95 protein-coding genes and 1 tRNA gene (1 of these 96 only partly in view) are annotated in these 114,242 nt (G+C 63.5%); 48 read left to right on the plus strand and 48 right to left on the minus strand.

The features are described from left to right. The first annotated feature begins 163 nt into the window (after window positions 1-163). A complete protein-coding gene (locus tag RHIZ70P_RS07290) occupies window positions 164-1,315 on the plus strand; it encodes a lytic murein transglycosylase (protein ID WP_419178281.1) in 1,152 nt (383 codons plus the stop codon). A gap of 75 nt (window positions 1,316-1,390) precedes the next feature. Next, window positions 1,391-2,572, plus strand: a complete 1,182-nt coding sequence (locus RHIZ70P_RS07295; protein WP_115669728.1) for a DUF459 domain-containing protein — start codon at window positions 1,391-1,393, stop codon at window positions 2,570-2,572. A gap of 43 nt (window positions 2,573-2,615) precedes the next feature. On the opposite strand, the gene RHIZ70P_RS07300 is transcribed toward RHIZ70P_RS07295, so the two are convergent. After that, window positions 2,616-4,070, minus strand: a complete 1,455-nt coding sequence (locus RHIZ70P_RS07300; protein ID WP_115669729.1) for a glutamate synthase subunit beta — start codon at window positions 4,068-4,070, stop codon at window positions 2,616-2,618. 93 nt (window positions 4,071-4,163) lie between these two features. After that, on the minus strand, window positions 4,164-8,885 hold the full coding sequence (gltB, locus tag RHIZ70P_RS07305) for a glutamate synthase large subunit (protein WP_115669730.1): 4,722 nt from the start codon (window positions 8,883-8,885) through the stop codon (window positions 4,164-4,166). 417 nt (window positions 8,886-9,302) lie between these two features. On the opposite strand from gltB, the gene RHIZ70P_RS07310 reads away from it, so the two are divergent. Next, window positions 9,303-10,352, plus strand: coding sequence for a threonine aldolase family protein (locus RHIZ70P_RS07310; RefSeq protein ID WP_115669731.1), 1,050 nt, complete (start codon window positions 9,303-9,305; stop codon window positions 10,350-10,352). An 86-nt stretch (window positions 10,353-10,438) separates the two neighbouring features. Here RHIZ70P_RS07310 and RHIZ70P_RS07315 read toward each other — a convergent pair whose 3' ends face one another. Next, entirely contained in the window at window positions 10,439-10,906 is a 468-nt protein-coding gene (locus RHIZ70P_RS07315) for an Hsp20 family protein (RefSeq protein ID WP_115669732.1), read from the minus strand. Window positions 10,907-11,317: 411 nt separating this feature from the next. Here RHIZ70P_RS07315 and RHIZ70P_RS07320 point away from each other — a divergent pair, with 411 nt between their 5' ends. Next, on the plus strand, window positions 11,318-12,307 hold the full coding sequence (locus RHIZ70P_RS07320; protein ID WP_115669733.1) for an alpha/beta fold hydrolase: 990 nt from the start codon (window positions 11,318-11,320) through the stop codon (window positions 12,305-12,307). Window positions 12,308-12,311: 4 nt separating this feature from the next. On the opposite strand, the gene hisN is transcribed toward RHIZ70P_RS07320, so the two are convergent. Both hisN and RHIZ70P_RS07330 read right to left on the minus strand, forming a co-directional pair. Further along, the gene (gene hisN / locus RHIZ70P_RS07325; protein ID WP_115669967.1) at window positions 12,312-13,088 is read right to left on the minus strand and encodes a histidinol-phosphatase; all 777 of its coding nucleotides are present in this window, start codon (window positions 13,086-13,088) and stop codon (window positions 12,312-12,314) included. A 265-nt stretch (window positions 13,089-13,353) separates the two neighbouring features. Continuing rightward, window positions 13,354-14,229, minus strand: a complete 876-nt coding sequence (locus tag RHIZ70P_RS07330; RefSeq protein ID WP_115669734.1) for an N-formylglutamate amidohydrolase — start codon at window positions 14,227-14,229, stop codon at window positions 13,354-13,356. Window positions 14,230-14,427: 198 nt separating this feature from the next. Here RHIZ70P_RS07330 and cpdR1 point away from each other — a divergent pair, with 198 nt between their 5' ends. Both cpdR1 and RHIZ70P_RS07340 read left to right on the plus strand, forming a co-directional pair. Next, entirely contained in the window at window positions 14,428-14,790 is a 363-nt protein-coding gene (cpdR1, locus tag RHIZ70P_RS07335; RefSeq protein ID WP_115669735.1) for a response regulator CpdR1, read from the plus strand. 94 nt (window positions 14,791-14,884) lie between these two features. Further along, window positions 14,885-14,959 (plus strand) — tRNA-Val (locus RHIZ70P_RS07340). Window positions 14,960-15,044: 85 nt separating this feature from the next. On the opposite strand, the gene RHIZ70P_RS07345 is transcribed toward RHIZ70P_RS07340, so the two are convergent. The 5 genes from RHIZ70P_RS07345 to RHIZ70P_RS07365 all read right to left on the minus strand — a co-directional run bounded on the left by RHIZ70P_RS07345 (window position 15,045) and on the right by RHIZ70P_RS07365 (window position 20,251). Continuing rightward, the gene (locus tag RHIZ70P_RS07345) at window positions 15,045-15,476 is read right to left on the minus strand and encodes a hypothetical protein (protein ID WP_235842171.1); all 432 of its coding nucleotides are present in this window, start codon (window positions 15,474-15,476) and stop codon (window positions 15,045-15,047) included. A gap of 135 nt (window positions 15,477-15,611) precedes the next feature. Next, a complete protein-coding gene (locus tag RHIZ70P_RS07350; RefSeq protein WP_235842172.1) occupies window positions 15,612-16,940 on the minus strand; it encodes a hypothetical protein in 1,329 nt (442 codons plus the stop codon). 461 nt (window positions 16,941-17,401) lie between these two features. Further along, complete coding sequence (locus RHIZ70P_RS07355) at window positions 17,402-18,763, minus strand: aspartate aminotransferase family protein (RefSeq protein ID WP_115669737.1); 1,362 nt, start codon at window positions 18,761-18,763, stop codon at window positions 17,402-17,404. Between the two features lie 122 nt (window positions 18,764-18,885). Then, window positions 18,886-19,527, minus strand: coding sequence for a TetR family transcriptional regulator C-terminal domain-containing protein (locus tag RHIZ70P_RS07360; protein WP_115669738.1), 642 nt, complete (start codon window positions 19,525-19,527; stop codon window positions 18,886-18,888). A gap of 28 nt (window positions 19,528-19,555) precedes the next feature. Beyond that, window positions 19,556-20,251 carry a fumarylacetoacetate hydrolase family protein gene (locus tag RHIZ70P_RS07365; RefSeq protein WP_115669739.1) on the minus strand — a complete coding sequence of 232 codons (696 nt, stop codon included), beginning with the start codon at window positions 20,249-20,251 and terminating at the stop codon, window positions 19,556-19,558. Between the two features lie 269 nt (window positions 20,252-20,520). Here RHIZ70P_RS07365 and RHIZ70P_RS07370 point away from each other — a divergent pair, with 269 nt between their 5' ends. Beyond that, window positions 20,521-20,979: a MarR family winged helix-turn-helix transcriptional regulator gene (locus RHIZ70P_RS07370; RefSeq protein WP_115669740.1), complete on the plus strand. Its 459-nt coding sequence runs from the start codon at window positions 20,521-20,523 to the stop codon at window positions 20,977-20,979. A 25-nt stretch (window positions 20,980-21,004) separates the two neighbouring features. Here the strand turns inward: RHIZ70P_RS07370 and RHIZ70P_RS07375 are convergent, their stop codons facing one another. Next, a complete protein-coding gene (locus RHIZ70P_RS07375; RefSeq protein ID WP_115669741.1) occupies window positions 21,005-21,985 on the minus strand; it encodes a zinc-dependent alcohol dehydrogenase family protein in 981 nt (326 codons plus the stop codon). Window positions 21,986-22,116: 131 nt separating this feature from the next. Here RHIZ70P_RS07375 and mgtA point away from each other — a divergent pair, with 131 nt between their 5' ends. Next, the gene (gene mgtA / locus RHIZ70P_RS07380) at window positions 22,117-24,750 is read left to right on the plus strand and encodes a magnesium-translocating P-type ATPase (RefSeq protein WP_115669969.1); all 2,634 of its coding nucleotides are present in this window, start codon (window positions 22,117-22,119) and stop codon (window positions 24,748-24,750) included. Window positions 24,751-24,765: 15 nt separating this feature from the next. On the opposite strand, the gene RHIZ70P_RS07385 is transcribed toward mgtA, so the two are convergent. Both RHIZ70P_RS07385 and RHIZ70P_RS22750 read right to left on the minus strand, forming a co-directional pair. Continuing rightward, entirely contained in the window at window positions 24,766-25,284 is a 519-nt protein-coding gene (locus RHIZ70P_RS07385; RefSeq protein ID WP_115669742.1) for a hypothetical protein, read from the minus strand. 141 nt (window positions 25,285-25,425) lie between these two features. Beyond that, on the minus strand, window positions 25,426-25,704 hold the full coding sequence (locus tag RHIZ70P_RS22750; protein ID WP_147293972.1) for a hypothetical protein: 279 nt from the start codon (window positions 25,702-25,704) through the stop codon (window positions 25,426-25,428). 57 nt (window positions 25,705-25,761) lie between these two features. On the opposite strand from RHIZ70P_RS22750, the gene RHIZ70P_RS07395 reads away from it, so the two are divergent. The 12 genes from RHIZ70P_RS07395 to RHIZ70P_RS07450 all read left to right on the plus strand — a co-directional run bounded on the left by RHIZ70P_RS07395 (window position 25,762) and on the right by RHIZ70P_RS07450 (window position 47,221). Next, on the plus strand, window positions 25,762-27,189 hold the full coding sequence (locus RHIZ70P_RS07395; protein ID WP_115669970.1) for a mannose-1-phosphate guanylyltransferase/mannose-6-phosphate isomerase: 1,428 nt from the start codon (window positions 25,762-25,764) through the stop codon (window positions 27,187-27,189). A gap of 213 nt (window positions 27,190-27,402) precedes the next feature. Continuing rightward, window positions 27,403-30,732 (plus strand): DUF2126 domain-containing protein, encoded by a 3,330-nt coding sequence (locus RHIZ70P_RS07400; RefSeq protein ID WP_115669744.1) that lies wholly within the window; start codon window positions 27,403-27,405, stop codon window positions 30,730-30,732. A gap of 4 nt (window positions 30,733-30,736) precedes the next feature. Further along, on the plus strand, window positions 30,737-33,151 hold the full coding sequence (locus tag RHIZ70P_RS07405; protein WP_115669745.1) for a circularly permuted type 2 ATP-grasp protein: 2,415 nt from the start codon (window positions 30,737-30,739) through the stop codon (window positions 33,149-33,151). 3 nt (window positions 33,152-33,154) lie between these two features. Continuing rightward, on the plus strand, window positions 33,155-34,066 hold the full coding sequence (locus RHIZ70P_RS07410; RefSeq protein ID WP_115669746.1) for a transglutaminase family protein: 912 nt from the start codon (window positions 33,155-33,157) through the stop codon (window positions 34,064-34,066). Window positions 34,067-34,147: 81 nt separating this feature from the next. Then, window positions 34,148-35,359 carry a TadE/TadG family type IV pilus assembly protein gene (locus RHIZ70P_RS07415; protein WP_115669971.1) on the plus strand — a complete coding sequence of 404 codons (1,212 nt, stop codon included), beginning with the start codon at window positions 34,148-34,150 and terminating at the stop codon, window positions 35,357-35,359. A gap of 274 nt (window positions 35,360-35,633) precedes the next feature. After that, window positions 35,634-38,096, plus strand: a complete 2,463-nt coding sequence (locus tag RHIZ70P_RS07420) for a glycogen/starch/alpha-glucan phosphorylase (protein WP_115669747.1) — start codon at window positions 35,634-35,636, stop codon at window positions 38,094-38,096. Then, window positions 38,096-40,309 carry a 1,4-alpha-glucan branching protein GlgB gene (gene glgB / locus RHIZ70P_RS07425; protein ID WP_115669748.1) on the plus strand — a complete coding sequence of 738 codons (2,214 nt, stop codon included), beginning with the start codon at window positions 38,096-38,098 and terminating at the stop codon, window positions 40,307-40,309. The genes RHIZ70P_RS07420 and glgB overlap by 1 nt, the downstream gene beginning before the upstream one ends. 13 nt (window positions 40,310-40,322) lie before the next feature. Beyond that, complete coding sequence (gene glgC / locus RHIZ70P_RS07430) at window positions 40,323-41,591, plus strand: glucose-1-phosphate adenylyltransferase (RefSeq protein WP_115669749.1); 1,269 nt, start codon at window positions 40,323-40,325, stop codon at window positions 41,589-41,591. After that, complete coding sequence (gene glgA / locus RHIZ70P_RS07435) at window positions 41,591-43,030, plus strand: glycogen synthase GlgA (RefSeq protein WP_115669750.1); 1,440 nt, start codon at window positions 41,591-41,593, stop codon at window positions 43,028-43,030. Before glgC ends, glgA begins: the two co-directional genes overlap by 1 nt. Before the next feature lie 4 nt (window positions 43,031-43,034). Then, window positions 43,035-44,666, plus strand: coding sequence for an alpha-D-glucose phosphate-specific phosphoglucomutase (locus RHIZ70P_RS07440; protein ID WP_115669751.1), 1,632 nt, complete (start codon window positions 43,035-43,037; stop codon window positions 44,664-44,666). Between the two features lie 10 nt (window positions 44,667-44,676). After that, window positions 44,677-46,644: a glycogen debranching protein GlgX gene (gene glgX / locus RHIZ70P_RS07445; protein WP_115669752.1), complete on the plus strand. Its 1,968-nt coding sequence runs from the start codon at window positions 44,677-44,679 to the stop codon at window positions 46,642-46,644. A 91-nt stretch (window positions 46,645-46,735) separates the two neighbouring features. After that, on the plus strand, window positions 46,736-47,221 hold the full coding sequence (locus tag RHIZ70P_RS07450) for a MaoC family dehydratase (protein WP_115669753.1): 486 nt from the start codon (window positions 46,736-46,738) through the stop codon (window positions 47,219-47,221). Window positions 47,222-47,338: 117 nt separating this feature from the next. Here the strand turns inward: RHIZ70P_RS07450 and RHIZ70P_RS07455 are convergent, their stop codons facing one another. From RHIZ70P_RS07455 to RHIZ70P_RS07470, 4 genes are read right to left on the minus strand one after another with little or no spacing between them, the layout of a single operon-like run. Beyond that, window positions 47,339-47,893, minus strand: coding sequence for a sarcosine oxidase subunit gamma (locus RHIZ70P_RS07455; RefSeq protein WP_115669754.1), 555 nt, complete (start codon window positions 47,891-47,893; stop codon window positions 47,339-47,341). After that, entirely contained in the window at window positions 47,886-50,879 is a 2,994-nt protein-coding gene (locus RHIZ70P_RS07460) for a sarcosine oxidase subunit alpha (RefSeq protein WP_115669755.1), read from the minus strand. Before RHIZ70P_RS07460 ends, RHIZ70P_RS07455 begins: the two co-directional genes overlap by 8 nt. Then, window positions 50,876-51,196, minus strand: coding sequence for a sarcosine oxidase subunit delta (locus RHIZ70P_RS07465; protein ID WP_115669756.1), 321 nt, complete (start codon window positions 51,194-51,196; stop codon window positions 50,876-50,878). The genes RHIZ70P_RS07460 and RHIZ70P_RS07465 overlap by 4 nt, the downstream gene beginning before the upstream one ends. Before the next feature lie 19 nt (window positions 51,197-51,215). Further along, on the minus strand, window positions 51,216-52,469 hold the full coding sequence (locus tag RHIZ70P_RS07470; RefSeq protein WP_115669757.1) for a sarcosine oxidase subunit beta family protein: 1,254 nt from the start codon (window positions 52,467-52,469) through the stop codon (window positions 51,216-51,218). A 305-nt stretch (window positions 52,470-52,774) separates the two neighbouring features. Here RHIZ70P_RS07470 and rpsU point away from each other — a divergent pair, with 305 nt between their 5' ends. Continuing rightward, window positions 52,775-53,008, plus strand: a complete 234-nt coding sequence (gene rpsU, locus RHIZ70P_RS07475; RefSeq protein WP_115669758.1) for a 30S ribosomal protein S21 — start codon at window positions 52,775-52,777, stop codon at window positions 53,006-53,008. Between the two features lie 202 nt (window positions 53,009-53,210). Beyond that, window positions 53,211-54,011: a tetratricopeptide repeat protein gene (locus RHIZ70P_RS07480; RefSeq protein ID WP_235842180.1), complete on the plus strand. Its 801-nt coding sequence runs from the start codon at window positions 53,211-53,213 to the stop codon at window positions 54,009-54,011. An 81-nt stretch (window positions 54,012-54,092) separates the two neighbouring features. On the opposite strand, the gene RHIZ70P_RS07485 is transcribed toward RHIZ70P_RS07480, so the two are convergent. From RHIZ70P_RS07485 to RHIZ70P_RS07505, 5 genes are all read right to left on the minus strand, one after another. Next, window positions 54,093-54,920: an NAD(P)(+) transhydrogenase (Re/Si-specific) subunit beta gene (locus tag RHIZ70P_RS07485; RefSeq protein WP_115669760.1), complete on the minus strand. Its 828-nt coding sequence runs from the start codon at window positions 54,918-54,920 to the stop codon at window positions 54,093-54,095. 9 nt (window positions 54,921-54,929) lie between these two features. After that, entirely contained in the window at window positions 54,930-55,229 is a 300-nt protein-coding gene (locus RHIZ70P_RS07490; RefSeq protein ID WP_115669761.1) for a hypothetical protein, read from the minus strand. 28 nt (window positions 55,230-55,257) lie between these two features. After that, a complete protein-coding gene (locus RHIZ70P_RS07495; RefSeq protein WP_115669762.1) occupies window positions 55,258-55,482 on the minus strand; it encodes an aa3-type cytochrome c oxidase subunit IV in 225 nt (74 codons plus the stop codon). Window positions 55,483-55,641: 159 nt separating this feature from the next. Continuing rightward, the gene (locus RHIZ70P_RS07500; protein ID WP_115669763.1) at window positions 55,642-56,403 is read right to left on the minus strand and encodes an N-acyl amino acid synthase FeeM domain-containing protein; all 762 of its coding nucleotides are present in this window, start codon (window positions 56,401-56,403) and stop codon (window positions 55,642-55,644) included. A gap of 199 nt (window positions 56,404-56,602) precedes the next feature. Next, complete coding sequence (locus RHIZ70P_RS07505) at window positions 56,603-58,906, minus strand: putative bifunctional diguanylate cyclase/phosphodiesterase (RefSeq protein ID WP_115669764.1); 2,304 nt, start codon at window positions 58,904-58,906, stop codon at window positions 56,603-56,605. Between the two features lie 436 nt (window positions 58,907-59,342). On the opposite strand from RHIZ70P_RS07505, the gene RHIZ70P_RS07510 reads away from it, so the two are divergent. Then, the gene (locus RHIZ70P_RS07510; protein WP_115669765.1) at window positions 59,343-59,894 is read left to right on the plus strand and encodes a TRAP transporter small permease subunit; all 552 of its coding nucleotides are present in this window, start codon (window positions 59,343-59,345) and stop codon (window positions 59,892-59,894) included. Window position 59,895: 1 nt separating this feature from the next. Then, window positions 59,896-61,740: a TRAP transporter large permease gene (locus tag RHIZ70P_RS07515; protein ID WP_115669766.1), complete on the plus strand. Its 1,845-nt coding sequence runs from the start codon at window positions 59,896-59,898 to the stop codon at window positions 61,738-61,740. Window positions 61,741-61,945: 205 nt separating this feature from the next. On the opposite strand, the gene RHIZ70P_RS07520 is transcribed toward RHIZ70P_RS07515, so the two are convergent. Continuing rightward, window positions 61,946-63,052, minus strand: coding sequence for a TRAP transporter substrate-binding protein (locus RHIZ70P_RS07520; protein ID WP_115669767.1), 1,107 nt, complete (start codon window positions 63,050-63,052; stop codon window positions 61,946-61,948). 517 nt (window positions 63,053-63,569) lie between these two features. Here RHIZ70P_RS07520 and RHIZ70P_RS07525 point away from each other — a divergent pair. Continuing rightward, the gene (locus RHIZ70P_RS07525) at window positions 63,570-64,325 is read left to right on the plus strand and encodes a gamma-glutamyl-gamma-aminobutyrate hydrolase family protein (protein ID WP_115669768.1); all 756 of its coding nucleotides are present in this window, start codon (window positions 63,570-63,572) and stop codon (window positions 64,323-64,325) included. Between the two features lie 33 nt (window positions 64,326-64,358). Here RHIZ70P_RS07525 and RHIZ70P_RS07530 read toward each other — a convergent pair whose 3' ends face one another. The 3 genes from RHIZ70P_RS07530 to RHIZ70P_RS07540 form a co-directional block, all read right to left on the minus strand. Continuing rightward, window positions 64,359-65,321, minus strand: coding sequence for a 2-hydroxyacid dehydrogenase (locus RHIZ70P_RS07530; protein WP_115669769.1), 963 nt, complete (start codon window positions 65,319-65,321; stop codon window positions 64,359-64,361). 15 nt (window positions 65,322-65,336) lie between these two features. Continuing rightward, window positions 65,337-66,356, minus strand: coding sequence for a LacI family DNA-binding transcriptional regulator (locus RHIZ70P_RS07535; protein WP_115669972.1), 1,020 nt, complete (start codon window positions 66,354-66,356; stop codon window positions 65,337-65,339). A 122-nt stretch (window positions 66,357-66,478) separates the two neighbouring features. Further along, window positions 66,479-66,973, minus strand: a complete 495-nt coding sequence (locus RHIZ70P_RS07540; protein ID WP_115669770.1) for a MarR family winged helix-turn-helix transcriptional regulator — start codon at window positions 66,971-66,973, stop codon at window positions 66,479-66,481. Window positions 66,974-67,091: 118 nt separating this feature from the next. On the opposite strand from RHIZ70P_RS07540, the gene RHIZ70P_RS07545 reads away from it, so the two are divergent. From RHIZ70P_RS07545 to RHIZ70P_RS07560, 4 genes are all read left to right on the plus strand, one after another. Next, window positions 67,092-67,898, plus strand: coding sequence for a creatininase family protein (locus RHIZ70P_RS07545; protein WP_419178282.1), 807 nt, complete (start codon window positions 67,092-67,094; stop codon window positions 67,896-67,898). A gap of 78 nt (window positions 67,899-67,976) precedes the next feature. Beyond that, window positions 67,977-69,080 carry a CobW family GTP-binding protein gene (locus RHIZ70P_RS07550; protein ID WP_115669772.1) on the plus strand — a complete coding sequence of 368 codons (1,104 nt, stop codon included), beginning with the start codon at window positions 67,977-67,979 and terminating at the stop codon, window positions 69,078-69,080. A gap of 58 nt (window positions 69,081-69,138) precedes the next feature. Continuing rightward, entirely contained in the window at window positions 69,139-70,125 is a 987-nt protein-coding gene (locus RHIZ70P_RS07555; RefSeq protein WP_115669773.1) for a WD40 repeat domain-containing protein, read from the plus strand. An 89-nt stretch (window positions 70,126-70,214) separates the two neighbouring features. Further along, entirely contained in the window at window positions 70,215-71,285 is a 1,071-nt protein-coding gene (locus tag RHIZ70P_RS07560; protein WP_115669774.1) for a GSCFA domain-containing protein, read from the plus strand. A gap of 33 nt (window positions 71,286-71,318) precedes the next feature. Here RHIZ70P_RS07560 and RHIZ70P_RS07565 read toward each other — a convergent pair whose 3' ends face one another. From RHIZ70P_RS07565 to odc2, 5 genes are all read right to left on the minus strand, one after another. Beyond that, entirely contained in the window at window positions 71,319-72,143 is an 825-nt protein-coding gene (locus tag RHIZ70P_RS07565; protein ID WP_181903968.1) for a polysaccharide pyruvyl transferase family protein, read from the minus strand. 208 nt (window positions 72,144-72,351) lie between these two features. After that, complete coding sequence (locus tag RHIZ70P_RS07570; RefSeq protein WP_181903969.1) at window positions 72,352-73,032, minus strand: OmpW/AlkL family protein; 681 nt, start codon at window positions 73,030-73,032, stop codon at window positions 72,352-72,354. A gap of 328 nt (window positions 73,033-73,360) precedes the next feature. Continuing rightward, window positions 73,361-73,999 carry an outer membrane protein gene (locus tag RHIZ70P_RS07575; RefSeq protein ID WP_419178278.1) on the minus strand — a complete coding sequence of 213 codons (639 nt, stop codon included), beginning with the start codon at window positions 73,997-73,999 and terminating at the stop codon, window positions 73,361-73,363. A 328-nt stretch (window positions 74,000-74,327) separates the two neighbouring features. Then, entirely contained in the window at window positions 74,328-74,927 is a 600-nt protein-coding gene (locus tag RHIZ70P_RS07580; protein WP_115669776.1) for a GNAT family N-acetyltransferase, read from the minus strand. 91 nt (window positions 74,928-75,018) lie between these two features. After that, window positions 75,019-76,152, minus strand: coding sequence for an ornithine/lysine decarboxylase (odc2, locus tag RHIZ70P_RS07585; RefSeq protein WP_115669777.1), 1,134 nt, complete (start codon window positions 76,150-76,152; stop codon window positions 75,019-75,021). Between the two features lie 538 nt (window positions 76,153-76,690). Between odc2 and RHIZ70P_RS07590 the strand changes: the two genes are divergently transcribed. The 3 genes from RHIZ70P_RS07590 (at window position 76,691) to RHIZ70P_RS07600 (ending at window position 79,423) form a co-directional block, all read left to right on the plus strand. Beyond that, entirely contained in the window at window positions 76,691-77,584 is an 894-nt protein-coding gene (locus RHIZ70P_RS07590) for a LysR family transcriptional regulator (protein WP_115669778.1), read from the plus strand. A 91-nt stretch (window positions 77,585-77,675) separates the two neighbouring features. After that, entirely contained in the window at window positions 77,676-78,314 is a 639-nt protein-coding gene (locus tag RHIZ70P_RS07595; RefSeq protein WP_115669779.1) for a DUF1007 family protein, read from the plus strand. After that, window positions 78,308-79,423, plus strand: coding sequence for a nickel/cobalt transporter (locus RHIZ70P_RS07600; protein WP_115669780.1), 1,116 nt, complete (start codon window positions 78,308-78,310; stop codon window positions 79,421-79,423). Before RHIZ70P_RS07595 ends, RHIZ70P_RS07600 begins: the two co-directional genes overlap by 7 nt. A 5-nt stretch (window positions 79,424-79,428) precedes the next feature. Here the strand turns inward: RHIZ70P_RS07600 and RHIZ70P_RS07605 are convergent, their stop codons facing one another. From RHIZ70P_RS07605 to RHIZ70P_RS07620, 4 genes are all read right to left on the minus strand, one after another. Next, window positions 79,429-79,656, minus strand: coding sequence for a hypothetical protein (locus RHIZ70P_RS07605; RefSeq protein WP_115669781.1), 228 nt, complete (start codon window positions 79,654-79,656; stop codon window positions 79,429-79,431). Beyond that, a complete protein-coding gene (locus tag RHIZ70P_RS07610) occupies window positions 79,653-80,348 on the minus strand; it encodes a GNAT family N-acetyltransferase (RefSeq protein WP_115669782.1) in 696 nt (231 codons plus the stop codon). Before RHIZ70P_RS07610 ends, RHIZ70P_RS07605 begins: the two co-directional genes overlap by 4 nt. Before the next feature lie 83 nt (window positions 80,349-80,431). Then, entirely contained in the window at window positions 80,432-81,127 is a 696-nt protein-coding gene (locus RHIZ70P_RS07615) for a tellurite resistance TerB family protein (protein ID WP_115669975.1), read from the minus strand. A 92-nt stretch (window positions 81,128-81,219) separates the two neighbouring features. Continuing rightward, window positions 81,220-81,858, minus strand: a complete 639-nt coding sequence (locus RHIZ70P_RS07620) for a 2-dehydro-3-deoxy-phosphogluconate aldolase (RefSeq protein WP_115669783.1) — start codon at window positions 81,856-81,858, stop codon at window positions 81,220-81,222. A gap of 154 nt (window positions 81,859-82,012) precedes the next feature. Between RHIZ70P_RS07620 and RHIZ70P_RS07625 the strand changes: the two genes are divergently transcribed. From RHIZ70P_RS07625 to RHIZ70P_RS07640, 4 genes are all read left to right on the plus strand, one after another. After that, window positions 82,013-82,501, plus strand: coding sequence for a CYTH domain-containing protein (locus RHIZ70P_RS07625; protein WP_115669976.1), 489 nt, complete (start codon window positions 82,013-82,015; stop codon window positions 82,499-82,501). After that, entirely contained in the window at window positions 82,485-83,396 is a 912-nt protein-coding gene (locus RHIZ70P_RS07630) for a CHAD domain-containing protein (protein WP_115669784.1), read from the plus strand. Before RHIZ70P_RS07625 ends, RHIZ70P_RS07630 begins: the two co-directional genes overlap by 17 nt. A 47-nt stretch (window positions 83,397-83,443) precedes the next feature. Continuing rightward, window positions 83,444-84,139, plus strand: coding sequence for a helix-turn-helix transcriptional regulator (locus tag RHIZ70P_RS07635; RefSeq protein WP_115669785.1), 696 nt, complete (start codon window positions 83,444-83,446; stop codon window positions 84,137-84,139). 157 nt (window positions 84,140-84,296) lie between these two features. Continuing rightward, on the plus strand, window positions 84,297-85,241 hold the full coding sequence (locus RHIZ70P_RS07640) for a rhodanese-related sulfurtransferase (protein WP_115669786.1): 945 nt from the start codon (window positions 84,297-84,299) through the stop codon (window positions 85,239-85,241). Between the two features lie 155 nt (window positions 85,242-85,396). Here RHIZ70P_RS07640 and RHIZ70P_RS07645 read toward each other — a convergent pair whose 3' ends face one another. The 4 genes from RHIZ70P_RS07645 to RHIZ70P_RS07660 form a co-directional block, all read right to left on the minus strand. Beyond that, complete coding sequence (locus tag RHIZ70P_RS07645) at window positions 85,397-86,173, minus strand: MetQ/NlpA family ABC transporter substrate-binding protein (protein ID WP_115669787.1); 777 nt, start codon at window positions 86,171-86,173, stop codon at window positions 85,397-85,399. A 44-nt stretch (window positions 86,174-86,217) separates the two neighbouring features. Then, window positions 86,218-86,886, minus strand: a complete 669-nt coding sequence (locus RHIZ70P_RS07650; protein ID WP_115669788.1) for a methionine ABC transporter permease — start codon at window positions 86,884-86,886, stop codon at window positions 86,218-86,220. Continuing rightward, complete coding sequence (locus RHIZ70P_RS07655; protein WP_115669789.1) at window positions 86,876-87,916, minus strand: methionine ABC transporter ATP-binding protein; 1,041 nt, start codon at window positions 87,914-87,916, stop codon at window positions 86,876-86,878. Before RHIZ70P_RS07655 ends, RHIZ70P_RS07650 begins: the two co-directional genes overlap by 11 nt. A gap of 466 nt (window positions 87,917-88,382) precedes the next feature. Next, window positions 88,383-89,015 (minus strand): NAD(P)H-dependent oxidoreductase, encoded by a 633-nt coding sequence (locus tag RHIZ70P_RS07660; protein ID WP_115669790.1) that lies wholly within the window; start codon window positions 89,013-89,015, stop codon window positions 88,383-88,385. 161 nt (window positions 89,016-89,176) lie between these two features. Between RHIZ70P_RS07660 and RHIZ70P_RS07665 the strand changes: the two genes are divergently transcribed. Then, window positions 89,177-89,575, plus strand: a complete 399-nt coding sequence (locus tag RHIZ70P_RS07665; RefSeq protein WP_115669791.1) for a winged helix-turn-helix transcriptional regulator — start codon at window positions 89,177-89,179, stop codon at window positions 89,573-89,575. A 44-nt stretch (window positions 89,576-89,619) separates the two neighbouring features. Here RHIZ70P_RS07665 and RHIZ70P_RS07670 read toward each other — a convergent pair whose 3' ends face one another. Beyond that, a complete protein-coding gene (locus RHIZ70P_RS07670) occupies window positions 89,620-90,993 on the minus strand; it encodes a GH1 family beta-glucosidase (protein ID WP_115669792.1) in 1,374 nt (457 codons plus the stop codon). Between the two features lie 275 nt (window positions 90,994-91,268). On the opposite strand from RHIZ70P_RS07670, the gene RHIZ70P_RS07675 reads away from it, so the two are divergent. Together RHIZ70P_RS07675 and RHIZ70P_RS07680 are read left to right on the plus strand one after the other, a co-directional pair. Beyond that, the gene (locus RHIZ70P_RS07675) at window positions 91,269-92,177 is read left to right on the plus strand and encodes a helix-turn-helix domain-containing protein (RefSeq protein WP_115669793.1); all 909 of its coding nucleotides are present in this window, start codon (window positions 91,269-91,271) and stop codon (window positions 92,175-92,177) included. Window positions 92,178-92,282: 105 nt separating this feature from the next. After that, on the plus strand, window positions 92,283-92,711 hold the full coding sequence (locus RHIZ70P_RS07680; protein WP_115669794.1) for a nuclear transport factor 2 family protein: 429 nt from the start codon (window positions 92,283-92,285) through the stop codon (window positions 92,709-92,711). Between the two features lie 174 nt (window positions 92,712-92,885). Here RHIZ70P_RS07680 and RHIZ70P_RS07685 read toward each other — a convergent pair whose 3' ends face one another. Continuing rightward, the gene (locus tag RHIZ70P_RS07685; protein ID WP_115669795.1) at window positions 92,886-94,055 is read right to left on the minus strand and encodes a Gfo/Idh/MocA family protein; all 1,170 of its coding nucleotides are present in this window, start codon (window positions 94,053-94,055) and stop codon (window positions 92,886-92,888) included. Between the two features lie 165 nt (window positions 94,056-94,220). Then, window positions 94,221-95,273 carry a sugar phosphate isomerase/epimerase family protein gene (locus RHIZ70P_RS07690; RefSeq protein ID WP_115669796.1) on the minus strand — a complete coding sequence of 351 codons (1,053 nt, stop codon included), beginning with the start codon at window positions 95,271-95,273 and terminating at the stop codon, window positions 94,221-94,223. Between the two features lie 210 nt (window positions 95,274-95,483). On the opposite strand from RHIZ70P_RS07690, the gene RHIZ70P_RS07695 reads away from it, so the two are divergent. Beyond that, window positions 95,484-95,825, plus strand: coding sequence for a DUF6968 family protein (locus tag RHIZ70P_RS07695; protein ID WP_115669797.1), 342 nt, complete (start codon window positions 95,484-95,486; stop codon window positions 95,823-95,825). 66 nt (window positions 95,826-95,891) lie between these two features. On the opposite strand, the gene xylA is transcribed toward RHIZ70P_RS07695, so the two are convergent. The 5 genes from xylA to RHIZ70P_RS07725 form a co-directional block, all read right to left on the minus strand. Beyond that, window positions 95,892-97,202: a xylose isomerase gene (gene xylA, locus RHIZ70P_RS07700; RefSeq protein ID WP_115669798.1), complete on the minus strand. Its 1,311-nt coding sequence runs from the start codon at window positions 97,200-97,202 to the stop codon at window positions 95,892-95,894. Window positions 97,203-97,373: 171 nt separating this feature from the next. Then, window positions 97,374-98,822 (minus strand): xylulokinase, encoded by a 1,449-nt coding sequence (gene xylB, locus RHIZ70P_RS07710; RefSeq protein ID WP_115669799.1) that lies wholly within the window; start codon window positions 98,820-98,822, stop codon window positions 97,374-97,376. A 23-nt stretch (window positions 98,823-98,845) separates the two neighbouring features. After that, window positions 98,846-99,871 carry a LacI family DNA-binding transcriptional regulator gene (locus RHIZ70P_RS07715; protein WP_115669800.1) on the minus strand — a complete coding sequence of 342 codons (1,026 nt, stop codon included), beginning with the start codon at window positions 99,869-99,871 and terminating at the stop codon, window positions 98,846-98,848. A gap of 164 nt (window positions 99,872-100,035) precedes the next feature. After that, window positions 100,036-101,625: a DHA2 family efflux MFS transporter permease subunit gene (locus RHIZ70P_RS07720; RefSeq protein ID WP_115669801.1), complete on the minus strand. Its 1,590-nt coding sequence runs from the start codon at window positions 101,623-101,625 to the stop codon at window positions 100,036-100,038. Window positions 101,626-101,650: 25 nt separating this feature from the next. Further along, window positions 101,651-102,862, minus strand: a complete 1,212-nt coding sequence (locus tag RHIZ70P_RS07725) for an HlyD family secretion protein (protein WP_115669802.1) — start codon at window positions 102,860-102,862, stop codon at window positions 101,651-101,653. Window positions 102,863-103,006: 144 nt separating this feature from the next. On the opposite strand from RHIZ70P_RS07725, the gene RHIZ70P_RS07730 reads away from it, so the two are divergent. The 5 genes from RHIZ70P_RS07730 to lysS all read left to right on the plus strand — a co-directional run bounded on the left by RHIZ70P_RS07730 (window position 103,007) and on the right by lysS (window position 110,255). Next, entirely contained in the window at window positions 103,007-103,708 is a 702-nt protein-coding gene (locus RHIZ70P_RS07730) for a TetR/AcrR family transcriptional regulator (protein WP_115669803.1), read from the plus strand. Window positions 103,709-103,818: 110 nt separating this feature from the next. Then, complete coding sequence (locus RHIZ70P_RS07735) at window positions 103,819-104,577, plus strand: TerC family protein (RefSeq protein WP_115669804.1); 759 nt, start codon at window positions 103,819-103,821, stop codon at window positions 104,575-104,577. A 172-nt stretch (window positions 104,578-104,749) separates the two neighbouring features. Beyond that, the gene (locus tag RHIZ70P_RS07740; protein ID WP_115669805.1) at window positions 104,750-106,525 is read left to right on the plus strand and encodes an SLC13 family permease; all 1,776 of its coding nucleotides are present in this window, start codon (window positions 104,750-104,752) and stop codon (window positions 106,523-106,525) included. A 528-nt stretch (window positions 106,526-107,053) separates the two neighbouring features. Next, window positions 107,054-108,511, plus strand: a complete 1,458-nt coding sequence (gltX, locus tag RHIZ70P_RS07745; protein ID WP_115669806.1) for a glutamate--tRNA ligase — start codon at window positions 107,054-107,056, stop codon at window positions 108,509-108,511. 244 nt (window positions 108,512-108,755) lie between these two features. Continuing rightward, window positions 108,756-110,255 carry a lysine--tRNA ligase gene (gene lysS / locus RHIZ70P_RS07755; protein WP_115669807.1) on the plus strand — a complete coding sequence of 500 codons (1,500 nt, stop codon included), beginning with the start codon at window positions 108,756-108,758 and terminating at the stop codon, window positions 110,253-110,255. An 82-nt stretch (window positions 110,256-110,337) separates the two neighbouring features. On the opposite strand, the gene RHIZ70P_RS22945 is transcribed toward lysS, so the two are convergent. Continuing rightward, a complete protein-coding gene (locus RHIZ70P_RS22945) occupies window positions 110,338-111,687 on the minus strand; it encodes a hypothetical protein (protein WP_181903971.1) in 1,350 nt (449 codons plus the stop codon). A gap of 203 nt (window positions 111,688-111,890) precedes the next feature. On the opposite strand from RHIZ70P_RS22945, the gene RHIZ70P_RS07765 reads away from it, so the two are divergent. The 3 genes in view from RHIZ70P_RS07765 to RHIZ70P_RS07775 are tightly spaced (at most 2 nt apart) and all read left to right on the plus strand, a layout consistent with a single transcriptional unit that may run on beyond the window. Further along, window positions 111,891-112,778, plus strand: coding sequence for a metal ABC transporter substrate-binding protein (locus RHIZ70P_RS07765; RefSeq protein ID WP_115669808.1), 888 nt, complete (start codon window positions 111,891-111,893; stop codon window positions 112,776-112,778). 2 nt (window positions 112,779-112,780) lie between these two features. Next, window positions 112,781-113,662, plus strand: coding sequence for a manganese/iron ABC transporter ATP-binding protein (locus RHIZ70P_RS07770; RefSeq protein WP_115669809.1), 882 nt, complete (start codon window positions 112,781-112,783; stop codon window positions 113,660-113,662). Next, window positions 113,643-114,242, plus strand: partial view of a metal ABC transporter permease gene (locus RHIZ70P_RS07775; protein ID WP_115669810.1) — the 5' portion only. The gene runs 261 nt beyond the window's last position; only the first 600 of its 861 coding nucleotides appear in the window; its start codon is at window positions 113,643-113,645; its stop codon lies off the right edge, out of view. The genes RHIZ70P_RS07770 and RHIZ70P_RS07775 overlap by 20 nt, the downstream gene beginning before the upstream one ends.

A 114,242-nucleotide genomic window follows, 5' to 3' on the forward strand; every position in this document is an offset into this window, starting at 1 on the left:
CCCTTCACCATGGTAAAGACTTTGTTGACGCTGTTGCCTTAACCTAGGGTGAACAGCCTCCAGACCGGCTGGAAAAGAACCGTAACAGAGCGGGGATGTTCCCATGACGAGTAAAAATCGCAAGCTTCTCGGAGCGATTGCCATTTCCATCGCCGCCGGCCTCATGCCGGGAACGGCCTCAGCGGACGCTGGTTTCAAGAAGTGGATCAACGGCTTCTACTCGACCGCCGCCAAGAGCGGCATCAGCCAGAAGACGTACAACCTGGCCTTCGCCGGCGTGTCGGAGCCTGATCCCTTCGTGCTGGAAAAGGCCCGCTACCAGCCGGAATTCAAGTCGCAGATCTGGGATTACCTGGATTCGCGCGTCAACCCCTACACGGTGAAGATCGGTCGCGAGATGGCGGCGAAATACGGCTCGACGCTGGCCGCGCTCGAGCGCCATTTCGGCGTCGACAGGAACGTGCTGCTTGCCATCTGGTCTATGGAATCCAATTACGGCGCAGCACTCGAAAGCCCGGACCGACTGCACCACGTGCCGCGGGCGCTGGCGACCCTCGGCTATGCCGATTCGAAGCGGTCGAAATATGCCAAGAGCCAGCTGATCGCCGCCCTCAAGATGCTGCAGAATGGCGATGTGTCCTCCAAGAACCTGATGGGTTCCTGGGCGGGCGCCATGGGCCATACCCAGTTCATCCCGTCGAGCTACCTGCTCTATGCGATCGATGCCGACGGCAACGGCCGCAAGGACATCTGGCACTCTGTACCCGACGCACTCGCCACTTCCGCCAACCTCCTGGCGAAGAACGGATGGCAGACAGGCCAGACCTGGGGCTACGAGACGGTCGTGCCGAAGGGCGGTCACGCCCATGCCGGCAAGACCAAGACGCTGGCCCAATGGGCGACGCTCGGCTTCGTGCGACCGAGCGGCAAGGGCTTCAAGAACGGCGCGCAACGGGCCGAATTGAAGATGCCGGGCGGCGCTAACGGTCCAGGCTTCCTGATGACCAAGAATTTCTTCGTCATCAAGCGCTACAACGCGGCTGATAGCTATGCGCTGGCCGTCGGCCTGTTGGCCGACGAGATTGCCGGCTATGGCGGTATGCAGCAGGCATGGCCGCGGCCGGACGGCAGCCTCGACATCAAGGAAAAGTTCGAACTGCAGAGCCGCATGCAGGCGCTCGGCTACTACGATGGCGAGATCGACGGCAATTTCGGCTCCGGCTCGAAGGCCGCGATCACCGCCATCCAGACACGCCTTGGCATGACCACCGACGGCCAGCCGTCGAAGGATCTGCTCGACAAGCTGCGCAATTGACAATTGCGCATGCCCGCCTCACATATCCGCTTCAGCCGGAACGGATACTGCGGCACGAATAGGACGACCACCGGGATGCGGCAGACGCGGCGAAATATGGGCGCTCGGGGCTGGATGGCCGGCGCGTTGGCGTTGGCCTTCCTCGCCGTGTCGGTGTTTGCCAGCACGGCCACGGCCCAGCAGACGCGCCAGCCGCGCAATCTGATCGAGTTGTTTTTCGGCACGCGCGAGCAACGCTATCCCGAGCCCCCGCCGCCACGGAAGGTAAAGCCGCCGCGCCCGGTGAAGAAGCAGACGAAAAGCGTCACCAGCATCACGACAGCGCCTGAACCGCCACCGCCGGCGCCGAAGATCGACAATGCCCGAAAGGTCCTGGTGGTCGGCGACTTCGTCGCGGACGGCCTGGCGACGGGCCTGACCGAGGCATTTTTAGCCTCGCCCGGCGTCGTGATCGACGAGCGCAGCAACGGCTCGTCGGGTCTTGTCAGGACGGACTACTATGACTGGCAGGCGGAACTGCCGGCCATGATTGCCGAAGCCAAGCCCGCCATCGTCATCATCGACATCGGCGCCAACGACCGCCAGCAGATGGTCACGGCTTCCGGCAAGCTCAATTTCCGCACCGAGGAATGGTTCCAGGAATACGAGCGCCGCGTAACCGCCTTCGGCAAGATCGTCACGGACGCCAAGATCCCCTTGCTGTGGGTCGGCTTGCCCGCCTTTCGCCCACAGAACATGACGGCTGACGCATTGACGCTCAACACCGTCTATCGCCGCGCTGTCGAGCGCATCGGCGGCGAGTTCATCGACGTCTGGGACGGCTTTGTCGACCAGGAGGGGCGCTTCATCATCACCGGCTCCGACATCAACGGCCAGCAGGTTCGCCTGCGCGGCACCGACGGCATCAACCTGACGGCGGCTGGCAAGCGCAAGCTGGCCTTCTACGTCGAGAAATCGGCTCGCCGTCTGCTCGGCGACATGACGAGCCCGGATCTCGTCCGCCTCGATGCCAGCAACCTGCCGGAACTGATCAATCTGCCGCCGTCGGAAATTCAGAACATCGTCAAGACGCAACCGATGGATCTCTTCGATCCCGAACTCGACGGGGCGACGGAGCTGCTCGGGGCGGCGCCCCTGCCGGTCGCCGCAACACCCACGCCCCGCGACCAGTTGGTCAAGAACGGCACCCTGCCGCCGCCGCCATCCGGCCGCGTCGACGACTTGCGTGCTCCAGGGACCGAAACCCTGCAGAAATGAAAAGGGCCGCGACATGCGCGGCCCTCAGGATTTATCCAGCCACTCAGCGCGGAAGAACGCTGGCGCCCATCAGCGCCTCGTCAATGGCGCGCGCTGCCTGGCGCCCTTCGCGGATCGCCCAGACGACCAGCGACTGGCCGCGACGCACGTCGCCCGCGGTCCACAGCTTGTCGACCGAAGTCTTGTAGTCGCGATCATTGGCGACGACATTGGTCGAGCCGCGACGGTCGGTGTTGAGCGTCAGCTTGCCGTCGAGTTCGTTCAGCACGCCGTCGCCGAAGGGACCGCGGAAGCCGATGGCGATAAAGGCGAGATCGGCCTTGATGATGAATTCCGAACCGGCGATCGGCTTGCGCTTGTCGTCCACCTGGCAGCACTTCACACCCGTCAACACGCCGTCTTCGCCGACGAATTCGAGCGTGCCGACCTGGAATTCGCGGATCGCCCCTTCGGCTTGCGACGAAGAGGTGCGCATGCGGGTCGCCCAGAAAGGCCAGACGGCCAGCTTGTCCTCGGTTTCCGGCGGACGCGGACGGATGTCGAGCTGGGTCACCTTGACGGCGCCCTGGCGGAAGGCCGTGCCGACGCAGTCGGATGCCGTGTCGCCGCCGCCGACGACGACGACATGCTTGCCGCCGGCCAGGATCGGATCGGACGGCCAGCCGACGCTGTCGACATTTTCGCGGCCGACACGACGGTTCTGCTGCACCAGATAGGGCATGGCGTCATAGACGCCCTGGAAATCCGCGCCGGGAATGCCGGCCTCGCGCGGGGTTTCCGAACCGCCGCAGTAGAGAACCGCATCATAGTCCGACAGCAGCTTTTCGACCTTGACGTCGACGCCGACATTGACGCCGCAATGGAAGGTGACGTTTTCGCCTTCCATCTGCTCGACACGGCGGTCGATGAAGTTCTTCTCCATCTTGAAGTCCGGAATACCGTAGCGCAGCAGGCCGCCGGGCTTGGTCTCGCGCTCGTACACATGCACCTCATGGCCGGCACGGCCGAGCTGCTGGGCGGCCGCCATGCCCGACGGGCCGGAACCGATGATCGCCACCTTCTTGCCGGTGTGGACCGTTGCCGGCTGCGGCACGATGAAGCCGAGTTCATAGGCCTTGTCGGCGAGCGCCTGCTCGACCGTCTTGATGGCCACCGGCATGTCTTCGAGGTTCAGCGTGCAGGCTTCCTCGCACGGAGCCGGACAGACGCGACCGGTGAATTCCGGGAAGTTGTTGGTCGAGTGGAGGTTGCGGATCGCCTCTTCCCACTTGTTGTTGTAGACGAGGTCGTTCCAGTCGGGGATCTGGTTGTGCACCGGGCACCCGGTCGGACCATGGCAATAGGGAATGCCGCAATCCATGCAGCGCGCCGCCTGCTTGGTAACCTCGGCGTCCGACATCGGAATGGTGAATTCGCGGAAATGGCGGATGCGGTCGGATGCCGGCTGGTACTTCATCACCTGCCGGTCGATTTCCATAAAACCTGTAACCTTGCCCATAGTCTGATCCTGCTCAATATCTCGTGGACGGCACGGCTCGCGTGCCCGAAGGATGCCCCGCCGAATGACCGGCGGGACGGCTTCGAAAGGCGGTTACTCCGCCGCGACCCCCATGCGCATGCGCTCCATCTCCTCCAGCGCACGCCGGTATTCGACCGGCATGACCTTGCGGAACTTCGGACGGAAACCTGCCCAGTTGTCGAGGATCTGCTTGGCGCGAGCGGAGCCCGTGTAATGCAGATGATTCGATATCAGCTGGTAGAGCCGCTCCTCGTCATGGCGGGTCATGTCGCCTGATACGTCGACAAGGCCCTTGTGCATGAGGTCGCCGCCGTGATGGTGCAGCTTCTCCAGCATGTCGTCCTCTTCCGGAACCGGCTCGAGTTCGACCATCGCCATGTTGCAGCGGGAAGCGAAATCTCCGCTCTCGTCCAGCACATAGGCGACCCCGCCAGACATGCCGGCCGCGAAGTTGCGACCCGTCTGGCCAAGCACGACCACGACGCCGCCGGTCATGTATTCGCAGCCATGGTCACCCACGCCCTCGACGACGGCAACAGCGCCCGAATTGCGCACGGCGAAGCGCTCGCCGGCCACGCCGCGGAAATAGCACTCGCCGGCGATCGCGCCGTAGAGAACCGTATTGCCGACGATGATCGATTCCTCGGCGACGATCCGGGCGTTCTCCGGCGGGCGAACGATGATACGGCCGCCCGACAAGCCCTTGCCGATATAGTCGTTGCCGTCGCCCACCAGGTCGAACGTGATGCCGCGGGCCAAAAAGGCGCCGAACGACTGGCCGGCAGTGCCGTTGAGCGTCACGTGGATCGTGTCGTCCTTCAGGCCCTTGTGGCCGTAGCGCTTGGCAAGCTCGCCCGACAGCATGGCCCCGGCCGACCGGTCGACGTTCTTGATGTCGACCTCGAAGACCACCGGCTGCTTTGCCTCGAGCGCCGGCATGGCCTTTTCGATCAGCTTGCGGTCGAGCACGTCGTCGATCGGGTGCTTCTGGCGCTCGGTCCAGTAGGTTGCCGGCTTCGGTGCCTCCACCTTGTGGAAGATCTTGGAGAAATCGAGCCCCCTGGCCTTCCAGTGTGCCAGCATCTCTTCCTTCTCCAGCAGTTCGGAGGCGCCAATGATCTCGTCGAGCCGGGCAACGCCCAGCGAGGCGAGGATCTCGCGCACTTCCTCGGCGACGAAGAAGAAATAGTTGACGACGTGTTCCGGCGTACCCTTGAAGCGCTTGCGCAGCACCGGATCCTGGGTCGCGACACCGACGGGACACGTGTTGAGATGGCACTTGCGCATCATGATGCAGCCGGCTGCGATCAGCGGCGCGGTGGCAAAACCGAACTCGTCGGCGCCGAGCAGCGCCCCGATGATGACGTCACGGCCGGTTTTCAGGCCACCATCGACCTGAAGCGCAATGCGCGAGCGAAGACCATTGAGCACCAACGTCTGCTGCGTTTCGGCCAGACCGATTTCCCAGGGGGAACCGGCATGCTTGAGCGAGGTGAGCGGCGATGCGCCCGTTCCGCCGTCAAAGCCCGAGATGGTGATATGATCGGCACGCGCCTTGGCGACGCCCGCGGCAACGGTGCCGACGCCGACTTCCGAGACGAGCTTGACCGAGATGTCGGCCACCGGATTGACGTTCTTCAGGTCGAAAATCAGCTGGGCCAGGTCTTCGATCGAGTAAATGTCATGATGCGGCGGCGGCGAGATCAGGCCGACACCCGGGGTCGAGTGACGGGTCTTGGCGATCGTCGCATCGACCTTGTGGCCGGGCAGCTGACCGCCCTCGCCGGGCTTTGCGCCCTGCGCCACCTTGATCTGCAGCACGTCGGCATTGACCAGGTATTCGGTGGTGACGCCGAAGCGGCCGGACGCCACCTGCTTGATCGCCGAACGCTCGGGATTGGCCGCACCGTTCATCAGCGGCAGATAGCGATCGCTTTCCTCTCCGCCTTCACCGGTGTTCGACTTGCCGCCGATCCGGTTCATGGCGACGGCGAGCGTGGTATGCGCCTCACGGCTGATCGAGCCGAAGGACATCGCGCCGGTCGAGAAGCGCTTGACGATCTCGACCGCCGGCTCGACCTCATCGATCGGGATCGGCTTGCGGCCGAGCGCTTCCGCTCCCTTGATCTTGAAGAGGCCACGGATGGTGTTGAGGCGCAGCGACGTCTCGTTGACCATCTCCGCGAACTCGCGGTAACGGTCCTGGCTGTTGCCGCGCACGGCATGCTGGAGCGCCGCGATCGAGTCCGGGCTCCAGGCATGGTTTTCACCGCGCATGCGGTAGGCATATTCGCCGCCGATGTCGAGCGTGTTGGCGAGGATCGGGTCCTTGCCGAAGGCCGACTTGTGGCGCGCGACGGTTTCTTCGGCGATCTCGGCCAGACCGACGCCCTCGATCGTCGTCGCGGTGCCGAAGAAGTACTTCTCCACCAGGTCCGAAGACAGGCCGATCGCATCGAAGATCTGCGCGCCGCAATAGGACTGATAGGTCGAAATGCCCATCTTCGACATGACCTTGAGGATGCCCTTGCCGACCGCCTTGATGAAGCGATAGACGACTTCGTCTTCCGACACCTCCTTGGGGAACTCGCCATGCTTGTGCATGTCGAGCAGGGTGTCGAAGGCGAGATAGGGGTTGATCGCTTCCGCGCCGTAGCCGGCCAGACAGCAGAAATGATGCACTTCGCGCGGCTCGCCCGATTCGACGACGATGCCGACGGAGGTGCGAAGCCCCTTGCGGATCAGATGATGATGCACGGCGGCGGTCGCCAGCAGCGCGGGGATGGCGATGCGGTCCGGACCGAGCTGGCGGTCGGACAAGACGATGATGTTATAGCCGCCACGTACCGCGGCTTCCGCCCGCTCGCACAGCCGTTCCAGCATTTCCGGCATGCCTTCGGCGCCGCGCTCGGCGTCATAGGTGAAGTCGAGCGTCTTGGTGTCGAAGCGGTCCTCGGTATGACCGATCGAGCGGATCTTTTCCAGGTCGCCATTGGTGAGGATCGGCTGGCGCACCTCGAGACGCTTCGCATGCGCCATGCCGGCATGGTCGAGGATGTTGGGGCGCGGACCGATGAACGACACCAGGCTCATCACCAGCTCCTCGCGGATCGGGTCGATCGGCGGGTTGGTGACCTGGGCGAAGTTCTGCTTGAAATAGGTGTAGAGCAGCTTCGACTTGCTCGACATGGCGGAAATCGGCGTGTCGGTGCCCATCGAGCCAATCGCTTCCTGGCCGGTGGTGGCCATCGGCGACATCAGGAGCTTGGTGTCCTCGGTGGTGTAGCCGAAGGCCTGCTGGCGATCGAGCAGCGAGACGTCACGGCGAAGCGCCCTCGGCTCCACCGGCTTCAGGTCCTCGAGGATCAGCTGCGTGCGGTCGAGCCATTCGCGGTACGGATGGCTACCGGCGAGCTTGGACTTCACTTCCTCGTCGGAAATGATGCGGCCTTCCTGCATGTCGATCAAGAGCATCTTGCCCGGCTGCAGCCGCCACTTCTTGACGATGCGCTCCTCCGGCACCGGCAGCGTGCCGGCTTCGGATGCGAGGATCACGCGATCATCGTCGGTCACGAGGTAACGGGCGGGGCGCAGGCCGTTGCGATCGAGCGTCGCGCCGATCTGACGGCCGTCGGTGAAGCAGACCGCGGCCGGCCCATCCCACGGCTCCATCAGGGCTGCGTGATATTCGTAGAATGCCTTGCGCTCAGGCGCCATCAACTGGTTGCCGGCCCAGGCTTCCGGGATCAACATCATGACGGCATGCGCCAGCGGATAGCCGCCGCGCTGGAGGAATTCGAGCGCGTTGTCGAAGCAGGCGGTATCCGACTGGCCTTCGTAGGAGATCGGCCAGAGCTTGGAAATGTCGGAGCCGAACAGCGGCGAGGAGACCGACGCCTGACGCGCCGCCATCCAGTTGACGTTGCCGCGCAGCGTGTTGATTTCGCCGTTATGGGCCACCATGCGATACGGATGCGCCAGCTTCCACGACGGGAAGGTATTGGTCGAGAAACGCTGGTGGACAAGTGCGACGGCCGATTCGAAGCGCGGATCGGCGAGATCCTTGTAATAGGCTCCGACCTGGAAGGCGAGGAACATGCCCTTGTAGACGATCGTCGAGGACGACAGCGAGACCGGATAGAAGCCCGTCTCCTCGCCCTTGAACTCATCGTAGATGCGGTTGGAAATCACCTTGCGCAGCAGGAACAGCCGGCGCTCGAACTGCTCCTGGGTCGCCGCGTCGCGGCCGGCACCGATGAAGACCTGGATATGGCGCGGCTCGGTCGCGGCGATGTCCGGTGCCTTGGAGAGCGAGGAATTGTCGACCGGCACGTCGCGATAGCCGATGAGTTCCTGGCCCTCGGCCTGACAGACCTCGGCGATGATCTTCTTGAAATGCGCGATCTGCGTCTCGTCCTGCGGGAAGAAGAAGTGGCCGACGGCATATTCGCCGGCCTTCGGCAGCGTGATGCCCTGCCTCGCCATTTCCTCGCGGAAGAAGCGGTCCGGGATCTGCACCAGGATGCCGGCACCGTCGCCCATCAGCGGATCGGCCCCGACCGCACCGCGGTGGGTGAGGTTCTCGAGGATGAACAGGCCGTCCTTGACGATCTGGTGCGACTTCTTGCCCTTCATATGGGCAATGAAGCCGACGCCGCAGGCATCGTGTTCGTTTTTCGGATCGTAGAGCCCCTGCTTGGCGGGAAGGCCATGGGTGGCCGCTCGCACCGTGCCATCGCCATTATCTGCGTTGATGGTCTGGATGCTCTCGTCGGATGGCGTCATCATGGTCATTGCCTTCCCTCAAATTGGCCCGGAAGCCCGGGTGAAACCCGCCAGAACCGCTGGCGCCGATGCCGGCGCAGCCGCCGCACTGTGGTGAATTTTGCCTTCACCATCATGACAAGCGAACCGCACCGGCTCAGGAATTCTTCAAATAGGTCAATTACTCTGACCTATTTTCCGTTTTTCTATGACAGAAAGCGCATAGCGGCGCAAGGCGCCCGGACAAAAATTTAATGAGCTCCCGAGCTCTTTGTTACAAGTTTAAAGCGTTGCGCGTAATTTAATTACTCATCGTGGAAAATTTCGCGCCAGTTGTTGCGCGAACGTATAATTCCGCCTCAGTCCGCCGCCATACGGATTGATCGGACGGGTGAAATCCCTAAGGTGCGACGGATCGATTTTCTTCGCAAAAATGGAATCATTGCCATGTTCTTCGCCTCAGACAACTGGGCCGGCGCCCACCCCAAGATTGCCGAGAGCCTGGCGCTCGAAGCCGCCGGCTATGCCGCGGCCTACGGCACGAGCGATCTCGACCGCCGCATGGAAGAACGCTTCAACGACCTGTTCCAGCGCGAGGTGGCCGTCTTCTTCGTCGGCACCGGCACGGCCGCCAATTCTCTGGCGCTCGCCGCCGTTGCCAAGCCGGGTGGCGTTACTTTCTGCCATTCCGAGGCGCATGTCACGGCCGACGAATGCGGCGCGCCGGAATTCCTCACCGGCGCCTGCCGCCTCGTGCCCGTCCATGGCCCGGGCGGCAAGATGGACAAGGACGCACTGACAGCCGCCATCGGCCGCTTTCCACCGGGTGCCGTGCATCAGGGACGCCCGATGGCGGTGACGATCACCCAGGCGACCGAATCCGGCACGGTCTACACCCTTGACGAAATCGAGGCTATCGCCGCCGTCGCACGCCAAAACGGCCTGCCGCTGCACATGGACGGCGCCCGCTTCGCCAACGCACTTGTCGCGCTCGACGCCACCCCCGCTGACATGACCTGGAAACGCGGCGTCGACATCCTCTCCTTCGGCGCGACGAAGAACGGCTGCTGGTGCGCCGAGGCGATCATCTTCCTGAAACCCGAGCTGGCAAGCGAAATGCCGTTCATCCGCAAGCGCTCGGCCCAGCTCTTCTCCAAGACGCGCTTCATCTCGGCGCAGTTCGAGGCCTATCTCGAAGGCGGTCTCTGGCTCGATCTCGCGCGCAATGCCAACAGGATGGCCGACCGCCTGCGCGCCGGAATCGGCGCCGCGACGAAAAGCCGGCTGGCCTGGAACACCACGACCAACGAGGTGTTTGCCGTGCTCACAAAGGATGCCGCCGCACTGGCGGAAGGCCGGGGCGCCAAGTTCTACGACTGGCCCGTGCCCGCCGAAGCGCCGGACCTGCTCCAGGACGACGAAATGCTGATCCGCCTGGTAACGAGCTTTGCCACGACGGAAGACGATGTCGACCGTTTCCTCGACGTGCTGGCCTGATCCTCCGCTCCGCAACGATACCGATTAAAAAAGGGCGGCACCCACTCCGGGAGCCGCCCTTTTCGATTGAACGAACGCGCTTGCGATCAGGCGACGCGCGCCTCGATCGCCTTCGGCGCATTTACCGCCTCGGCGCTGATCGAAATCCGGCGCGGCTTCATCGCTTCCGGAATGTTGCGAAGAAGCTCGATATGCAGCAGGCCATTCTTCAGCGAGGCGCTCTGCACTTCCACATGGTCGGCAAGCTGGAAGCGGCGCTCGAAGGCGCGCTTGGCGATGCCGCGATAGAGGAATTCGCTCTGCTCGGCCTTGTCTTCCTCGGCCTTCTCGCCCTTCACCGTCAGCACATGGGCATGGGCCTCGATCGAAAGCTCGGTCTCATCGAAACCGGCAACCGCCATGGTGATGCGATAGGTGGTCTCGCCGGTGCGCTCGATGTTGTAGGGCGGATAGGTCTGCGCCTGGTCCGGCTGGCCGAGGCCGTCCAGCATGGTGAACAGGCGGTCGAAGCCGACGGTCGAGCGGTAGAGGGGGGAAAAATCAACGTGACGCATGGTGTCCTCCTTGAAGCGACGTTTTGCGGTTTTCTTATCCGGCACCCCATGAGAGGCGGAGACGGAAAGGAATGCGATCCCGTGACTGGCGATCACGCGATTCAGATGGGAACCTTGGCTTTTGGATTCAAGTCCAACCGGCAGCCTCCGCGTCGTCCTCGCGATGAATTGAACGTGAACACCGGGTTCAGGGGCGGTTCAAGGCCTGGCGGTTAGAAAGGAAGCATCGGATGCCTCGCAACCGATGGCCGGAAGACATCGTCCCTTCCCTTCCGGCCAGTCTTTGCCGGAACCGCCCGTCGTCCCCCTTCAAGCGGTTCCGGCTTTTTTCTTTGACCTTGCCGGGTCTTCCTCCTATCCCATAGTCGGAAAACGGCGGTTGCGCCGGCGCACGATTCGGCGAATGCGAGCATGGACCCCATCCTTTACGCCACCCCCGGCAACCCGATCCCAGGAAACCCGACAGTCGGTTTTCTCACCGGCCATCGCGGCATCAAGCTGCGCTATGCGGTGTTTCGCTCCGAGGCGCCGGTCGCCAAGGGCACCGTGGTTCTGCTGCACGGCCGCAACGAGGCCATCGAGAAATATTTCGAGACGATCCGCGACCTCAACCAGCGGGGGCTGTGGGTCGCGACCTTCGATTTTCGCGGCCAGGGCGGCTCCGAACGGCTGCTGAAGAACTCCCGCAAGGGGCATGTCCACCGCTTTTCGGATTATGTGCGCGATCTGGAGATCTTCCTCGAACAGATCGTCCTGCCCGATACCCGCCTGCCATTCTTCCTGCTGGCGCATTCCACAGGCGGGCTGATTGCGCTTTCCGCCGCGCCGCGTCTGGCGAACCGCATCGAGCGCATGGTGCTTTCGGCGCCTTTCGTCGGCCTCGGCGGACAGAAGCTGTCGCCGAACAACATCCACCGCCTGGCGACGCTCGCCACCTTCACCGGCTTTGGGCGGATCTGCCTGACCTCGGACGATCCGACCAAGCCCTATGACGACAATCCGCTGACCTCCGACCCGCTGCGCTACCAGCGCAATGTCGAAATCCTGAAAGCCCATCCGCATCTGGCGCTCGGCCCGCCGACCGCCCGCTGGCTCTACGAGGCGCAGGAAACGATAAGGCAGGTCTCGTCGCCGAAGCATCTCGCCTCGATCACCGTGCCGACGGTGATCATCGCGCCCGGCAAGGATCCGATCGTTCCCTACCGCTATCCGGAAAAGCTGTCGCAATATTTCCGCGCCGGACAACTCGTGCCGGTGCCGGGCGCGCTGCACGAAATCCTGCATGAACGCGACCGCTATCGCGCCCAGGCGCTGGCCGCCTTCGACGCCTTCATCCCCGGCGGCGACCCGCAGCCGGAGACAGGCGAGACGACTGCAACGCCGATCTTCTCGGAAAACTGAAGGCTTAAGCCGCGTTCAGCATTTCGAGCGCTTCGGCATGCAGCGAGGCGCTGCCAGCCGCTATGATGCGCCCCCCGGCCTCGGGACGTCCGCCCTCCCAGGTCGTCATCACGCCGCCCGCCTGCTCGATCAGCGGGATCAGCGCGCCGACGTCATAGGGCTTCAGCACCGTTTCGATGACGATATCGACATGGCCGGCCGCCAGCAGCGCATAGGCATAGCAGTCGATTCCGTAGCGGAACAGCTTGACCCTATCCTGCACCGCCTGGAACTGCGCCACTTCCGCGCCCTTGAACAGGTGCGGCGAGGTGGTGAAGAGAATGGCGTTGTCCATGCCGCCGCAGTCACGCGTGTGAATCTGCCGCTCGCCATCGGGACCGCTATACCAGGACCGTTCGCCATCGGCGAAATAGCGCTCGCCGGTGAACGGCTGGTCCATCATGCCCATGACCGAGCGGCCCTTTTCCTGGAAACCGATCAACGTGCCCCAGACCGGAACCCCGGAGATGAAGGCACGTGTGCCGTCGATCGGATCGATCACCCAGACATGATCGCGGTCCGTGCCGATATCCTCATGCTCCTCGCCGAGGATGCCGTGTTCGGGATACTCCGCCTCGATCAGGGCGCGAATCGCCGCCTCCGCCGCCTGATCGCCCTCCGTGACGGGATCAAAGCCGCCCTTCTCCTTGTTGACGACGCTGAGCGGAGAGCGGAAGCGCGGCAGGGTTTCGGCCTTGGCGGCATCGGCGAGACGATTGAAGAAGCTGCGGTCGGGACGCATCGGCATTTCCGCTCGTTGAAGGGATCGGGATAGCGGTTTCATAAAGCAGTTTCGCCGATTTGCAATCGCGGCCAGGACAGGCCGCCCCTCAAAATCTGCACAAAAAAGCGCCTCGCTTAAAAAAGTGTCTTTTACGGCTTGACGATTGTGCGTCGCAGCAATAATATTCTCCCGCAGTCTCCGGACTGTAAATACCCTCCTTGGGTGTTTCCTCCCTAGACTTAGCCGCGCCCATGGCGCGGTTTTTTTTGCGCGCCAGGCGCGCCTATTCAGCGGCGAGTGCCGTATCGCCGGCATAATCGGCAACGAATTCAGCCATTTGCTGCATGAACACGGCGATCGATCCGGCGAGCGCGCCGAAATCGCCGCGCTTTGCAAGGGTCGTCTCGTCGACGTAGAGCGCGCGGTTGACCTCGATCTGAACGGCATGCAGGCCGCGCGCCGGCCGGCCATAATGTTCGGTGATGAAGCCGCCGGCATAGGGCTTGTTGCGCACCGCAACAAAGCCCAGTCCCTCGAGAAACTCCAATGCCGCCTGGGACAGTTCGGCGGACGCGCTGGTGCCATAGCGATCGCCGATGATGAAGTCGGGGCGGATGCCGCTGCCGGCGATGCGGATATTGCCCGGCATGGAGTGGCAATCGACCAGCACGCCGAAACCGAAGCGGGCATGGGTGCGCGCGATCAGCTTGCGAAGGCAGGCGTGATAGGGCTTGTAGACCGTCTCGATGCGCTCCAGCGCCTCGGCGACCGGCAGCCGCTTCGCATAGATCTCCGTGTTCTCCGCGACAATGCGGGGAATGGTACCGAGCCCGCCGGCCACGCGCACGGAATTGATATTGGCAAAGGACGGAACGGGGTCAAAGAACATGCGCGGGTCGAGCTCATAGGGCTCGCGATTGACATCGACGAAGGCGCGCGGAAAATGAGCCAGCAACAATGGAGCGCCGAAATCGGGCGCGGCGCCGAACAGTTCCTCGACATAATGATCCTCGGACCGGCGGATCGCCAGGCCGTCGAGTCGCGACTGGTCGAGGAAGCGGGCGGGGTAGCGTCGCCCGCTATGGGGCGAGTTGTAGACGAAGGGGATCGACTGCGTTTGCGGTTCGCGCACCTCGAACAGCTCGAATTCGCCTGTCATCCCGTTCACGCCGCCTCTTTTTTACCAAGTCACAACCTTCTTGCGTCGTTCATGTTGCCAGTTGCCCCCGCGAAAGTCCATATTGGGTCAAATGGCGCTCGAGCCCGCAAAACCGGTTCTTCACCGGATGTTTACTCCACAAGAGGAAACTAAAAAGCCCGAAAGCCTCCCCTGGAAATGAGTGAGTAGCGGACTTCCATGATTCAGAAAATTCTTCTCGCCGAAGACGACAACGATATGCGCCGGTTCCTGGTCAAGGCGCTCGAGAAGGCGGGATACAAGGTATCTTCCTTCGACAATGGTGCCAGCGCCTATGACCGTCTCCGCGAAGAGCCCTTCTCGCTGCTGCTGACCGACATCGTCATGCCGGAGATGGACGGCATCGAACTGGCGCGCCGCGCAACCGAACTCGATCCGGACCTCAAGGTGATGTTCATCACCGGCTTTGCCGCCGTCGCGCTCAACGCCGATTCGAAGGCACCGAAGGACGCAAAGGTCCTTTCCAAGCCTTTCCACCTGCGCGACCTCGTCAACGAGGTCAACAAACTCCTTGCCGCGTAAGGGCTTTCGCGGGCGGCCTTAAAAACTCGTCACAAAACCGAAAAATCCCTATTGACGGGGCCGAGGGTTTTGTGGTCTTAAGCCGCCATCGGATGGGCGTGTAGCTCAGCGGGAGAGCACTACGTTGACATCGTAGGGGTCACAGGTTCAATCCCTGTCACGCCCACCATCCTAATTCAAACAAGGGCTTGGCGAGAAATCGCCGAGCCCTTGTCGCATCCGCGAACAGGCGGGTTCGGACAGGAACGCCCCCCTCACGCCTCCACCTTGAACACCTCGTCCCCCACCCAGACGATGACATAGCCGCCGATCGCACCGACTTGCGCCGCCCAAACCTGCAACTGGCTGCGATAGGGCGCCTCCGTCCAGGCCCGCGGATGGCGTGGATCGACCAGCACGGTCAACTGGTCCCCCTGGCGATAGACCATCATGTGACTGAGGACGGGATCCCATTCGGGCCCCAAGGTAACGTCGGTTCGCCACGCGCAGAGAAAGTCACGACAGGTCGCCGGTCGCGCCGCATAGGCACCGCAGCCCCGGTCGCGAAGGCAATGGCGACAGAGCGTGTTGGCCGGCTTGTCGAGCTCGTCTATGTCCGGCAGGTCACAACACAAGGTGCAGGTTCGGCAGGAACGCTCGGGGAGCGGGATTGCCGAAGTGTCGGGCATGGAAACCTTTGTCGTCATGCCTCCTTGATATCACACGGAAACCGGCCCCCAACACGCAAAAAAGCCGCCGGCTCGTCATGGACCGGCGGCTTTGGTTTGAACACCCTTCGGGCACAGGCCCGCCCGCGCCATGACGCGGCCCGGCCCTTACGGTCATGCCTCGGCTGGCGGCATGGCGCCGCGCAAGGACTTTTCCGAAATCTCGATGATCGGCTTGGCGGCAGTAACCGCGTCGAGCGGCACGCTCCAGTTCTCCAGCGGTCCGAGGGAGGCTGCCGGCATGGTCGCGGATGTCCCGGCCTGCCGGTCCGTCCGCGCCACGTCGAGCTGGCCCGTCAGGATGGCGATCTCCGAGCGCAACTGGCGGATTTCCGCCTTGGCCACTTCCGCGCTCGAGCGATACTGACGGATCTCTTCCAGGTCGGCGCGATTGCGCTGGTCGAAATCGCGCTTCATCGTCTCGGCATCGCGATCGCGCTTGCCGCGCATGTTTTCCGAATCGCGCAGCCGCATGGTCAGTTCGCTGACCTGCAGCGAGAGATCACGGCGGGTCGATTCGTTTTCGGCCTGCGCTGCGCGCGCCTCGGCGAGTTCCTGCGACAGGCGATCGGCACGAAGCGTCGAGGTTGCCAGCTCCGCCTTCGTCTGCTTCAGCTCCGAACGGCTCGCCTGCAACTCGTCCTCGACCATCTTGAGGCGCCCGCGCGCCGTCACCAGCAGCTTCTCGACCAGGTCGGCCTTGGAATTGATCGCCTCATGGCGGGTGGAAAGCTGCGACATCTCCACCGCCATGGCACTCTGGCGCGTATCGAGGTCGGATTGAAGGCGCTTCAGTTTTTCCTCGGTGAAGGAAAGCTCCTGGCGAAGCGTGGTCACCTCGCTGACCAGATTGCGCGACAGATTCTCCTGGTGCGCAAGGCCATTCTTGAGCTGGCCCTTCTCCTCTGTCAGGCGCGCGACTTCGCGAGCCTGGGCATCAGCCTCGCGTCGCGAGGTCTCGCTCAGCACATGATGCTGCGTCCGCTCGGTCTCGTATTTCTCGCGCATCATGGCGAAATCGCGGTTGCGCTGTTCGAGGTCGTGATGCGCCCGCTTCAAAAGGGCCGCCGTCTCGTCATACTGACGGATGCGTTCATCGAGCTCGCGCGAGGCATCGCGCAGCCGCGTCTCGACCACGGAGAGATCCTGCGCATTGGCCTCGTAGAGTGCCTGCAATTTGACCAGTTTCTCGCGATTGTCCTCGATCTCGCTCCGCATCAGCGTGTTCTCGGCCTTGAGATCCTTGCACTCGGAAGCAAGCCGCTGGCTCTCGATGTCGAGCTTCTTGCGGGCATTGCTTTCATAGTCGAGCAGCGAGGCGATCCGCGCGCGCTCCGTGCGCAGCGCGGCAAGTTCGGCCAGCGCTTCGTTATGCGCGGTCAGCAGAGAGGAGACGCGCTCCTGCAGGAAACCGAAGCCGGACAGGAGATGCTCCGAGGACATCTGGCTTTCCTCGACGACCGACCCGAAGGCCTGGCATTCTCCGAACTCGCCTTTGGGCTGCAAGGAAGATGTCGCCAAAGCGGCGGATGCGGTGCCATTTCCAAGGCTCGAAGCCGGGCGCGTGCCGGTCTCCGACCTGCCCTGATCCTCGGTGCGGCGAAAAAAGCTCATAACCATTCTGTTCCCCAATCCAACCCCGTCGGCTTCATCGAAAATGTCTAAAATATTGTTTTAGAAACAACTTTTAATCGCCAATTGCCGATGCAAACACCACGACGGGAAGATCAGGCATGTTTGGATTTGCGTCAAAGCAAAGTTAGGACGCTTCCGGCAGCCCGGCCGCGATTCCAACAACTTTCTTTCTCATGTGACGGTTTGACGACGCGGCGCGCCGCTCGATCTGTACCAGAATGCTACTGTCGATGGCATCCGGGGCGGCACGGCCGCCACGGACCCACAGCTTAGCGAAGCGCAACCGTGCGCCGCGCCTCGGCAACCGATTCGCGAACCGCCCGCGACAGGGTCGTTACGATCTCGCCGAGTTCGTCTTCGCTGGCATTGTAGGGCGGCGCGAGGATCACGGTGTCGCCGGCCGTGCCGCCCACATTGCCGGTGCAGGGATAGCAGATCAGGCCGGCCTCGAAGGCCCGCCGACCGATCGCCGCATGCAGGCTGGCATAGGCGGGGAACGGCTCCTTGGTGATCGGATCGCTGACCAGTTCCAGCCCGATGAAGAAGCCCCTGCCCCGCACGTCGCCAAGCTCGCCGACATCGGCGAGCGCCGAGCGCAGTTCCTGCTGAAGGATGGCGCCGCGATCGAGGACCCGTTCGAGCAGGCGGTCGCGCGTGACGATCTTCTGCACGGCGACGCCGGCGGCACAGGCGGCGGTATGGCCGGTGAAGGTATGCCCGGTCATCGCCCCGCCATGCGCGGCCATCAGCACTTCATGCACCTTGTCGCTGTAGAGCGCTGCCCCAAGCGGCTGGTAACCGGCGGCGAGACCCTTGGCCACGCTCATGATGTCCGGAAAGATGCCGTCATGCTCGAGCGCCCGCCAGGTGCCGGTGCGACCTGAGCCACACATGACCTCGTCACCGATCAGAAGCACCCCGTACTTGTCGCACACCGCGCGGATCGCCTTGGCATAGCCCTCCGGCGCCGGCACGACACCGCCGGCGGCTCCGACCACCGGCTCGAAGATGAAGGCCGCGACCTTGTCCGGCCCGATCTCCAGGATCTTGTCTTCCAGTTCCTTGGCAAGATGCGCGACCAGGCCCTCGGCGGTGACGCCCTCCGGCGGCCGGTAGGCATTGGCGGCGGACACGAAGGCGACGTCGAGCAGGCTGCCCTCGAAGGCATCGCGCCGGGTCTTGAAGTGCGAGACCGACAGCGCGCCGAGCGTATTTCCATGCCAGGAGCGCTCGCGCGCGATGAAGCGGCGGCGGCTCTTCTCGCCCCGGGCCGTGTGATACTGGAGCGCGATCTTCAGGCAGGATTCGACCGCTTCCGAACCGCTCGACACATAGATGATGTTGGGGAAATGCCCGCCGGTATTCTGCGTGATGATCTCGGTGAGTTCCTCAACCGCATCCGAGGTGAAGAGATAGCGATAGGCGTGCGCAATGCGGTCGAGCTGCTGCTTGACCGCCTCCGTCACTTCCGGATGCGCATGTCCGAGGCAATAGACCGCCGGGCCGCCCGAACCGTCGAGATAGCGCTTGCCGGTGACGTCGTAGAGATAGCTGCCACGGCCATAGTCGATCTTGGGCAGGGACTGCACACCGTAGCTGCTGCCGGTGCTGGTGATTTTCGAACGGGACATCGGGGCTCTCTCTCGGATTGCGCGGACGACTTGAAGTGGCGGGGCGCCGGCGCGCACGCCGGCCTTTGACGACGCGATGATACCGCGGCCGCGATCAGAGGCAAGAGAAATTAAACGAGTGTTCAGTTTTGTTTTTCGTTGCTTATCGCCGATTGCCTTGCGAGCATGGAATCGGTCCATTGTTCGCACAGGCCGATCGCCTCCTCCGACGAGAAGGTCCGCGGATTGAGGCACCATTCGAGCCATAGGCCGTCATGAATGGCGACCAGCCCGATCGCCGCGAGTCTCAGATCCGGCATCGGCCGGCCGGACGCTTCCCACACGGCCGCCAGCAGGGTTTCAAGCAACCGCCGGTATTCCGCATAGGTGCGATCGTGCACCTCCGTCATGATCGTCGAATGATCGATCATGCCCCAGAACACCACCCAGGTTCTGAGCGTGCTGCGCTCCAGCACCGGCGCCGACAGCGAGGCGCGGAAATAGGCGCTGAGGCGTGCCCGAGGGTCCGCCCCCGCCGCTTCGACCTTGTCGCGGATATTGGCGAGCAGGCCGAGCGACAGCGTCTCGTAGGCATGGCCGACGAGTTCGTCCTTGCTGGCATAGTGATGGTTGATGAGGCCGACGGAAATTCCGGCCTCCTGACTGATCTTGCGGATCGACAGCCCCGCATGGCCCTCGCGGGCGAGGCAGGCGAGCGTCGCCTCGATCAGCGCCCGGCGACGCTCCTCCGGCAGTTTCCGTTCGAACTTTCCAAGCTCGCCCATTTGAAGGCTCCTCGCCGCCGATCAAGACCTATTCGGCGGCCCCGATGGTGATCGACACCGGCTGCAAGCCGTCGATCTCCCCGAAAATCCGGTCACCGGGCTGGAGTGGACCAACGCCCGCAGGCGTTCCGGTGTAGATGAGGTCGCCGGGGCCGAGATGATAGAAGCGCGAAAGGTGACTGATCAACTCCGGCACCGACCAGACGAGGTCGCGGAGATGTGCATCCTGTCGGATTTCGTCATTGACGGAAAGCCGGATGCGCTGCGGTCCGATCTCGCCGAATTCGGCGGCCTTGGTGATCTGTGCGATCGGCGCGGATTGCTCGAACGCCTTGCCCAGCGACCAGGGCCTTTGATTGGCCCGCTCGGCAAGCTGGAGATCGCGGCGCGTCATGTCGAGGCCCGCGGCATAGCCGTAAATGGCCTTGGACGCATCCTCGACGCTAACCCGGAAAGCCGGCGCACCGATCGCCACCACCAGTTCCATCTCGTAGTGGAAATTGGATGTGCCGGGCGGATAGGGAATTTCGCTGCCGCTTTCGACGATCGCAGATGCCGGCTTGGTGAAGTAGAACGGCGTTTCGCGATCGACCTCATAGCCCATTTCGGCGGCGTGTTCGGCGTAGTTTCGACCGACGCCGAAAATGCGGTGGACCGGATAGCCGGCAGTCTCGCCCCGAACGGGAACGAGCGGTGCGGTCGGAATATCGAAAAGCGTCTTCATCGGATAACTCGCGTTTGCATTGGATCTTGCGGCATGTCTGCCGCTGCGGCGCGCCCAACATAGAGCAGCTAAGCCCGTGGATCGCCAGTATCGGCAAGCGAGCGCACATGAAAAAATGTCGATTACACGGCGTGCCTACGCACTGGAACATACGGCTCCGCCCATTGACCACGGACGCGCCGAAGGACGCAATCGCGTCCCTATCTCTTTTTTGTTGGCGCGATAAGCGCTAGAGAAAAGCATGAATTTGCGGGGGGAACGCAATCGTGATGCTCGAAATCTATGAAATGCCCGGCCATCTGGTTCGTCGGCTGAACCAGGCTTCGGTTTCCGTCTTCATGGACGAAACCGCCAAAAAGGGTTTCGACCTGACGCCGGTCCAATATGCGGCGCTCAGCGCCATAGAGGCAAAACCGGGACTGGACCAGGCGACGTTGGCGAGCCGCATCGCCTATGACCGCGTGACCATCGGCGGGGTCGTCGACCGACTGGTACAAAAGGAATTGGTGCGCCGCGAGACCAATCCGAGCGATCGAAGGGCCCGCAATCTCTACGTCACGGAGAAAGGCACGCAGGCGCTCGCCGAGATACGCCCGATCGTCAACGAGGTGCAGACCATCCTCCTGGAAGGACTGGATGCTGACGAGCGCCGGGAATTCGTAAGGCTCTTGCAAAAGGCCTGCGAGGCGGTCAACGACCGCAGCCGCGCGCCGCTGCGGGTAACCTGACGCGCTTCGCCCGCCGCAGGGCCATTCACGGCACCAGAACGGCCGCCCCCTGGAACCGGCCCGCCCTCAGATCCGCGAGCGCCTCGTTGGCGCGTTCCAGTGGATAGACCGCCGTCGTGGTGGTCACCCCGGCCCGCGGCGCCAGTTCGAGGAATTCGACAGCGTCGGCGCGTGTCAGGTTGGCGACCGAGAGAATCTGTCGCTCGCCCCACAGGATCGCATAGGGAAACTGCGGGATGTCGCTCATGTGGATGCCGCCGCAGACGACGCGGCCGCCCTTGGCGACGGCCCTGAGCGCCGCTGGCACGAGCGCGCCTACCGGCGCAAAGATGATCGCGGCGTCCAGCAGAACCGGCGGGCTTTCTTCCGATCCCCCGGTCCAGACGGCGCCGAGAGAACGGGCCAGCGCCTGCGCCGCCTCATCCCCGGCCCGCGTGAAGGCATAGACCTCGCGGCCCTCAAAGACGCAGACCTGCGCGATGATGTGGGCCGCCGCGCCGAAACCGTAGATGCCGATCCGCTTTCCTTCACCCGCCATCTTCAGCGACCGCCAGCCGATCAGCCCGGCGCACATCAGGGGCGCCGCCGCGACCGGATCGGAGAAGCCGTCGAGCGGAAAGGCGAAACCGGCATCCGCCACCACATGGCTGGCAAAGCCGCCGTCGCGGGTGTAGCCGGTGAAGCCGGGATTGTCGCAGAGGTTCTCCCGTCCGCTCTCGCAATAGCTGCAGCAGCCGCAGGTATGGCCGAGCCACGGAATGCCGACGCGTCGCCCGGGCTTGAGATCGACGCCCTCCCCGCAGCTGTCGACGATGCCGACGATCTCGTGCCCCGGGATGAGGGGCAGCTTCGGCTCTGTCAGGTCGCCGTCAACCACGTGCAGGTCTGTGCGGCAAACGGCGCAGGCCTCGACCCGAACGACGATCTCGCCCGGACCGGCAACCGGATCGGGCCGCTCTTCCAGCCTCAAGGGCTGGCGCGGCGCATGCAGCACCATGGCTCTCATATCGTCAGTCTCCCGGCCCGGTCGCGCATGGCGGCTCGCAATCCGATGGTATATGCTGGATCAGCCTTCATGACGCCGTGATCGGAATCAAGTTCTTTTCGCCGATCGCCAAGCCGAACCCGGATGCCCCCATGTCCTCCTCCCCTGTTCCCTTCTCCTTCGAAGCACCGGAAAAACGAGCCTATTGGAGCCGGCCGCAGGCGGATCTTCTGGCCGAGCTGCAAACCTCGCCCGGTGGCTTGACCGGCGAGGAGGCCGAGGCGCGCCTGAAGAGCGTCGGCGCCAACGTCTTTCGCGAGGAAGGCCGCTGGTCGGGCTTCAGGATCTTCCTGTCGCAGTTCGAAAGTCCGCTCGTGCTGATCCTCGTGGCCGCGGCGGCCATTTCGATCGCCGTCGGCGAGTGGAAGGAGGCGACGATCATCACCATCGTCATCCTCGCCAGTTCGCTGCTGAGCTTCTACCAGGAATATTCCGCCTCGCTGGCGGTGCAGAAGCTGAAGGAACGCATCGCCTTCAAGGTCAAGGTCTGGCGCGACGGCCAAATGCGCCAGCTGGCGGCCAGCGCGCTGGTGCCCGGCGACGTGATCGAGGTGGCGGCGGGCGACCTCATTCCCGCCGACTCCGTGGTGATCGAGGCGACCGATCTGCATGTCAGCCAGTCGGCGCTGACTGGCGAGACCTATCCGGTGGAAAAGCGCGCCGGCGAGATCCCGGCCGAGACAACGCTTGCGAACCGCACCAACGTGCTCTTCACCGGATCTTCGGTCCGCAGCGGCATCGGCCGCGCGGTCGTGGTCGAGACAGGCTCTGCGACGGAATACGGCACGATCGCCGGCCATCTCAGGCTTGAGCCGCCGGAAACCGATTTCGCCCGCGGCATCCGCCGCTTCGGCTACCTGATGACCCGCATCACGCTGATCATGGTGGTGGTCATCTTTGCCGGAAACCTCCTTCTCAACCGGCCGCTGATCGATTCCCTGCTGTTTGCCCTGGCGATCGCCGTCGGCCTGACACCGGAACTGCTGCCGGCCATCGTCAGCGTCACCCTGTCGAACGGCGCCCGGCGCATGGCCGACGGCGGCGTGATCGTGCGGCGCCTCGCCTCGATCGAGAACCTCGGCAGCATGAACCTGTTGTGCACCGACAAGACCGGCACGCTGACGGAGGGCGTGGTCCGGCTCGAGCGCGCCGAAGGGCCGCTTGGCACGCCGCGCGCCGACCTCATGCGGCTCGCCGCGCTCAATGCCCGCCTGCAGAACGGCATGGCCAATCCGCTCGACGATGCGATCGCGGCGGCAGCGACCGCTCAGGGCATCGATACGGCGGCGGTCCGCAAGGTCGCGGAAATCCCCTATGACTTCCTGCGCAAGCGGCTGTCGGTGATCGTCGAGGCGAGCGATGCCACCAGCCATCTGCTGATCGCCAAGGGCGCACTGGCCAATATCCTCGACATATGCGCGACGGTGCAGGACGGGGATGAGGTGCAAACGCTCGATGCGGAAAGCCGGGCAGCGATCGAAAGCCGTTTCGCTGCCTGGGGCGACGAGGGATACCGCGTCCTTGGTCTTGCCGTCCGCCACTTTGAAACGCCAGCCGAACGCTACGATCGCGACAGCGAACAGGATTTGACCTTCGCCGGCTTCCTGCTGTTCAGCGACCCGCCGAAACCGGGCATCATCGAAACGCTTTCGGCGCTGGCCAAGCGCGGCGTCGGCGTCAAGGTGATCACCGGGGACAACCGTTTTGTCGCCGCCCATCTGGCCCGCTCCGTCGGATTGAAGGCCGACCACATCCTGACCGGCGAAGAACTGGCGCGCACATCCGACGAGGCGCTGGCCGCGCTCGCCGGCCACACCGACCTGTTCGTCGAGATCGACCCCAACCAGAAGCAGCGCATCATCGCGGCGCTGCGCAAGCGCGGCAATGTCGTCGGCTATCTCGGCGACGGCATCAACGATGCGCCGGCGCTCCATGAGGCCGATATTGGCATTTCGGTCGAAGGGGCCGCCGATGTCGCCCAACAGGCGGCCGACATGGTTCTGGTGGACAAGAACCTCGACGTGCTGCTCGACGGCATCGACAACGGCCGGCGAACCTTCGCCAACACGCTGAAATACATCTCGACCACGACCAGCGCGAATTTCGGCAACATGATCAGTATGTCGGTCGCCTCGTTCATCCTGCCGTTCCAGCCGTTGCTCGCCAAGCAGATCCTGCTCAACAACTTCCTCTCCGACATCCCCTCGCTGGCGATTGCCAGCGACAATGTCGACGAGGATGCGGTCATCCGCCCGCAAAGCTGGAACATCGCCTATGTCCAGCGCTTCATGGTCGTCTTCGGCCTGATCAGTACGGTGTTCGACATGCTGACCTTCGGGTTCCTGATCTTGGTCGCGAGGGAGACCGCCGCCATCTTCCAGACCGCCTGGTTCATCGAATCGGTCATCACCGAACTCGCCATCGTGCTGGTGATCCGCACCTCTAAGCCTTTCTGGAAAAGCAGGCCGGGCCGCTGGCTTGTGCTATCGACCGTGGCGGTGATGGTGCTGGCTCTGGCAGTTCCGTACCTGCCTGGCGCCGACTGGTTCGGCTTCGTGCCGCTGCCGCCGCAGGTGCTCGCCGGGCTGGGCGTCATCACGCTCCTCTATCTGCTGGTGTCGGAGATCGCCAAACATTGGTTCTTCGCGCACGAACACGACCGCTTCCTGCCGAACCGGCGGAGCCGGGCCGAGCGCCCGGTGAGAACCGTGCGCCACCGGCAATAACGGCTGGCGGGTGGATCAGCAGCGCTGAGACAGCCGGCACCCGGCATCGGCCCACAGACCGGCCCGCCGCCGCATCGCGTCCTGCTCCACGGCGACCAGCCCCGCATCCCGCGCCGCGCGCACATAGCCCGAAGCGACCAGCGTCTCAGCAATCCGGTATTGTCCGATCCGGCAGTCAATCATCCGCGTGTCCAAAACGATCGGCCAGGACCGGCATTCGAGATAGCGACGGTTGATCAGGCTTTTCAGGAAGGCCCTGGACTGGCTGCCGCAAGCCCGGATGCTGCCGTCGTCAGCGTGGCAGATGCGCTTCGGATCGGGCGCCACGACATCGGCGATGATGAAGATAATCCCGTCTTGTCGGAAAGAGCCGCCATCGAAGGCCTGGGCCTGCGGCTTGATGCGGAACTTCGTGACGAAGGGATCAATCAGCCCCGGAATACGCTCGTACGCTTGTCCCTCCCGATCGACCCTGACCGGGCGGTCGGTCCAGATCGGATCCTGGGAGCCGGCATACGGAAGGTCTTTCGCCACGACGTCGTGGGCGACAGAGACCGAGAGCAGGGCGAGGAAGACGACTATCCGGTGAATGTCGACCCTCCCGGCCGGGGCGTGCGCCGCGGTGAAATATCGCTGGCCTTAAGGGAAGTAGAAAGGGCACCGGAGAATTTGCGGTCAAGCAGTGACGAAATGCAATTTATCATTAACGCCATCACTCCAAGCTTGCCAGCCGAATACCCGGTCAAGGACATCACGATTCCGCGCAAATGACCATGCTCTCCACCACTGCCGTTTGCAGATATCCGCTGAAAGGCGGCCGAAATTCTCCGACCGTGGATTCGTCGGCCATCGGCGCGGGCTTGGAGTTTGCGCCAAAAAATGCAACAACGCCGCCATCCAGGCGTTAGAACCATGGCCGAAGCCACGCGCGATCGAGGCACGACCTTTGTTCATGGTCCGGTCCTCATCATCGCCGCCCATCGTCCGCCAAACCGAAAGGCAAAGCAGAACATGACCGAGAAGATCGTACCCGTCATCATGGCGGGAGGAAAAGGTACCCGCCTGTGGCCGCTGTCGCGCGCCACCGCAGCCAAGCAGTTCATCCGCTTCATCGGCGACAAGACGCTCTTCCAGGGCACCCTCGACCGTGTCGCCGACCATGACCTCTACGAGCCGGCAGTGGTGATCACCAATGAAGAATTCCGTTTTCTTGTCGCCGAGCAGGCCCGCGAAATGGATGCCAAGCTCTCTGGCATCGTGCTGGAGCCGGAAGCGCGCAACACGGCGGCCGCCGTTGCCGTCGCCGCCCTGATCGTCGCCGATCTCTACGGCAGCGACACGCTGCTGCAGGTCCTGCCGTCCGACCATGACATCGCCACCGACGACCGCTACCGCAGCTGCGTCGACGCGGCTGCCACTGCCGCCCGCGCCGGCAAGATCGTCACCTTCGGCATCACCCCGACCGAGCCGGCCACCGGCTATGGATATATCGAGATGGGCGAGCCGCTGACCGCCGGTGCCAACGCCGTCAAGCGTTTCGTCGAAAAGCCGAAGGCCGAGGACGCCGAGAAAATGCTCGCCGCCGGCAACTATTTCTGGAATTCCGGCATGTTCGTCTTCTCTGCCGGCCAGATCCTTTCCGAACTCCGCCTGCTCGCGCCAGACGTGCTGGCCGCGGCGGAGAAATCGGTGCGCGTCGCCACCAAGGACCTGGACTTCACCCGTCTCGATGCCGAAGCCTTCGCCGAAAGCCCGAGCATCTCGATCGACTATGCGGTGATGGAAAAGACATCCAATGCCGCCGTCGTGCCCTCGCCGATCAGCTGGTCCGATCTCGGCAGCTGGGACGCCGTGTGGAAGCTCGGCAATGCCGATCCGGACGGCAATGTCGTCAGCGGCAATGCCACGCTGGTCAACACCCGCAATTCTCTGGTCATGTCCCGCAACAGCCATCTCGCCGTTCAGGGCATGGATGGCGTGGCCGTGATTGCCAGCGAGGATGCCGTATATGTCGGCCGGCTCGACGACAGCCAGCAGGTCGGCAACCTCGTCAAGTTGCTGGCCGCCGACAAGAAGACCGCGACGCTCACCGAGAACCACCCGACCTCGCTGCGCCCCTGGGGCGGCTATACCTCGGTGTTGAACGGCGAGCGCTTCCAGGTCAAGCGGCTCTTCGTCCATCCCGGCAAGAAGCTGTCCCTGCAGAAGCATCACCATCGCTCGGAACACTGGATCTGCGTCAAGGGCGCGGCCGAAGTAACAATCGACGACAAGGTGACCATGCTGCACGAGAACCAGTCGATCTATATCCCGCAAGGGGCGGTCCACCGCCTCGGCAATCCCGGCAAGATCCTGCTGGAACTGATTGAGATCCAGACCGGTTCGTATCTCGGAGAGGACGACATCATCCGCCTGGTCGACGAGTTCGGCCGGAGCTGACCGTCTGGGCTTTGCCCGACGCGAGCTGAACACACATTCCAACCCGCGAAACCATCCTTGCGGGTTGGCGCAATCCCTTCGCCAGTACAGAACGCACAGGCGATGCGCTCCCACAGGCAGGGCTGTGTGCCCTTGCTTTATGACGCTGCATTGCACAAGATCGCCCTTCAGCCCGGCAAAAAGAACAACGGGCAAAGAGGGCGAACAGTTCATATGTCGATCAAGGCGAGCATCTACCATCTCACCCACTACAAGTATGACACGCCAGTCCGCCTCGGGCCCCAGATCATCCGGCTGAAACCGGCCGCCCATTCGCGCACCAAGGTGCTCAGCCATGCGCTGAAAGTCACGCCGGCCAATCACTTCGTCAACCTGCAGCAGGACCCCTACGGCAATTACCAGGCCCGTTTCGTCTTCCCCGATCCGGTGACCGAGTTCAAGATCGAGGTCGACCTCGTCGCCGACATGACCGTCTACAATCCCTTCGACTTCTTCGTCGAGGAAGAGGCGATGAAGTGGCCGTTCGAATATCCGGCCGATATCCGCGACGACCTGAAGATCTACATGACGCCCGAGCCGGACACCCCGGCGCTGACCGCCTTCATGGCAACGCTCGATACGACGCCGGGCCAGGGCACGGTCGACATGGTGGTCGGCCTCAACGCCGCCCTGCAGCGGAAGATCGGCTATGTCATCCGTCTCGAGCCCGGCGTCCAGACGCCGGACGATACGCTGACCATCGGTCAGGGCTCGTGCCGCGACACCAGCTGGCTGCTGGTGCAAGTGCTGCGCCGCCTCGGTCTCGCCGCCCGCTTCGTCTCCGGCTACCTGATCCAGTTGAAGCCGGACTTGAAGGCGCTGGACGGTCCTTCGGGCACCGAGGTCGACTTCACCGACCTGCATGCCTGGGCTGAGGTCTACCTGCCGGGCGCCGGCTGGGTCGGCCTCGACCCGACCTCGGGGCTTCTGACGGGCGAAAGCCATATTCCGCTCGCGGCGACCCCCCACTATCGCAATGCCGCGCCGATCACCGGCGGCTATTTCGGTCATGCGAACACCGAATTCGATTTCGCCATGACGGTGACGCGCGTCGCCGAGCACCCGCGCATCACCATGCCGTTTTCCGAAGAGAGCTGGGATGCGCTGAACGCGCTCGGCCACCGCGTCGATGCCGAGCTTCAAGCCCATGACGTGCGATTGACCATGGGCGGCGAGCCGACCTTCGTGTCGATCGACGATTTCCAGTCGGAGGAGTGGAACACCGACGCGGTGGGCCCGACCAAGCGTGACAAGGCCGACACGCTGATCCGCCGTCTCAGGGAGCGCTTCGCGCCGGGCGGCTTCCTGCACTATGGCCAGGGCAAGTGGTATCCCGGCGAAAGCCTGCCGCGCTGGACCTTCTCGCTCTACTGGCGCAAGGACGGCAAACCGATTTGGCAGAACCCCGAACTGGTGGCCGAGGAAGGCAAGCGCTACGAGGTCACTGCCGACGATGCCGGCCGGCTGCTCGGCGAGATCGCCGAAGCCCTCGGCATCGAACCCGAAATGGTGGTGCCGGCCTATGAGGACCCCGGCGAATGGATCCTCAAGGAGGCCAATCTTCCCGACAATGTCGATCCGGCCAATTCCAAGCTGAAGGACCCGGAAGAGCGCAGCCGCATCGCCCGCGTGTTCGAACGCGGCCTGACCGAGCCGAGCGGCTATGTCCTGCCCGTCCAGACCTGGAACAGCAAGGCCACCGGCAAGCGCTGGGTGAGCGAGAAATGGAAGACCCGCCGCGGCAAGATCTTCCTCGTTCCCGGCGACAGCCCCGTCGGCTACCGACTGCCGCTCGGCGCCCTGCCCCATGTCCCGCCGGCGCAATTCCCCTATATCCACCCCGCCGATCCCAGCGAGCCGCGCGGCCCGCTGCCCGAAGTCGTTGAGCCCGCCGGCCGCGCCATGCCCGAAGCCTCGTTCCAGGTGGACGACACGATCCAGCAGGGCCGGGTCGAGCAGGTGCTCGGCGAGATCGGCGGCGCGGTGCGCACCGCCATGTCGGTCGAGGTACGCGACGGCCGCCTCAGCGTCTTCATGCCGCCGGTGGAACGCATCGAGGACTATCTCGAACTCGTCACCGCCGCCGAACAGGCGGCCACCGCCATAGGCCTGCCCGTCCATATCGAAGGCTATGCGCCGCCGCATGACGAGCGCATCAATGTCGTGCGCGTCGCCCCCGATCCCGGCGTCATCGAGGTCAACATCCATCCGGCCGCCAGCTGGGACGACTGCGTCTCGATCACCAGCGCCGTCTACGAGGAGGCGCGGGAATCGCGCCTCGGGGCCGACAAGTTCATGATCGACGGTCGCCACACCGGCACTGGCGGCGGAAACCATGTGGTCGTCGGCGGGGCCAATCCGGCCGACAGCCCGTTCCTGCGCCGCCCCGACCTGTTGAAGAGCCTCATCCTGCACTGGCAGCGCCACCCGTCGCTGTCCTATCTGTTCTCCGGCCTGTTCATCGGCCCGACCAGCCAGGCGCCGCGCATCGACGAGGCCCGCCACGACAGCCTGTATGAGCTGGAGATTGCCATGGCGCAGATCCCGATGCCGGGATCGGGCGAGGCTCCGCCGCTGCCCTGGCTGGTCGACCGGCTGTTCCGCAACCTCCTGATCGACGTGACCGGCAACACCCACCGCGCCGAGATCTGCATCGACAAGATGTTCTCGCCCGACGGCCCGACCGGCCGCCTCGGCCTCGTCGAGTTCCGCGGCTTCGAAATGCCGCCGAACGCCCGCATGTCGCTCGCCCAGCAGCTTCTCGTGCGCGCGCTCATCGCCCGGTTCTGGAAGAACCCGACCGGCGGCAGCTTCGTGCGCTGGGGCACGGCCCTGCACGACCGTTTCATGCTGCCGCACTATATCTGGCAGGACTTTCTCGAAGTGCTGGCCGACCTGCGCGACAACGGTTTCGACTTCAAGCCGGAATGGTTCGCCGCCCAGCTCGAATTCCGTTTCCCCTTCTACGGCGAGGTGGAATACGGCGATTCCCGTCTGGAACTGCGCCAGGCGCTCGAACCCTGGCACGTGATGGGCGAACAGGGCGCGATCGGTGGAACCGTGCGCTATGTCGATTCCTCCGTCGAACGGCTGCAGGTACGGCTGGAAACCGGTAATCCGGAGCGCTACGCGATCGCCTGCAACGGCCGGCGCGTACCGCTGACGAAAACAGGCACCAACGGGATTGCGATCGGCGGCGTGCGCTACAAGGCCTGGCAGCCGGCCTCGGGCCTGCATCCGGTCCTGCCGGTCAACACACCGCTAACATTTGATGTTTATGATATGTGGTCAGGCCGGTCGATCGGCGGCTGCGTCTATCACGTGGCGCATCCGGGCGGCCGTAACTACGACACTTTCCCTGTGAACGGGAATGAAGCGGAGGCAAGGCGGCTTGCACGTTTCGAACCGTGGGGCCATACAGCGGGCAATTTCCCGCTTTGGCCGGAGGCGGTGTCTGCGGAGTTCCCTCATACGCTGGACTTGCGGCGACCCCAGGGCATTTGACGATATGGCAAGCAAACCGGCAGCGGATAGGACCCCGGAAGACGAGGAGCCGGCAAAGGCGCGAACCGCGGGCTATCACGCGCTTCCCGGCGCCGCCGACGAAATGCTCGACGCCGAAGGCAATATCCGCCCGGTCTGGCAATCCTTCGTCTCGGCACTCGATCGCCTGTCGGATCACGATCTGCACGAGCGCTTTGCCCGCGCCGACCGCTATCTGCGCGACGCGGGCGTCTTTTACCGCGCCTATGGCGCATCCGGCTCAAGCGAGCGCGCCTGGCCCTTCTCCCACATCCCGGTGCTGATCGACGAGAAGGAATGGAACGTCCTGGCGGAAGGCCTCGTCCAGCGCGCCAATCTTCTCGAAGCCGTCGTCGCAGACATCTACAGCGACAACAGGCTGGTCGAGCAGGGCTTCCTGCCGCCAGCGCTCGTCGCCGCCAATCCGGAATTCCTGCGACCGCTGGTCGGCATCAAGCCCGTCGGCGGCCACTATCTGCATTTCTGCTCCTTCGAGATCGGCCGCGGTCCCGACGGCAATTGGTGGGTGCTCGCCGACCGCACCCAGGCGCCATCGGGCGCGGGTTTTGCCCTGGAAAACCGCGTGGCGACCACCCGCGCCTTTTCCGACGTCTACGGCGAAAGCCATGTGCATCGCCTCGCCTCCTTTTTCGGCGCCTTCCGCGAAGCCTTGCAGGCGCAGAAGCTCAACAGCGACGACCGGATCGCCGTCTTGTCGCCGGGCCCGGCCAACGAGACCTATTTCGAGCATGCCTACATTGCCCGATATCTCGGCATCATGCTGCTTGAGGGCGAGGATCTGGCCGTCGTCAACGGCTGCGTCATGGTGCGCACGGTTGCCGGGTTGAAGCCCATCAGCGTGCTGTGGCGCCGCCTCGATGCGGCCTTTGCCGATCCGCTCGAACTGAACCAGCATTCGCATATCGGCACTCCGGGCATGGTGCAGGCCCTGCGCAACGGCTCCGTCACCTTCGTCAACGCACTCGGGTCCGGCATCCTCGAAACCCGTGCCTTCCTCGCCTTCATGCCGACCATCTGTCGCCATCTGCTGGGCGAGGATCTCCTGCTTCCGTCGATCGCCACCTGGTGGTGCGGCCAGAAGAGCGAGCGCGGGCACGTGGCGCGCAACATCGACCGCATGGTGATCGGCCCCGCCTATTCGCGCCTGCCCTTCTTCGACGACAATGGCCGTTCCGTGCTCGGTTCGCGGCTGTCCGGCTCGTCTCGCCATTCGACGACCGAATGGCTGGAGACCGAAGGCTCGAACCTCGTCGGCCAGGAGGTCGTCACCCTCTCCACCACCCCCGCTCTGGTCGACGGCAAGCTGACGCCTCGTCCGTTGTCCCTTCGGGTCTATGCCGCCCGCACCCGCGACGGGTGGCAGATCATGCCGGGCGGTTTCGCGCGGATCGGTGCCGGCGACGATGTGACGGCGCTCGCCATGCAGTCGGGCGGCAGCGCCGCCGACGTGTGGATCGTCTCGGACAAGCCGGTCGACCGCACCTCGCTTCTGCCGACCGAGGAGAGCTTTGCCCGCAACATGCCCGGCAGCCTGCCAAGCCGCGCCGCGGACAATCTCTATTGGCTCGGCCGCTATATCGAGCGCTCGGAAGGGGCTTTGCGCATCCTGCGCGCCTGGCACGCGCGCTTTGCCGAATCCGCAGATCCGGATCAGCCGCTGCTCGCCTATGTCACCCGCTCCCTTTCCGACATCGACGTCGAGATGACGCATGGCGTGCCGGAAAGCCTGTTGCGCAACATCGACAGTGCCGTCTATTCGGCGAGCAATATTCGCGACCGCTTCTCGCCCGACGGCTGGCTGGCGCTGAACGACCTGGCCAAGACCGCACGCCGTTTCCACGACGCGGTCGGGCACGGCGACGATGCGGCGCACGCGATGACCGTGCTCCTGCGCAAGCTCGCCGGCTTTGCCGGGCTTGTGCACGAGAACATGTACCGCTTCACCGGCTGGCGTTTCCTCACCATCGGGCGGCTGTTGGAGCGCGGCCTGCACATGACCCGCCTGCTCGGTCACATGACGGCGGACGAAGCCCCCGACGGCGCGCTCGACATGACCCTGGAGATCGGCGACAACGTCATGACCCATCGCCGCCGCTACAATGTCAGCACCGCCCGGCTGACCGTCACCGACCTGCTGGCGCTCGATCCGCTCAATCCACGCTCGATCCTGTACCAGCTGGACGAAATTCGCACCGAGGTCGAGCAATTGCCCAATGCCTTCGTCAACGGCCAGATGTCGCCCCTCTACCGCGAGACCATGCGGCTGCACTCCATGCTGGCGGTGATGACGCCGGAGACGATGACCGCCGAGATCTATTCGAACCTGGAGCGCGATCTCGAAAAGCTCTCCGACCTGCTCGCCAGAACCTATCTCGGATAGCCGATGATTTACGATCTCTCCTTGCATATCGGCTATCGCTACGACGTCCCGGCTTCGGGCGCGCACCATATCCTGCGCCTGCTGCCGCTCTCGCTTGCCGATCGCCAGCGTCTGGTGGCGGGCAGCGTCACTGTCGATCCCAAACCGGATGAAACCAGCCGCTTCACCGACTTCTTCGGCCACCCGGCGAGTTATGTCATGTATCGCTCTCCGCACGAGAGACTGGATATCCGGATGCAGGCCCGCGTCTCGGTCCAGGCCCCGCCTCTGACCGCGGACTTCTCTCCGATCCTGGCAAAGCTCCCGGAGGAACTGGCCGACTGCTGGTCGCTCGGACCGGATTCGCCGCACCATTTTCTGGCGGAAAGCCCGCGGCTTGGCATCGACCCGATGATCGCCGATTATGCCCGTGCGGAAGTCAAGCCCGGCTTCACCGTGCGCCAGATCGCCGAGGCGATCTGCGCGCGCATCCACACCGACTTCAAGTATGACCCGAAGGCCACGACCGTCGACACCCCGCCGCTGGAGGCCTTCTCGCTGAAACGCGGGGTTTGCCAGGATTTTTCGCACATCATGATCATCGCGCTCAGAAGCCTCGGCATCCCTGCCGGCTATGTCAGCGGCTTCCTGCGGACCATTCCTCCGCCGGGCAAGGAGAGGCTGGAAGGCGCCGACGCCATGCATGCCTGGGTCAGGATATGGTGCGGCGAGACGGCCGGCTGGATCGAGCTGGACCCGACCAACAATATCAGTGTCGGGGCCGATCACATCGTCACCTCCTATGGCCGCGACTATTCCGACGTCGCACCGGTCATCGGCGTGCTGAAGAGCTATGGCAGCCACCAGACGGACCAGGCGGTCGACGTGGTTCCCGTCAAGTCGCCTCAATCTCCGGCGATCTCGCCGGTCAGCTAAAATTTTATCAAGCCATTTAAGCCGAAAAACAGGTTTCCCCTGTATCAGATCATCAAAGTGGTTCTCTGACGGATGAACATGATGGTCGACTTCAGGACAAAGCGTGCTTTTGGCCGCGGCTTCATCACCGATCGCGGCGGCAATTTCGGCATGATGACCGCAATCCTGCTTCCCGTGCTGCTGGCAAGCGCCGGGGTGGCGATGGACCTGGCGAAACTGGTCCAGGTGCGATCGGCCCTGCAGGACGCAGCGGACTCCGCCGCGCTCTCCGCCGCCTCGGCCCTCGCCGGAAAGGGCATCTCGGATGAGGAAGCCATTGCGCTGGCCAAAAAATTCCTGGCCGCCCAGTTCAAGAACACCAGCCTCAATGGCGGCACCATGCCCACCGAGGAGGAGGATGCCGTCGAGGATCTCGCAGACAGCGCCCTTGCCAGCGTTCAGCGGACTGCCGGCGCCGGCGGCGCCACCAACACGTATGAGGTAACCGTCAACGGCCATTACGACGTGTCGATGAACGCCTTCACCAAGCTTCTGGGATACGACAAGGTCCGCGTGAGCGTCGCCAGCACATCGGAAAGCACCACCGAGAGCAAGAACGCGCTCTCCATGTATCTGGTCGTCGACCGGTCCGGCTCGATGGGAGAAAACACAAGCACAGTCAACAGCGTGCAGCCGACCAAGGTGGAGTATTACCAGTGCGGCCGCTCCTGGTGTTCGCGCACCGTGACGAACTATGTGCTGAAGATTGATGCCCTGAAGGTTGCCGTGGCCGACCTCGTGGATCAGCTCAACACCGCAGATCCCGAAAAAAAATATGTCCGCACCGCGGCGATCTCCTATAATTCATCCAGCCAGTCGCCGACGACCTTCCAATGGGGGACGACCGCCGTGACGAACTATGTCAACGCCCTGACCGCGACCGGCGGCACGGATTCGTCGAACGCGGTCAAGACCGCCTATCAGAAGGTGACCGCCGCGAGCGAGGTCAACGCGCACATCGCCAAGAACGGCCAGAAGGATCCGGGCAAGTTCATCGTCTTCATGACCGACGGCGACAACAATTATACGAGCGCCGACACCTCGACCAGGGCCTGGTGCGACAGCGCCAAGGCCGCCGACGTCGAGATCTTCACCGTGGCCTTCATGGCGCCCTCGCGCGGTCAGCAGCTTCTGCAATATTGCGCGACCGATACCTCGCACTACTACGACGCCAGCGATGCCGCGCAGCTCGTCGCCGCCTTCAAGGAGATCGGCGAGAAGGCTTCGATGGCGGCGACCCGCCTCACCAACTGACACCCATCGCAGCGACGGTTCCAACCGCGAACGACACGTGAGAAGGCCGCGCACCCCAAGGGGAACGCGGCCTTTCGGCGCTCGGCATGGTCTTCGCAAGCTGTTGAAATTCAGCCACTTGATGGCAGGCCGCGGGCCGGGCCGTTTTTCACCTTTGCCGATTTCCTGTGTTGCAAGTGCTTCGTAACGATGCGTAAACTGTGTCATTGAACGCGTGCCGTTAGGGGAGAATCGGCGCCGCATCCGATAGGCGAGCAACCGAACTGGCGAGATCATGATCAACAGCCTGAGCAAAGCCGACCTGCCCCTGCCCCAACCACGCGTCTCCGATCCGGAGGTCCTGGCCGCAGAAATCATAGAGCGCCTGACCTATGGAATCGGCAAGGACGCCAAGGTGGCGACGCCACATGACTGGCTGACGGCCACCATCCTGGTCGTGCGCGACCGTATCATCGACCGATGGATGGAAACGACGCGGGCGGCCTACAACAACAATGCCAAGCGGGTCTACTATCTCTCGCTCGAATTCCTCATCGGCCGGCTGATGCGCGACGCCATGTCCAATCTCGGCATGATGGACGAAATCCGCCAGGCGCTCGCCTCAATGGGCGTCGATCTCGACGTCATCGCCGGTCTCGAGCCGGACGCGGCACTTGGCAATGGCGGCCTCGGCCGGCTCGCAGCCTGCTTCATGGAATCCATGGCGACCATCCACATCCCCGCCTATGGCTATGGCATCCGCTACGTGCACGGGCTGTTCCGCCAGCAGATGGCCGATGGATGGCAGGTCGAGCTTCCCGAAACCTGGCTCGCCCACGGCAACCCCTGGGAGTTCGAGCGTCGAGAGAGCTCCTATGAAATCGGCTTCGGCGGCGCGGTGGACACCGTCGCCGGCCAGGACGACGAACCGCATTTCGTCTGGAAGCCGGGCGAACGGGTGATCGCCACGGCCTACGACACGCCGGTGGTCGGCTGGCGCGGCGAACATGTCAACACGCTCAGGCTGTGGTCGGCCCAGCCGATCGATCCGATCCTGCTCGAGGCCTTCAACGCCGGCGACCACATCGGCGCGCTCAAGGAAAGCAACAAGGCCGAAACCCTGACCCGCGTCCTTTATCCGGCCGACGCCACGTCCGCCGGCCAGGAACTGAGGTTGCGCCAGGAGTATTTCTTCTGTTCCGCCTCGCTGCAGGACATCCTTCGCCGTCATCTGCAGCAGGGCAACGAACTCTCGGCCCTGCCGGACAAGGTGGCGATCCAGCTCAACGACACGCACCCGGCCATTTCCGTCACCGAACTGATGCGCCTGCTGTGCGACGTGCACGGCCTCGACTTCGACACCGCCTGGGACCTCACCTGGCGCACCTTCTCCTACACCAACCACACCCTGCTGCCCGAGGCGCTGGAGAGCTGGCCGGTACCATTGTTCGAGCGGCTGCTGCCGCGCCATATGCAGCTGGTCTATGCGATCAATGCCAAGATCCTGCGCGACGCCCGCAAGAACCGCAATTTCTCCGACCACGAGATCAGCCATATCTCGCTGATCGACGAGAGCGGCGAGCGGCGGGTGCGCATGGGCAATCTCGCCTTCATCGGCTCGCACAGCATCAACGGCGTCTCCGCGCTGCACACCGAGCTGATGAAGGAAACGGTGTTCGCCGACCTGCACAAGCTCTACCCGGACCGCATCAACAACAAGACCAACGGCATCACTCCGCGCCGCTGGCTGATGCAGTGCAATCCGCGACTGACGTCGCTGATCCGCGACACGGTCGGCCCGGACTTCCTCGACGACGCGGAAAAGCTGAAGGCGCTCGACGCCTATGCCGACGATCCGGAGTTCCAGAAGCAGTTTGCCGCCGTCAAGCGCGCCAACAAGGAACAGTTGGCCAACCTCGTCGCCAGCCGCATGGGCATCCGGCTCGACCCGTCGGCCATGTTCGACATCCAGATCAAGCGCATCCACGAATACAAGCGCCAACTGCTCAACATCATCGAGACCGTGGCGCTGTTCGACCAGATCCGCACCCATCCCGAGCGCGACTGGGTGCCGCGGGTCAAGCTGTTTGCCGGCAAGGCGGCGCCGAGCTATCACAATGCCAAGCTGATCATCAAGCTCGCCAACGACGTCGCCCGCGTCATCAACAACGACCCGGCGGTGCGCAACCTGCTCAAGGTCGTGTTCATCCCGAACTACAACGTCTCGCTGGCCGAGGTCATGGTGCCCGCCGCCGACCTCTCGGAACAGATTTCCACCGCCGGCATGGAAGCGTCGGGAACCGGGAACATGAAGTTCGCGTTGAACGGAGCGCTGACCATCGGCACCCTTGATGGGGCCAATGTCGAGATGCGCGACCATGTAGGCGAGGAGAACATCGTGATCTTTGGCATGACGGCCGGCGAGGTCGCAAAGGTCAGGGCGGGAGGACACGATCCGCGCGCCGTGATCGAAAGCTCGCGCGAACTTTCCCAGGCCCTGGCGGCAATCGCATCCGGCGTCTTTTCGCCCGACGATCCGGGTCGTTTTTCCGGTTTGGTCGATGGTCTGTACCAGCATGATTGGTTCATGGTCGCTGCCGACTTCAACGGCTATGCCAAGGCCCAGCGCGACGTCGATACCCTATGGGGCGACAATGCGGCCTGGTATTCCAAGACGATCCGCAACACGGCGCGCATGGGCTGGTTCTCTTCCGATCGAACCATTCGCCAGTACAGCGCCGACATTTGGAGAGCCTGATGGCAAAGTCACCGAAGAAGATCGGTGATGCCGCGCCGCCGGAGATCCCACCGGCGGGCGAGATCGAGGCGATTGTCCATGGCCAGCACAACGACCCCTTCTCCGTGCTGGGACTGCACAAGACCGCATCCGGGTTTGTCGCGCGATGCTTTATCCCCGGCGCGGAAGCCGTCTCCGCTCATTCCATCGGCGGCGCCGCACTGGGCGATCTTCAATGCCTCGACCCCGCCGGTTTCTTCTGCGGACGGGTCACCGCCGAAGCCTTCCAGCCGCTGCGCTATCGGGCCACCCGCGGCGACGTCGAGTGGACCGTCACCGACCCTTACAGCTTCGGGCCGGTGCTTGGACCGATGGACGATTATTATGTTCGTGAGGGCTCGCACCTGCGGCTGTTCGACAAGATGGGCGCCCATCCGCTGAAGCATCAGGGCGTCGATGGCTTTCATTTCGCCGTTTGGGCGCCGAATGCCCGGCGGGTCTCCGTCGTCGGTGACTTCAACGAATGGGACGGACGACGCCACGTGATGCGGCTTCGCCGGGACACCGGCATCTGGGAGATCTTCGCCCCCGACGTCAGGCGCGGCTCCGCCTACAAGTTCGAGATCATCGGCAAGAACGGCGAACTGCTGCCGCTGAAGGCCGATCCCTATGCGCGGCGCGCCGAGCTTCGGCCGAAGAACGCCTCGATCACCACGCCCGAACTGGAACAGGCCTGGGACGACGCGGCGCACCGCAAGCATTGGGCGTCCATTGACCAGCGCCGCCAGCCGATCAGCGTCTACGAGGTTCATGCCGGCTCCTGGCAACGGCGCGACGACGGATCGATGCTGAGCTGGGACGAGATGGCCGCGCGCCTCATCCCTTACTGCGTCGACATGGGCTTCACTCATATCGAGTTCATGCCGATCACCGAGCACCCCTACGATCCGTCCTGGGGCTACCAGACGACCGGCCTCTACGCCCCGACCGCGCGCTTCGGCGAGCCGGAAGGCTTCGCCCGCTTCGTCAATGGCTGCCACAAGGTCGGCCTCGGCGTCATTCTCGACTGGGTGCCCGCCCATTTTCCGACCGATGCCCACGGCCTGCGCTGGTTCGACGGAACCGCGCTCTACGAACACGAGGACCCGCGCCAGGGCTTCCATCCCGACTGGAACACGGCGATCTACAATTTCGGTCGCCTCGAGGTCGTATCCTACCTCGTCAACAACGCCCTTTACTGGGCGGAGAAATTCCATCTCGACGGGCTGCGCGTCGATGCCGTCGCCTCCATGCTCTACCTCGACTATTCGCGCAAGGAAGGCGAGTGGGTCCCCAACGAGTATGGCGGGCGGGAGAACCTGGAGGCGGTGCGTTTCCTGCAGCAGATGAACAAGGCCGTCTACGGCACCCATCCGGGCATCATGACCATCGCCGAGGAATCGACCTCCTGGCCCAAGGTCTCCCAGCCGGTGCACGAAGGCGGGCTCGGCTTCGGCTTCAAGTGGAACATGGGCTTCATGCACGACACGCTGAGCTATTTTGCCCGCGATCCGGTGCACCGCAAGTTCCATCACCAGGAGCTGACCTTCGGCCTGCTCTATGCCTTTTCCGAAAACTTCGTCCTGCCAATCTCCCATGACGAGGTCGTGCACGGCAAGGGTTCGATGATCGCCAAGATGCCCGGCGACGACTGGCAGAAGTTTGCCAACCTGCGCTGCTACTACGGTTTCATGTGGGGCCATCCGGGCAAGAAGCTGCTGTTCATGGGCCAGGAATTCGCCCAGTGGAGCGAATGGAGCGAGGAGCGTTCGCTCGACTGGAACCTGCTGCAGTATTCGCTGCACGAGGGCATGCGCCGGCTGGTGCGCGACCTCAACTTCACCTACCGCTCGAAGCCTGCGCTGCACGCCCGCGACTGCGAGGGCGAAGGCTTCGAATGGCTGATCGCCGACGACCACGACAATTCCGTCATTGCCTGGCTGCGCAAGGCACCCGGCGAAAAGACCATCGCGGTGATCTGCAACCTGACCCCGGTCTATCATGAGGGTTATGTCGTGCCGCTTCCGGCGACGGGGCGCTGGCGCGAGATCCTCAATACGGACGCGGAAATTTACGGCGGCAGCGGGAAGGGTAATGGCGGACGCGTGGAGGCCGGTCCGGGAGACGGAGGCCGCGCCTACGCCATCCTGACCTTGCCGCCGCTGGCCGTCATCATGCTGGAACAAGAAAACTGAGTCGGGAGGCGAAATGATGGAGAAGCGACCCCAACCCCTGGCGCGCGATGCCATGGCCTATGTGCTTGCCGGCGGTCGGGGAAGCCGCCTCAAGGAACTGACGGACAGACGCGCCAAGCCCGCCGTCTATTTCGGCGGCAAGGCCCGCATCATCGATTTCGCCCTGTCCAACGCGATCAATTCCGGCATTCGCCGCATCGGCGTCGCGACGCAATACAAGGCTCATTCGCTCATCCGCCACCTGCAGCGCGGCTGGAACTTCCTGAGGCCCGAGCGAAACGAGAGCTTCGACGTGCTGCCGGCCAGCCAGCGCGTTTCCGAAACGCAGTGGTACGAGGGCACCGCCGACGCCGTTTACCAGAACATCGACATCATCGAGCCCTACGGCCCGGAATACATGGTCATCCTGGCGGGCGACCACATCTACAAGATGGACTACGAGCTGATGCTGCAGCAGCACGTCGATTCCGGCGCCGACGTCACCATCGGCTGCCTGGAAGTGCCGCGCATGGAAGCGACCGGTTTCGGCGTCATGCATGTCGACGGCAAGGACGAGATCATCGCCTTCATCGAAAAGCCGGCCGACCCGCCGGGCATTCCAGGCAACGAGGATTTTGCCCTCGCCTCCATGGGCATCTATGTCTTCCACACCAAGTTCCTGATGGAAATCCTGAGGCGCGACGCCGCCGATCCGCATTCGAGCCGCGACTTCGGCAAGGACATCATTCCCTACATCGTCTCGAACGGCAAAGCGGTGGCGCATCGCTTCGCCCATTCCTGTGTGCGGTCCAACTTCGAGCGCACACCCTACTGGCGCGACGTCGGCACGATCGACGCCTACTGGCAGGCCAATATCGACCTGACCGACATCGTTCCGGAACTGGACATCTACGACAAGTCCTGGCCGATCTGGACCTATTCGGAGATCACCCCTCCGGCCAAATTCGTGCATGACGACGAGGGTCGGCGCGGCTCGGCGATCTCCTCGCTGGTGGCCGGCGACTGCATCATCTCCGGCTCCTCGCTCTACAAGAGCCTGCTCTTCACCGGCGTGCGCGCCAACTCCTACTCACGCCTGGAGGGCGCGGTCATCCTGCCGAAGGTCCAGATCGGCCGGCATGCCCGACTGACCAATGTCATCATCGATCACGGCGTGGTGATTCCCGAAGGCCTGGTCGTCGGCGAGGATCCGGAAATCGACGCCCGGCGCTTCCGCCGATCGGAGGAAGGCATCTGCCTGATCACCCAGCCGATGATCGACAAGCTCGGTATGGCAGTCTGATGAAGGTCCTCTCGGTCGCGTCCGAACTCTACCCGCTCGTCAAGACCGGCGGCCTTGCGGATGTCGCCGGCGCTTTGCCGCTGGCGCTGGCCGCCCTTGGCGTGGAAACCAAGACCCTCGTCCCCGGTTATCCGGCGGTACTGAAGGCGCTCGGCAATCTGGTGAAACGCACGGAGTTCTCCGACCTGCTCGGCGAAAGGGCGGTCCTGCTCGAAGCAAAACACGAAGGGATCGACATCCTCGTGCTCGACGCGCCTGCGCTGTTCGAGCGGGCCGGCGGCCCTTATGTCGATCCCAACAGCCGCGACTATGCCGACAACTGGAAGCGCTTCGCGGTGCTTTCCAAGGCCGGCGCGGAGATTGCCGCCGGCGCCATGCCAGGCTGGCAGCCGGATCTCGTCCACGCCCATGACTGGCAGAGCGCTTTGACGCCCGTCTACATGCGCTATGGCGAGACGCCGGAAAGGCCGAGCCTCATCACCATCCACAACATCGCCTTCCAGGGGCAGTTCTCCGCCGGCCTGTTCCCTCAGCTCGGTCTTCCCGGCCACGCGTTGTGGGAAGCGCTCGAATATTACGGCACGATCAGCTATCTGAAGGGCGGGTTGGTCACGGCCCATGCGGTCAGCACCGTCAGTCCCTCCTACGCCGAGGAAATCCTCACCCCCGCCTTCGGCATGGGGCTCGAAGGCGTCATCGCCAGCCGCGCCGACGACCTCTACGGCATCGTCAACGGCATCGACGCCACCGTATGGAACCCGGCGACGGACAGGCTGATCGCCCAGACCTATGCGCCCACGGCGCTGAAGAAGCGCCAGGCAAACCGGGAAGCGCTTGCCGCCCGCTTCATGCTCGACGATGATGACGGCCCGATCTTCTGCGTGATCTCGCGTCTGACCTGGCAGAAGGGCATGGATCTTCTGGCCGAGGTCACCGACATGCTTGTCACATCCGGCGCCAAGCTGGTGGTCCTCGGCTCCGGTGATCATGCGCTCGAATCCAGCCTGCTCGCCGCCGCCGCCCGCCACAAGGGCCGGATCGGCATGGTGGTCGGCTACGACGAACCGCTGTCGCATCTGATGCAGGCCGGTGCCGATGCCATCCTCATCCCGTCGCGCTTCGAGCCCTGCGGCCTCACCCAGCTCTACGGCTTGCGTTATGGCTGCGTGCCGGTGGTCGCCCGCACCGGAGGGCTGGCAGATACGATCATCGACGCCAACGAAGCGGCGATCGCCGCCCAGACCGCCACCGGCATCAAGTTCGCCCCCGGTTCGGCCGACGCCCTGCGTTCTGCGATCCGCCGCACGGTGCGCCTTCACACCTCTGTCAAAATCTGGGGTCAATTGCAGAAGCAGGGGATGAAATCCGACGTCTCCTGGGGCAGAAGCGCCGAGCGCTATGCCGAACTCTATCAACGCCTCGTCTCGAAAGGCCAGTAAGTCCATGATCTCGACCGTCGCCACAACGCCGTTTGCGGACCAGAAGCCGGGCACCTCCGGCCTGCGCAAGAAGGTTCCGGTCTTCCAGCAGCCGAACTATGCGGAAAACTTCATCCAGTCGATCTTCGACAGTCTCGAGAACTTCTCTGGCCAGACGCTGGTGATCGGCGGCGACGGCCGCTACTACAATCGCGAAGTGATCCAGAAGGCGATCAGAATGGCCGCCGCCAACGGCTTCGGCAAGATTCTGGTCGGCAAGGGCGGCATTCTCTCGACCCCGGCCGCCTCGCACGTCATCCGCAAGTACAAGGCCTTCGGCGGCATCATCCTTTCTGCCAGCCACAATCCTGGCGGCCCGACCGAGGATTTTGGCATAAAGTACAATACCGGCAATGGCGGTCCGGCGCCGGAAAGGATCACCGACGCGATCTTCGAACGATCCCGCGTGATCGAAAGCTACAGGATCGTAGACGCGGCCGATGTCGATCTCGACACGATCGGCAGCACCCAGGTTGAAGGCATGACGGTCGAGGTCATTGACCCCGTCGCCGACTATGCCGCGCTGATGGAGGAACTGTTCGACTTCGGCGCCATCCGTAACCTGTTCGGTCTCGGCTTCCGCATGGTGTTCGACGCGATGAGCGCCGTGACCGGCCCCTATGCCAGGGAGATCATCGAGGGCCGCCTGGGTGCGCCGGCCGGCACGGTCCGCAACTTCATCCCCCTGCCCGACTTCGGCGGCCACCACCCCGACCCGAACCTGGTGCATGCCAAGGAACTCTACGACGAGATGATGTCGGGCGACGCCGCCCCCGACTTCGGCGCAGCCTCCGATGGCGACGGCGACCGCAATCTGGTGATCGGCAAGGGCATCTTCGTCACCCCCTCCGACAGCCTGGCCATTCTCGCCGCCAATGCCCATCTGGCACCCGGATACAACAAGGGCATTGCCGGCATCGCCCGCTCCATGCCGACCAGTGCCGCCGCCGACCGGGTGGCCGAAAAGCTCGGGATCGGCATGTACGAGACGCCGACGGGCTGGAAATTCTTCGGCAATCTGCTCGATGCCGGCAAGGTGACGATCTGCGGCGAGGAATCGGCCGGCACCGGATCGAACCACGTACGCGAAAAGGACGGGCTCTGGGCCGTCCTGCTGTGGCTCAACATTCTTGCCGTGCGCGGCGAGAGCGTTCGCGACATCGTTACCCAGCACTGGGCGACCTATGGCCGCAACTATTATTCGCGCCACGACTACGAGGAAGTGGACACCGACGCGGCGAACGGGCTTGTGGCCGCACTACGCGCAAAGCTCGCCACGCTTCCGGGCACGAAGATCGGCGATCTCGTCGTGGCGCAAGCCGACGATTTTTCCTATCTCGATCCGGTCGACCAGTCGGTCAGCAACAACCAGGGGGTCCGTGTCCTTTTCGAAGGCGGATCGCGCGTCGTCTTCCGCCTGTCCGGCACCGGCACGTCCGGCGCGACGCTGCGCGTTTATATCGAGCGTTACGAGCCCGATGCCAGCCGCCACGATCTCGAAACGCAGACCGCCCTTGCCGACCTGATCGCCGCGGCCGAAAGTCTCGCCGACATCCGCACCCGCACCGGCCGCGATGCGCCGAGCGTGATTACCTGACCGGCCGCCCATGACCCCCATCGAGACCAGACAGGGCGGCGTCGTGCTGACCGACCGCGGTGCCGATTTCGCCGTCTGGTCGCATCATGCCGAGCGCATCGAGCTTTGCCTGTTCGACGATTCGGGCCGAGCCGAACTGCGCCGTCTGCCGATGGTGCGTGGGACCCACGATGTCCACCGCCTGCATGTCGATGGCATCGTCAAGGGAGGCCGCTACGGCTACCGCGCCCATGGGCGCTACGCGCCGGATCATGGTTTCTGGTTCGATCCATCCAAGCTCTTGGTCGATCCCTATGCGAAGGAGCTCGACCGTCCCTTCGCCCACGATCCACGCCTCTCGGTGTTCGGCGCGGAGACAGCCGCATTGGTCCCCAAGGCCATCGTCACCGACGATCCGCTGGCCAAGCCGCTGCGTCCGCTTCTACCCAAGGGTGGTTTCATCTATGAGCTGGCGGTCAAGGCCTTCACTAAGCTGCATCCAGATGTCCCGCCGGAACAGCGGGGGACTGTTGCCGCGCTTGCCCATCCTGCTGTCATCGCCCACCTGAAAAAGCTCGGCGTCGACGCGATCGAACTGATGCCGATCGTCGCCTGGATCGATGAGCGTCATCTGCCGCCGCTCGGGCTGACCAATGCCTGGGGCTATAATCCGATCGCGCTGATGGCGCTCGATCCGCGCATCGTACCGGGCGGCATGACGGAGTTGCGCGAGACCGTGCAGACGCTGCACGAGGCCGGCATCGGCGTCATCCTCGACCTGGTGTTCAACCACACCGGCGAGAGCGACAAGCTCGGAACGACGCTGTCCCTGCGCGGCCTCGACAACCTGTGCTGCTATCGCCACCTGCCCGACAATCCCGGCGTTCTGGTCAACGACACCGGCTGCGGCAACACGCTTTCCTGTGACCATCCCTACGTCCGCCGCCTGATCGTCGACAGCCTTCGCCATTTCGTGATCCATGCCGGCGTCGACGGCTTCCGGTTCGACCTCGCCCCCATCCTCGGCCGCACCGCTCACGGCTTCCATCACACATCCCGCACGCTGCACGCCATTCTCAGCGACGAGGTCCTGGAGGACCGGGTGATGATCGCCGAGCCCTGGGACATCGGCCCGGGCGGCTACCAGCTCGGCAATTTTCCCGACGGCTTCCTCGAATGGAACGACCGGGCGCGCGACGACATCCGCCGCTACTGGCGCGGCGACGGCCACATGGCCGGCGCTCTCGCCACGGCCCTTGCCGGGTCTTCGGATAGCTTTTCGCGTAACGGCGGTGCCGAGACCCGCGGTGTCAATTTCATCGCCGCCCATGACGGCTTCACCCTGTTCGATCTGGTCTCGCACAGCCACAAGCGCAATGGCCGCAACGGCGAACACAACCGCGACGGCCACGACGAGAACTTCTCGTGGAACAACGGGATGGAGGGCGAAACGGCCAATCCCGCGGTGCTCGCCGACCGTCGCCGCGACGTGTCCGCGCTCCTGTCCACCTTGTTTGCCACCCGCGGCGCAATCATGCTGACCGCCGGCGACGAGTTCGGCCGGACCCAGCACGGCAACAACAATGCCTATTGCCAGGACAATGAGCTGACCTGGCTCGACTGGCCTGCGGCAGACCAGGACATGATCGATCACGTCTCGCAGCTTTCCACGCTGCGCAAGCGTTTCTCGGTCTTTGCCGAGACGCATTTCTTCGCCGATCACGACGCGGTGGAATGGTTGTCGCCGGGCGGCGCGCCCATGATCGTCACGGACTGGGAAAACGGCGAGGCCCAGGGCCTCACCATGGTCCTGCGGACGATCGACTACGAACTGAAGACCGAACTGCGCCTGGCTGTCCTTTTCAACCGCTCCCATTCGACACTGGACTTCGATCTACCCCGAAGCGATAAACGCATTTGGCACCACTTGCCCGCCAACAAACCCGTCGAGCAAATCCGCCTCGGTGCCCGTTCCGTCACCTTTTACATCGAACACTGATTTTTTCATTTTCCTTGCGCACAGGCCCGCTATTCCCTGTTCGGACAAGCCCCTGTAAGAATTCACTGACTGCAACCATTGGTGAGGTTCCATGCCCCGTGAGATTTCCCTGGCCGATGTCTCGGCGCTGATCGGCGAGGAGATTGGTGTGTCCAAGTGGATCACCGTCGATCAGGCCATGATCGACGCCTTTGCCGGTGCGACCGACGATCACCAGTTCATCCATGTGGATCCGGCGCGCGCTGCCGAAACACCGTTCGGCGGAACGATCGCCCATGGCTTCCTGACGCTGTCGCTGCTGTCGACGATGAACTATGATTGCCTGCCGAAGATCCGTGAACAGACCATGGGCATCAATTACGGCTTCGACAAGGTCCGCTTCATGACGCCGGTCAAATGCGGCAAGCGCATTCGCGGGCATTTCGTGCTGTCCGAGGCGCGTTTCCGCGGCGCGGGCATGATGATGACCTCGTATGACGTCACCATCGAGATCGAGGGCGAACGCAAGCCGGCGCTCACCGCCACCTGGATGACCATCATTCAGTTCGATCCGAAGGACCGCCCAGAGGGCGTGTGACCATGGAGACGTCAGAAAGAGACTGGCGAAGCAATACGTGGCGCCCGTACCGCGCTTCACACCGCTGGGAAAAAACTTGACTGGCCGGGACTTTCACCCCGGCCAACCCTTCAAGGTTCAAGCCGCAGCGTCTTCCGCCGCTTCATTGAGCAGGCCGAAGGCGTACTCTGCAAAGGAACGCCAGCATTCCAGGCGGAAGGTCTCTTCGTCGATGCGATAAAGGACGACCTCGATCTTTCCGAACACCGTGCGGGTGACGGCGCCGACCGGGAAGGTCTTCAACGACAGGTTCAACGGGCAGCCAGCATTGATCGCATTGGCGGCACCCGGCCCCGATACGATGATCGCGGTATTGCGATGCGAGACATCGGTCGCCGAATGAACCACGCCGGACGCGGCGCAGTCGGCCATCAGATCGCCGCCCTTGTCATCGATCAGCAGCCATTCGTCCGGGCCGAGCCAGAACGCCATTCGGCCCTTGGTGCTGGCCGAGCCCTTGGGCTTGACCGGCAGCTTGACCCCGAGCGCCTTGGAAAGCGCTGCGACATCTTCCGCCCTGGCCCGCAGCGATACACGCATCGCGGGTTCTGCAGGCCTCAGTCGCACAGAGGGCGAGCCGCCATGGGCGCGGGCCAGCACGGTCTTGCGTTCAGCGACGAAAGCATCAGCCATGGATGCGGCCCCCTTCCTTGTCAAAGAATACGGTGTCGGTCACCTCGACCGCAATGGTCTTGTCCTTCATCGGCACATAGAGCGTCTCACCCATGCGCGCCCGACCGCCGACCAGCGTGGCGATCGCGATCGACCGGCCGAGATTTTCCGACCAGTAGGACGAGGTGACGTGACCGAGCATGGTCATCGGCTTCGGCTGGTTCGGATCGGCAACGATCTGGCCGCCCTCCTCCAGAACCTCGTTCGGGTTCTTAGTCAGCAGGCCGACGAGCTGCTTGCGCCCTTCCTTGACCAGGTCCGGTCGCTTCAGGCCGCGGATGCCGACGAAGTCCTTTTTCTTCTTCGACACAGCCCAGCCATAGCCCACATCGTCCGGGGTCAGCGTGCCGTCGGTGTCCTGGCCGACGATGATATAGCCCTTCTCGGCGCGCAGTACGTGCATGGTCTCGGTGCCGTAGAGGCAGGCGCCGAGGCTCTCGGCCCGCTCCCAGATCTTCCGGAAGACATCGGCGCCGAAATCGGCCGGCACGTTGACCTCGAAGCCGAGCTCGCCGGTGAACGACACGCGGAACAACCGGGTCAGCACGCCGCAGAACTTGCCTTCGGCCACGCTCATGTGCGGGAAGGCTTCGTTCGAGATGTCGATGCCCTCGACGAAGGGCGCGATGATGTCGCGGGCCTTCGGGCCCTGGACGGCGATGACTGCCCATTGCTCGCTGGTCGAGGTGAGCCAAACCTTGAGATGCGGGAACTCGGTCTGCAGGTAGTCTTCCATGTGATTGAGCACGCGCGGCGCACCGCCCGTCGTCGTCGTCACATGGAAGCGGTCCTCGGCCAGGCGACCGACGACGCCGTCATCATAAACGAAACCGTCGTCGCGGGTCATGATACCATAGCGGCACTTGCCGGGCTTCAGCGTGTCCCAGGCATTGGTGTACATGAGATTGAGGAACTCAGCCGCATCCGGGCCAACCACTTCGATCTTGCCGAGCGTCGAGGCATTGAACACCCCGGCGGCCTCGCGGACCGTCTTGCATTCGCGATTGACCGCCGCATGCATGTCCTCGCCTGGACGCGGATAGTACCAGGCCCGCTTCCAGTTGCCGACATCCTCGAACGCCGCGCCGAGCGAAGCCTCATAGGCATGCATCGGGGTCTTGCGGGTCGGATCGAACAGCTCGCCGCGCGAGTGGTTGATCAGCGTGCCGAAGGTGACGGGCGTATAGGGCGCGCGGAAGGTGGTGAGGCCCACCTTGGGGATTTCCTTGCCCAGCATTTCCGCGGCGATCGCCAGTCCGTGCATGTTGGACAGCTTGCCCTGGTCGGAAGCCATGCCGTTGGTGGTGAAGCGCTTGATGTGCTCGATCGAGTGCATGCCCTCGCGCACCGCCAGGCGGATGTCCTTGGCGCAGACATCGTGCTGGAAGTCGATGAAGGCCTTGACGCTTGTGTCGCGCCCTGCCCCTTCGGCCGCACCGATCATGCCGCCGGTCCAGCCGAAGGCATTGACGCCAGCGGGCGCCGACCAAACGGAGCCGGTCGCGCCGGCTTCCTTCGCCATTCTTGCACCGGCCGCGAACGCCTCGTCGATGATCGACTGCAGGTCGTCGATACCGTTGCAGGTGCCGACGCAGATACTGTCCTGCGCATAGACATCCGGCAGAAAGCGGTCATTGGCGGCGTCGAACTTCAACTTGCCGCGCGATTGCGAGAACAGATGGACGGACGGCGTCCAGCCGGCCGACACGATCAGCGCATCGACCTCAATCTTGCGGCCGCTGCCGCTGCCGTTGCGCTTGACCGTCATCGAGCGGATGCGCAGGCGACCCGCCGTGTCGGCGACGGAATGACCGACGAGCACTTCGATGCCGAGCGAGCGGGCCTCGGCAAGCACCTTTTCGCCGGGCTTTTCGCGGCAGTCGACGATCGCCGGAATAGTGATACCGGCACGCTTCAGGTCGAAGGCTGCCTCATAGGCCGAATCATGGGCGGTGTAGACGCCGACCTTGGCGCCGACGGCCACGCCGAAATGGTTGAGATAGGTGCGCGCCGCGGACGCGAGCATGATGCCCGGCCGGTCGTTGTTGGCGAACACCATGTGGCGCTCGATCGAGCCGGTGGCGAGCACGACCTTCCTGGTGCGGACCTGCCACAGCCGCTCGCGCGGCAGGCTCTTGGCCGGCTTGGCGAGATGGTCGGTGACGCGCTCGGCGAGCGCCACGAAGTTGTGGTTGTAATAGCCGAAAGCCGTGGTGCGGGGCAGGACCCGGACGTTCGGCATGGCAGCCAGCCGGGCGGCAGTGGCCTGCGCCCAGTCATAGCCGTTCTGGCCGTCGACGGTCGCGCCGGTGTCGTAGTGGAAGGCACCGCCCAGTTCCGGCTGTTCGTCGCACAGGATGACCTCGGCACCGGTCTCGGCTGCGGCAAGTGCCGCGGCAAGACCGGCTGCACCGCCGCCGACGACGAGAACGTCGCAATGCGCGTAGCGGCTGGAATAATGATCCGGATCCTCTTCCTTCGGCGCAACGCCGAGGCCCGCGGCGCGACGGATGAAGGGCTCATAGACCGAGTGCCAGAAGGACTTCGGCCACATGAAGGTCTTGTAGTAGAAGCCGGCGGCGAAGAACGGCGAGAAGAAGTCGTTGACTTCGCCGATGTCGAAGGACAGCGACGGCCAGCGGTTCTGCGTCTCGACCTTCATGCCGTCGAACACTTCCTGCACGGTGGCGCGCACGTTCGGCTGGCGCCGGGCGGCGTCGCGCGAGACGTCAAGCAGCGCATTCGGCTCTTCCGGACCGGCGGTCAGGATGCCGCGCGGGCGGTGATACTTGAACGACCGGCCGACGAGGTGCATGCCGCTGGCCAGCATGGCCGAGGCGACAGTATCGCCCTCATAGGCCGTGAGGCTCTTACCATCGACGGTGAAACGGGCGGTACGGGCCGGCGTCAGGCGGCCCTTGCCGGCAATACGATTGGCGCCGCTCATTTCGACGCTCCCTTCTCGACTGCGTTCGGGAGGAAGGCCGAAACGTCGGCCTTCGGCTCTCCGGCCTTGTAGGTCAGGTGGATCTTGTCGCTCACGCTGTCGCGCACGGCATTGAAGAAGCGGCCGCACCCGCTCATGTGGCGCCAGCGTTCGAAGATGAGGCCCTTCGGATTGTCACGCAGGAAGAAATAGTCCGCGAATTCCTCATCCGTGATGTCGGCGATGTTCGCCGGGCGGGCGATATGCGCCTCACCGGCGGCGCGGAATTCGAGCTCGGAGCGCTCTTCCTCGCAATAGGGGCATTTGATCAGCAGCATGATGAATGTCCTTTGAGGATCAGTGCGCCACGGCGGCCGCGGCCGCCTCGTCGATCAGACGTCCGGTGCGGAAGCGGTCGAGGGTGAGACCTGCCGCCAGGCGGTGCGGCTCGCCCCTGGCGATCAGATGGGCGAACAGATTGGCCGAGCCCGGCGTCGCCTTGAAGCCGCCGGTTCCCCAGCCGGCGTTGACGAACAGGTTGGGCACCGGCGTCACGCCCTGGATCGGCGAGCGGTCCGCCGTATTGTCGGTAATCCCGCCCCACTGGCGCATCATCTTGACGCGTCGGAACATCGGGAACAGCTCGCAGATGGCATCGAGCGTATGGGTGATGATCTGCAGGCCACCGGTCTGCGAATAGGAATTGTACTGGTCCGTGCCGGCGCCGATGACGAACTCGCCCTTGTCCGACTGCGAGATGTAGGCGTGCACCGTGTTCGACATGACGACGCAGGGAAAGATCGGCTTCATCGGCTCGGACACGAGAGCCTGCAGCGGGGTCGAGTGGACCGGCAGGCGTACGCCGGCCATGCCCATGACGACCGAGGAATGCCCGGCAGCCGACACACCGATCTTTTTCGCGCCGATGAACCCGCGCGACGTCTCGACGCCCGTGACCTCACCGTTAGGGCCCCGGCGGATACCGGTGACCTCGGTGTTCTGGATGATATGGACGCCGCGATCGGACGCCGCACGGGCAAAGCCCCAGGCCACCGCGTCGTGACGCGCCGTCCCGCCGCGCCGCTGGAGCGCCGCGCCGTTGATCGGGTAGCGGGCGGTCTTGGAAATATCGAGCGGCGGGCAATAGGCCCTCGCCTGCTCCGGCGTCAGCCACTCGTTGTCGATGCCGTAGAGATTGTTGGCATTGATGTGGCGCTTGAACGACTGCTGGTCATGCACATTGTGCGACAGCATCATCACGCCGCGCGGCGAGTACATGACGTTGTAGTTGAGATCCTGGCTCAAGCCTTCCCACAGCTTCAGGGAATGCTCGTAGATGTCCATGCTCTCTTCATAGAGATAATTGGACCGGATGATGGTGGTGTTGCGACCGGTATTGCCGCCGCCGATCCATCCCTTCTCGATCACCGCGACATTGGTGATTCCATGTTCCTTGGCGAGGTAATAGGCCGCGCCGAGGCCATGGCCGCCGCCGCCTATGATGATGACGTCATAAGCCTGACGCGGCTCGGGAGAGACCCACTGGGCTTCCCAGCCCTTGTGAGCTCTGAGCGCCTCGCGGGCCACGGCAAAAACCGAATATTTGCGCATTCGCCTCAAACTCCTATAGTTCAGGCAATGGGGTAGGCTGCGAAACTGACAAATCCATATGCGTCATGACCGCCCTTTTGCGACGTTGCGACATGCCTCTTTCGACACGCTTTGGTCAGCCCTTGTTCGGCACGCTTTTTTGCCCTTGCGAAAACGCCCGCACCATCTGGACTTGGGCCCGATGTTCTGCTAATTGGCCTCGCTAATCGCCGGGCTTGTAGCCGGGCGAAAAAGATAGTTCTTCGTTGTGCCGATGACCTGACTTTGGCGCGACGACCACTCGAAACCAAAGGAACGGGATAAACGTGCAGGTACTAGTCCGCGACAACAACGTTGATCAGGCGCTTCGCGCTCTCAAGAAGAAGATGCAGCGCGAAGGTATCTTCCGCGAAATGAAGATGCGCGACTATTACGAGAAGCCCTCGCAGAAGCGCGCGCGCGAAAAGGCCGAAGCGGTTCGCCGCGTTCGCAAGCTGGCTCGCAAGCGCATGCAGCGCGAAGGTCTGATTGCTGCGCCCCCGGCACGCGCCGCTCGCTGATCTGTCGTTTTTTCGACGTTTTCCGATGTTCTAAGGGCGGGGGCGATCGTTTCGCCACCGCTCTTTTCCTTTTTACCAAAAGCGCTGCCGTTCGGCTCCTCGGCAGCGGACAGCCCGCCGGACAAATTGGCCCGCCATGATCGATCATTCGCTTCCTGAGACCCCAAAGCTCGCCATTGCCGGGACGCGCCGCCTCGCCGGCATGGTCGCGGTTGTTGCCCTCATCGGCCTCGCCGGTTGTCAAACGATAGAAAGCCCCGACACGATCCGCATCGATCGCGAGCAGGGCTCGGAAGAGAACATCGCGTCGCTGTCGTCGGTCATCGCCGCCAATCCGCGCGATCCGGAGGGCTATAATGTCCGCGGTTCGGCCTACGGCCGTGCCGGGCAGTTCAACAAGGCGCTGGACGATTTCAATACCGCCCTGCAACTCAATCCGAATTTCTACCAGGCCTATGCCAACCGCGCGCTGGTCTACCGCAACATGGGCAAGCCTGTCGAAGCGGCCCGGGACTACAATGCCGCGCTGCGCCTCAACGCCAACTACGATGTCGCCTATATCGGCCGCGGCAACATCTACCGCCAGGCCGGCCGGATCGACGAAGCCTTCGGCGACTTCAACCGCGCCATCCAGCTCGACACGACGGATGGCCGCGCCTATCACAATCGCGGCCTGATCTACCAGCTACGCGGTCAGCACGACAAGGCGATCGACGACTTCTCCAAGGCCATCTCCCTGTCGCCGAGCGCACCCGAGCCGTATAACGGCCGCGGCGTGTCCTATGTCGCCCTGAACGACGACGAGAATGCCTTCGCCGACTTCAACCATGCCATCGAACTCAACGGCAAGATCGCCGAATCCTGGGCCAACCAGGCGTTGATCTACGAGCGCCGCGGCGACAAGGCTCGCGCCTCGAAGTCTTACTCGCACGCCCTCGGCCTCGACCCGAAATATTTGCCGGCCCAGCAGGGCCTCGCCCGCACGCGCGGCGGCGGCGCCTGATCCGAGCGTCGAGACGCACAGATAGCCAATGAAAAAATGCCGGCTCCGCGCCGGCATTTTTCATCGGCTACCCGTTGATCGTCAGTTTTGCCTGTAGAACAGCATCAGAAGCGGCCGCCGTCCCGCGTCTCGAGCAAGGTCGGCAAGCACCGAAGCCATGGACGCTGCGACCAGCCCCCCTGCCGCGATCATCACCAGGCTCGCAAGGGCGAAACCCAGGGCCGCGGTGGAAAGACCGCACAATCCGGTCAACAAGACCGACAACGGCCAACGCGCCTTGGCACCCATGGGCAGAACCAGCAATGCCCCCGCCAGGACGCCCGTGACGGCGCAGAGCCAGAATATCAGCGGGCTGTGCGTGACGAGGAAGACGGCAGCGAGCAGCAGGGTCATGGCTATGGTGAGGACCTGCAGGCGGCGGAGACCGGCGAACCACTCCCCTGCGCTCGCCACTCGGGCGCGTCGGAAAAGAAGCACGCTCCCGCCGCCCAGCACCAGGCTGCCGGCGATCATCGCCACGGTGGCCGCGCCCAGCCGCTCGATGTCACCCGCTCCCGTCCCTGCCTGCCAGAATGGGGAACCGCTGTCGACGATGGCTGTAGAAAGAAGAATCGCAACGATCCCGTAAAGGATCAAAAGGCCGGTCAGGAACAGCGGAACACGCGCAAGAGAGGCGGAAAGCGCCACGCCCGCACCCAGTGTGCAGCCTATCCCGACCGCCAGCAGGATCAGCAGGGAACCGCCGAAGCTTGGCTCGGCCGCCAGCAAGGCGGCAAGAGCGGCAAAACCGAGTCCAACGGCCAAGAACGGAACCAGGGCGGGCAAGGGCCGCCCGCCAGCGCCCCTGATGGCGCAGACGGCGAGGAAGAGGGCGGCAGCGAGATCGCAGATGACGGCCAGTTGCTGCATGATGCCCCTTCAGCCCGCACGCCGCTTGTCGGCCGAAATCCTCCGCGCAGCGATCAGAAGGCCAGCGACGACACCGGCCGAAACCAGCAGCAGAGCCGCGAATGACAGGCTGCGGGGCGGGCCAGCCGGTGACACGCCGACGATCAGGATGGCACCGCTGGAGATCGCCGCGGCAATAAGGCCGGCGACCACCACGAATGCCTGACGATGGCCGCGCAATGTTCGGGATGCGGAAACCCAGCCGACGAAAATCGCCAGCGCGAAAACGGCGAGCCGAAACAGAAAGGGATCGGAAGCGGCGGTGAACATGCTTGCGCCTTCCCCTGCCGCCTGCCGATCAACGCATCAGGAACACGCCGGCAGCGGTGAGCACGACGAGAACGATCAGGCCGCCGAGGAAGCCGGCGCCACCGAAGAAGCCGGCGGCCATGGCAATCAAAAGCGCGACGAGGAAGACGGTGCTGTACTTGGTCGCGGCGATGAAGAGATCATAGGTCTTTTCATGCTCGTTATAGTTCATCGAAGCGCCGGTTTCGACGGGACCGCCGTGGTGTTCGCTCATGATCTGTCTCCCTTGGGCGGCCGCCTCACCTTGGTAGCGGGCCGCCGACTTGAATTTCACCAGGTGCAGGCTGCTGCGTCGAACACGCCTCTCCCCTTTTCCGCCTTACACAAAGCTTGAAAGGAGTGCAATCAGTCACCGCGCCCTATGCTGGATTATTCAATAATGCACCCCGGCAATAGCGCCCGGAATGTGCCCCTCGAACACCAGCCGTGCCGAAGGCAGCACGGTAAGCGACGGCGCCGCCTGCGTTCTGTCCCGACCGAACATCAGGCGCCGCTCGTGTTCGCCCGAATTGAAGAACGGATAGCGCTCCAGCAGCTTCCTGCCTGTCGTGTGGGTATTGGTGGCGAGCAGCGTCAGTTCCAGCCCATAGATCTCCGTCATCCTGCGATCGACGATCGTGTCGGCATAGAAGACGCGCTTGTAGAATGCCGCATGTGGCGGCCGCACGTGCTGCAGCACCCGGTCCGCCTTGAAATAGGCAGCCGCGACAATGCTCGGCCTCAGTGTGATGTACGGCAGGACGGGAAGCTCCGCAGCGACCTGAGGCTCGACGGCGAAGCGCGCCGGATCGATGAGGGTCAGTCCCGCCTCTAGGAAATCGTCGATCGCATCCGGGAACACACCCGATGACTGTGCGACCGGATGACTTGGCGTCACATAGTGCAGCCGTACCGTGCTCACCAGTTCCTCGAAATAGTAGACGCCGAAGACATAGGCATGGTCGTCGAAATCGATGTCGTCGATCAGGCTGGCGGCCCCGACCGGCAGGACGTCCGCCGCCTTGTAAGCGCGGTAGCGGAGCCGTTCGATCTCGCCAAAGTCCTCGCTGCTTTCGATCCGTCGATACTCGATATTGTCGAGCAGCGACATCAGTCTTGCAGCAAAGCTTTCGGGCACCTCGGCGCGTGCATTCATTCAGTGGCCTCGCGGTTTACGATTTGTTAACCAACCTTAGCGAACCACGAGAGGTTGCACACTTGCGAAATCTTGTACTGCGACGATTTACCGTTTGTTAAGGTTAACAGATGCTTAGAAAACATGGTTAACCGGGGGTTGCGGCCTTTGGCGCACCCTTTAAATACAGGGGATTTCACAAACGAGATCTGGAATGATGTCAGGCGACGTTGACGGCGCCGGCCGCAACCAGCTTCTTTTCGGCCCGTTCGGCGAGGTCGGCAACGGCTTCCGAGGCGATCGGCATCGAATAGACATAGCCCTGGATGAGGTCCGCCAGATCGTATTTGGCCAGCAGTGCGAGTTGCTCCTGGGTTTCGACCCCTTCGACGATGATGCCGAGATCGAGCTGGCGCGACAGGGTGACGATGCCGCGCAGCAGCTTCAGCCTTTTGGCATCCTCGCCGATATTGCGCACGAAGGAACGGTCGATCTTGACCTGGTCGACCGGCAGCGAATCGAGATAGCTGAGGCTGGAGAAGCCGGTGCCGAAGTCGTCGATAGCGATGGTAATGCCGTGCTGGCGCAATTCCTCGAGGATGAGTCGGACAGCGCCCAGCTCCTCGATCAGGCTCGACTCGGTGACTTCGAGATGCAGACGCGTCGGCGCCAGGCCGGATTCGTCTAGCGCATCGAGCACCGTCCTGACGATGTCGTCATTGCGCAGGTCCTGGACCGAAAGATTGACCGAGACGCCGATCGACTCCGGCCAGGTGGCGCAATCGCGGCAGGCCGTGCGGATCATGAAACGGGTGATGTCGGCGACGATTCCCATTTCCTCGGCGATCTGGATGAAGATGTTGGGCGGGATTGCGCCCTTGTCCGGATGCGTCCAGCGCGACAGCGCCTCGCAGCAGGCGATGCGCGATCCGTCCGACACGAACATCGGCTGGTAGACGGCCTGCAAAGCACCCGTCTCGACCGCTTCCTTGAGGTCGGTCTTCAGTCGCTGGCGCTCGATATAGCGGGCATCCATTTCCTGGGCGAAGGCGGTGAAATTTCCCTTGCCGCGCGATTTCGATTCGAACACCGCCAGGTCGGCCTTGATCTGCCATTCCTCCATGCGCAGTTCGGCAATGTCCATCTGGACCGCGCCGGCGCAGAAGGTGACGGCAAAACTGGTGCCGTCGATGTCGTATTGACCGGCGATGGCGGCATGGATGGCGCGCATCCGCTGCTCGAGGTCGGGACGCTGCTCGGCATTGGGGAAGAACAGGACGAACTGGTCACCGACGAGATGACCGACGATCGCCTCCCCTGCGGCGAGCTTCAGCAGCCGGTTGGCGATCGCCGCAAGCAGCCGGTCGCCGGTCACATGCCCTTTCATGTCGTTGACATGTTTGAACTCGTCGACATCGAGGACCATGAAGGCGATCTCACCGCCTTTGGTGCGGGCCGCGATCTGGTCCCTGACGAGTTCGGCGAAATAGCTGCGCTGCGGCAGTCCGGTCATGGAATCGAACCGCACCATGTGCAGGATCTTGCGATCGGCACGCACGCGCGCGGTGACGTCCTCGAAGATCAGAACGACGCCGCCCTCGGGACGCCGGCTGGCGGAGAACTCCAGCACGAGATCCTCTGAGAACTGCATGATGGCACGCGAAATGGTGCCGTCCATCAACTGGGCGAGCTGGCGCTGGATCAGGCTCGGCATCGAACCATCGATGAAGGTATGGCGCACGCCGTAGCGCAACACGACGTCGAGATCACAACTCTTCAGCCTCGCCCGCTCGCCGAGATTGAGCAGTTCGCAGGCCTTGCGATTGATGACCTCGATGCGATTGTGCGGATCGAGCATGATGAGGCCGTGCGTCATGTTGTTGAGTGCAGTGTCGAAGCTGCCGACGACCTTCTTGATTTCCCGTGCTGCGAGGACGTTCTCATAGAGAAACTCACGCACGCCCTTTGCCATCGCCTGGGTTGTCAGGACGAAGGGAATGAGCATGACCGACAGGAGCACCTTGTAGGGGTCCTGGGAAAAGGCGGCGCCGACGATGATCGGAGCGCAACAGGCCAGACTCTGAAGATTGACGGCCAGCCGAGAACCATAGTTGCGCCCGACGACGGACACCATCGAGGCCATGGTGACGGAGACGCAGGCAAGCTCGACGAAGGTGTCCTCGAATTCCAGAATGGAATAACCACAACCGATCCCGAGAATGGCGGCGGTCGAGGCGCCGCCCAGGACATAGCGCGCCTCCCATTGCCGGATGTCATCGAGCGACCAGGTCGACTTCTCGGCCTTGCTGAAGCGAGCGAAGAGGAGGAGGCGGTTGGCGAAGACGACCACGAAGGCGATGGCCAGCATGACGAAGACCAGATCCTTGGTCTTATGATAGACCACGAGATAGGTCAGGATGTGGACCAGCATGCCGGTAAACAGAGTCTGCCGGTTGCCGAACAGCGAGCTGACGAAGGACAGGTATACGTCCGTCGGCACAGCTTTCGTGCCATGAGCCTTCATCCGTTGGCCTCCTTGTCCCTGCAACCTATGCAAAACGATTTAAAAATCGATTGCCAAAAACACAGGAAAATCCATAGTCGAGCGCACACATCGTTTGATCACGACGCTGCGCGCGACAGCAGTCCCCAGGCCACTGCTGCAGATTGCGCATTTTCGCCAGGATGGCAAATCGCTCGTTGCAAACAAGTTAAGGTCGATCAAACGACGCATCGTGCCCTGTCCCGAAATGGGGCATGGGAAACAGCTCCCCAGAGTGTCTTTGGACCTCCCCTCGGGCGCCGCCGCATCGGTGAAAAATTGACGGAAGGCATTAGACGAAAGACTAGATGAAGAGAGGGGGCAGATTGCGGAAAAGGCCGGAAACCCGGAGCCTTCACCCGTTGCACGTCACCTTTTCATGCTCTAAGGACGACCCTTAGTATTTGGGGAGACAAACATGAAAATGTTATTGGCAATCACCCGGGTGATCGATGCGATCAACGGGGCAATAGGGCGCTGGGTTTCCTGGCTGCTCCTCGCCGCCGTCATCATCAGCGCCGGCAATGCGGTCATCCGCAAGATGTTCGACATCTCGTCGAATGCCTGGCTCGAGCTGCAGTGGTACCTCTTTGGTACCGTTTTCATGCTCGCCGCCGCCTATACTCTCTTGAACAACGAACATATCCGCATCGACATCCTCGCGAGTTCGTGGAGCAAGCGCACGCGAGACTGGATTGACCTGATCCTGCACATTATCTTCCTCGTGCCATTCACCTTCCTGATGACCTGGCTTGCCTGGCCGTGGTTCCTGAACTCCTTCAAGATCGGCGAAATTTCTTCCAGCGCCGGCGGGTTGATCGTCTGGCCGGCCAAGGCCGCCGTCTTCTTCGGCTTCCTGCTGCTGAGCGCCCAAGCGATCTCAGAGATCATCAAACGTGCCGCCATCCTTTCCGGCCATCTCGAAGACAAGGCCGATGTAAAAGACGCCGCCGAAGTGACGGGACACTGACATGATCGATTTCATCGCACACAACCTCGCCCCGATCATGTTCACCACGGTGATGCTGATGCTCTTGCTCGGCTATCCTGTGGCATTCACGCTCGCCGCGGGCGGCCTGATCTACTTCGCCTTCGGTGTCGAACTTTCCGCCATCTCCCCGGAAATCAGACTTTTCTGGCCTCTGCTGCAGTCACACCCCGACCGCATCTACGGCATCATGTACAATGACACGCTGCTATCGATCCCGTTCTTCACGCTGATGGGCTTGATCCTGGAGCGCTCGCGCATGGCGGAAGACCTGCTCGACACCATCGGTCAGCTCTTCGGCCCGATCCGCGGCGGTCTTGCCTATGCGGTCATCCTGGTCGGTGCACTGCTCGGCGCCACGACCGGCGTCGTTGCCGCCTCGGTCATGGCCATGGGCCTGATCTCGCTGCCGATCATGCTGCGCTACAACTACAACCGGCCCCTGGTTGCCGGTACGATTGCCGCCTCGGGCACGCTCGCGCAGATCGTTCCGCCTTCGCTCGTGCTGATCGTCATGGCCGACCAGCTCGGCCGCTCGGTCGGCGACATGTATGTCGGCGCGCTCTATCCGGCGCTCCTGATCATCTCGGCCTACTGCCTCTACATTTTCGTCATCACGATGATCAAACCGCAATGGGCGCCTGCCCTGCCTCTCGAGGCCCGTACCCTCGGCGGTGGCGTCACCTCGCTTTTCGTCATGCTGGTCATCAGCGTTGCACTCTACTTCCTCGGCCATGAAGTGCTGTTCACCGGCATTGCCAGCCCCGAATGGCGCCTCGTCTCGGCCCTCGCCTTTGGCGTCTTCAGCATCTACCTGATCGCCCTGGCCAATCAGAAACTTAACCTGAACATCATCTCTCGGCTTGCCCAGCAGGTCATCATCGTCCTGATTCCGCCGCTGGCGCTGATCTTCCTCGTGCTCGGCACCATCTTCCTCGGCATTGCCACGCCGACCGAAGGCGGCGCCATGGGGGCTGCGGGTGCAATCATCATGGCGGCGATGAAAGGCCGCATGTCGATGGCGACCATGAAGCACGCGTTGGACGCCACGACGAAGCTTTCGGCCTTCGTCATGATGATCCTGATCGGCGCCCGCGTCTTCGGCCTGACCTTCTACGGCATCAACGGTAATGTCTGGATCGAGGATCTGCTGACGGCGCTTCCGGGCGGCGAGTACGGCTTCCTGATCGTTGTGACGATCATTGTCTTCATCCTCGGCTGCTTCATCGACTTCTTCGAGATCGCCTTCATCATGGTGCCGCTGCTGGCTCCGGTCGCAGACAAGCTCGGTATCGATCTGGTCTGGTTCGGCGTTATTCTCGGCATCAACCTGCAGACCTCGTTCCTCACCCCGCCCTTCGGCTTCTCGCTGTTCTACCTGCGCTCGATCGCGCCGGCCGGAAAGTGGAAGGACAAGGTGACCGGCAAGACGATGGACGGCATGAAGACGCTCGACATCTACAAGGGCGTGTTCCCCTACATCATCATCCAGTTCCTGGCGATCATGGTGGTCTTCGCCTTCCCCGGCCTGGTCATGCGCTACAAGGGCGATGCGCCGACCATCAACCCGGCCGACGTGCAGATCGAGGTTCCCGGCTTCGGCCAGGGTGGGGGCATGACGCTGCCGCCGCTCGGTTCGGACGGCAACGGCGCGCCGAACTTCGGCCTGCCGCCGCTGGGTGGCGCAAACGGCAATGGCGCCCAGGCTCCGGCCATGGGCCTGCCGCCGCTCAATCTGGGCGGACCGCAACCGGCGCCTGCTCCGGCACCGGCAGCGCCTGCTGCCAACCCGGCAACCGACCTCAGCCAGCCGCCGGTCATCAGGTAAGCACAAGCCGGGATCCTGCGGGATCCCGACCAACAACGAGCATGATGCGAAACGCCCCGGATCTCAGGTCCGGGGCGTTTCGTTTTGCCGCGACAGCGACCGCGCCGGGCAGAGAGACCAGGCGTCCCCGCATCCGCCGACCGCACACGAAAAAGGCTCCGGGCAAGACACCCGGAGCCTCATATGGTCTACGGCCTGGAAAAGCTTAGAGCTTGCCGGCGCGCTGCTGGATCATCATGAACGTGTCGAAGGTGTATTCGCCGAGCTGGGCCCAGAGATAGGCATCCTTCTTGAACGCCAGCTGATCGTCGTAGATCTTCTTGAAGAACGGGCTCTGCGCCGACAGTTCCGCATAGATCTCGATCGCCGCCTGGTAGCAGGCTTCCATGATTTCCTGGCTGAACGGACGAAGCACCGTTCCCTCGGAAACCAGCTGCTTGATCGCCGCCGGGTTCTTGGCGTCGTACTTTGCCATCATGTTGGTGTTGGCAAAGGCGCAGGCGTCGGTGATGATCGCCTGGTAGTGCTTCGGCAGGTTGTTGTACTTCTCCAGGTTGAAGAAGCCGTGAACAACCGGACCGGCTTCCCAGAAACCCGGATAGTAGTAGTACTTGGCGACCTTGTGGAAGCCCAGCTTGGAATCGTCGTAGGGACCGACGAATTCGGCAGCATCGATCGTGCCCTTTTCCAGTGCCGGATAGATGTCGCCGCCAGCGAGCTGCTGGGGAACGACGCCGACCTTTTCGAGCACCTTGCCGGCCAGACCGGCAATACGCATCTTCAGACCCTTGAGGTCGTCGACGGTGTTGATTTCCTTGCGGAACCAGCCGCCCATCTGAACGCCGGTATTACCGGCCGGCAGACCATAGAGGTTCTGGGTGGCGAAGAACTCGTTCATCAGCGTGTTGCCGTTGCCCTGGTTGAACCAGGCATTGGACATGCGCGCGTTGAGGCCGAACGGAATGGCGGTACCGAAAGCGAAGGTCGGTTCCTTGCCCCAGAAATAATAAGAAGTGGTGTGCGCGGCTTCGACCGTGCCGGCGGCAACGGCATCGACAGCCTGCAGGCCGGGGACGATTTCACCGGCAGCGAAGACCTGGATCTGGAAATTGCCGTCGGTTGCCGCAGCAACGCGTTCGGCGATGTCAGTTGCACCACCGTAAATGGTGTCGAGCGACTTCGGGAACGACGACGTCAGACGCCAGGTGATCTTCGGGTTTTCCTGGGCGATGGCCGGCGCTGCCAGCACGGTGGATGCGGCGACGCCAGTACCGGCGACACCCGCTTTCTTGATAAATGAACGACGATCCATGAAATGACCTCCCATCATGGTTGCTCCAAACGGTGGAAACCTTGCGCCCCCTCCCGATGGCAATGCCGGCGAGATAACCATTTTGTCCAAAGCGTTTCAAGCGCCGCGGCAATATTCTTTCGGACTAGATGGACAATTCGGACGATTGCGCCTTGGCTCCTATCATCCGGATTGTATTCGTTGCTTTTTCGCGCTGCGCGTCACCGTGGATGCACGCTCCCCAGGCCGCCCTGCAGGCGGTGCCCGGTCGACCGGAACAGACACCTTCCGCGGAACAGTTTCAGGCTCTGCGCAGGGGCGTTTTCATTCGCAATGCTGGTGGAATGAAGAGCATATCCAGCCAACACGGCCCGTTTCCTCCCACCCGGCACGCTTGAGGACCTTGGATGGGGTTTGCAGAATCGGGCCGGGCACACGCAAGGCCTCAACGGCCGCAACACGATCACATATTGACTTCTCCCCCCGGCTCGCTCCAAGAAATGCGTCATGCCCGCATAGGCTATCTCTGGAGTTTCCAATGCCCAAGCCGATCATAGCCATTCCCGCCGACATTCGCGAGTTCGACGGAACGCACTGGCATGCCGCCCAGAACCAGTATGTCCGCGCCGCCCTCAAGGTCGCTGGCGTGATGTCCTTCATCATCCCGGCCTTCGAGGACGGAAACGAGACCGACGCGCTTCTGGACCGGGTCGACGGGCTTCTCGTCTCCGGCTCGGCGACCAACGTGCACCCGGCGCTCTACGGCGCGGAAGCGCGCGACAGCGACGGCCCTTTCGACCCGGCGCGCGACGCCACCACCCTGCCGCTCATCCGCCGCGCGATCGAACGCGGCATTCCGCTGTTTGCCATCTGTCGCGGCATCCAGGAATTGAACGTCGCGCTCGGTGGCACGCTGGCCAGCGAAATCCAGGAACAGGAAGGCGTCTGGGATCATCGCAAGCCGCAGCATGACGATCGCGACGTGGTCTACAGCATTCGCCAGGACGTGATCGTGGCGGAAGGCTCCTGCATCGCCCGCTATCTCGGCACCGCCGGTTCGATCCAGGTCAACTCGCTGCATCGCCAGGCGATCTCGAAAACGGCGCCGGGCCTCCAGGTCGAGGCGCTGGCCGAAGACGGCACGATCGAGGCGGTCTCGGTGATCGACGCCAAGGGCTTTGCCATCGGCGTGCAATGGCATCCGGAATACTGGGCCGAAACCGACAGTCCGTCGCGCGCCTTGTTCGAGGCCTTCGGCGATGCCGTGCGCGCCTACGCCAAGAGCAAGGCCTGACCCGAACCGGAACCTCTTCCCGGAAAGTACGCCTCAGGTTTTCTGCGGCGTTTCCGGCACCGGGGTCAAAGCCCGGCCCGTGTCGAACCAGGCGATCAGGTTGTCGACCACGAGATCCGCCATGGCATTTCGGGTCGGAACCGAAGCCGATGCGACATGCGGGAGCAGCGAGACATTCGGCAGGTCGATCAGGTCCTGCGGCACCTGCGGCTCGTTCATGAAGACATCGAGACCGGCCGCCGCGATCGTTCCAGCCTTTAGCGCCGCAATCAGCGCCGGCTCGTCGACGGTCGTACCGCGCCCGACATTGATCAGCACGCCACGCGGCCCCAACGCTCTCAGCACCTCGGCATCGATCGCCCCGATCGTCTCGGGCGTCTTGGGCACAATCGAGATCAAGGTGTCGACCGCCTCGGCCAGGCCCAGCAGCGTCGGGAAATGGCAGTAGCCGACATCCGGGCGCGGCCGGCGCGTGCAATAGCTGATCTTCACCTTGAAAGGCTCCAGCCGCCGCGCGATCTCCAGACCGATCCGGCCAAGGCCGTGAATGCCGACATGCCGCCCCTTCAGCGAAAGCGGCGAGAGCGGGAAAGGCCCCTCCGACGCCCAGCGCCCGTTACGCAGCCATGTCTCCGCCTGGGGCAATTGGCGCACCGTATTCAGCAGCAAGGCGATCGCCGTGTCGGCGACCTCGTCGTTCAAGACGTCGGGCGTATTCGACACAACGACGCCGCGCGCGGCGGCGGCGCGAACGTCGACGCCGTCATAGCCCACACCGAAACTGGCGATCATTTCGAGGCGGGGGAGCCTCGCGATCCAGTTCGCCGGAAGCGCGCCCGACACGGCGATTGCGCGTATCCTTTCGGCATCCTCTGCGGAAATCTCCAGGTCCGGGCCATGCGGCACGGCAACCAGATCGAAACGGGCTGAAAGCCTCTCCGTGACGCGCGGGTTGATGCGGCCCGGCACGAGAATGGTGGCGCGCGAATTCGTCATTTGGCCTCCTGAGGGTCAGCGAATGTGGATCGGGCCGGTCGACTGGCGAATGCGCATTTCCGGCTTGATCAGGTGGATACCGTCCGGCTCGTGGCTGCCGGCCAGCTTGTCGAGCAGGGCGCGGGCGGCAAGCCGTCCCACTTCCGCCTGGCCGTTCCACACCGTGGTCAGCGACGGCGTGGCGATCGAGGCCTCCTCGAGATCGTCATAGCCCGTCACCGAAATGTCGCGACCCGGCACCAGTCCGGCGCGGGCAATACCGTTCATCAGGCCGATGGCGACGAGATCGTTCCAGCAGACCGCGGCGGTCGGCTTCTGCGGCAGCGAGAGGAAATGCACGGCGGCCTCGAAGCCCCCCTGCTTGGTGCGGGGTCCCGGAATGCGCAGTTCCGGGTCCACCTCGATGCCTGCCTTGCGCAGCGCATTGACATAGCCCTGGTATCGATCGCGCCCCGTCGAGGTTTGGTCCGTGCCGCCGATCATGGCGATCGTCCGGTGCCCGAGACCGATCAAATGGTTGGTGGCGAGCGAAATGCCATAACTGTCGTCGCCGCGATAGGTCGGGACATCGAGCCCCTCCATCTGTCGCGCGATCAGGATCGCCGGCATGCCATTGTCCTCGGCAAGCCGGATGTCCTCCACCGGCGTGCCGATGGCCGGCGACATGATGACGCCGTCGCCGCCTAGCTGCAGCAGCGTCTCGATGAAGTTCCGCTGCTTGTCGACGGAATCATAGTGGTTGGACAGGATGAAGGTGTGCCGACTGCGGTCCAGCTCGCTCTCGATGGCTTTCAGGATCTCGCCGTAGAAAGGGTTCATGATGTCGTGCACGACGACGCCGATAATGCCGGAGCGGGAGGTGCGAAGGCTGGCGGCCCGGCGATTGTAGATGTAGCCGAGCGTCCGCGCCTGCTCCTTGATCTTCTCGCGGGTATCGGCGGCCACCAGCGGGCTGTCGCGCAGTGCGAGCGAAATGGTTGCGGTCGACAGCCCCAGTGACTCGGCGATCGTTGACAGTTTGACCTTCTGCGCCACTTTGCCTCCCTTGATGGAACGATGCATGCCCTGCGGTCTCCTCCAACGCACCTAAACTTTTTAATTAAATAGTTTAAGTGCGTATTTCAATTCCCGTTTCCCAGGAAATGGGAGGAGATTTATCAGTCCTTGGACGTATTCCCGTGCAGGTTTTCCTCCACCGTGGCCAGAAGCTTGAGCAATTGCTTGACCTCCTTGCCGGACAATCCCGCGGTCGCCAGTTCCTCGACTTCCGCTGAAGCCACGGCAATGGCCTCGAGCCGGGTACGCCCCTCGGCCGTCAGATGCACCATGGTCAGGCGCCCGTCCGCATCGACAGGGCGACGCTCGACGAAACCCTGGGCCTCCATCCGGCCGATCGTGCGGGTCATGGTTGGTGCCTTGACGCCGAGCCTCTGGGCCAGCGCGCCGGGCGTCAGCCCCTCCTCCGCGGCGAGCAGTTGCACCACCGTATCCTGTCCGGCATAGAGCCCGCTGTCGGCAAGGCTGCGCGACAGGTGCGTGCGCATGGCGCGGGCGGCCTGCGTCACTGCGGCGGCAAGTGAGTGATGGCGCTCGCCGTTCTCCTTCTTCTTGCCCGCCTTGTTCTTCTTGTCGCCCTTGTCCTTTTTCGCCATTGTGCCTCCCTGCCGCCCGATGGCGAAAATAAACATCATGATGTGCCGGCTAATATTCTGCCAGGAATCCATAACGAAGAACGAAGATCAACGCCAGATGCCGCAATCCAAGCCCGATATGCCCGACAGCGGACCTGTCTCCCTGCCACAAATGCGGCCCGACTGCATCGCCGTTCTGCCGCTCGGCGCCCATGAACAGCACGGACCTCATCTTCCGTTCGAAACCGACACGCTGATTGTCGAAGGGATCGTTGCCCGCCTCGCGCGCAAGCTCCCCAAAGATCTGCCGGTGATATTCCTGCCCGCCGAGCCGGTCGGCTATTCGATCGAGCACATAGACGTCGCCGGAACCAGGAGCCTTGCCTATCAGGACGCCGTCGAGCGCTGGCTGGCGATTGCCGCGGACCTTTCGGGCAAGGGTATCCGAAAACTCGTCATGCTCAACGCCCATGGCGGCAATTCCCCGCTGATGACCATCGTCGCCACCGAAGCGCGCGTGCGTTTCGGCATGCTTGCGGTGGCGACAAGCTGGACCCGCTTCGGCCTGCCCGAAGGCGTCATCTCGCCCGAGGAAAAGGCGATCGGGATCCATGGCGGCGAGATCGAGACCTCGGTCATGCTGGCGCTTTGTCCGGAGCGGGTCGACATGGCAAAAGCCGAGGATTTCCCGTCGCGCCAATCCGACTATGCCAGGCGGTTCACCCACCTGCGCGCCTATGGCCCGCATGCCTTCGGCTGGAAAATGGCCGATCTCAACCGTGAGGGTGTCACCGGCAATGCCAAGGCCGCAACGGCGGAGAAGGGCGAGAGACTGATCGACCATGCGGTCGATGGCCTGATCGCATTGCTGCGGGATGTGCAGGCGTTTGATGTAGATACTTTTGTCTGCACAGACGATCGCGGCGAGAGCAAACAAAGCCTTTGAACTGCCACGGGTCAGCGCCTATATGGGGTAACACCATTACAGGCGCATCGTCCGCGCTCCCATCTGATCGAGGTTTTCATGACCGAAGCTGCCGCAAAACCCATTCCCGTCACCGTGCTCACCGGTTATCTCGGCGCCGGCAAGACGACGCTCCTGAACCGCATTCTGTCTGAAAGTCACGGCAAGAAATATGCGGTCATCGTCAACGAGTTCGGCGAGATCGGCATTGACAACGACCTGATCGTCGAGTCGGACGAAGAGATCTATGAAATGAACAACGGCTGCGTCTGCTGCACCGTGCGCGGCGACCTGATCCGCGTGGTGGAAGGCCTCATGCGCCGACCCGGTCGCTTCGACGGCATCATCGTCGAGACCACCGGGCTTGCCGATCCGGTCCCGGTCGCCCAGACCTTCTTCATGGACGACGACGTGCGCGCCAAGACCGAACTCGACGCGGTCGTCGCGCTGGTCGACGCCAAGCATCTGCCGCTGCGCCTGAAGGACAGCCGCGAGGCCGAGGACCAGATCGCCTTTGCCGACGTCGTGGTCATCAACAAGACCGATCTCGTCAGCCATGACGAACTGCACCGCATCGAAGACATCGTTCGCGCCATCAACCCCTCGGCCCGCATCTATGCGACGACGCGGTCCGGCGTCGACCTCGCCAAGGTGCTGAACCAGGGCGCCTTCAATCTTGAGCGGGCGCTGGAGAACGATCCGCACTTCCTCGATCACGACGATCCGGACCACGTCTGCGGTCCCGGCTGCGATCACGATCACGGCCACGATCATCACCACCATCATGACCATGGCCACGATCATGATCACCACGACCATCACGGCCATGACCACCACGACCATGCCCCCTCGCCGATCCATGACGTGACGGTCATGTCGATCTCGCTACGCGGCGGGGAGATGAACCCCGATCGCTTCTTCCCCTGGATCCAGAAGGTCACCCAGACCGACGGGCCGAATATCCTGCGCCTGAAGGGCATTATCGCCTTCAAGGGTGACGAGGAGCGATATGTCGTGCAGGGCGTCCACATGATCATCGAGGGCGACCACCAGCGCCCATGGAAGGACGGCGAGAAACGCGAGAGCCGCCTCGTTTTCATCGGCCGCGATCTTGATCGCGAAAAGCTGGAAAAGAGCTTCCACGCCTGCGAGGCAGCAGCATGACGCCGAAAAGTGTGAAGCGGTTTTCGGGTCAAGTCATGCCAACGGGAAAGAAAGCCTGATGCCGACGGTTGCCCCCCTCGACATCGACGGTCACGTCGTCACCGCTGCCTTTCTCGGCGATATTCCGGTCTTTGCCGCGGCTTCCGGCACCGTGCATCGGCTAGACGGCGGCGAGAAGGTGACGGAGGCCCATCAGGGCCTGCTCGCCTGTGTCAAGGACAGCGCCGACCAGACCCTCATCACCGGCGGAGAAGACGGCAAGGTTCTGCGCATCGGCCATGACGGCAGCTTAACCGAACTTGCCCACGTACCGCGCAAATGGGTTTCCGTCGTCGCGGCCGGGCCGCAGGGCGCGGTCGCCTATGCGGTCGGCAAGGCTGGCTATGTGCGCCTGGCCGACGGCAAGGTGAAGGAATTCACCGAGGAGCGGACCATTGAGGGCCTCGGCTTCGCGCCCAAGGGCCTGCGGGTCGCCGCCGCCCGCTACAATGGCGTGACGCTCCATTGGATCGGCACGACCGGCGCGCCGGTCGACCTCGAATGGAAGGGCGCCCATACCGGCGTGACCTTCTCCCCCGACGGTCGCTTCGTCGTCACCACCATGCAGGAGAACGCCCTGCACGGCTGGAAGCTTGACAGCAAGTCGGCCGAGACCCGCCACATGCGCATGACCGGCTATCCGGCCAAGGTCAAGTCGCTGTCCTGGTCGGTCAAGGGCAAATGGCTTGCCTCCTCGGGTGCGCCTGCGGCCATCGTCTGGCCGTTTTCGGGCAAGGAAGGCCCGATGGGCAAGGCGCCGCTCGAACTCGGCACCCGCGCCAACATCATGGTCACCCAGGTCGCCTTTCATCCAGCAGAAGAGGTCCTGGCGATCGGCTTTGTCGACGGCATGGTTCTGGCGGTGCGCATCGCCGACGGCAAGGAGGCCCTGCTGCGGCGCCCCGGCAAGGGTGCGATCACCTCGATGGGCTGGAGCGCCAACGGCAAACTCCTCGCCTACGCTTCGGACGCCGGCGACTGCGGGGTCATCGACATATCCGCCTGACGGCGGTTCCCCGGGAAAACAGCTAGAGCGCCTGCCGCAGTGTTGCGGCGGGTGACGAAGCCTGCTTCACGCCGGATACCGCTGGTGGATTGCTCACCATCGAGCGCATTGCGTTGCTTGAATTGCCGGCTCCGCTGGGTTATCGCTCGACCATGGCCCAAGATCGTTCCAAGCCCGCAAAGAAAACCCTGCGCTACAAGCTCCTGCGAGCCCTCAAGCTCGTTGACGAGCCCGAGCGCGCCGACCAGATCTACTACGAGACCGGCGGGACGAAGCGCAAGGCGCATGCCACCTGGTACCGGGGCGAGACGACCAACTTCTTCCCCGACAAGAAGGCGATCGCGAAGCCGAATGCGGTGGACGAATATGTCGGCAAGGGCTGGTTTCCCGACGCGCCGTTCATCACCCGCGAGCACTACATCACCGCCTTCGGCAGCTGCTTTGCCAGCGAGGTGACGAAATACCTTTATCGCGAGGGCTACCAGGTCTTCGGCCGCGACATGAAGCTCAATTCCTACGTCGTGCGCAGCGGCGAAGGCATCGTCAATTCCGCGGCGATCCGCCAGCAGTTCGAATGGGCCTTCGAGGGCAAGGCGCCGAAAATCGAGCTGTGGCACGACAAGGAAGGCATCCCCGGCGACTATTCCGACGAGGTCCGCCAGGCGACACGAGCGATCTTCGAGAAGTCCGACATCTTCATCCTGACGCTCGGCCTGTCCGAGGTCTGGTACGACAAGCCGACCGGAGAGATCTTCTGGCGCGCCATCCCGAAGCGCGACTTCGACGCCGAGCGTCACGGTTTCCGCGTTCTCGGCGCGGTGGAAAACCTCGACAACCTGCGCCGCACCTATGAGCTCATCCGCGCCCACCGGCCCGACGCGACCGTGATCATCACGCTCTCGCCCGTACCGCTCGCCGCGACCTTCCGCCCGGTGTCCTGCATCACCGCAAGTTCGGTGTCCAAGGCCTCGCTCCGGGTGGCGATCGACGAGCTGATGCGCGAGGTCGGCCCCTCCGCCGAAAGCAAACTCTACTATTTCCCGTCCTATGAGATGGTGACGTCGTTCCTGCCGAACCCGATGAAGGACGATTTCCGCCACCCGACCGAGGAATCGGTCGAATTCATCATGCAGACCTTCAAGCGGAACTTCCTGCGGTAACCGTGCCTTCGCGCCCGGGTAGCGCAACCAGGATCAAGCCTTGGCGAGCGCCGCGGCAATGCGCGACTTGATGTCGGCGGTCACGCGCTTCTTGGTTTCGGCAATATCGAGCGGCTGCGGCCAGGCCTCGATCCTGCGGGTGAAGGGGTGCTTCAACGGATGCCAGGTATTGTGCCGCTTCAGGCCGACTTCCTCGACGATCTGCGTGCGATAGCTCTTCGGCCCGACGAAGATGACGGGAATGCCCATGGCGATGCAAGGCATGGCGCAATGGATACGCGTGGTGACCACGAGCGCCGCCTTTTTGCCGTAGGTCTCGACGATTTCCTTGGCATATTGCAGCCGCGTGTCCGCCGACACGTCGATGAAGCGATGGCTGACCGTCTTCACCGTCATCCCCTTCTTGAACAGCTTCGGCGAAAGCTGGTCGCGATTGGCCTCGACGAGATAGATCGAATCCGGATCGCGCTCGGCCGGCGCATTGAAGGTCAGCGTGTTGCACAGCGACAGATAGGCCTCGACGCCGAGCGAGCGGATGAAATCCACCGTGCCCTGGTCGCGGCAACCGATCGGCTCGTGCTTCTTCAGATAGTCGACATGGCGCGCAATCGTCGGCTTGGCGTGCTTCTGCACGTGGAAACCGAAGAAGATCGGCTTGATCGACGGGCTCGGAGGCCAGTTGTCGAGCTTCGACAGGAACCAGCCATTGGTGACGAGCAACGCCTCGGGCCCGTCATAGCTGTTGAGATGATCGCGGTTGAGGAACACGTCGACGGGCGGCAGATGCTGCATGACGGCAACGCTCTGGATATCGTCGCCGATATTGTTGCCGTTCCAGCTGAGAGCAGCGATTTTCATGCCGTCAGGTCCCCTTGATGAGCCACCGCGCGGGGATAGTACGCGGCACGGGCGATTGCAACCCCCGTCGGCCGGCGCTTCCGCCCGGGCGAAAGGGCCGGCTGCGCTTGAATGTAGGGTCGCGCCTTTGGCGGCAGGCGCATGGCAAAGACGAACGGCAACCGAGGGCCTGGAGCCCTGGCTGCCGTCCATGGGCCTTGCGGCCGGATCAGAAGCGGTAGGTGACGCCGGCGCCGATCAGCCACGGATCGAGCTTGGCCTTGCCGTCGACATCGGCGCCCCCGACGGTGGCGGTGAAGTCGGGTTCGAGGAAGATCTTCTTGACGTCGAAGTTCACGCCCCAATGCTGGTCGATCATGTAGTCGAAACCGGCCTGGACGGCGACGCCGAAGGCATTGTCGATGTCGAGATCGTCGGCATTGGCGCCTTCTTCATTGTAGAAGATCGTGTAGTTGAGGCCAGCACCGACATAGGGCTTGAACGCGCCGAAATCGGTGAAGTGATACTGCAGCGTGAGCGTCGGCGGTAGGATCCAGGTGCGGCCGATCTTGCCGAGGCCGGTGATCGAGCCTTCGCCCCAGACATTGGCGTAGGTCGTGCCGAGGATGAGTTCTGCGGCGATGTTGTCGGTGAAGTAATAGGTGATGTCGAGCTCGGGGATCACAGTATCGCTGTAGGACAGGTCCGAACCGGCAATGCCGTCCACTTCGCCCTCGTTATTGGAGATCACGCCGAGCGCGCGCAGGCGGACCTGCCAGGGGCTCTGCGCCGCGGCGAAGGGGGCATCCGCGAGCGGCGTCATGTCGGCCGCGTAGGCAACCTGGCCGGTGAGCAGAAGTGCCGTGGCTGCGGCAAGGGCGCTGATCCGCCGCGTGCTGATCGTGTTCATAAATCTCTCCTTGAATAATCGGTGGCTTGTGCCGTGCACAAAATAAGCCGCCCGCAACGCAAGGACATTTGAGCTAGATCAATACATGCTTTGGAAAACAATCGGTTGGAGCCGCTGCGCCGCACCTGTCACAATTCCGCCACGGCCAGATTTGACGATTGAAAATCCTGGCGCCGCCCGCCGCTCGGAAAGGACGCCGTAACGCCGAACAGGCCCTGCAAACCCGTTCCGGAGCCAGTGATTCTCATCTCCGATCGGCGCTGTCCGGCGCCGATGTCGGTCTCCGGCTTCGCAGCGGAAGCCGGAGCGAAGTCGCCTGTCCCGACGACTAGAACTTCACGCCCAGACCGACATTGACCACATGCTGGTTGAAGTCGGTATCGACGCCGAGGATGTCCTTCTCGAAATAATCGTTGTAGCGATATTCGAGCCTCGTGAAGATCCGGTCGGTGACGGCATAGTCGAAGCCGGCCCCGAGCGTCCAGCCGTTCAGCATCTCGCTTTCGTCCAACCCGCCGCCCTCGACGGAGAAATCGGTCGCCGTCCAGCCACCGGCCGCGTAAAGCAGGACGCGGTCCATGGCATAGCCGACGCGTCCACGGACCGAGCCGTTCAGGCCGGTGCCGACATCGACGGCGCCGTAGCTGTTCTCGTTCCAGTCATAGTTGAGATCGGCCTCCAGGCCGACGATGGCGCCGGAGCCGAAGCCCCAGTTATAGCCGACGAAACCACCGAAGCGGCCGCCGTCGAAATCGTCCGAGGCCGAGGTGACGCCATCATAGAAGTCCCCCTCGCCCCAGCCATAGCCGCCATGCAGACCGATGTAACCGCCGGCCCAGCTGAACACCGGCGTGGTCTCCACGACTTCCGGCGGCACGGCCGGAGCCTCGATAACGGCATCTGCGGAAAGAACCGGCGTGGACGATATGACGAGCGCCAGCGCGCTCCATCCGAGTTTCTTCATCATTGCTGCTACTCCCTCTCAAGGCTGCACCGCATCGCGGCAACAGACGTTCTGCCGTGACGAAACGCGCCACACGAAGGCTAACAAGCATGAGGGAGCGAATTGTTCCGCGCCTTCGCTGTTTTTTTCCGGAGTGACACCGGAACGACACGCCGCAGCGGGGGCGAAATCCAACCGGATGCCAGACGCAGAAACGCCCCCTCGCCGTGGATGGAGAGGGGGCGTTCGCCCCGCCGCGTCCCCACGACGGGATGCAAGGCCCGCACCCGCACCGGCGGCTCGAGACGCGAGATGCGTCGAACTCTACCGGGGGCGCGGACCTGTCTGGTGCTCAGGCGACGTGGCGGCGCGGCGCATGCGACAGCTTGCGGCCGGAGGCGACCACCATGCCGGCAGCCCCCTCGAGCCAGCCGGCTTTCAGCTCGATCGCCAGAAAGCGCTCACGGGCGAATGGCCCCGGCATCACGAGATGCTGTGCCTTTTGCGCGAAGAAACCGAAGCGCTCGTAATAGCCCGCATCACCGACCAGCAGGATGGCGCCGTGGTTGCGCTTGCGCGCTTCCAACATCGCTGCGCGCATCAGCGCCGAGCCGATGCCCTTGCCCTCGTGGGCGGGATCGACCGCGAGCGGGCCGAGCAGCAGCGCGTCGATGGCATGGCCTTCGCGGCTGACGCCGGCCTCGACATTCCACAGCCGCACCGTGGCGATGACATGGCCTTGGCGGTCGCGGGCGACCAGCGCCAGGCCCTCGGCCGGCAGACGGTCCTTGCGAATCTTTTCCGACGACTTCTTGCGTCGGCCGGGCCCCATGGCACGGTCGAGCAAGGCCTCGCGGGCCACGACATCGGCCGGCGTTTCGGCATCGATGACAAAGGCAGGTGCAGTTTGCGACGCGAAAAATGCGCGCACGACGTCCAGAACAGCGGCCATGGCGGCCTCCCGTACCAAGAAGTGTTTCCGATGATGGTTTGTTGCGCCGCGCCGGTCGAGCCGGCGCGGTCGTCGAAAGGTCCGACGGACCTTAAATGACGTAGGACTTCAGCGGATCGAAACCGTTGAAGGCGACCGCCGAATAGGTCGTCGTATAGGCGCCGGTGCCCTCGATCAGAACCTCGTCGCCGATCGTCAGCGAGACGGGCAGCGGGTACATGTTCTTCTCGTACATCACGTCGGCCGAATCGCAGGTCGGGCCGGCGAGCACACAGGGCTCCATTTCGTCCATGTCGCGCTCCGTGCGGATCGGATAGCGGATCGCCTCGTCCATGGTTTCGGCAAGCCCGCCGAACTTGCCGATGTCGAGGAAGACCCAGCGATGCGTGTCATTGTCCGACTTCTTCGAGACCAGAACCACCTCGGCCTTGATCACGCCGGCATTGCCCACCATGCCGCGACCCGGCTCGATGATGGTCTGCGGGATGTGATTGCCGAAATGCTTCTTCAGGGCACCGGTGATCGCACGGCCATAGGCCTCCGCCGACGGGATGTCGCGCAGGTACTTGGTCGGGAAGCCGCCGCCCATGTTGACCATCTGCAGGTGGATGCCCTGCTTGGCCAGCGAGGTGAAGACACGCTTGGCATCGGCCAGAGCCGAATCCCAGGCATCGACCTTGGTCATCTGCGAACCGACATGGAACGACACGCCGAACGAGTCGAGTCCCAGTTGATGGGCGTAGACGAGCACATCGACAGCCATCTGCGGCACGCAACCGAACTTGCGCGACAGCGGCCATTCGGCGCCTTCGCCATCGGTCAGAACGCGGCAGAACACGCGGGCACCGGGGGCCGCGCGTGCGACCTTCTCGACTTCCTCATGGCTGTCGACGGCAAACAGGCTGATGCCGAGCGCGTGCGCCCGGGCAATGTCCCGTTCCTTCTTGATCGTGTTGCCGTAGGAGATCCGCCCAGCGGTCGCGCCGGCGTCGAGCGCCATCTGGATTTCGGCAACGGAGGCGCAATCGAAGCTCGAGCCCAGCGAGGCGAGCAGCTTGAGGATTTCCGGAGCCGGATTGGCCTTGACGGCATAGTAGATCGCGCTGTCCGGCAGGGCGTGGCGGAACGCACCGTAATTGTCGCGCACGACATCGAGGTCGACCACGAGGCAGGGACCTTCCGGACGTCGGGTGTTGATGAAGTCGAGGATACGAGCGGTGGTCATGGGTCAATCCCTCTCAAGTGCCAAGGTTCCCGGACTCGTTGCCGAGTTCGGAAGGACAAAGGACGACGAGAACCCGATCGAAACCAGCCGGTGGAGACGCTGATACCGTACGAGCGCTCGAAGCGCGTATAGTGAACAGACACCCTGCCAGGAGCGTCAGTTCGGCTTTGTCTGCCATGGATTGGTGGGATGACCCGACCGCACTTCCGGCAATGATGGTGTGCCTCTGAAGTAACTCCGGCTGATGGAAAGCCGGAAGAGACTAGAAAGGCCCGCACCGTCGTTGCTTCAGATGTCCTCGCATTTCCCGGATGGCCGGAATAGCGACTGGAGGGGTTAGTTCCAGGTACCTTACCGATTTCCTCACCACATCGAGGGTCGGCGGACACCCATGGGCACGTGCGACTTTGGGCTGAAGGGGAGATAAGAATGTTCGCGGTCATAATCAAGCGTTTTTTGAGCCTTGGGATAGAAAAATGATTGAACGATCCAGCCGTTGTGTTCACAGTTCAACCAGAGTCTCGGGAGGAGCCCATCAATGGACACGCTGACGCGCATCCGCGCCTTTATCGACGTGGTCGAAGCCGAAGGGTTTTCCGCCGCCGCGCGAAAGACGGGGCGGTCCAAGGCGCTGCTGTCCAAGTATGTGCGCGAACTGGAGGACGAACTCGGCGCCCTCTTGCTAAACCGTACGACGCGGCAATTTTCGATGACCGAGGCCGGCCATACCTATTATCGCAGCGCAACGGAGATCCTCAAGGAGATCGACAGCCTGGCCGACCTGGTGCGGGAGAACATCACGGACCTGAAGGGCAAGCTGAAGATCACCGTGCCGCGCACCTTCATCGATGCCGAAGTGGGCCAGTCTCTGATCGATTTCGCCAGCGAAAATCCGGATCTCTCGCTCGAGATCGTCGCCGAGGACCGCTTCGTCGACCTGGTCGAGGAGGGCTTCGACCTGGCGATCCGCATCACCAAGCTGGATGACTCCGCTCTCATCGCCAAGAAGCTCTCGGACTTCCGGGTCTATGCCTGCGCAACGCCCGCCTTCGTCGAGAAGCACGGGCCACTCGGCCATCCGCAGGAGCTCTCCCGCGTAGCCTTCCTCGTCGACACCAACTCCCGCTCGCACAACACCGTGCGATTCGTCGATCCGCAGGGCGGGGCGATCTCGGTCGCGGTCAGCGGTCCGATCGAGGTCAACAGCCCGCTTGCCACCCTGCGTGCGGCGCGCGCCGGGCTGGGTGTCGCGATGATACCGGACTTCATCGCCCGCCCCTATATCGAAACGGGTGAACTCGTTTCCCTGTTCGACGACTACCTGCCGAAGGATCGCGGCATCTATGCCGTCTATCCCCACCGGCGCTACCTGCCTGCCAAGGTGCGAGCCTTCGTGGATTACCTTCATGCCTGGTTTCGCCAGAAAGGCTGAGACCATTGAACGGCGGGTGTCGCAGTCCCAATTCCGTCGAAATTGTCGGACAGGGATCGGACTGGGATTCGCGAAACGAGGGCGGGCAGGCATGAAAACAGGTTTGGCATTCATCGCGGCGCTCCTCGGCGCCCCGCTCCCTGCTATCGCCCATCCACATGTCTTTGCCGAGGCGCGCCTCGAAATCGTCTCCGGCGCGGATGGAAACCTTGCCGAACTGCGCAATGTCTGGCGCTTTGACGACATCTTCTCGTCGAGCGTCCTGATGGATTTCGACAAGAACAGCGACCTGAAACTCGATCATAGCGAACTCAACGAGATCGCCGAGACGATCCGCACCTCGCTTGCCGACTACGGTTTCTTCACCTCGATCACCGCCAATGGCACTTCCGTCCCCGTGGCGAGGCCGGAGGTCTTTCACGTCGATTTCAAGGACAACCAATTGCTAGTCTTTTTCGTCGCAAAGCCGGAAAAGACGCTGGCGCTCAAGGGCAAGCTGGCCATCGGCGTCTATGACCCGACCATGTATACCGCGATCGATTTCGCCAAGGACGAGGACATGGTGACGGAGGGCGAAGGCTTCAATCAGTGCAAGCGCGCGGTGGTGCGTCCCGACCCGGACCAGGTTCTGGCCGAAAACCAGGCCAACCTGACCTCGGCCTTTTTCGACGATCCGGCCGGCACCGACATGACCAAGCTGTTCGCCACGAGGCTCGAGCTGACATGCTGATGCGCCGCCTTGTCGGGCCGGCGGCCGGTGCGGCCCTTGTCCTGATCGTCGCGGCCACGCTGGCGCACGCCGCCTCGCCGCTCGGAATCGGAACGGCGGAACCGGCATTCCAGACGACCGGCCCGTTCGGCGGCTTGCTCGCCTGGGTCAACGAAAACCAGCAGGCCTTCTATCGGGCGCTGACCGGTGCGCTGAAAGCGATGCGCGAAGATCCGTCGCATTTGTGGACCCTGATCGGGCTGTCCTTCGCCTATGGTGTTTTCCATGCCGCTGGACCCGGCCACGGAAAGGCGGTCATCTCCTCCTACATGATCGCCAACGAGACCGAACTGCGCCGCGGCGTTGCCATTTCCTTCGTTTCCGCCTTCCTGCAGGGCGTCGTGGCGATCGCCCTGGTCGGGCTCGGCTATGCCGTCCTGCGCGGCACGGCGATTTCCATGACCGACGCCACGCAGGTATTCGAGATCACCAGCTTCGCCCTGGTCGTCGCCTTCGGCACCTGGCTGCTGCTGCGCAAGCTGAACGCCCTGCGCATCGCACGCCGGACACCGGTCAGCGCCGTGCTGTTTCAGACATCGTCCACAACCAGCCTGTTCGATTCGCCCGGATTGCCGGCGGCGGCCACCGCGACGAGCGGTTCCGGCGTCTCCGCCGCCGGAACCCGAACAGGATCGTCTTTCCGCGCAACCGGCGTCGCCCATGACCATGACGCACTCGCACCGGGTTCGGTCTGCCCCGATTGCGGCATCACCCACCTGCCCGACCCACGGCTCCTGTCTTCCAAGAATTTCAGCCTGCGCGAAGCCTGGTCGGCCATCATCGCCGTGGGCCTCAGGCCCTGCTCGGGGGCATTGCTGGTGATGACCTTCGCCCTGTTGAACGGGCTCTATCTCGGCGGGATACTTTCGGTCTTCGCCATGGCACTCGGCACGGCGATCACCGTGTCTCTCCTCGCCGCCCTCGCGGTTTCGGCCAAGGGCCTGGCGGTGCGGCTCTCCGGACCGGGTTCACCGACGGCCCGCCGGGTGGCCGACGCGATCGAGATCCTCGGAGCGCTTGCGGTCATCGCACTCGGCGCGCTGCTGCTCGCCGCCTCTCTCCAGCCCTGAACGGGTCAGGACCGGTCGCGCCGCTTCTGGTGGCGCGCGCGCAGCCACAGCACGATGAAGAAGGACATGATGCCGAGGGTGCCGACGACAGCCGCAAGGACCGGCGAGAAATAGCCGATCCACAGCACCAGCTTCGGCAGGCCGAGCAGCACGAGGCCGAAGCCGAGCACGATGGCAAGCGCCGCATAGGCAGACGAACGGTCGCTTTTCTTCTCGCTCTGGTTCTCGTTCATGCCGTCGCTCCCTTGGTGAGCTCCGCCCGAATCTCTTCGAGCTTTCGCACCTGCTTGCCGTCTTCGGTGAAATTGTCGGGTGAAAGCCAGGCCTCGAAAGCTGCCTTGATCAACGGCCACTCGCCGTCGATCATCGAGAACCATGCCGTGTCACGGTTCTTGCCCTTTGACAGCATGTGCTGGCGGAACACGCCCTCGAAGGTGAACCCGTAGCGCTCCGCGGTGGTGCGGCTCGGCAGGTTCTCGTTATGGCATTTCCATTCGTAGCGACGATAGCCGAGATCGTCGAACACGTGGCGCGCCATCAAATAGTGCGCCTCGGTGGAGAGCGGCGTGCGGCTCATCGCCGGGCCGTGAGCGACGCCGCCCACTTCGACCACGCCATTGGCCGGATCCGCCCGCATGTAATTGGCCATGCCGACGACCTTGCCCGTCTGCTTGTCACGGAAGACTTCCGTAACCCAGCCGCCTTTGGTCTGAACGCCGTCGAGCCAAGCATCGAAATCATCGATCCCGGCGAAGTCGGGCTGGGCGAAATAGGTCAGCAGCGGATTGATCGCCATGCCGCCGAGACCGTCCCACAGCGCCTGCAAATGCGTCGCCTTGTCGTACGGCTCGACAGTGACGAAACGGCCTTCAAGCCGGACCGGCTTCGGTGCCGGGCAGCCCTTGAATGTGGAAAGATCGCGCATGCTTGCCTCTTGATGTGTCGGCAAACGATTAGGCCAGCCGCCCGGCAAAGGCAACTGGCCTCGGGATCGCCTTGGAAGGCGGATCAGACCTGCGCGGCCGAAACCGTGGCTTCGATATGGTCGACCAGCCCGTCGGCAAGGCCGAGGCGTCCGGCCAGTAGGTCGAGATAGCCGCGCTCCGCCCGGCTGTCGGGATCGATCGCCAGCCGCGACGCGGTGTAGAGTTCGACCTTCTGCTCTTCGCTGACCGCCGCCTTGACCAGTGCATCCACATCGGTCGGCGTGGCCAGTTCCTTTTCGAGGAAGGCTTCGGCTTCCGCGCCGAGGCCGGAAAGGTGGATCTTGTCCATCACGCGGGCACGCTCGGCCTCATCGATATGGCCGTCGGACTTGGCAGCCGCGATCATCGCCCGCACCAGCGTCAGGGCGAAATCGTTGGAGGCTGCGGGCGCCTCCAGGCTGAACGGCGAATCGGCCGGCGGCGGCAGGAGCTTCTGCTCGGTCTCGGCGACGTCCTGCGGCGCCTTGCCGGCCTGATAATTCTTGTAGGCCTGGTAGCCGATCCCGGCGATGGCGGCGAGACCGCCGAGCGTCAACGTATTGCCGGCCAGATTGCGGCCGGTCTTCGTGCCCAGCAGAACGGCGGCGATGGCGCCGGTCGCCAGCGGATTGTCCTTGGCAAGCTGGACGGCATCGCCGGCCTTCTGCTTCACGGTGCCGGTCGAACCCGGCACCTGGGCGCCGAGAAATTGGTCAAGCAGCTTCTTCGCGTCGAACATCGGGATCTCCGTCGGTTTCATTGTCGACTGCTAGATAAGGAGCCGATCATGAAAATACAAAGACGTTTCCGCGCTTTCGTTGCAAAGACCCGTCAGCCGGCCAGCGCGCAGGCTTCCACGGCAAGCTTTGTGATGCCGGCCCAGTCGCCGGCCGAAACGAGTTCCTTCGGCGCGACCCAGGAGCCGCCGACGCAGACCACGTTGGACAGCGACAGGTAGTCCCTGGCATTCTTCAGCGAGATACCGCCGGTCGGGCAGAACAGCGTGCCGGCGAGCGGCGAGGACAACGCCTTGAGATAAGCCGCACCACCGGCCTGCTCGGCGGGGAAGAACTTCAGGACCTGATAGCCCTCCTCGCGCAACTGCATGACCTCGCTGGCGGTGGCCGCCCCCGGCAGCAGCGGAATGTCCGAAGCGCGGGCGGCATGGATGAGTTCGCGCGTCGTGCCGGGGCTGACGATGAACTGCGAGCCGGCCTCGACCGCCGCCTCGAAATGCGCCGGATTGAGGATGGTGCCGGCACCGACCACCGCGCCTTCGACCTCCGCCGCGACACGGCGGACCGCTTCCAGCGCCGCATCCGTTCGCATGGTGATCTCGATCGCTTTCAGTCCGCCAGCCACCAGCGCCCTCGCCAATGGCACGGCGGTTGCCACATCCTCGATGATCAGCACCGGTACGACGGGCTGGAGCTTCAGGGTGGAAAGGAGCTTTTCGGTTTTCTCACTCACGGTCTGCCATCCATTTCAAACGATTGAATTCAGCCCAAGGATTATCGCGAACCTGTGTCATTGTCGAGACAAATGCGCGCGGTACGGATGCTGGCGGTTTGCATGACGGCTCAACTGCGCTAGGGTGAAGGAGATTTTAACGATGGACGGCGAGATGGCGAAAGAAATCGAGCGCAAGTTCCTGGTGATCAACGACAGTTGGCGCGATTGCGTCACGTCGGCGACCGCCATGCGGCAGGCCTATCTCTCCGTCAATCACGACCGCTCGATCCGCGTCCGGACCAGCAATGACGAAACCGCCAAGCTGACCGTCAAGTTCGGCAAGACCGCCTTGGTGCGGGACGAGTTCGAATACGACATCCCGTTCGAAGACGCCGTCGAGATGATTTCCTTTGCCGTCGGCAGCGTTATCGAAAAGGTGCGCTATACGGTGGAGATCGGCGGCTTCACCTGGGAAATCGACGTCTTCGAGGGGGCGTTCCAGGGACTGGTCATCGCCGAGGTGGAAATGCGATCGGAGGATGACCGGCCGATGCTGCCGCACTGGCTCGGACGCGAAGTCACCGGCGACCGTCGCTATTCCAACCAGGCGCTGGCCACCGAACGGTTGAAGCCCGAGGTTGTGCATGCCGTATCGAATTAGGCCGGACCGCCCCTTCGGCGAGGAGGTCGTTGCGGTTGCGAGCGAACAGCTCCGGCGCGCCGTCAGCGCCCTGGAAGAGCAGCCCGAGGGCCTGCACGAAGCCATTCATGAGGCGCGCAAGAAGTTCAAGCGGGTACGTTCGCTCTACCGCCTCGTCGCCGTGGATCAGAAGCAGTTCCGTGCGGTGGAGAACGGCCGGCTGCGCGATACGGCCCGGACGCTGTCCGTCGTGCGCGATGCCACGGCGCTCGTCGAGACCGTCGCCTATCTCGAAAACCACGCGCTGAACGATGAGGAGAGAAACGCCCTTGCCCATGCACGGGCGGCGCTCACCGAACGTCGCGACGCGCTGGCGCTCGCCGAGACAGACCTCCCGGAAAAGGTCTCCCGTGCCATCTCGGCCTGTCGCGAGGCAATCACCGCGCTGGAAACGGCAAGCTTTCCCTCCAGCCCGCGCAAGGCCGCCAAGCTGCTCGCCAAGGGTTGGCGCAAGGGCCTGGCACGGGCCCGCGCGTCGCTCGACAATTGCCATCGCAGCGTTCACGAGGAAGTCTTTCACGAATTGCGCAAGGCCGGCCAGGCCTACTGGATGAACCTGTCGCTGCTGCGCGACATCTGGCCGTCGGCCATGCGTGCCAAACGCGCCGAAGCCAAGGCATTGGTGGACACGCTGGGCCATGAACACGACCTTGCACTGCTCGCCGACCTTCTCGACCGGGAAACCGGGCTGATCGGCGGCGGCGAAGAATTCTCCCACCTGCTCGGCGCCATCATCCGCCAGCAGCAGGAACTGCGCAGGGACGCGCTTGCGATCGCCGAGCATGTCTTCGGCGACACGCCGGCGCGCGAGGGCACGATCATCGAGGCGCTGTGGATCACGGCTGCCACCGAATAGCCGACGCTGCTGACATTTTTTGGCAGCAAGTCCTGTAGGATGGAGCGATGAGTCGTTCCGAACGCCTGTTGTCCCTGCTGCAGATCCTGCGCCGCCATCGCCAGCCGGTGAGCGGGGCTGTGCTGGCGCGTGAACTGGGCGTTTCGCTGCGCACGCTCTACCGTGACATCGCCACGTTGCAGGCGCAGGGCGCCAATATCGAGGGCGAAGCGGGCGTCGGCTACGTGCTGCGCCCCGGCTACATGCTGCCGCCGCTGATGTTTTCCCGCGAGGAGATCGAAGCGCTGGTGCTCGGCGCCCGACTGGTGGGCCAGCGCGCCGACCCGGAACTGGCGCTGAGCGCCCGCGATGCGCTGTCCAAGATCACCGATGTCCTGCCGGGCGACCTGCGCGACGAACTGACGGCAAGCACGCTGTTTGCAGGCCCGGGACTGCCCCTGCCTGAGGACCGTGTGGATCTCGCCCGCATGCGCCAGTTCATCCGCTCCGAGCAGAGCTTGAGGATCGCCTACCGCGACGAAAAGGGCGAGGCGTCCGAGCGGCTGATCTGGCCCTTTGCCCTCACCTTCTTCCTCGGCGCCCGCGTGGTCCTCGCCTGGTGCACGCTGCGCAACGACTTTCGCAGCTTCCGAACCGACCGGATGGATCTGCTCGAGGGGCCGATCGGCCGCTATCCGAAGAGAAGGCTGCAATTGCTCCGGGCCTGGGCGGAGCAGAACGGCATTCCCGAGCGCATGCTCTAGGCTCCGGCCAATTTTTGACCCAGCCGCGTTGCGGCCTCGCTCCCGACCTCACCATCCGTCCGATCGACCACCCCAGATGCGCTTGACAAATTTCAAATCACATTCCGCCGCGCGAAAATCGTTGCACGGCAGGGGCCGAGGCAGTATTCCCCGGGCCATGACCGATAATCTCCAGACCCCTCGCCACGAAGAGGGCGGCGCCTTCTGCGTCGCCGCGCTCTATCATTTCGCCCGCTTCCCGCGGTTTGAGAGCTTTCGCGCCGAGCTCGATGCCGTGGCTCGTGAAAACGGCATCAAAGGTACGCTCCTGCTCGCTGCCGAGGGCATCAACGGCACCATCGCCGGGACCGACGAGGGCATCGCCAGAATCCTCGCCTTCATCCGCTCCCAGCCGGAATTTTCGGGCCTGGTGCACAAGGAGAGCCGCGCGGCGAAAATGCCCTTCCTGCGCATGAAGGTGCGGCTAAAGAAAGAGATCGTCACCATGGGCGTCGAGAACATCGACCCCAACAAGATCGTCGGCACCTATGTCGAGCCGAAGGACTGGAACGCGTTGATCTCCGACCCGGAGACGATCGTCATCGACACCCGCAACGACTATGAGACGGCGATCGGCATATTCAAGGGCGCGATCGATCCGAACATCAAGACCTTCCGCGAATTCCCCGACTGGATGCGCAACAATCCCGGCCTGCACAACAAGCCGAAGCTCGCCATGTACTGTACCGGCGGCATCCGCTGCGAGAAGTCGACGGCCTTCGCCAAGGAAATGGGCTTCGACGAGGTCTACCACCTCAAGGGCGGCATCCTGAAATATCTCGAGGAAGTGCCGGCGGAGGAAAGCCTGTGGGACGGCGCCTGCTTCGTCTTCGACGAGCGCGTCTCGATCACCCACGGCCTGAAGCAGGGCGAACACACGCTCTGCCACGCCTGCCGCTATCCGCTGACCGCAGAAGAGGTCACGTCGCCGAAGTTCGAGGAAGGCGTATCCTGCCCGCACTGCTACGACAGCCGCACCGAGGCGGATCGCGATCGCTATCGTCAGCGCCAGATGCAGATCGCGCTGGCGAAGAAGCGCGGCGAGAAGCACATCGGCAGCTGAGCAGGTACCGCGTCCAGCCATCGCGCCCGCTGCAACCACGGACGGTCTCTACGACAAAGCCCGCCTTTCGGCGGGCTATCTGTTTTTCGAATACAGTCTTTCCCTCACCTTCCGTCCCTCCGGCGAGAGCGGAGGAACGAAAGGGCCGGGAGTGATCAGAACGAGGGGATAAGCGCGCCCTTGAACTCTTCGTTGATGAAGGCCTTGACGCTGTCGTCGTGGTAGGATTCGACCAGCGTCTTGACCCAGGCTGCATCCTTGTCGGCAGAGCGCACGGCAATCACGTTGGCGTAGGGCGACTTTTCACCCTCAATGGCGATTGCGTCCGTCTTCGGATGCAGGCCGGCTTCCAGCGCATAATTGGTGTTGATGACGGCGGCATCGACGTCGTCGAGCGAGCGCGGCAGCTGGGCGGCGTCGAGCTCGGCGAACTGAATGTTCTTCGGGTTCTCCGTCACGTCTGCCGGACCGACCTTCAGGCCCTTGGCGCCATCGACCTTGATCAGGCCCTTGGAAGCTAGGACCAGAAGCGCGCGACCGCCATTGGTCGGGTCGTTCGGAATGGCGACGGTCGCGCCGTCCGTCAGTTCGTCGAGGCTCTTGACCTTCTTGGAGTAGACGCCCATCGGCGTGGTGATCGTGGTGCCGACGCTGACGATGTCGAAGCCGCGATCGGCGATCTGGTTGTCGAGATACGGCTGGTGCTGGAAGGAATTGGCGTTGAGGTCACCATCGGCCAGCGCCTGGTTCGGCACTACATAGTCGGAGAACTCGAGGATCTCGATGTTCAGGCCCTTTTTCGCGGCGATTTCCGCAACCTTTTCCATGATCTGGGCGTGCTCGCCGGCAGTCACCCCGACCTTGATGTCTTCCGCGAGAGCCGCGGTGGAGAAGAGTGCCGCGACGGCGGCGGCGACGATCAGTTTCTTCATGGGTATGCTCCTTGGTTTTCCAATATTTCCCCGACGAAGGGAATTCAGTTATGGCGGCTGCGCTTGTCGAAGCGCCGCGCCAGGTGATCGCCGGCGCTCTGCACCGCCTGCACCAGAACGATCAGCACCACGACCACCGCCAGCATGACGTCCGGCATGAAGCGCTGGTAGCCGTAGCGAATTCCGAGATCGCCGAGCCCGCCGCCGCCGACGGCACCGACCATGGCGGAGTAGCCGATCAGGCTGACCGCCGTCAGGGTGAGCGCCATGGCGATGCCGGGCTTGGCTTCCGCGAGCAGGACCTTGGTGACGATCTGTAACGGGGTGGCACCCATGGCGCGCGCCGCCTCGATCAGGCCCTTGTCGACCTCGCGGATCGCCGATTCGATCAGTCGGGCGATGAACGGGATCGTGGCGACGGTCAACGGCACGATGGCTGCGGCCGTGCCGATCGACGTTCCGGTGACCAGCCGGGTGAACGGGATGATCGCCACGACGAGAATGATGAACGGCGTGGATCGCGCCGCGTTGACGACCAGCCCGACAACCCGGTTGACGGCCGGGGCGGGAAAAAGCTCGCCCTTGCCGCTGGTCGCCAGGAAAACCCCGATCGGCAGGCCGATGATCGTGCCGATCACGCCGGCAGCGACCACCATCTGCATCGTCTGCCAGAGCGCCTTGGCCAGGAGGCCGATGAGCATGTCATACGCCATAGCCGATCACCTCCGTGGCAAGACCCGTTTCAAGGTAGAAGCGTTGCGCCTTGTCCAGCGTGGCCGGATCGGCGGGATAGGAAACGACGAGCGACCCGAAGGGCTCGCCGGCGATCTCGTCGATGGCCCCTGCCAGGATGTTGACGTCCGCGCCAAGTTCCGCGACGAGCCGCGCGGTCAGCGGCTGGAATGCCGTGTCGCCGAAGAAGATCAGCCGCACGAGCGCGCGATCACCGGGCGACGGCTCGGTCTTCAGGTCGGAGCGGATCCAGTCGGGAAGCTTTGCGCCGATCGACGCCGACAAAAGCGCCCGGGTCGTCTCATGCCTGGGCGCCGTGAATACATCGAAGGTCCGGCCATGCTCGACGATCAGGCCCCGGTCGATCACCGCTACCTGCGAGGCGATGGTCTTCACCACTTCCATTTCGTGGGTGATCAGCAGAACGGTCAGGCCCAGATCCCGGTTGATGGTCTTCAGCAGTTCCAGGATCGACTGCGTCGTTTCCGGGTCGAGTGCCGAGGTCGCCTCGTCCGAGAGCAGCAGCTTGGGCTCGGTGGCGAGCGCCCGGGCAATGCCGACGCGCTGCTTCTGGCCGCCCGACAGTTCCGCCGGATATCGGCCGGCCTTGTCGGAAAGCCCCACCAGCTCCATCAGCGGTCGCACCCGCGCCTCGATGGTTTGACTGTCGGTACCGGCGATCTCCAGCGGCAGGGCGATATTGTCGAACACCGTGCGCGACGACAGAAGGTTGAAGTGCTGGAAGATCATGCCGATCTCGCGGCGCAGCGTGCGAAGCGCTGCGTCATCGAGCGCGCCGACATCGACGCCGTCGACCAGCACCTTGCCGGAGGTCGGCAGTTCAAGCCCGTTGACCAGGCGGATCATGGTCGACTTTCCCGCGCCGGAACGGCCGATGATACCGGTGATCGAACCCTTGGGCACGCTGTAGTCGACGCCCGCCAGCGCCGTGAAGGCCGGTTGCCCCCTCGTGCCGCCGAAACGCTTGGTCACCCCTTCGAAGGCGACCATGGGGCGCAAACTCTGGTGATTTGCGGGAACGCTCATCGCAAGCCCCCATGGGAGGCGTCGCGCGGGATGGATCGATGGGTCATGCAAGTCTCTTCGGTGAACGCCGCTTGAAGCGGCAAAGATGATGGTCTGCCGGATGGTCTATCGCGACATACACATTCGGCCGGTTAGGCGCCGCTCTAGCATCTTTGCATTCACCTTTTCAAACTCGCCGAACGCATGTCTGTCCTGCGCGGCGGTAATCTGCGCTCCTTATGCCACCCTCAACTCGCAACCGACCAGAGACGATTTTCCGCCCTATCCGGCAAAAGGCGGAAAATTCGTCCAAACATCGGATTGCATGGAAAGAGCCGATAAGGGGCGACTGGCTCGAAGGAAACGACGACACCGGACGGGAGCCGCGGAGAAACGACGCGCTCGAAGGCGGCAAGCGTGCCGAGCAGCAAAGCCCGGCACGCCCCATCACTCACTCCACGACGGTGACGAAGTCTTCCCTGGCGCGGCGAACCTTCTTGAGGTTGACCAGCCAGTCGCCGTCCGCGGCGCGGTAGCCGATCGGCAGGATCGTCACCGAACGCAACCCGCGCTCGCGAAGCTTCAGGATCTCGTCGAGCTTGGCCGCATCGAAACCCTCCATAGGCGTGGAATCGACGCCTTCGAAGGCCGCCGCCGTCAGCGCAAGGCCGAAGCCGATATAGGCCTGGCGCGCCGCATGCTCGAAGTTCACCTGCGGCTCGCGCGGCGGATAGGTATCGAGCAGCATCTTGCGATAGTTTTCCCAGCCCTCGTTGGTGAAGCCGCGCTCGGCATTGACCAGATCGAACATGCCGTTGATCCGCTCCGGCGTGTAATTGTCCCAGGCAGCGAAGACCAGCAGATGCGAAGCTTCGGTGACCTGGGCCTGGTTCCAGGCGATCGCCTGGATCTTTTCCCGCGTCTGCTTGTCCTTGACCACGATGATCTCGAAGGGCTGCAGACCGCTGGAGGTCGGGGCCAGCCGCGCCGCCTCGAGAATACGGTCGATCTTGTCTTCGGACACCGGCTTGGCGGGGTCCATCTTCTTGGTGGCATAGCGCCAGTTGAGCTTTTCGATGAGCATGGAAACACTGCTTTCCTGGTTGACCGCGCGCGCCGCTCACGACCCTTGGGACTGGTCGCTGCACGGAGAAGCACTCGGTATTGATTAGTAACCAGGTCTAAATAGAGAACTTGAAATCTCCGACAAGAAGGCACATTTTTGTTACCAGCAGGGAGAGGCAGATGCCGAAACACTACGACCCGGAAAAATGCCAGACGGTGAGTGAAATGCTGTCGCGCATCGGCGACAAGTGGAGCGTTCTGGTCATCATGATGCTGGGCGACGGTCCGGCCCGCTTCAGCGACCTCAAGCGCGCCGTCGTGGGCATATCGCAGCGCATGCTGACGCTGACGCTTCGAGCCCTGGAGCGCGATGGCCTGGTCAGGCGGACCGTCTATCCGACGGTGCCGCCGCGCGTCGAATACGAACTGACCGCGCTTGGCCAGTCATTGCGCGAGCCGATCCAGGCCATGGGCGGCTGGGTCTTTGCCAATCATGACAAGATTCACGCGGCCCGCGCCGAGTTCGACAGGCGGAACGACGCCGAGCGCGCCGATCAAAAGATCATCAAGCTGGGCTGAAGACCCGGAGCGATAGCCCACGCCTTGAAGGAGCGTCCAGGGTCTCACCCGACCTTGTGATTGCCTTTCGGAAACTGGGCGGCCAGTTCGCCATACCATTTGCCGCTCTTCTTCACCGTGCGCACCTGGGTGTCGTAATCGACATGGACCAGTCCGAAGCGCATGCGATAGCCTTCCGCCCATTCGAAATTGTCCATCAGGCTCCAGGCGAAATAGCCGCGCATCGGATAGCCGTCCTTGATCAGGTCGGCGACGATGTTCAGGTGCTCGGCGTAGTAGTCGAGGCGCGGCTGGTCGTCGACCGCGCCGTTCTCGACCTCCATGTTGTAGCAGGCACCATTCTCGGTGATGTAACAGACCGGCAGTTCGTAGCGCCGATAGAGCCCCTCCACCAGCGACTTCAGCGCCGGCGAATAGACCTCCCAGCCGATATCGGTCTTGACCGTTGAAACCGGCGGCGCGGCGACGGTCGCGGGAAACTCTGCGCCCGGCGTCGGATCGTCTGCCACCCGCATCGGCGTGTAGTAGTTGAGCCCCCACCAATCGGTCTTCTGGCTGATGACCTCCAGGTCGCCCGCTTCGATCTTCGGCATGCGGGTTCCGAGCGCCGAGAGGAAATCGGCCGGATATTCGCCCTTGAACACCGGATCGAAGAACACGCCGTTGTGGAACTGGAAGGCCCGTTCCGCCGCCGCCCGGTCGGCCTGGCTGTCGGATCCGGGGATGACTTCATGCGCGTTCAGCACCAGACCGGCCGGCACCTGCGGCGCCACCTGGCGGATCGCGTCGATGCCAAGGCCATGGGCCAGATTGGTATAGTGCAGCGCATGCAGCGCCGCATCCATGTTCCTCTCTCCCGGCGCATGCACGCCGTAAAGATGCGACAGCCAGACCGAGCACCACGGCTCATTGAAGGTCGCGACCGCGTCCAGCCGGTCGCCCAGCCGCGCCATCACCACCTTGGCATAGCGCTGGAAGGCATAGGCCGTCGAACGCGCCGTCCAGCCGCCGTCGCCCATCAGCGTCAGCGGCAGGTCCCAGTGGTAGAGCGTGGCGAAGGCCTTGATGCCACGCGCCTTCAAGCCATCGATCAGCCTGTCGTAGAAGTCGAGACCTTTCTCGTTGATCGGCCCGGTGCCGTCGGGAATGATGCGCGGCCAGGCGATCGAGAAGCGATAGGCCGACACGCCCATGTCCTTGATCAGATCGAGGTCGTCCTCCCAGCGATTGTAGTGGTCGCAGGCGACATCGCCATTGTGCCGGCCATAGACCCGCCCCGGCATGTTGGAAAACGCATCCCAGATCGACGGCTTGCGTCCATCCGTCTTGGAGGCGCCTTCGATCTGGTAGGAGGCGGTGGCAACACCGAAGGTGAAGTCGCCGGGAAAGCGGGATGCAAGGAGCTTGGGATCGATCATGAGGGGTCTCGCGCGGTCTACGCATCTGTCGCATGTCATGGCGGTCGGATGCTGAAATTTTGTCCGTGGCGGTTTAGACCATGTTCAGTGCGGGGAGAAGAGCCGGGTGCAAGATTCTGCAACGTTGCAGGATTGAGAGTTTTCGGGACGTCACTGACACCCCGAAGCTTCCGTGATGGCGATCCGCTGCAGATCCCCCTGCCCGTTGCCAATTCCCATCACCGGCGCTTTCGCCCCGACTGGACCCCGCCTTGCAAGCCCGGTACCCTTGCCGCATGACCAGCAAGGAAAGCGACAGCGCGCAGACGGTTCCACCGGGTGCAAACGTGCAGACGCGTCACGTCGGCTCCGCCGGCGTCACCCTGACGCGCCTGCGCCATTCCGACTTCGAGACCCTCCAGCCATCGCTTCCCGAATATACCTTCTCGATATTGCTTGCCGGACGGTCCAGGCCCTGGCGCGACATAGGCGACGGCCTGACGGTCCCAAAGGGCGCGGAAGGCTATCGGCATCAAGGTGCGGGTATCCTGACCCCTGCCGACACCTCCACTCTCTGGCGGGTGGAGGGCCATCACGACTGCTTGATTTTCTCCCTCCCCAAGGAATTGGTGGCGCGCACCTTCGAGGAGTTCACGTCCAGGGGCGTGGCCTCGCTCGACCGGCTGACCGGGTACGTCGTGCAGGATCCGATTTTCGCCGCCATTGCGACCACGCTTTGGAAGGAAAGCGCCAAGAACGGTTTGGTTGGCCTCGGTCGCGCCTATGGCGACCATGGTGTCGCCCTCATTCTTGCCCGTCTCGCGCAGGAAGCGGAGCGCGGCCCGTCAGTCGGCAATGCGCGAGGCGCGAATGAGCGGTTGTCGCCCGCCAGCCTGAAGCGGGCGACCGAGTACATGCGGTCAAGGGTGGCCGATGATCCGAGCCTGGAGGAGATCGCAGCCGCGGCAGGTTTGAGCCAGTTCCATTTCCTGCGCGCCTTCAAGGCGTCGACGGGGCGAACGCCGTTTCAATGGCTGCAGGACTTCCGCATCGAACTCGCATTCGGCTTGTTGGCGGCCACCGACGTGCCGCTCGCACAGCTTGCTCTGGACGTCGGCTTCAAGAACCAGAGCCATTTCACCAATGTCTTCCGCCGTTCGACCGGAACGACGCCGGCGCAATGGCGTGCGCGGTCACGCGGGTAGTTTTCGCAATGGCAGGCAATGGCCCGCAACCAGCGGAAAGAACGAGGCCTCCGTATCCCTTAGGGAACAAGCCCCGGCACCGATGCCGCCTGAAGGAGATTAGTCATGCAAGCCAATACAGCACGGGATACCTCGGCTGCAAACCACCCCTGCCCGCTCGATGTCGTGCGCGAGGTCTACCAGGCCTATGCCGGCCGGGATCTGGCCGCGATCCAGGCTCTCTATCATCCCGACTGCGAGATCTACCAGTCCGACCTCCTGCCCTGGGGCGGAGAGCATCGTGGCCACGCCGGCCTGCAGCAGTTCTTCATCCGCCTGACCAGCACGATCGACACCCGGATCGTCGACGAGCAGTTCTTCGAGGCAGGCGACCGCGTGGTGAGCATCGGCCGCACGCAGGGCAAGGCGCTCGCGACGGGACGGCAATTCGAGCTCCCTGCGGTCCATGTCTATACGGTGCGCCAGGGAACGATCCGCCGCTACGAAGCCTATGTCGACACCCCGGCCATGCTCTCGGCCTGTGCATCGGAATGACTGGCGCGCGGATGTCTCGGCATCGCCAGCGGGTTCGATTTAAGACTTGGCTTCCCAATCGCATGGATCACCTCACTCTCCCCAATCGGGGAGAGGCCGGGAGCTAGCCAGTTGCTCCCTGTGGTGAGGGCACAGGGGCAAGGAGAGCTTGCGCTCGGCCCCACGAGGGCAAGCTCACACCTTGACCCACGCCCCGTTGTCCTTCGCCGAGGCCACGCAGGCCTCGACGAAGGCAACGCCGCGCAGGCCGTCGTCGATCGTCGGATAGGTGACCGCGGGATCGATGGCCGTGCCGCCCTTGGCCGCGTTGATCGCCGCTGCCGCCTCCGTGTAGATCGTCGCGAAGGCTTCGAGATAGCCCTCCGGATGGCCGCCGGGAATGCGGCTGACGCGGGCGGCAGAGGCACCGGCACCGGCACCGTTGCGCGTGACCAACCGCTTCTGTTCGCCAAATGGCGTGAACCACAGGTAGTTGGGGTTCTCCTGCTCCCATTCGAGCCCGCCTTTGGTGCCATAGACCCTGAGCTTCAGCGCATTCTCGTTGCCGGGCGCCACCTGGCTGCACCACAGCATGCCCTTTGCCCCGCCCTCGAAGCGCAACAGCACATGGCCGTTGTCGTCGACCCGTCTCCCTTCGACAAAGCTGTCGAGATCGGCGGCAAGACTGTCGAGCGTCAGGCCGCTGACGAAGGTGGCGAGATTGAAGGCATGGGTACCGATATCGCCGGTCGCGCCGCCGACGCCCGACTGCTTAGGGTCCGTTCGCCACACCGCCTGCTTGGCGCCGGTCTGCTCCACCGCCTCGGTCAGCCAGTCCTGCGCATATTCGACCTGCACCACGCGCAGCATGCCGAGCAGACCCTCGGCGACCATTTCGCGCGCCTGGCGCACCATCGGATAGCCGGTGTAATTGTGCGTCAGGATGAACAGCGCGTTCGAGCCGTCGGCGACCGCCTTCAGCTTCTTCGCGTCTTCGAGGTTGGAAGTCAGCGGCTTGTCGCAAATGACATGGATGCCGCGCTCGAGAAAGGCCTTGGCCGCAGGATAGTGCACGTGGTTCGGCGTGACGATCGATACCGCCTCGATGCCGTCCGGCCGTCCGGCCTCCTTAAGAGCCATCTCCTCGAACGAGCCGTAGCAGCGTTCCGGATCGAGCCCGAGCTCCCGGCCCGAGGCGAGCGACTTCTCCGCCGTCGACGACAGCGCCCCGGCCACGAGATCGAAATGATCGTCGATCCGCGCCGCCATGCGGTGCACCGCTCCGATAAAGGCGCCCGTCCCGCCGCCCACCATGCCGAGACGAATCTTCTGCATCCGCGCTTCGGTCTTTCCTTCGATCGTCATGAAAATCGTCTCCCTTTTTGTCTCTGACGCCCCCCTCTGGCTGCCGCCATCTCCCCCACAAGGGGGGGAGAGCGTTCCTCGCCCACTTCCCCGCTTGGAGCAGGCACCGGGTTGGCGGCAAAGCCCCTCCCCCTTGTGGGGAGGGGTTGGGGAGGGGAATTCCTCTTAAAGTCCCAGCATCCGCCGGTTGGCCGCATCGTCCGTGCCGCCGGAGGCAAAATCGTCGAAGGCGTGTTCGGTCACGCGGATGATGTGCGAGCGGACAAAGGCGGCGCCCTCTCTTGCCCCGTCTTCCGGATGCTTGAGCGCGCATTCCCATTCGACCACGGCCCAGCCGTCGAAATCATTGGCCGCCATCTTCGAGAAGATCGCGCCGAAATCGACCTGTCCGTCTCCCAACGAACGGAATCGTCCGGCCCGGTTCACCCAGCCCTGGAAGCCGCCATAAACGCCCTGCCGTCCGGTCGGATTGAACTCCGCGTCCTTGACGTGGAACATCTTGATCCGGTCCTTGTAGATGTCGATGTTATCGAGATAGTCGAGGCATTGCAGCACATAGTGCGACGGATCGTAGAGCATGTTAGCGCGGGCATGCCCGCCGACCCGATCGAGGAACATCTCGAAGGTGACCCCGTCATGCAGGTCCTCTCCCGGATGGATTTCATAGGCGATGTCGACGCCCTGCTCCTCGGCATAGTCGAGGATCGGCCGCCAGCGCTTGGCCAGTTCGTCGAAGGCGGTTTCGACCAGGCCCGCCGGCCGTTGCGGCCAGGGATAGAAGTAAGGCCAGGCCAACGCCCCGGAAAAGGTCGCGTGTGCCGCGATACCGAGATTGCCCGACGCCTTCAGCGCCAGCTTGACCTGTTCCACGGCCCATTCCTGCCGCGCCTTGGGATTGCCGCGCACCTCCGGTGCGGCAAAGCCGTCGAAGGCCTCGTCATAGGCCGGATGCACCGCCACCAGCTGGCCCTGCAGATGGGTGGAGAGCTCGGTGATCTCGATCCCGTTTTCCCGTGCCACACCGGCCAGTTCATCACAATAGTCCCTGGATTCCGCGGCGCGCCGCAAATCGAAGAGTTGGCCGGCCCAGGTCGGCACCTGCACGCCGAGATAGCCTTTGTCGGCAGCCCATTTGGTGATCCCATCCCAGGAATTGAACGGCGCCGCATCGCCGGCGAACTGCCCGAGGAAGATGCCAGGGCCCTTGATTGTCTTCATGAATTTTCCTCCCAATCCGGCAGCTCTCGATCATAACGAAACTGCGCACCAAGCCCGAAAACAGCGGCTTCGGTCCAGTTTCGGAGCCGCGCTTCTCATCCAACTGCATCGTTGCAGTAAAAACTAACGAAGTTTATATTCCCGCACAACTCCCGCTCAGGCCTCTAACCGAAACGCTCGCTCGCAGGCCTTCCACGACGAGGAACCCCGATGAACGAAACCGTTTTTGTCGAACGCAGGTTCGATCTTAATGGTGGCGAACTCCTTGTTCGTTTCCTCACCCCCGTAAAGGCACCCGGCGGAGAGTTTCAGTGCCGCTGGTCGATCCACTGGCCGGAGGGCGAGATTGCCTACCGCGCCTGCGGCGAAGACGGAATCCAGGCCCTGACCCTTGCCATGCAGGCGGTTCATGACCGGCTTCTCGAGAGCGAGGCCTACAAGGCCGGACGCCTCACGCTCTGGGGCCAGAGAGACCTGGACCTTCCCCCCAAGCTGGACGACAGGACCGCTTTACCAGATCCCGCCGCGTCCCGGTGGCTGGCCAACCGATAACGACTAGCTGTACGCCACCCGGATGACCGGGCTCTTCAGACCCGGTCATCCTGGTTCCGCGCCAGATCAAACGTAGCGGTTGACGACGTTTTCGAGATACTCCTGGCGACCCGACTTCGGCTCGGGGTTGATGTCGCCGTCTTCGACCATACTGGTGATCGCTTCGAGCGACAGCTCGCCGCGCAACATGCGCTGTGCCTGAGGGCTGTCCCACTTGGCGTAACGCTCCTCCAGCGGCTTCGACAGCGCCCCGTCCTCGATCATCTTGGCCGCGGCCTTGAGCCCGCGGGCGCAGCAATCCATGCCGCCGATATGGCCGTATAACAGATCGACCGGGTCGAGCGACTGGCGGCGCAGCTTGGCGTCGAAGTTCGTGCCGCCCGTGGTGAAGCCGCCGCCGGAGAGGATGTGGTAGAAGGCCAGCGCCATTTCCGGCACGTTGTTGGGGAACTGGTCGGTGTCCCAGCCTGACTGGTAGTCGTTGCGGTTCATGTCGATCGAGCCGAAGATGCCGAAGGCATTGGCCATGGCGATCTCGTGCTCGAAGGAATGACCGGCCAGGATCGCGTGGCCCTGCTCGATGTTGACCTTCACCTCGTTTTCCAGCCCGTTCTTCTGCAGGAAGGCGTAGACGGTGGCGACGTCGTAGTCGTACTGGTGCTTGGTCGGCTCCTGCGGCTTCGGCTCGATCAGGATCGTGCCCTTGAAACCGGTCTTGTACTTGTACTCGACGACGAGGTTGAGGAAGCGGCCGAGCTGGTTCAGCTCCCGCTTCAGGTCGGTGTTGAGCAGCGTCTCGTAGCCCTCGCGTCCACCCCACAGCACGTAGTTCTCGCCACCCAGCCGCTGGGTGGCATCCATGCAGGTCTTCACGGTTGCCGCCGAGAAGGCGAAGACGTCCGGGTCGGGATTGGTGGCAGCCCCAGACATGAAACGACGGTTGGAGAACAGGTTCGCCGTGCCCCAGAGCAGCTTGACGCCCGTTTCGGCCTGCTTCTTCTCGAAATAGTCGACGATCGCGTTGAGGTTCTTCGTGTTCTCGGAGAAATTGTTCCCCTCCGGCCGCACGTCGGCGTCATGGAAGCAGTAATAGGGCACGCCGAGCAACTGGTAGAACTCGAAAGCGACATCGGCCTTCATCTTCGCCGCTTCCATCGTGTCAGAGAACCACGGCCGCTCGAAGGTCTGCCCGCCGAACGGATCGCCGCCCGGCCAGGTGAAGCTATGCCAGTAGGCCACGGCGAAGCGCAGATGGTCTTCGAGACGCTTGCCGAGCACCACTTCGTCGGGATTGTAATGGCGGAAGGCGAGCGGATTGGTGCTGTCCGGGCCTTCATACTTGACCTTGGGCGTATCGCCGAAAAAGCCTGTCGTCACGGGTATTTCCTCCTGTTTAGCTGCAATATCTGCCGCCGATGCGGCGTGTCTTTCCGCCCCTCATCCGCCTGCCGGCACCTTTTCCCCGTAAACGGGGAGAAGGGCGTCGCCGCAGCCGTTCCGTCCCCTCTCTCCGCCAGCGGGGAGAGGGTCAGGGTGAGGGGCAATTCGTCAGAGCCCGCGGATCGCCGGATAAAGCGACCGGTAGCGCCCGTAGGCCTCCTCATAGGCACCGGCGAGCGCCGCGACCGGTTCGATCGTCTCGGCCGTTTTCGGTGCCGTGCAGACGGAAAGCGGGTCCGCGCCCGTCGCGGCGATCAGCCCGAGCCGGGCCGCACCGAAGGCCGCGCCGAAATCGCCGTCGGCCGGAATGTCGACAGGAAGCCCGAGCGCGGTTGCGATCGAGGCCAGCCAGTAGCGCGAGCGCGAACCGCCTCCGATCGCCGTCACCCGGGAGATATGGGTGCCCGCCGATTTCAGTGCCTCGAGATTGTCGCGGATGGCGAAGCTGACGCCCTCGAGCACGGTCTGCGTCAGCACCTCACGCGAACTCTCATGGCCGAGACCGATGAAGGCGCCGCGGATCTTTGCGTCGTTGTGCGGGGTGCGCTCGCCCGAGAGGTAGGGCAGGAAGGTGACGCTGCACGGTGCCTTCAGATCGTTGCCAAGCTCGCCGGTCAGTTCGCCGGCCGCCTTGCCGGTGATCCCGCTCAGCCAGTTCAGCGCGTCGGTCGCCGAGAGAATGACGCCCATCTGGTGCCAGGTGTTGGGCAGCGCATGGCAGAAGGCATGCACGGCGCTTTCCGGCTTCGGCAGATAGGAGGCGTTGGCGGCGAAGAGAACGCCCGAGGTTCCGAGCGAAACGAAGGCCTGGCCCTCGGCGACCGTGCCCATGCCGCAGGCGGAAGCCGCATTGTCCCCTGCCCCGCCGGCGACGGTCACGCCGCTCGCCATGCCCCATTCGGCGGCCAACTGATCGCGTAGCGTGCCGGCCGGATCGGCACCCTCGACGAGCCCCGGCATCTGCCGCTCCGAAAGCCCGGTCGCTTCCAGCAGTTCCGCAGACCAGCGGCGCGCGCCCGTATCGAGCCACGCGGTTCCGGCCGAATCCGACATGTCGGAGAGATATTCGCCGGTCAGCCACAGGCGCAGAAAATCCTTCGGCAGCAGAACCTTGGCGACCCGGGCAAAGACGTCCGGCTCGTTCTTCGCCACCCAGGCGAGCTTCGGTGCGGTGAAGCCGGGAAAGACGATATTGCCGGTGATCGCACGAAAGCGCGGATCGGCATCCATGGCCGCCGCCTCCACATGGCTGCGTGTATCGTTCCACAGGATGCAGGGCCGCAGCACCTGGTCGGCGGCGTCGATCAACGTCGCGCCATGCATGTGACCCGACAGGCCAATGCCCTTCACCGCCGAGAGCGCCGCGCCATGCGTGGCCTTCAGCGCCCCCACCGCCTCGCGGGTCGCCCGGATCCAGTCGAGCGGATCCTGCTCCGACCAGCCGGGATGCGGCCGCGACACATCGAGGGCCGCATGGCCCACGCCAATCACCGCCTGATCGCCGTCGATCAGCATGGCCTTCACACCGGAAGTGCCCAGATCAAGCCCGAGATACATGTCTTCTCCCTATCCCCTGCCCTTCACGGCAGATTGTCCTTCAAGAAAATATCGATGCGGATGCGCTCTTGCGCGGCCAGCACCGGCAGGCCGTCGGCCGTCGCCTTCAGCACACGGATGGCGCTCCTGACCTCGTGTCCGGCATCCTGGTTGAGCACCGCGTCAACCAGCCCGCCCTTGAGCGCATCGCGCGTCGTGTCGGTCAGTTCATGGGCGATCACTGCCGGCCGGCGGCGGAGCTCGGCCCTGCGAAGCGCTGCGACCAGACCACGATTGCCGGCGCCGAGGCTGTAGATGCCGAGGATGTCGTCGCGTTGGCGAAACAGATCCGAAAGCAAGCGCTCGACCAGCGCCGGATCGTCCCGCCCCTCGATCACATCGAGAAGGGCCAGATGCGGATAATCATTCGCCATGATCGAGCGAAAGCCCTCGAGACGCTCGCGGTGGTCGCGCACCAGCATCGAGCCGGCCAGGACGGTGATCGAACCGCGCCGGTCACCGACGAAACGGCCGAGCAGGCTCGCGGCGGTGCGGCCGGCCGCCAGGTTGTCGATGCCGGCATAGTGGACCCTTGGCGACGCCGGCAGATCGGAGACCAGAGTGACAACCGGGATGCCCGCATCGACCAGTCGCTCGACGGCACCGGCCACCTCCGGCGCATCGACCGCGACCAGCGCCACGCCGGCCGGCCGATCGGCCACGAGCGCGTCGAGCACCTCGACTAGCGCCGCCGCATCGAAGGGCGGCACCCTGAGGATGTGGATCTCGGTGCGCTCCGAGGGCGAACGTGCCGCGGCATCGCGTACCGCCGCTTCCAGCTCGCGCATGAAGGAATTGTCGTTGGCCGGCAGGATGAAGGTCAACGGATAGACGCGGCCCTTGGCGAGATTGGCCGCCGCCACGTCGCGCACGAAACCGAGCGCGGCCACGGCGCCCTCCACCTTGTCGCGGGTGCGCGCGCTGACACCGGCCCGGCGGTTGAGCACCCGGTCGACGGTGGCGAGGCTGACGCCAGCGGCTGCGGCAATATCGTGGACTGTCGGTTTCATGGCTCCTCCGACCGAAGTCTTAGCGCACGTCCTGAGGTACGTAAATCAATTTTTGAGGTACGTACATCAAAACATGTTAAAAGAGAAGGACCGTCTCCCCAGTGGGGAAACGGTCCTACGCGCCGCGGTGGATCGGTAAAATGGATTGAACGCCGAGCCGGGGCTCAGTGTCCGGCTCCGGGTGGCGGAGCCGCACTCGGCCGCTTGATCAGAAGCGCGAGGAAGACCAGTCCGAAGAACAGCACGGTCAGCCCCATGAACACGTCGATGAAGGACAGCATCCAGGACTGCTGCGTAATGACACCCGAGAGTTTCCTGATCGCCACCGCCGTGCCGTCGAGACCGTAGGTGTCGTAGTTGGCGCCGACGCTCGCCAGCCAGTCGAGCGCGGCGCGATTGCCCCAGTCGGCCTGTTCGGCAAGGCGGGCATAGTGTTCGTCAGAGCGCTGCGTCAGCATGGTGTTGATCACCGCGAGCCCGACGGCACCGCCGAGATTGCGCGTCAGGTTGAACAGGCCCGAGGCGTTCTTCATGCGGTCGGGCGGCAGGGTTCCGAGCGCGATATTGTTGATCGGCACCATGCACAGCATCAAAGAGCAGCCGCGCAGGATCTGCGGCACGAGCAATTCGTAGAAATCCCAGTCCGCGGTCATGAAGGTCATGCTGTAGGTGCCGGCGGCAAAACCGGCAAAGCCGATCATCATCATGACCCGCGGATCGAGCTTGTTCGACAGTGCCCCGGCCACCGGCGCGGTGAGAAACATCGCAGCGCCCGAAACGAACATGGTCTCTCCGATCATCATCGAATCATAGCCGCGGATGCGGCCGAGATAGACCGGATAGAGATAGGTGAGCCCGTAGAGCCCGACCCCCATGACGAAGGAAAACAGCGAGCCGAAGGCGAAGTTGCGATTGCCAAAGGCGCGCAGGTCGACGACCGGAAAATCCACCCGGAACACCCGGTGGAAGAAGAAGAAACCGCCGATCACCATGACGACCGTGCCCATGACGATGTGCTCGTCGTTGAACCAGTCCTTGTTATTGCCCTCTTCCAGCACGAATTCCATCATGCCGAGGAACAGCGCCATCCAGAACAGGCCCCACCAGTCGAACTTCTTGAAGAGCTTGAAGTCGGGCTTGTCGAAATCGATCAGGCTGAAGGTCACCGCGGTGACCATGATGCCGGGGATGACGTTGATCAGGAACAGCCAGTGCCAGGACATTGCATGGCTGATATAGCCGCCGATGGTCGGGCCGATGGTCGGCGCAAGCGTCGCCACCAGACCGACGATCGGCGAGACGATGTTGCGCTTGGACGGCGGGAAGATGGTGAAGGCCGCGGCGAATACCGAGGGGATCATGCCGCCGCCGATAAAGCCCTGGATCGCCCGGTAGACGATCATCTGGTCGATATTGGTCGCCGTCGCGGCCAGCGCGCTGGCGATGGTGAAGCCCGCGGCGGAGAAGGAAAAAAGAATGCGCGTCGATACAATCCGCGCCAGCGCTCCTGAAAGCGGGATCATGATGACTTCGGCGATCAGATAGGAAGTCTGCACCCAGGCGATCTCGTCGGACCCGGCGCCTAGGCCAGCCTGGATCTCGGCAAGCGAAGCCGAGACGATCTGGATGTCGAGGATCGACATGAACATGCCGAACACCATCGCGAAGAAGGCGATGAGCCGCTTCGGGTCCATGCGCTCCTCGGCGCCCGGCAGCGGGACCGCGCCTGCCGCTGTTTTTGCGGATTCGGCCATCGTGCTTTCCCCTGGCAGGACCGCCTCAGTTGGCCGCGAGCGCCGCACCCTGCGGCGCGGTGCGGGTATCGACATCGACGACGACGCTCAGGCCGGCGCGCAGGTGCCCCGCCTCGAGCACATTCTTCGGGATCTCGATGCGGACGGGAACGCGTTGCACGACCTTGGTAAAATTGCCCGTGGCATTTTCCGCTGGCAGCATGGAAAAGACCGAGCCGGAGGCCGGTGCGATCGACGTCACGGTCCCCTCGATCGTCTCGTCGCCATAGGCGTCGACATGGATGGCAACCTTCGAGCCGGGGACCAGGTCGGCGATCTGCGTCTCCTTGAAATTGGCCTCGATGTAGAGCTGTTCGACCGGAACCAGAGCGGCCAGACGCTTGCCGACCGAAACGAGGTCGCCGGTCTGGACGGAGAGATTGCCGACGATCCCGTCATAGGGCGCCTTCAGCACGGTGAAGGCGAGATCGCGCTCGGCCTTTTCGAGCGCCAGTTCGGCCGATCGCATGCCGGCATCGGCCTCGGCGCGCTGCGCCTTGAGCACGGCGATACTGGCTTCCGCCGCAGCGATATTGGCGTCTGCGGCAGCAAGGCTCGCCCTTGCCTGCTCGAGCTGCGTCTTGGCGCTGTCGAGATCGGCGGTGGACACCACCTTTTGCTCCTGCAGGCCGCTGACACGCTTGAGCGAGAGTTCGGCGAGGCCGAGCGTCGCCTGCGCCGACTGCTTCTGGGCCACGGCCTGGGCCAGCGCGGCGTCCCCGCCCCTGATCTGTGCGTCGATGCGCTCGAGCGTCAGGCGCTGCACAGCGATCTGCGCCTCCGCCTGCTCGGCGGCGATGCGATAGTCGCCATCGTCCAGCGTCACCAGCGGATCGCCGGCCTTGACGCGCTGGTTACCGCTCACTTCCACCGATTTCACATAGCCGGAGACCTTGGGCGAGATAATCGCGATATCGCCTTCGATATAGGCGTCCTCGGTCGAAACCATGAAACGGCCCTCGGTCCACCAGCCGTAGCCATACCAAGCCGCACCGGCAAACAGCGCGGCAAGGATGACCGGCAGCACGAAGCTGCGGCGCTTCTTGGCGGTGGCAGGTTCAGCGACGGCGGCCGGGCCCTGCGTGTGATCGGTTGCGGCGGCGGGATGTGCCTCGAGAACCGCGATCTCATTGTCGGCCGGCCGCGCATCGGCAGCAGGGGCGGAGCGGACGGCACCCGTCCTTTGGGATAGTGACATGTTCAAACCATTCGCTGGCGATGGAAGCTGATCGAACTGAACCGTTCGGTTCGATTGACATAGAGGCTTTTCTACCACATATCAAGACGTAGAAAGCCAGAACTGTCCTTTCTGGCTCGAATGCAGTTAACAATTGGAAGACCCATGAACCGCCCGCCCAGAAATAGTCAGGAGACCGTGACGACCGAGTTCGCCTACCCGGTCGTCCCAAGCCGTTTCCCCGCCGGCGAAGACCCCGTCAAGCGCGGCCAGATCCTCGACGGCGCCAAGCAGGTCTTCATGAAGATGGGCTTCGATGCGGCCAGCATGAACGACGTGACGCGCGAAGCCGGCGTGTCCAAGGGCACGATCTACGTCTATTTCCAGAGCAAGGAAGACCTGTTCGCCGCGCTGATCGAACGGGAAAAGGGTCTGTTCACCGAAGCCCTGCGCGACATCCTCGCCGACAGCCACGACATCGAGGAGGGGCTGCGCCGCTTCGCCCATGCCTTCGTCCACCAGATCATCGAGACCGACATGATCCCCGCCATGCGCACCTTGCTCGGCGTCGTCGACCGGATGCCCGGCCTGTGTCGCCGTTTCCTTTCGAATGCCCCGTCCAACGCTCGTAGCGTACTGGAGGCCTTCATCCGACAACAGGTCGACAAGGGCGTACTGAAGACCGAAGACCCGGACCTTGCCGCCCGACAGTTCATCGATCTGGCGACCGGCACGTTTTTCAAGCAGCGCCTTTTCGGCGAGATGATCGAAACACCGACGCGCGAAGACCGCGACCGCGTCATCGACAGCGCGGTCAGCGTTTTCCTTTGCGCCTATGGCACCGGATCCTGTTCCAAGCCCCGCTGAAAAATTGCGGGAACGGTCTTTTTTCTCTCGCGTTAATCCCGGCTCTTGCCCTCGTGCAGCCCTTGCTTCATTTGTTGCATCGACCCGCCCTCGCAAACCGGAAGAAAAATATGCAGGAAATCCTCGTCCTCCTTCAGGATCCCGCCGCCTGGATCGCTCTGATCACGCTCGTGGTCATGGAAGTCGTCCTCGGCATCGATAACCTCGTTTTCATCTCCATCCTGACCAACAAGCTTCCGGCCGATCAGCGCGAGAGGGCACGCCGGATCGGCATCGGCCTGGCCCTTGTCCTGCGCCTCGCGCTCTTGGGCACCGTCGCCTGGATCGTCAAGCTCACCACCCCGATCTTCGAGGCCTTCGGACACGGCTTCTCGTGGAAGGATCTGATCCTGATCGCCGGCGGACTGTTTCTGGTGTGGAAAGCGACGAAGGAAATCCACCACAATGTGGATCCCATCGACCACGAGGAGGACTTCATCGCCTCCTCGGCCACGCAGACCTTCGCGGCCGCTATCGGCCAGATCCTCCTGCTCGACCTGGTCTTCTCGGTCGACAGCATCATCACCGCCGTCGGCATGACCCCGCATCTGCCGATCATGGTCGTCGCCGTGATCATCGCCGTCGCGGTCATGCTGGTCGCGTCCACGCCGCTTGCCAACTTCATCGAGAAGAACCCGACCATCGTCATGCTGGCGCTCGGCTTCCTGTTGATGATCGGCACGACGCTGATCGCCGAGGGCATGGGATTCCACGTGCCCAAGGGTTACGTCTATGCGGCAATGGCCTTTTCCGGCCTGGTCGAGGTGCTCAACATGTTCGCGCGGCGCAAGCGCCAGGCCGAGAAGGCAGCCAAGGCAAAGCTGCACTGAACGGGCCGCCCTCGGCTTGACCTTCACGCCATGACGCCGGCCCGCGACCTCGTCGCGGGCCTCGTTTTTTTGCCCGGGGTACGGGCACGAGGAACAAAGCCGTTACAGCCGGCATTGATAGCGCGACGGCCTGCCCTGTATATTCCCCTCGACACAACATATCCGGAGTCCCATGACCACCGAGCAAATCCTTGCCTTCGCTGTGATAGGCGCGATGATGGCCGCCTTTCTCTGGGACCGCCTGCGCTATGACGTGGTTGCCTGCGTCACGCTGATCGTCGCCGTCGCCCTCGGCCTCGTTCCCGCCGAAAAGGCCTTCGACGGCTTCAGCGACGATATCGTCATCATCGTCGGCAGCGCCCTGGTGGTCAGCGCCGGGGTCGCGCGCTCCGGCATCGTCGATCTCGCCATCAAGAAATTCTTCCCCTCACTCACCTCGATCCGCGGACAGATGCTGTTGCTGGTGGTGAGCGTCACCTTGCTGTCCGCCTTCATCAAGAACATCGGCGCGCTGGCGATCATGATGCCGGTCGCCTTCCAGTTCGCCCGCCGCTCCGGCACGCCGGCCTCGGCCTTCCTCATGCCCATGGCCTTCGGCGCCCTGCTCGGCGGCCTGATGACGCAGATCGGCACCTCGCCGAACATCGTCGTCTCGCGCCTGCGCGCCGAGATCACCGGCGAAGCCTTCACCATGTTCGACTTCACCCCGGTCGGCGCCACGCTCGCGCTCGCCGGCACCATCTTCCTAATGTTCTTCTACTGGCTGGTGCCGAAGCGCGAGAACCAGACCCCCTCCGTCCAGGAAGCGCTGGAAAACTCCACCTTTTCGACTGAGGCAACCGTCGGCAAGCAGTCGCCCTTCCTCGGCAAGTCCCTCAACCAGCTTCTGTCGATCGCGCCGGGCGAAGTGATCGCAACCGCGATCCTGCGCGGCCACACCCGCATTTCCCCCTTCCCCGACATCGTGCTGAAGGAAAACGACGCGCTGCTGCTCGAAGGCGCATCCGAACCCCTGGACCGGATCGTCTCCCAGGCCAAGCTCTCCCTTTCGGGCAAACCAATCGGAGAAGGCGAGACCAAGCCGAGCGGCGAGATCGCCGCGATCGAGGCGGTGATCAGCCGCGATTCCGCGTTGATCGGCCTCTCCGCACGCGAGCTGTCGCTCTACAATACCTATGGCGTCAACCTCTTGGCCGTCAGCCGCAAGGGCAAGCGCATCCGCGAACGTCTCGGCGAACTGACGCTGCGGCCCGGCGACGTGGTCGTTCTCCAGGGACAGCGGCAGGCCTTGCCCGGCCTGCTTCTGGAGCTCGGCTGCCTGCCGCTGGCCGAACGGGAAATCCTGCTCGGCACCAGCCGCAGCGCCATCGTGCCCCTGGCAATCCTCGTCGCCGCCATGGGCGCCACCGCTCTTGGCCTGGCCCCGGTCGCGGTCGCGTTCTTTGCGGCGGCGCTCGCCATGGTCATCCTTAAGGTCATCCCGCTCAGCGAGATCTACCGTGCGGTGGACGGGCCGATCCTCGTCATGCTCGCCGCCCTCATACCGGTCAGCGACACGCTGCGCAGCACCGGTGCCAGCGAACTGATCGCCGGCTGGCTGGGGGCCGCCGCGGACGGGCTGCCTGCCTATGGCGCGCTCGCCCTCATTCTGGTCACCGCCATGGCGGTCACGCCCTTCCTCAACAATGCGGCAACCGTTCTGGTCATGGCACCGATCGCCGCGAGCTTCGCCGCCGGTCTCGGATACAAGCCGGACGCCTTCCTGATGGCGGTGGCGATCGGCGCCGGCTCCGACTTCCTGACCCCGATCGGCCACCAGTGCAACACGCTGGTCATGGGTCCCGGCGGCTATCGTTTCAGTGATTATCCGCGCCTCGGCCTGCCGCTGTCGATCATCATCGTCCTGGTGTCCATCCCCATGCTGCTGATGGTCTGGCCAGTCCAGTAACAGCCCTCGATACACCAACGAAATGGTCGGCCCGGTTTAGCACCTGACCGTTTCTCGTTTCGGCGGAGAACCTTCATGGTGCGCAAAAGGAAAAGCCTGCATCGGCGGGATGCAGGCTTTCCTTGGGGCGGGGGACTAGGAATGAACGCGGGCCGGACGGGTAAGGGGCTCGTCTGCCGTTTCGTTGGCTACGGAGAGAAACCGGAAAAACCTCCGTATTCCCCATTTCCCGTCGCGTCCGGTTGGCACGGCCTCGCGTTCTGGCAATGAAACGCTGCCCGTCGCGTTTGGTTCCCAAGGTCGGCGATTTTCTCCCAACCAGCGTTAGAGCAGGGCTGCCATGCCGCCCGCGCCCGCAGTTTTCCTTGACGCCTGCGGCTGAATATGGCCTAAGGCCAGCCGGCGGAATTGACAGGATCAGCGCGCATATCAGGCCTTTTCCCGTCTTTCCACCCGATCGTTTTCCCGTTTTCGCTGATCCCGCGGCATCCGCGCGATCACCCCGCACGCTACCACGAGCAAGAGTCCATGAGCACTTCCGGCGTCCGCGTCCGCATCGCACCCTCCCCGACCGGCGAGCCCCATGTCGGCACCGTCTACATCGCGCTGTTCAACTATCTCTTCGCCAAGAAGATGGGCGGCGAATTCATCCTGCGCATCGAAGACACCGACGCCACCCGCTCGACCCCGGAATTCGAACAGAAGGTGCTCGACGCGCTGAAATGGACCGGCCTCACCTGGTCGGAAGGCCCCGATATCGGCGGCCCCTATGGTCCGTACCGCCAGTCCGAGCGCAAGGACATATACCGCCCCTTCGTCGAGCAGATGGTGCGCGACGGCCATGCCTTCCGCTGCTTCTGCACCCCGGAGCGCCTGGAAATGATGCGCGACGCGCAGCGCGCCAAGGGCCTGCCGCCGAAATACGACGGCCACTGCCTGAACCTCACGGCCGAGGAAGTCACCGAGCGCATGGAAGAGGGCGAACCTTCCGTCGTGCGCATGAAGATCCCGACCGAAGGCTCCTGCGATTTCCATGACGGCGTCTATGGCGACGTCTCTATTCCGTGGGATGCGGTCGACATGCAGGTCCTCTTGAAGGCCGACGGCATGCCGACCTATCACATGGCGAACGTCGTCGACGACCACCTGATGCGGATCACCCATGTGGCGCGCGGCGAGGAATGGCTGGCCTCGGTGCCGAAGCACATCCTGATCTACAAATATCTCGGCCTCGAGCCGCCGAAGTTCATGCACCTGTCGCTGATGCGCAATGCCGACAAGTCGAAACTGTCGAAGCGCAAGAACCCGACCTCGATCTCCTACTACTCCGCGCTCGGCTACCTGCCGGAAGCGCTGATGAACTTCCTCGGCCTGTTCTTCATCCAGATCGCCGAAGGCGAGGAACTTCTGACGATGGAAGAACTGGCGGAGAAGTTCGATCCCGACAACCTGTCCAAGGCCGGGGCTATCTTCGACGTGCAGAAGCTCGACTGGCTGAACGGCCGCTGGATGCGCGAAAAGCTGATGCCGGACGAGTTCCTCGCCCGCGTCTTCGACTGGGCCTCGGAAAACCAGCGCCTGACCGAAGGCCTGAAGCTCGCCCAGAGCCGCATCTCCAAGCTCGGCGAACTGCCGCAGCTCGCCGGCTTCCTGCTTGCCAACGACGTCGGCCTGACGCCGGCCTCGTTTGCCGGCCTCAAGACCTCGCCGGCCGAGACGCTGGAAATCGTCAACACGGTGGCCTTCGATCTGGAAAAGATCCTCGAATGGAACGTCGAGACGATCGAGCAGGAACTGCGCGACATCGCCGACCGGATGGGGAAGAAGCTGCGCGTGGTCACCCCGCCGCTCTTCGTCGCCATGTCCGGCTCGTCCCGCTCGCTGCCACTGTTCGATTCGATGGCGCTGCTCGGCCGCTCGGTCGTGCGCCAGCGGCTGAAGGTGGCGAGCCAGGTGCTGACGTCCATGGTCGGGGCTGCGAACTGACGATGCAGCGTCGCTCGACCGGCGGCGCGTTGAGCTACCCCCTCTGCCCTGCCGGGCATCTCCCCCACAAGGGGGGAGATCAGCGAGTGGCCGGCCTGTTGCCCCAAGCCCTCGTTGACCGCCGGTTTTGACCTCAGAGGTGGAACGACGAGCGTCCCCCAACCGATCTCCCCCCTTGTGGGGGAGATGCCCGGCAGGGCAGAGGGGGTGACCGAAACGAAACAGCCGCTGAAGGCGATACACGATGACCGAGACCAAGACCGCAGCCCCCGCCCTTTCCTCCGACGTGACCGAAGTCCGCGCCCAGAAGCTCGCCCTCCTGCGCCAGCAGATCGGCGACGTCTATCCGGCGCACTTCCACCGCACCATCACCAATGCGGAGCTTGCCGAGAAATATGCAGACCTGGAGCTCGACACCGAATCCGGCGACATCGTCACCGTCGCCGGCCGTGTCTACTCGTCGCGCAATTCCGGCATGTTCATGGACATCCATGACGCCTCGGGCAAGATCCAGATCTTCTCCCACAAGGACACGACGCCGGAGGAAGCCCGTGCGCTTCTGCCGATGATCGACCTCGGCGACATCATCGGCGTGACCGGCGCAGTGCGCCGCACCAAGCGCGGCGAGCTGACGATCAATGCGCATGAGATCACCATGCTCACCAAGTCGCTGCTGCCGATGCCGGAGAAGTATCACGGCCTCGCCGACATCGAGACGCGCTACCGCAAGCGCCACCTCGACCTTTTGACCAACGAGGAATCCAAGCTGCGCTTCCAGCAGCGCTCGAAAATCATTTCCGGCGTCCGCCGCTTCATGGAAAACGACGGCTTCATGGAAGTCGAGACGCCCATGCTGCAGACGATCTACGGCGGCGCCACCGCCGAGCCGTTCAAGACCCACCACAATACGCTGAAGATGGACATGTACCTGCGCATCGCGCCGGAACTCTATCTCAAGCGCACGCTGGTTTCGGGCCTGTCGGACAAGGTCTTCGAGATCAACCGCAACTTCCGCAACGAAGGCGTTTCCACCCGGCACAATCCGGAATTCACCATGATGGAGTGCTACTGGGCCTATGCCGACTACGAGGACATCATGGACCTCGTCGAGCGCATGTTCTCGGAACTGGCGATGACCATCCACGGCACGACGGAAGTGCCCTATGGCGACAAGGTCCTGTCCTTCAAGGGCCCGTTCCGCCGCATCTCCATGCCGGGCGCCGTCAAGGAAAAGACCGGCATCGACTTCCTCGCCATCAAGACCGACGAGGAGGCGCGCGCCGCCGCCCGCCATGCCGGCTTCGAGGTCGAGAAGGACGCAACCTGGGGCGAATGCCTCGCCTTCGTCTTCGAGGAAACCGTCGAGGGCGACCTTATCCAGCCGGTCCACGTTATCCACTTCCCGAAGGACATCTCGCCCTTCGCCAAGGAAGTGCCGGGCGAGCCGCGCCTGGTCGAGCGCTTCGAGACCTATGTCAACGGCTGGGAACTCGGCAACGCCTTCTCCGAGCTCAACGATCCGGAGGAACAGCGCGCCCGCATGGTCGAGCAGCTGACGCAGGCCCATGCTCGCGGCGAAAAGGAAAAGGCCCTCGACGAGGACTTTCTCGACGCCATGGACCAGGGCATGCCGCCAGCCGGTGGGCTGGGCATCGGCGTCGACCGCCTGATCATGGTGCTGACCAACGCGCCGTCGATCCGCGACGTCATCCTTTTCCCGGCCCGTCGCCACAAGGGCGACTGAACCGGTCAGGACATTCGCATAAACGGAAAAATCCCGGCGCAGCCTCTTGCGCCGGGATATTTCGTTGTCGTTCTGCCATGCCTCAGTGGCTTGCCTCGGCGTGCTTTTCGGCGTCGGCCTTGGCGCTTGCCTTCGGCGGCAGGATGTCGGAATCCTCGGCCGGCATTCCGCTTTCGGCAGGCGCGGCGCTCGTGCCCTCGAGCGGCTGCGACCTCAGTTTCTCGAGCCATGCGGCGCCGGCGGATTTCGCCTTGCCTTCCGCCGCAGGTTCAGGGGCGGCCTCGTGTTCCGCTGCGGCGGCATCTTCGGCCGGTGCGGCGTCATGCTCCGCAGGAGCAGCCGCCTCTTCCGGCGCGACCGTTTCGGCCGGCTCGGCATCGTGGCCGGCAGCGGCGTCTTCCGGCGCCGCAGGCGCGGGCGCTTCCTGATCGCTACCGAGCACCATGCCCTTCAGCGACGAGAACCAGCCGCCGCTCTCGGCCGGAGCTGCGGCCGGTTCGGTCGCCTTGGCATGGGCGTCGGCCTCGGCGGCAGGCGGGGCCACAGCCTCGTCCTGCGCGCCTTCGCCAGCCGGAATTTCGTGGGCGGGAGCCGCTTCGGCGGCATGGCCGGCATCCGCGCCATGCGCATCGGCTTCGACGGTTGCTGCGCCATGGCCATCCACAGGCTCCGCGGCCGGCGCCTCGGCTCCGTGGCCCTCGGCGGGGACCGCCTCGCCATGACCCTCGGCTGGTACGGCCTCTCCATGGCCTGCCGGCGCTCCGTGCTCGGCAGGCGCGCCATGTTCGGCCGGCGCGCCCTGCCCCTCGGGAACGACCACTTCGGGCTTGTTGCAATCGGTCTTGTCGTCCAGCCGGGCGACCAGCCTTTCGATCTCCGCCTCAGGCAGGGCGATCTTCTCGCCGTAGAAAAGCCCGTCCGCATTCGCCAGCTTGTCGACATAGCGCGCGGTAAACACCTGTCCGTTCGCCTCTTCCGGCACGCGACTGGGATCGGCGATGTAGATGACGTCGGCACCGACGGCCCGCCCGCGCATCGCCGAACGGTCGGTCGGTCCGCTCTTGTCGAGCACGACCACCTGCACGAGATCCGGCTTCTGCGAAGCGTAGACAGCGCCGGCAACCCGAAGCGCGGTCCTGACCCGCGTCATGCCGTCGCCGGGCTTGTCGGTGGTAATGTACTTGCGGACCCAGAAGCGGTCCTTCTTCTTGATCGTGACGGTCTGAACTTCGGTGCATTCGAGGCCGTTCCGGTCCGCATAGGACGGACCGAGGATCTTGTCGGCTCCAATGAAGACGGCCGCTGCACCTGTTGCGCCGCACAGAACCAGCACGCCGCCGAAGGCGAGAACGACCTTGCGAGAGATCCGGATCTTGCTGAGAAGACCCTTCACGCCATGAACTCCGCCATCGAACTCGCCCCACTGGATCACGCAATACTTCCTTCGATACTTGCCACATCGGTCTTGAAGAAGGTTTAATCCCGTCGAGACAATCCGCGACACATGCCCCGAGTTCACCGGCAGGACGCCGGACGGCGAGTCTTTTTGCGAGCCATTCGCAAAAATCATTGACAATCGGATTTTCCGCCTTAGCTTTTAATGAGAACTATTCGCAACAAGCATCAGGAGTTTCCATGCCGTCCCGCCTTGCAGGCTTTATCGCTGCCGCCGTCATGCTTCTGCCGCTTGGCGCGACGGCTGCCGAGAAGCCGAAGGTCATCACGACCTTCACCGTCATCGCCGACATTGCTCGCAATGTCGGCGGCGACTTGGCCGAGGTCGACAGCATCACCAAGCCGGGCGCCGAGATCCACAACTACCAGCCGACGCCGCGCGACATCCTGAAGGCCCGCGACGCCGATCTCGTGCTGTGGAACGGCCTCAACCTGGAACGCTGGTTCGAAAAGTTCCTCGCCAATCTCGGCTCCGTGCCGGCCGCCGTCATCAGCGATGGCGTCGAGCCGATCGACATTTCCGGCGGCGGCTATGAAGGCAAGCCCAACCCGCATGCCTGGATGTCACCGGACAATGCGCTGATCTATGTCGAGAACATCCGCAAGGCGCTGACGCAAGTCGATCCGGACAATGCCGAGGCCTACGCCGCCAATGCCAAGGCCTATTCCGACAAGATCCGCGCCGAGATCGGACCGCTGAAGGCGCAGATCGCCGCGTTGCCAGAAGAAAAGCGCTGGCTGGTGACCAGCGAGGGCGCCTTCTCCTATCTCGCCCGCGATCTGGGCCTGAAGGAACTCTTCCTCTGGCCCGTCAATGCCGACGCGCAGGGCACGCCGCAGCAGGTCCGCGCGGTCATCGATGCGATGCGGGAGTATCAGGTCCATGTGATCTTTTCCGAGAGCACGATCTCCGACAAGCCCGCCCGCCAGGTGGCGGAGGAGACCGGGGCGGCCTATGGCGGCGTGCTCTATGTCGACTCGCTGAGCGAGGACGGCGGCCCGGTTCCGACCTATCTCGACCTGCTGAAGGTCACCGTCTCGACGATTGCAAAGGGGCTGGCATCGTGATCATGGGGCCAAGCACCAGAACACGGCCCGAGGGCCTGACCGCAAAGAACGTCACGGTCACCTACCGCAATGGCCTGACCGCGCTCAAAGCCGCGAGCTTTTCGATCCCGAAGGGCACCATCACCGCACTCGTCGGCGTCAACGGGGCCGGCAAGTCAACCCTGTTCAAGGCCATCATGGGTTTCGTGCCGCTCGCCGCGGGCGAAATCAGCGTGCTCGGCATGAGCGTGCGCCAGGCCCTGCGCCAGAACCTGATCGCCTACGTGCCCCAGGCTGAAGAGGTCGACTGGGACTTTCCGGTCCTGGTGGAGGACGTGGTGATGATGGGCCGCTACGGCCACATGAACTTCTTTCGCATCCCCTCGCGCACAGACCACAAGATGGTCGCCGACGCTTTGGCACGGGTCGGAATGAGCGATTTCCGCAAGCGGCAGATCGGCGAACTCTCGGGCGGCCAGCGCAAGCGCGTCTTCCTCGCCCGCGCTCTTGCCCAGGAAGGACAGGTGATCCTGCTCGACGAACCCTTCACTGGCGTCGACGTCAACACCGAGGAACAGATCGTCTCGCTGATGCGGGACCTGCGCGCCGAAGGCCGCGTCATGCTGGTCTCCACCCACAATCTCGGCAGCGTACCGGAATTCTGCGACCGCACCATCTTCGTCAAGGGCACGGTGATCGCGTCCGGTCCGACGGAAGAGACCTTCACCGAGGAGAATCTGAAGACCGCCTTCGGCGGGGCGCTGCGCCACTTCGTTCTCGGCGGCGCCGACCTGCACGACGACGCCGACGCGCGCCAGCTCAAGGTCATCACCGACGACGAACGCCCCTTCGTCATCTATGGCAAGCCGCAGACGGGGAAAGTCGATGACAAGCCTTCTGCTTGAACCCTTCACCTATGACTACATGCGCAATGCCATCCTGGTGAGCGCACTGGTCGGCGGGGTCTGCGGTTTCCTCTCCGCCTATCTGATGCTGAAGGGCTGGTCGCTGATCGGCGACGCCCTCTCGCACGCCATCGTCCCGGGCGTCGCCGGCGCCTACATGCTCGGCCTGCCCTTTGCCTTCGGCGCCTTCATTTCCGGCGGGCTCGCCGCCGCCGCCATGCTCTTCCTCAACCAGCGCACGCGGCTCAAGGAAGACGCGATCATCGGCCTGATCTTCACCTCCTTCTTCGGTCTCGGCCTGTTCATGGTGTCGCTCTCGCCGGTCTCGGTGAACATCCAGACCATCGTGCTCGGCAACATCCTCGCCATCACCCCGGCCGACACGCTGCAGCTCGTCCTGATCGGCGGCGTCAGCCTCGTGGTGCTGACCGCCAAGTGGAAAGACTTCATGGTCGCCTTCTTCGACGAGAACCATGCCCGTTCCATCGGCCTGCGCCCCGACCTCCTGAAGATCGTCTTCTTCACCCTGCTCGCCGGCTCGACGGTCGCCGCGCTCCAGACGGTCGGCGCCTTCCTCGTC

Origin of the sequence: Paenirhizobium selenitireducens ATCC BAA-1503, from assembly GCF_900492185.1 — a bacterium.
Lineage (GTDB): Bacteria > Pseudomonadota > Alphaproteobacteria > Rhizobiales > Rhizobiaceae > Allorhizobium > Allorhizobium selenitireducens_A.

What these genes read in the sequence shown, in the direction of transcription:
- gltB (WP_115669730.1), bottom strand. Translation starts at nt 8,885, where the DNA reads ATGACCATGATGACGCCATCCGACGAGAGCATCCAGACCATCAACGCA.
- RHIZ70P_RS07485 (WP_115669760.1), bottom strand. Translation starts at nt 54,920, where the DNA reads ATGCAGCAACTGGCCGTCATCTGCGATCTCGCTGCCGCCCTCTTCCTC.
- RHIZ70P_RS07720 (WP_115669801.1), bottom strand. Translation starts at nt 101,625, where the DNA reads ATGGCCGAATCCGCAAAAACAGCGGCAGGCGCGGTCCCGCTGCCGGGC.
- RHIZ70P_RS07450 (WP_115669753.1), top strand. Translation starts at nt 46,736, where the DNA reads ATGCCCCGTGAGATTTCCCTGGCCGATGTCTCGGCGCTGATCGGCGAG.
- RHIZ70P_RS07555 (WP_115669773.1), top strand. Translation starts at nt 69,139, where the DNA reads ATGCCGACGGTTGCCCCCCTCGACATCGACGGTCACGTCGTCACCGCT.
- RHIZ70P_RS07355 (WP_115669737.1), bottom strand. Translation starts at nt 18,763, where the DNA reads ATGTCCCGTTCGAAAATCACCAGCACCGGCAGCAGCTACGGTGTGCAG.
- RHIZ70P_RS22750 (WP_147293972.1), bottom strand. Translation starts at nt 25,704, where the DNA reads ATGAACAAAGGTCGTGCCTCGATCGCGCGTGGCTTCGGCCATGGTTCT.
- RHIZ70P_RS07630 (WP_115669784.1), top strand. Translation starts at nt 82,485, where the DNA reads ATGCCGTATCGAATTAGGCCGGACCGCCCCTTCGGCGAGGAGGTCGTT.
- RHIZ70P_RS07640 (WP_115669786.1), top strand. Translation starts at nt 84,297, where the DNA reads ATGACCGATAATCTCCAGACCCCTCGCCACGAAGAGGGCGGCGCCTTC.
- RHIZ70P_RS07570 (WP_181903969.1), bottom strand. Translation starts at nt 73,032, where the DNA reads ATGAACACGATCAGCACGCGGCGGATCAGCGCCCTTGCCGCAGCCACG.
- RHIZ70P_RS07495 (WP_115669762.1), bottom strand. Translation starts at nt 55,482, where the DNA reads ATGAGCGAACACCACGGCGGTCCCGTCGAAACCGGCGCTTCGATGAAC.
- RHIZ70P_RS07350 (WP_235842172.1), bottom strand. Translation starts at nt 16,940, where the DNA reads ATGTCCTCGGAGCATCTCCTGTCCGGCTTCGGTTTCCTGCAGGAGCGC.
- RHIZ70P_RS07465 (WP_115669756.1), bottom strand. Translation starts at nt 51,196, where the DNA reads ATGCTGCTGATCAAATGCCCCTATTGCGAGGAAGAGCGCTCCGAGCTC.
- RHIZ70P_RS07365 (WP_115669739.1), bottom strand. Translation starts at nt 20,251, where the DNA reads ATGAAGACGCTTTTCGATATTCCGACCGCACCGCTCGTTCCCGTTCGG.
- gltX (WP_115669806.1), top strand. Translation starts at nt 107,054, where the DNA reads ATGAGCACTTCCGGCGTCCGCGTCCGCATCGCACCCTCCCCGACCGGC.
- lysS (WP_115669807.1), top strand. Translation starts at nt 108,756, where the DNA reads ATGACCGAGACCAAGACCGCAGCCCCCGCCCTTTCCTCCGACGTGACC.
- RHIZ70P_RS07610 (WP_115669782.1), bottom strand. Translation starts at nt 80,348, where the DNA reads ATGCGCGATCTTTCCACATTCAAGGGCTGCCCGGCACCGAAGCCGGTC.
- RHIZ70P_RS07625 (WP_115669976.1), top strand. Translation starts at nt 82,013, where the DNA reads ATGGCGAAAGAAATCGAGCGCAAGTTCCTGGTGATCAACGACAGTTGG.
- RHIZ70P_RS07545 (WP_419178282.1), top strand. Translation starts at nt 67,092, where the DNA reads ATGCCCGACAGCGGACCTGTCTCCCTGCCACAAATGCGGCCCGACTGC.
- mgtA (WP_115669969.1), top strand. Translation starts at nt 22,117, where the DNA reads ATGTCCTCCTCCCCTGTTCCCTTCTCCTTCGAAGCACCGGAAAAACGA.
- RHIZ70P_RS07590 (WP_115669778.1), top strand. Translation starts at nt 76,691, where the DNA reads ATGGACACGCTGACGCGCATCCGCGCCTTTATCGACGTGGTCGAAGCC.
- RHIZ70P_RS07595 (WP_115669779.1), top strand. Translation starts at nt 77,676, where the DNA reads ATGAAAACAGGTTTGGCATTCATCGCGGCGCTCCTCGGCGCCCCGCTC.
- RHIZ70P_RS07460 (WP_115669755.1), bottom strand. Translation starts at nt 50,879, where the DNA reads ATGAGCGGCGCCAATCGTATTGCCGGCAAGGGCCGCCTGACGCCGGCC.
- RHIZ70P_RS07525 (WP_115669768.1), top strand. Translation starts at nt 63,570, where the DNA reads ATGCCCAAGCCGATCATAGCCATTCCCGCCGACATTCGCGAGTTCGAC.
- RHIZ70P_RS07665 (WP_115669791.1), top strand. Translation starts at nt 89,177, where the DNA reads ATGCCGAAACACTACGACCCGGAAAAATGCCAGACGGTGAGTGAAATG.
- RHIZ70P_RS07670 (WP_115669792.1), bottom strand. Translation starts at nt 90,993, where the DNA reads ATGATCGATCCCAAGCTCCTTGCATCCCGCTTTCCCGGCGACTTCACC.
- RHIZ70P_RS07455 (WP_115669754.1), bottom strand. Translation starts at nt 47,893, where the DNA reads ATGGCTGATGCTTTCGTCGCTGAACGCAAGACCGTGCTGGCCCGCGCC.
- RHIZ70P_RS07645 (WP_115669787.1), bottom strand. Translation starts at nt 86,173, where the DNA reads ATGAAGAAACTGATCGTCGCCGCCGCCGTCGCGGCACTCTTCTCCACC.
- glgA (WP_115669750.1), top strand. Translation starts at nt 41,591, where the DNA reads ATGAAGGTCCTCTCGGTCGCGTCCGAACTCTACCCGCTCGTCAAGACC.
- RHIZ70P_RS07765 (WP_115669808.1), top strand. Translation starts at nt 111,891, where the DNA reads ATGCCGTCCCGCCTTGCAGGCTTTATCGCTGCCGCCGTCATGCTTCTG.
- RHIZ70P_RS07680 (WP_115669794.1), top strand. Translation starts at nt 92,283, where the DNA reads ATGCAAGCCAATACAGCACGGGATACCTCGGCTGCAAACCACCCCTGC.
- glgB (WP_115669748.1), top strand. Translation starts at nt 38,096, where the DNA reads ATGGCAAAGTCACCGAAGAAGATCGGTGATGCCGCGCCGCCGGAGATC.
- RHIZ70P_RS07480 (WP_235842180.1), top strand. Translation starts at nt 53,211, where the DNA reads ATGGTCGCGGTTGTTGCCCTCATCGGCCTCGCCGGTTGTCAAACGATA.
- RHIZ70P_RS07470 (WP_115669757.1), bottom strand. Translation starts at nt 52,469, where the DNA reads ATGCGCAAATATTCGGTTTTTGCCGTGGCCCGCGAGGCGCTCAGAGCT.
- RHIZ70P_RS07490 (WP_115669761.1), bottom strand. Translation starts at nt 55,229, where the DNA reads ATGTTCACCGCCGCTTCCGATCCCTTTCTGTTTCGGCTCGCCGTTTTC.
- RHIZ70P_RS07655 (WP_115669789.1), bottom strand. Translation starts at nt 87,916, where the DNA reads ATGGTCGCCTTCGAAGGGGTGACCAAGCGTTTCGGCGGCACGAGGGGG.
- RHIZ70P_RS07550 (WP_115669772.1), top strand. Translation starts at nt 67,977, where the DNA reads ATGACCGAAGCTGCCGCAAAACCCATTCCCGTCACCGTGCTCACCGGT.
- RHIZ70P_RS07315 (WP_115669732.1), bottom strand. Translation starts at nt 10,906, where the DNA reads ATGCGTCACGTTGATTTTTCCCCCCTCTACCGCTCGACCGTCGGCTTC.
- RHIZ70P_RS07690 (WP_115669796.1), bottom strand. Translation starts at nt 95,273, where the DNA reads ATGAAGACAATCAAGGGCCCTGGCATCTTCCTCGGGCAGTTCGCCGGC.
- cpdR1 (WP_115669735.1), top strand. Translation starts at nt 14,428, where the DNA reads ATGATTCAGAAAATTCTTCTCGCCGAAGACGACAACGATATGCGCCGG.
- RHIZ70P_RS07290 (WP_419178281.1), top strand. Translation starts at nt 164, where the DNA reads ATGCCGGGAACGGCCTCAGCGGACGCTGGTTTCAAGAAGTGGATCAAC.
- RHIZ70P_RS07660 (WP_115669790.1), bottom strand. Translation starts at nt 89,015, where the DNA reads ATGCTCATCGAAAAGCTCAACTGGCGCTATGCCACCAAGAAGATGGAC.
- hisN (WP_115669967.1), bottom strand. Translation starts at nt 13,088, where the DNA reads ATGCGTCCCGACCGCAGCTTCTTCAATCGTCTCGCCGATGCCGCCAAG.
- RHIZ70P_RS07505 (WP_115669764.1), bottom strand. Translation starts at nt 58,906, where the DNA reads ATGAAGGCTCATGGCACGAAAGCTGTGCCGACGGACGTATACCTGTCC.
- RHIZ70P_RS07370 (WP_115669740.1), top strand. Translation starts at nt 20,521, where the DNA reads ATGCTCGAAATCTATGAAATGCCCGGCCATCTGGTTCGTCGGCTGAAC.
- odc2 (WP_115669777.1), bottom strand. Translation starts at nt 76,152, where the DNA reads ATGACCACCGCTCGTATCCTCGACTTCATCAACACCCGACGTCCGGAA.
- RHIZ70P_RS07735 (WP_115669804.1), top strand. Translation starts at nt 103,819, where the DNA reads ATGCAGGAAATCCTCGTCCTCCTTCAGGATCCCGCCGCCTGGATCGCT.
- RHIZ70P_RS07605 (WP_115669781.1), bottom strand. Translation starts at nt 79,656, where the DNA reads ATGAACGAGAACCAGAGCGAGAAGAAAAGCGACCGTTCGTCTGCCTAT.
- RHIZ70P_RS07635 (WP_115669785.1), top strand. Translation starts at nt 83,444, where the DNA reads ATGAGTCGTTCCGAACGCCTGTTGTCCCTGCTGCAGATCCTGCGCCGC.
- RHIZ70P_RS07510 (WP_115669765.1), top strand. Translation starts at nt 59,343, where the DNA reads ATGAAAATGTTATTGGCAATCACCCGGGTGATCGATGCGATCAACGGG.
- RHIZ70P_RS07675 (WP_115669793.1), top strand. Translation starts at nt 91,269, where the DNA reads ATGACCAGCAAGGAAAGCGACAGCGCGCAGACGGTTCCACCGGGTGCA.
- RHIZ70P_RS07440 (WP_115669751.1), top strand. Translation starts at nt 43,035, where the DNA reads ATGATCTCGACCGTCGCCACAACGCCGTTTGCGGACCAGAAGCCGGGC.
- RHIZ70P_RS07725 (WP_115669802.1), bottom strand. Translation starts at nt 102,862, where the DNA reads ATGTCACTATCCCAAAGGACGGGTGCCGTCCGCTCCGCCCCTGCTGCC.
- RHIZ70P_RS07320 (WP_115669733.1), top strand. Translation starts at nt 11,318, where the DNA reads ATGGACCCCATCCTTTACGCCACCCCCGGCAACCCGATCCCAGGAAAC.
- RHIZ70P_RS07420 (WP_115669747.1), top strand. Translation starts at nt 35,634, where the DNA reads ATGATCAACAGCCTGAGCAAAGCCGACCTGCCCCTGCCCCAACCACGC.
- RHIZ70P_RS07395 (WP_115669970.1), top strand. Translation starts at nt 25,762, where the DNA reads ATGACCGAGAAGATCGTACCCGTCATCATGGCGGGAGGAAAAGGTACC.
- RHIZ70P_RS07740 (WP_115669805.1), top strand. Translation starts at nt 104,750, where the DNA reads ATGACCACCGAGCAAATCCTTGCCTTCGCTGTGATAGGCGCGATGATG.
- RHIZ70P_RS07375 (WP_115669741.1), bottom strand. Translation starts at nt 21,985, where the DNA reads ATGAGAGCCATGGTGCTGCATGCGCCGCGCCAGCCCTTGAGGCTGGAA.
- RHIZ70P_RS07540 (WP_115669770.1), bottom strand. Translation starts at nt 66,973, where the DNA reads ATGGCGAAAAAGGACAAGGGCGACAAGAAGAACAAGGCGGGCAAGAAG.
- RHIZ70P_RS07615 (WP_115669975.1), bottom strand. Translation starts at nt 81,127, where the DNA reads ATGTTCGACGCGAAGAAGCTGCTTGACCAATTTCTCGGCGCCCAGGTG.
- RHIZ70P_RS07515 (WP_115669766.1), top strand. Translation starts at nt 59,896, where the DNA reads ATGATCGATTTCATCGCACACAACCTCGCCCCGATCATGTTCACCACG.
- RHIZ70P_RS07565 (WP_181903968.1), bottom strand. Translation starts at nt 72,143, where the DNA reads ATGAAAATCGCTGCTCTCAGCTGGAACGGCAACAATATCGGCGACGAT.
- RHIZ70P_RS07410 (WP_115669746.1), top strand. Translation starts at nt 33,155, where the DNA reads ATGATTTACGATCTCTCCTTGCATATCGGCTATCGCTACGACGTCCCG.
- RHIZ70P_RS07310 (WP_115669731.1), top strand. Translation starts at nt 9,303, where the DNA reads ATGTTCTTCGCCTCAGACAACTGGGCCGGCGCCCACCCCAAGATTGCC.
- RHIZ70P_RS07405 (WP_115669745.1), top strand. Translation starts at nt 30,737, where the DNA reads ATGGCAAGCAAACCGGCAGCGGATAGGACCCCGGAAGACGAGGAGCCG.
- RHIZ70P_RS07575 (WP_419178278.1), bottom strand. Translation starts at nt 73,999, where the DNA reads ATGATGAAGAAACTCGGATGGAGCGCGCTGGCGCTCGTCATATCGTCC.
- RHIZ70P_RS07650 (WP_115669788.1), bottom strand. Translation starts at nt 86,886, where the DNA reads ATGGCGTATGACATGCTCATCGGCCTCCTGGCCAAGGCGCTCTGGCAG.
- RHIZ70P_RS07715 (WP_115669800.1), bottom strand. Translation starts at nt 99,871, where the DNA reads ATGAAACCGACAGTCCACGATATTGCCGCAGCCGCTGGCGTCAGCCTC.
- RHIZ70P_RS07530 (WP_115669769.1), bottom strand. Translation starts at nt 65,321, where the DNA reads ATGACGAATTCGCGCGCCACCATTCTCGTGCCGGGCCGCATCAACCCG.
- RHIZ70P_RS07415 (WP_115669971.1), top strand. Translation starts at nt 34,148, where the DNA reads ATGGTCGACTTCAGGACAAAGCGTGCTTTTGGCCGCGGCTTCATCACC.
- RHIZ70P_RS07685 (WP_115669795.1), bottom strand. Translation starts at nt 94,055, where the DNA reads ATGACGATCGAAGGAAAGACCGAAGCGCGGATGCAGAAGATTCGTCTC.
- RHIZ70P_RS07295 (WP_115669728.1), top strand. Translation starts at nt 1,391, where the DNA reads ATGCGGCAGACGCGGCGAAATATGGGCGCTCGGGGCTGGATGGCCGGC.
- RHIZ70P_RS07300 (WP_115669729.1), bottom strand. Translation starts at nt 4,070, where the DNA reads ATGGGCAAGGTTACAGGTTTTATGGAAATCGACCGGCAGGTGATGAAG.
- RHIZ70P_RS07770 (WP_115669809.1), top strand. Translation starts at nt 112,781, where the DNA reads ATGGGGCCAAGCACCAGAACACGGCCCGAGGGCCTGACCGCAAAGAAC.
- RHIZ70P_RS07730 (WP_115669803.1), top strand. Translation starts at nt 103,007, where the DNA reads ATGAACCGCCCGCCCAGAAATAGTCAGGAGACCGTGACGACCGAGTTC.
- RHIZ70P_RS07500 (WP_115669763.1), bottom strand. Translation starts at nt 56,403, where the DNA reads ATGAATGCACGCGCCGAGGTGCCCGAAAGCTTTGCTGCAAGACTGATG.
- RHIZ70P_RS07330 (WP_115669734.1), bottom strand. Translation starts at nt 14,229, where the DNA reads ATGACAGGCGAATTCGAGCTGTTCGAGGTGCGCGAACCGCAAACGCAG.
- RHIZ70P_RS07345 (WP_235842171.1), bottom strand. Translation starts at nt 15,476, where the DNA reads ATGACGACAAAGGTTTCCATGCCCGACACTTCGGCAATCCCGCTCCCC.
- RHIZ70P_RS07580 (WP_115669776.1), bottom strand. Translation starts at nt 74,927, where the DNA reads ATGGCCGCTGTTCTGGACGTCGTGCGCGCATTTTTCGCGTCGCAAACT.
- RHIZ70P_RS07600 (WP_115669780.1), top strand. Translation starts at nt 78,308, where the DNA reads ATGCTGATGCGCCGCCTTGTCGGGCCGGCGGCCGGTGCGGCCCTTGTC.
- glgX (WP_115669752.1), top strand. Translation starts at nt 44,677, where the DNA reads ATGACCCCCATCGAGACCAGACAGGGCGGCGTCGTGCTGACCGACCGC.
- RHIZ70P_RS07695 (WP_115669797.1), top strand. Translation starts at nt 95,484, where the DNA reads ATGAACGAAACCGTTTTTGTCGAACGCAGGTTCGATCTTAATGGTGGC.
- RHIZ70P_RS07360 (WP_115669738.1), bottom strand. Translation starts at nt 19,527, where the DNA reads ATGGGCGAGCTTGGAAAGTTCGAACGGAAACTGCCGGAGGAGCGTCGC.
- xylB (WP_115669799.1), bottom strand. Translation starts at nt 98,822, where the DNA reads ATGTATCTCGGGCTTGATCTGGGCACTTCCGGTGTGAAGGCCATGCTG.
- RHIZ70P_RS07520 (WP_115669767.1), bottom strand. Translation starts at nt 63,052, where the DNA reads ATGGATCGTCGTTCATTTATCAAGAAAGCGGGTGTCGCCGGTACTGGC.
- glgC (WP_115669749.1), top strand. Translation starts at nt 40,323, where the DNA reads ATGATGGAGAAGCGACCCCAACCCCTGGCGCGCGATGCCATGGCCTAT.
- RHIZ70P_RS07400 (WP_115669744.1), top strand. Translation starts at nt 27,403, where the DNA reads ATGTCGATCAAGGCGAGCATCTACCATCTCACCCACTACAAGTATGAC.